General features: G+C 71.6%; 107 protein-coding genes and 3 pseudogenes (2 of these 110 cut by a window edge). 44 read left to right on the top strand and 66 right to left on the bottom strand.

Annotated elements, in window-relative coordinates; translation table 11 throughout:
• Nucleotides 1–1,336 carry the 5' portion of a ricin-type beta-trefoil lectin domain protein gene (locus tag ACFYV5_RS29955; protein ID WP_389173495.1) on the bottom strand. 191 nt of this gene lie to the left of the window's left edge, so only the first 1,336 of its 1,527 coding nucleotides appear in the window; its start codon is at nucleotides 1,334–1,336; its stop codon lies beyond the left edge, outside the window.
• A 105-nt stretch (nucleotides 1,337–1,441) separates the two neighbouring features.
• Here ACFYV5_RS29955 and ACFYV5_RS29950 point away from each other — a divergent pair, with 105 nt between their 5' ends.
• From ACFYV5_RS29950 to ACFYV5_RS29940, 3 genes are all read left to right on the top strand, one after another.
• Nucleotides 1,442–2,857 (top strand): class II fumarate hydratase, encoded by a 1,416-nt coding sequence (locus ACFYV5_RS29950; RefSeq protein ID WP_389173493.1) that lies wholly within the window; start codon nucleotides 1,442–1,444, stop codon nucleotides 2,855–2,857.
• Between the two features lie 44 nt (nucleotides 2,858–2,901).
• Nucleotides 2,902–3,567, top strand: a complete 666-nt coding sequence (locus tag ACFYV5_RS29945; protein WP_389173491.1) for a DUF402 domain-containing protein — start codon at nucleotides 2,902–2,904, stop codon at nucleotides 3,565–3,567.
• Between the two features lie 290 nt (nucleotides 3,568–3,857).
• Entirely contained in the window at nucleotides 3,858–6,008 is a 2,151-nt protein-coding gene (locus ACFYV5_RS29940) for a SpoIIE family protein phosphatase (protein ID WP_389173489.1), read from the top strand.
• Nucleotides 6,009–6,071: 63 nt separating this feature from the next.
• Here the strand turns inward: ACFYV5_RS29940 and ACFYV5_RS29935 are convergent, their stop codons facing one another.
• A complete protein-coding gene (locus ACFYV5_RS29935) occupies nucleotides 6,072–8,246 on the bottom strand; it encodes a transglycosylase domain-containing protein (RefSeq protein ID WP_389173487.1) in 2,175 nt (724 codons plus the stop codon).
• A gap of 237 nt (nucleotides 8,247–8,483) precedes the next feature.
• Between ACFYV5_RS29935 and ACFYV5_RS29930 the strand changes: the two genes are divergently transcribed.
• From ACFYV5_RS29930 to ACFYV5_RS29920, 3 genes are read left to right on the top strand one after another with little or no spacing between them, the layout of a single operon-like run.
• A complete protein-coding gene (locus tag ACFYV5_RS29930) occupies nucleotides 8,484–9,008 on the top strand; it encodes a PadR family transcriptional regulator (protein WP_355105714.1) in 525 nt (174 codons plus the stop codon).
• The gene (locus ACFYV5_RS29925) at nucleotides 9,005–9,688 is read left to right on the top strand and encodes an ABC transporter ATP-binding protein (protein WP_355105712.1); all 684 of its coding nucleotides are present in this window, start codon (nucleotides 9,005–9,007) and stop codon (nucleotides 9,686–9,688) included. Before ACFYV5_RS29930 ends, ACFYV5_RS29925 begins: the two co-directional genes overlap by 4 nt.
• Nucleotides 9,685–12,036, top strand: coding sequence for an FtsX-like permease family protein (locus tag ACFYV5_RS29920; protein ID WP_389173484.1), 2,352 nt, complete (start codon nucleotides 9,685–9,687; stop codon nucleotides 12,034–12,036). The genes ACFYV5_RS29925 and ACFYV5_RS29920 overlap by 4 nt, the downstream gene beginning before the upstream one ends.
• A gap of 30 nt (nucleotides 12,037–12,066) precedes the next feature.
• Here ACFYV5_RS29920 and ACFYV5_RS29915 read toward each other — a convergent pair whose 3' ends face one another.
• A complete protein-coding gene (locus tag ACFYV5_RS29915) occupies nucleotides 12,067–13,020 on the bottom strand; it encodes a LysR substrate-binding domain-containing protein (RefSeq protein ID WP_389173482.1) in 954 nt (317 codons plus the stop codon).
• 133 nt (nucleotides 13,021–13,153) lie between these two features.
• Between ACFYV5_RS29915 and ACFYV5_RS29910 the strand changes: the two genes are divergently transcribed.
• Both ACFYV5_RS29910 and ACFYV5_RS29905 read left to right on the top strand, forming a co-directional pair.
• Entirely contained in the window at nucleotides 13,154–13,708 is a 555-nt protein-coding gene (locus ACFYV5_RS29910) for a peroxiredoxin (RefSeq protein ID WP_147980986.1), read from the top strand.
• A gap of 4 nt (nucleotides 13,709–13,712) precedes the next feature.
• Complete coding sequence (locus ACFYV5_RS29905; protein WP_355105705.1) at nucleotides 13,713–14,246, top strand: alkyl hydroperoxide reductase; 534 nt, start codon at nucleotides 13,713–13,715, stop codon at nucleotides 14,244–14,246.
• Nucleotides 14,247–14,314: 68 nt separating this feature from the next.
• Here ACFYV5_RS29905 and ACFYV5_RS29900 read toward each other — a convergent pair whose 3' ends face one another.
• From ACFYV5_RS29900 to ACFYV5_RS29880, 5 genes are all read right to left on the bottom strand, one after another.
• Nucleotides 14,315–15,001 carry a hypothetical protein gene (locus tag ACFYV5_RS29900; protein WP_389173479.1) on the bottom strand — a complete coding sequence of 229 codons (687 nt, stop codon included), beginning with the start codon at nucleotides 14,999–15,001 and terminating at the stop codon, nucleotides 14,315–14,317.
• Entirely contained in the window at nucleotides 14,998–16,515 is a 1,518-nt protein-coding gene (locus ACFYV5_RS29895; RefSeq protein WP_389173477.1) for an AI-2E family transporter, read from the bottom strand. Before ACFYV5_RS29895 ends, ACFYV5_RS29900 begins: the two co-directional genes overlap by 4 nt.
• A 113-nt stretch (nucleotides 16,516–16,628) precedes the next feature.
• Nucleotides 16,629–17,318 (bottom strand): transglycosylase SLT domain-containing protein, encoded by a 690-nt coding sequence (locus ACFYV5_RS29890; protein ID WP_389173475.1) that lies wholly within the window; start codon nucleotides 17,316–17,318, stop codon nucleotides 16,629–16,631.
• A 356-nt stretch (nucleotides 17,319–17,674) separates the two neighbouring features.
• Nucleotides 17,675–18,997: a PhoH family protein gene (locus tag ACFYV5_RS29885; RefSeq protein WP_355105697.1), complete on the bottom strand. Its 1,323-nt coding sequence runs from the start codon at nucleotides 18,995–18,997 to the stop codon at nucleotides 17,675–17,677.
• 307 nt (nucleotides 18,998–19,304) lie between these two features.
• Entirely contained in the window at nucleotides 19,305–20,066 is a 762-nt protein-coding gene (locus ACFYV5_RS29880; RefSeq protein ID WP_356885588.1) for an isoprenyl transferase, read from the bottom strand.
• Nucleotides 20,067–20,176: 110 nt separating this feature from the next.
• On the opposite strand from ACFYV5_RS29880, the gene mgrA reads away from it, so the two are divergent.
• The gene (mgrA, locus tag ACFYV5_RS29875; RefSeq protein ID WP_389173472.1) at nucleotides 20,177–21,214 is read left to right on the top strand and encodes an L-glyceraldehyde 3-phosphate reductase; all 1,038 of its coding nucleotides are present in this window, start codon (nucleotides 20,177–20,179) and stop codon (nucleotides 21,212–21,214) included.
• A 343-nt stretch (nucleotides 21,215–21,557) separates the two neighbouring features.
• On the opposite strand, the gene ACFYV5_RS29870 is transcribed toward mgrA, so the two are convergent.
• Genes ACFYV5_RS29870 through ACFYV5_RS29860 form a run of 3 tightly spaced genes read right to left on the bottom strand, consistent with a single transcriptional unit; the run spans nucleotide 21,558 to nucleotide 24,284 of the window.
• Nucleotides 21,558–21,911 (bottom strand): helix-turn-helix domain-containing protein, encoded by a 354-nt coding sequence (locus ACFYV5_RS29870; protein WP_355105691.1) that lies wholly within the window; start codon nucleotides 21,909–21,911, stop codon nucleotides 21,558–21,560.
• Between the two features lie 53 nt (nucleotides 21,912–21,964).
• Nucleotides 21,965–23,506, bottom strand: coding sequence for a DUF2079 domain-containing protein (locus ACFYV5_RS29865; RefSeq protein ID WP_389173470.1), 1,542 nt, complete (start codon nucleotides 23,504–23,506; stop codon nucleotides 21,965–21,967).
• A 25-nt stretch (nucleotides 23,507–23,531) separates the two neighbouring features.
• Nucleotides 23,532–24,284, bottom strand: coding sequence for a prepilin peptidase (locus ACFYV5_RS29860; protein WP_389173468.1), 753 nt, complete (start codon nucleotides 24,282–24,284; stop codon nucleotides 23,532–23,534).
• Nucleotides 24,285–24,324: 40 nt separating this feature from the next.
• Here ACFYV5_RS29860 and ACFYV5_RS29855 point away from each other — a divergent pair, with 40 nt between their 5' ends.
• Nucleotides 24,325–24,693, top strand: coding sequence for a DUF192 domain-containing protein (locus ACFYV5_RS29855; protein ID WP_355105685.1), 369 nt, complete (start codon nucleotides 24,325–24,327; stop codon nucleotides 24,691–24,693).
• Here ACFYV5_RS29855 and ACFYV5_RS29850 read toward each other — a convergent pair.
• Both ACFYV5_RS29850 and ACFYV5_RS29845 read right to left on the bottom strand, forming a co-directional pair.
• On the bottom strand, nucleotides 24,665–25,771 hold the full coding sequence (locus tag ACFYV5_RS29850) for a hypothetical protein (protein WP_389173465.1): 1,107 nt from the start codon (nucleotides 25,769–25,771) through the stop codon (nucleotides 24,665–24,667). The two genes, ACFYV5_RS29855 and ACFYV5_RS29850, sit on opposite strands and share 29 nt — an antisense overlap.
• Before the next feature lie 96 nt (nucleotides 25,772–25,867).
• A complete protein-coding gene (locus ACFYV5_RS29845; protein ID WP_355105681.1) occupies nucleotides 25,868–26,233 on the bottom strand; it encodes a hypothetical protein in 366 nt (121 codons plus the stop codon).
• 113 nt (nucleotides 26,234–26,346) lie between these two features.
• Here ACFYV5_RS29845 and ACFYV5_RS29840 point away from each other — a divergent pair, with 113 nt between their 5' ends.
• Together ACFYV5_RS29840 and ACFYV5_RS29835 are read left to right on the top strand one after the other, a co-directional pair.
• Complete coding sequence (locus tag ACFYV5_RS29840) at nucleotides 26,347–27,318, top strand: endonuclease domain-containing protein (protein WP_389173463.1); 972 nt, start codon at nucleotides 26,347–26,349, stop codon at nucleotides 27,316–27,318.
• A gap of 60 nt (nucleotides 27,319–27,378) precedes the next feature.
• Nucleotides 27,379–27,810, top strand: a complete 432-nt coding sequence (locus tag ACFYV5_RS29835; RefSeq protein WP_389173461.1) for a DUF1349 domain-containing protein — start codon at nucleotides 27,379–27,381, stop codon at nucleotides 27,808–27,810.
• Between the two features lie 13 nt (nucleotides 27,811–27,823).
• Here the strand turns inward: ACFYV5_RS29835 and ACFYV5_RS29830 are convergent, their stop codons facing one another.
• The 15 genes from ACFYV5_RS29830 to ACFYV5_RS29760 all read right to left on the bottom strand — a co-directional run bounded on the left by ACFYV5_RS29830 (nucleotide 27,824) and on the right by ACFYV5_RS29760 (nucleotide 39,131).
• Nucleotides 27,824–28,114, bottom strand: coding sequence for a hypothetical protein (locus ACFYV5_RS29830; protein WP_389173459.1), 291 nt, complete (start codon nucleotides 28,112–28,114; stop codon nucleotides 27,824–27,826).
• Between the two features lie 28 nt (nucleotides 28,115–28,142).
• Nucleotides 28,143–28,751 (bottom strand): OmpA family protein, encoded by a 609-nt coding sequence (locus ACFYV5_RS29825; protein ID WP_389173457.1) that lies wholly within the window; start codon nucleotides 28,749–28,751, stop codon nucleotides 28,143–28,145.
• Nucleotides 28,752–28,758: 7 nt separating this feature from the next.
• Nucleotides 28,759–29,337: a hypothetical protein gene (locus ACFYV5_RS29820; RefSeq protein WP_389173455.1), complete on the bottom strand. Its 579-nt coding sequence runs from the start codon at nucleotides 29,335–29,337 to the stop codon at nucleotides 28,759–28,761.
• A 20-nt stretch (nucleotides 29,338–29,357) separates the two neighbouring features.
• Nucleotides 29,358–29,996 carry a pilus assembly protein TadG-related protein gene (locus ACFYV5_RS29815; protein WP_389173453.1) on the bottom strand — a complete coding sequence of 213 codons (639 nt, stop codon included), beginning with the start codon at nucleotides 29,994–29,996 and terminating at the stop codon, nucleotides 29,358–29,360.
• Nucleotides 29,997–30,001: 5 nt separating this feature from the next.
• A complete protein-coding gene (locus ACFYV5_RS29810; protein WP_389173451.1) occupies nucleotides 30,002–30,214 on the bottom strand; it encodes a Flp family type IVb pilin in 213 nt (70 codons plus the stop codon).
• Between the two features lie 114 nt (nucleotides 30,215–30,328).
• Nucleotides 30,329–31,030: a response regulator gene (locus ACFYV5_RS29805; RefSeq protein ID WP_389173449.1), complete on the bottom strand. Its 702-nt coding sequence runs from the start codon at nucleotides 31,028–31,030 to the stop codon at nucleotides 30,329–30,331.
• A complete protein-coding gene (locus ACFYV5_RS29800) occupies nucleotides 31,027–32,223 on the bottom strand; it encodes a sensor histidine kinase (RefSeq protein WP_389173447.1) in 1,197 nt (398 codons plus the stop codon). Before ACFYV5_RS29800 ends, ACFYV5_RS29805 begins: the two co-directional genes overlap by 4 nt.
• Nucleotides 32,224–32,228: 5 nt before the next feature.
• Entirely contained in the window at nucleotides 32,229–33,116 is an 888-nt protein-coding gene (locus tag ACFYV5_RS29795) for a DUF5936 domain-containing protein (RefSeq protein ID WP_355105981.1), read from the bottom strand.
• Nucleotides 33,117–33,148: 32 nt separating this feature from the next.
• Nucleotides 33,149–34,090 carry a type II secretion system F family protein gene (locus tag ACFYV5_RS29790; protein WP_355105663.1) on the bottom strand — a complete coding sequence of 314 codons (942 nt, stop codon included), beginning with the start codon at nucleotides 34,088–34,090 and terminating at the stop codon, nucleotides 33,149–33,151.
• A gap of 9 nt (nucleotides 34,091–34,099) precedes the next feature.
• On the bottom strand, nucleotides 34,100–35,440 hold the full coding sequence (locus ACFYV5_RS29785; RefSeq protein ID WP_389173444.1) for a CpaF family protein: 1,341 nt from the start codon (nucleotides 35,438–35,440) through the stop codon (nucleotides 34,100–34,102).
• A gap of 43 nt (nucleotides 35,441–35,483) precedes the next feature.
• Nucleotides 35,484–35,849, bottom strand: coding sequence for a TadE family protein (locus ACFYV5_RS29780; RefSeq protein ID WP_389173442.1), 366 nt, complete (start codon nucleotides 35,847–35,849; stop codon nucleotides 35,484–35,486).
• Nucleotides 35,846–36,214: a TadE/TadG family type IV pilus assembly protein gene (locus tag ACFYV5_RS29775; protein ID WP_389173440.1), complete on the bottom strand. Its 369-nt coding sequence runs from the start codon at nucleotides 36,212–36,214 to the stop codon at nucleotides 35,846–35,848. Before ACFYV5_RS29775 ends, ACFYV5_RS29780 begins: the two co-directional genes overlap by 4 nt.
• A gap of 3 nt (nucleotides 36,215–36,217) precedes the next feature.
• Nucleotides 36,218–37,504 (bottom strand): CpaE family protein, encoded by a 1,287-nt coding sequence (locus ACFYV5_RS29770; protein WP_389173438.1) that lies wholly within the window; start codon nucleotides 37,502–37,504, stop codon nucleotides 36,218–36,220.
• Nucleotides 37,505–37,511: 7 nt separating this feature from the next.
• The gene (gene cpaB, locus ACFYV5_RS29765) at nucleotides 37,512–38,216 is read right to left on the bottom strand and encodes a Flp pilus assembly protein CpaB (RefSeq protein WP_355105653.1); all 705 of its coding nucleotides are present in this window, start codon (nucleotides 38,214–38,216) and stop codon (nucleotides 37,512–37,514) included.
• Nucleotides 38,217–38,276: 60 nt separating this feature from the next.
• Complete coding sequence (locus tag ACFYV5_RS29760; RefSeq protein ID WP_389173436.1) at nucleotides 38,277–39,131, bottom strand: hypothetical protein; 855 nt, start codon at nucleotides 39,129–39,131, stop codon at nucleotides 38,277–38,279.
• A 305-nt stretch (nucleotides 39,132–39,436) separates the two neighbouring features.
• Here ACFYV5_RS29760 and ACFYV5_RS29755 point away from each other — a divergent pair, with 305 nt between their 5' ends.
• Entirely contained in the window at nucleotides 39,437–41,140 is a 1,704-nt protein-coding gene (locus ACFYV5_RS29755) for a chitinase (RefSeq protein WP_389173434.1), read from the top strand.
• Between the two features lie 13 nt (nucleotides 41,141–41,153).
• On the opposite strand, the gene ACFYV5_RS29750 is transcribed toward ACFYV5_RS29755, so the two are convergent.
• Nucleotides 41,154–41,510 (bottom strand): hypothetical protein, encoded by a 357-nt coding sequence (locus tag ACFYV5_RS29750; protein WP_389173432.1) that lies wholly within the window; start codon nucleotides 41,508–41,510, stop codon nucleotides 41,154–41,156.
• Nucleotides 41,511–41,536: 26 nt separating this feature from the next.
• Complete coding sequence (locus ACFYV5_RS29745) at nucleotides 41,537–42,814, bottom strand: Nramp family divalent metal transporter (protein ID WP_355105645.1); 1,278 nt, start codon at nucleotides 42,812–42,814, stop codon at nucleotides 41,537–41,539.
• 207 nt (nucleotides 42,815–43,021) lie between these two features.
• On the opposite strand from ACFYV5_RS29745, the gene ACFYV5_RS29740 reads away from it, so the two are divergent.
• Complete coding sequence (locus ACFYV5_RS29740; RefSeq protein WP_355105643.1) at nucleotides 43,022–44,359, top strand: M14 family metallopeptidase; 1,338 nt, start codon at nucleotides 43,022–43,024, stop codon at nucleotides 44,357–44,359.
• A 56-nt stretch (nucleotides 44,360–44,415) separates the two neighbouring features.
• Here ACFYV5_RS29740 and ACFYV5_RS29735 read toward each other — a convergent pair whose 3' ends face one another.
• The 4 genes from ACFYV5_RS29735 to ACFYV5_RS29720 all read right to left on the bottom strand — a co-directional run bounded on the left by ACFYV5_RS29735 (nucleotide 44,416) and on the right by ACFYV5_RS29720 (nucleotide 48,208).
• On the bottom strand, nucleotides 44,416–45,849 hold the full coding sequence (locus ACFYV5_RS29735; RefSeq protein WP_389173429.1) for a GntP family permease: 1,434 nt from the start codon (nucleotides 45,847–45,849) through the stop codon (nucleotides 44,416–44,418).
• 129 nt (nucleotides 45,850–45,978) lie between these two features.
• On the bottom strand, nucleotides 45,979–46,389 hold the full coding sequence (locus ACFYV5_RS29730) for a RidA family protein (RefSeq protein ID WP_355105639.1): 411 nt from the start codon (nucleotides 46,387–46,389) through the stop codon (nucleotides 45,979–45,981).
• On the bottom strand, nucleotides 46,386–47,147 hold the full coding sequence (locus ACFYV5_RS29725) for an IclR family transcriptional regulator (RefSeq protein WP_355105637.1): 762 nt from the start codon (nucleotides 47,145–47,147) through the stop codon (nucleotides 46,386–46,388). The genes ACFYV5_RS29730 and ACFYV5_RS29725 overlap by 4 nt, the downstream gene beginning before the upstream one ends.
• On the bottom strand, nucleotides 47,144–48,208 hold the full coding sequence (locus tag ACFYV5_RS29720; protein WP_389173581.1) for a sugar kinase: 1,065 nt from the start codon (nucleotides 48,206–48,208) through the stop codon (nucleotides 47,144–47,146). Before ACFYV5_RS29720 ends, ACFYV5_RS29725 begins: the two co-directional genes overlap by 4 nt.
• Before the next feature lie 193 nt (nucleotides 48,209–48,401).
• Here ACFYV5_RS29720 and ACFYV5_RS29715 point away from each other — a divergent pair, with 193 nt between their 5' ends.
• Nucleotides 48,402–49,685, top strand: a complete 1,284-nt coding sequence (locus tag ACFYV5_RS29715; RefSeq protein ID WP_389173426.1) for an amino acid deaminase — start codon at nucleotides 48,402–48,404, stop codon at nucleotides 49,683–49,685.
• Nucleotides 49,686–49,694: 9 nt separating this feature from the next.
• Nucleotides 49,695–51,269 carry an amidohydrolase family protein gene (locus ACFYV5_RS29710; RefSeq protein ID WP_389173424.1) on the top strand — a complete coding sequence of 525 codons (1,575 nt, stop codon included), beginning with the start codon at nucleotides 49,695–49,697 and terminating at the stop codon, nucleotides 51,267–51,269.
• Nucleotides 51,270–51,390: 121 nt separating this feature from the next.
• Here the strand turns inward: ACFYV5_RS29710 and mptB are convergent, their stop codons facing one another.
• Nucleotides 51,391–52,836, bottom strand: a complete 1,446-nt coding sequence (gene mptB / locus ACFYV5_RS29705) for a polyprenol phosphomannose-dependent alpha 1,6 mannosyltransferase MptB (protein ID WP_389173422.1) — start codon at nucleotides 52,834–52,836, stop codon at nucleotides 51,391–51,393.
• Between the two features lie 11 nt (nucleotides 52,837–52,847).
• Entirely contained in the window at nucleotides 52,848–53,339 is a 492-nt protein-coding gene (locus ACFYV5_RS29700; RefSeq protein ID WP_389173420.1) for a hypothetical protein, read from the bottom strand.
• A 166-nt stretch (nucleotides 53,340–53,505) separates the two neighbouring features.
• Between ACFYV5_RS29700 and ACFYV5_RS29695 the strand changes: the two genes are divergently transcribed.
• Nucleotides 53,506–54,717, top strand: coding sequence for a pyridoxal phosphate-dependent aminotransferase (locus ACFYV5_RS29695; RefSeq protein ID WP_389173418.1), 1,212 nt, complete (start codon nucleotides 53,506–53,508; stop codon nucleotides 54,715–54,717).
• A gap of 84 nt (nucleotides 54,718–54,801) precedes the next feature.
• Complete coding sequence (locus ACFYV5_RS29690) at nucleotides 54,802–55,194, top strand: hypothetical protein (RefSeq protein ID WP_355105624.1); 393 nt, start codon at nucleotides 54,802–54,804, stop codon at nucleotides 55,192–55,194.
• A gap of 224 nt (nucleotides 55,195–55,418) precedes the next feature.
• Here ACFYV5_RS29690 and ACFYV5_RS29685 read toward each other — a convergent pair whose 3' ends face one another.
• Nucleotides 55,419–57,254: a phosphoenolpyruvate carboxykinase (GTP) gene (locus ACFYV5_RS29685; RefSeq protein ID WP_355105622.1), complete on the bottom strand. Its 1,836-nt coding sequence runs from the start codon at nucleotides 57,252–57,254 to the stop codon at nucleotides 55,419–55,421.
• Between the two features lie 206 nt (nucleotides 57,255–57,460).
• Between ACFYV5_RS29685 and ACFYV5_RS29680 the strand changes: the two genes are divergently transcribed.
• Both ACFYV5_RS29680 and ACFYV5_RS29675 read left to right on the top strand, forming a co-directional pair.
• Nucleotides 57,461–58,135 carry a hemolysin III family protein gene (locus ACFYV5_RS29680; protein WP_355105620.1) on the top strand — a complete coding sequence of 225 codons (675 nt, stop codon included), beginning with the start codon at nucleotides 57,461–57,463 and terminating at the stop codon, nucleotides 58,133–58,135.
• Between the two features lie 17 nt (nucleotides 58,136–58,152).
• A complete protein-coding gene (locus ACFYV5_RS29675) occupies nucleotides 58,153–58,800 on the top strand; it encodes a TetR family transcriptional regulator (RefSeq protein WP_355105618.1) in 648 nt (215 codons plus the stop codon).
• On the opposite strand, the gene ACFYV5_RS29670 is transcribed toward ACFYV5_RS29675, so the two are convergent.
• Genes ACFYV5_RS29670 through ACFYV5_RS29660 form a run of 3 tightly spaced genes read right to left on the bottom strand, consistent with a single transcriptional unit; the run spans nucleotide 58,766 to nucleotide 60,977 of the window.
• Complete coding sequence (locus tag ACFYV5_RS29670; protein WP_389173414.1) at nucleotides 58,766–59,776, bottom strand: glycoside hydrolase family 26 protein; 1,011 nt, start codon at nucleotides 59,774–59,776, stop codon at nucleotides 58,766–58,768. The genes ACFYV5_RS29675 and ACFYV5_RS29670 overlap by 35 nt on opposite strands.
• Before the next feature lies 1 nt (nucleotide 59,777).
• Nucleotides 59,778–60,422, bottom strand: a complete 645-nt coding sequence (locus ACFYV5_RS29665; RefSeq protein ID WP_355105613.1) for a vitamin K epoxide reductase family protein — start codon at nucleotides 60,420–60,422, stop codon at nucleotides 59,778–59,780.
• A gap of 18 nt (nucleotides 60,423–60,440) precedes the next feature.
• Nucleotides 60,441–60,977: a DUF5949 family protein gene (locus ACFYV5_RS29660; RefSeq protein WP_355105611.1), complete on the bottom strand. Its 537-nt coding sequence runs from the start codon at nucleotides 60,975–60,977 to the stop codon at nucleotides 60,441–60,443.
• 150 nt (nucleotides 60,978–61,127) lie between these two features.
• Between ACFYV5_RS29660 and ACFYV5_RS29655 the strand changes: the two genes are divergently transcribed.
• Nucleotides 61,128–61,532 (top strand): tyrosinase family oxidase copper chaperone, encoded by a 405-nt coding sequence (locus ACFYV5_RS29655; RefSeq protein WP_389173411.1) that lies wholly within the window; start codon nucleotides 61,128–61,130, stop codon nucleotides 61,530–61,532.
• Complete coding sequence (locus ACFYV5_RS29650; RefSeq protein WP_355105607.1) at nucleotides 61,516–62,382, top strand: tyrosinase family protein; 867 nt, start codon at nucleotides 61,516–61,518, stop codon at nucleotides 62,380–62,382. The genes ACFYV5_RS29655 and ACFYV5_RS29650 overlap by 17 nt, the downstream gene beginning before the upstream one ends.
• 63 nt (nucleotides 62,383–62,445) lie before the next feature.
• Here ACFYV5_RS29650 and ACFYV5_RS29645 read toward each other — a convergent pair whose 3' ends face one another.
• From ACFYV5_RS29645 to ACFYV5_RS29620, 6 genes are all read right to left on the bottom strand, one after another.
• Nucleotides 62,446–62,727 carry a chaplin gene (locus ACFYV5_RS29645; protein WP_389173408.1) on the bottom strand — a complete coding sequence of 94 codons (282 nt, stop codon included), beginning with the start codon at nucleotides 62,725–62,727 and terminating at the stop codon, nucleotides 62,446–62,448.
• Between the two features lie 292 nt (nucleotides 62,728–63,019).
• Nucleotides 63,020–63,496: a hypothetical protein gene (locus tag ACFYV5_RS29640; RefSeq protein WP_355105603.1), complete on the bottom strand. Its 477-nt coding sequence runs from the start codon at nucleotides 63,494–63,496 to the stop codon at nucleotides 63,020–63,022.
• A gap of 201 nt (nucleotides 63,497–63,697) precedes the next feature.
• Nucleotides 63,698–64,636: a hypothetical protein gene (locus tag ACFYV5_RS29635; protein WP_389173406.1), complete on the bottom strand. Its 939-nt coding sequence runs from the start codon at nucleotides 64,634–64,636 to the stop codon at nucleotides 63,698–63,700.
• A gap of 430 nt (nucleotides 64,637–65,066) precedes the next feature.
• Nucleotides 65,067–65,330 (bottom strand): hypothetical protein, encoded by a 264-nt coding sequence (locus ACFYV5_RS29630; RefSeq protein WP_389173404.1) that lies wholly within the window; start codon nucleotides 65,328–65,330, stop codon nucleotides 65,067–65,069.
• 247 nt (nucleotides 65,331–65,577) lie between these two features.
• Entirely contained in the window at nucleotides 65,578–66,030 is a 453-nt protein-coding gene (locus ACFYV5_RS29625) for a hypothetical protein (protein ID WP_389173402.1), read from the bottom strand.
• A 259-nt stretch (nucleotides 66,031–66,289) separates the two neighbouring features.
• Nucleotides 66,290–66,529, bottom strand: coding sequence for a chaplin (locus ACFYV5_RS29620; RefSeq protein ID WP_389173400.1), 240 nt, complete (start codon nucleotides 66,527–66,529; stop codon nucleotides 66,290–66,292).
• Nucleotides 66,530–67,161: 632 nt separating this feature from the next.
• Here ACFYV5_RS29620 and ACFYV5_RS29615 point away from each other — a divergent pair.
• From ACFYV5_RS29615 to ACFYV5_RS29580, 8 genes are read left to right on the top strand one after another with little or no spacing between them, the layout of a single operon-like run.
• Nucleotides 67,162–68,343: a glycosyltransferase gene (locus ACFYV5_RS29615; protein ID WP_389173398.1), complete on the top strand. Its 1,182-nt coding sequence runs from the start codon at nucleotides 67,162–67,164 to the stop codon at nucleotides 68,341–68,343.
• The gene (locus ACFYV5_RS29610) at nucleotides 68,340–69,776 is read left to right on the top strand and encodes a sugar transferase (protein ID WP_389173396.1); all 1,437 of its coding nucleotides are present in this window, start codon (nucleotides 68,340–68,342) and stop codon (nucleotides 69,774–69,776) included. The genes ACFYV5_RS29615 and ACFYV5_RS29610 overlap by 4 nt, the downstream gene beginning before the upstream one ends.
• Before the next feature lie 2 nt (nucleotides 69,777–69,778).
• Nucleotides 69,779–71,113: an O-antigen ligase family protein gene (locus ACFYV5_RS29605; RefSeq protein WP_389173394.1), complete on the top strand. Its 1,335-nt coding sequence runs from the start codon at nucleotides 69,779–69,781 to the stop codon at nucleotides 71,111–71,113.
• Nucleotides 71,106–73,259: a murein biosynthesis integral membrane protein MurJ gene (gene murJ / locus ACFYV5_RS29600; RefSeq protein ID WP_389173392.1), complete on the top strand. Its 2,154-nt coding sequence runs from the start codon at nucleotides 71,106–71,108 to the stop codon at nucleotides 73,257–73,259. The genes ACFYV5_RS29605 and murJ overlap by 8 nt, the downstream gene beginning before the upstream one ends.
• Nucleotides 73,228–73,932, top strand: coding sequence for a polysaccharide deacetylase family protein (locus tag ACFYV5_RS29595; protein ID WP_389173390.1), 705 nt, complete (start codon nucleotides 73,228–73,230; stop codon nucleotides 73,930–73,932). The genes murJ and ACFYV5_RS29595 overlap by 32 nt, the downstream gene beginning before the upstream one ends.
• Nucleotides 73,929–75,062, top strand: a complete 1,134-nt coding sequence (locus ACFYV5_RS29590; RefSeq protein WP_389173388.1) for a glycosyltransferase — start codon at nucleotides 73,929–73,931, stop codon at nucleotides 75,060–75,062. Before ACFYV5_RS29595 ends, ACFYV5_RS29590 begins: the two co-directional genes overlap by 4 nt.
• A 7-nt stretch (nucleotides 75,063–75,069) precedes the next feature.
• A complete protein-coding gene (locus ACFYV5_RS29585) occupies nucleotides 75,070–75,747 on the top strand; it encodes a lipopolysaccharide biosynthesis protein (RefSeq protein WP_389173386.1) in 678 nt (225 codons plus the stop codon).
• Nucleotides 75,744–76,889: a GNAT family N-acetyltransferase gene (locus tag ACFYV5_RS29580; RefSeq protein WP_389173384.1), complete on the top strand. Its 1,146-nt coding sequence runs from the start codon at nucleotides 75,744–75,746 to the stop codon at nucleotides 76,887–76,889. Before ACFYV5_RS29585 ends, ACFYV5_RS29580 begins: the two co-directional genes overlap by 4 nt.
• A gap of 710 nt (nucleotides 76,890–77,599) precedes the next feature.
• Here the strand turns inward: ACFYV5_RS29580 and ACFYV5_RS29575 are convergent.
• The 3 genes and pseudogenes from ACFYV5_RS29575 to ACFYV5_RS29565 form a co-directional block, all read right to left on the bottom strand.
• Nucleotides 77,600–78,598, bottom strand: a pseudogene (locus tag ACFYV5_RS29575) (glycoside hydrolase family 26 protein); the annotation flags it as partial.
• Between the two features lie 263 nt (nucleotides 78,599–78,861).
• Nucleotides 78,862–79,095 carry a chaplin gene (locus ACFYV5_RS29570; protein WP_389173382.1) on the bottom strand — a complete coding sequence of 78 codons (234 nt, stop codon included), beginning with the start codon at nucleotides 79,093–79,095 and terminating at the stop codon, nucleotides 78,862–78,864.
• 182 nt (nucleotides 79,096–79,277) lie between these two features.
• A complete protein-coding gene (locus ACFYV5_RS29565) occupies nucleotides 79,278–79,484 on the bottom strand; it encodes a hypothetical protein (protein ID WP_355105575.1) in 207 nt (68 codons plus the stop codon).
• A gap of 151 nt (nucleotides 79,485–79,635) precedes the next feature.
• Here ACFYV5_RS29565 and ACFYV5_RS29560 point away from each other — a divergent pair, with 151 nt between their 5' ends.
• On the top strand, nucleotides 79,636–80,667 hold the full coding sequence (locus ACFYV5_RS29560) for an LCP family protein (protein WP_389173380.1): 1,032 nt from the start codon (nucleotides 79,636–79,638) through the stop codon (nucleotides 80,665–80,667).
• A 9-nt stretch (nucleotides 80,668–80,676) separates the two neighbouring features.
• On the opposite strand, the gene ACFYV5_RS29555 is transcribed toward ACFYV5_RS29560, so the two are convergent.
• Nucleotides 80,677–82,746, bottom strand: coding sequence for a thioredoxin domain-containing protein (locus tag ACFYV5_RS29555; RefSeq protein ID WP_389173378.1), 2,070 nt, complete (start codon nucleotides 82,744–82,746; stop codon nucleotides 80,677–80,679).
• Between the two features lie 142 nt (nucleotides 82,747–82,888).
• Nucleotides 82,889–83,278: a rodlin gene (locus ACFYV5_RS29550; RefSeq protein WP_355105569.1), complete on the bottom strand. Its 390-nt coding sequence runs from the start codon at nucleotides 83,276–83,278 to the stop codon at nucleotides 82,889–82,891.
• A 276-nt stretch (nucleotides 83,279–83,554) separates the two neighbouring features.
• On the opposite strand from ACFYV5_RS29550, the gene ACFYV5_RS29545 reads away from it, so the two are divergent.
• A complete protein-coding gene (locus ACFYV5_RS29545) occupies nucleotides 83,555–86,779 on the top strand; it encodes a tetratricopeptide repeat protein (protein WP_389173375.1) in 3,225 nt (1,074 codons plus the stop codon).
• A gap of 207 nt (nucleotides 86,780–86,986) precedes the next feature.
• Here the strand turns inward: ACFYV5_RS29545 and ACFYV5_RS29540 are convergent, their stop codons facing one another.
• Nucleotides 86,987–87,220 carry a hypothetical protein gene (locus ACFYV5_RS29540; protein WP_355105565.1) on the bottom strand — a complete coding sequence of 78 codons (234 nt, stop codon included), beginning with the start codon at nucleotides 87,218–87,220 and terminating at the stop codon, nucleotides 86,987–86,989.
• Nucleotides 87,213–88,094 (bottom strand): mycothiol conjugate amidase Mca, encoded by an 882-nt coding sequence (gene mca, locus ACFYV5_RS29535; RefSeq protein ID WP_389173373.1) that lies wholly within the window; start codon nucleotides 88,092–88,094, stop codon nucleotides 87,213–87,215. The genes ACFYV5_RS29540 and mca overlap by 8 nt, the downstream gene beginning before the upstream one ends.
• A 98-nt stretch (nucleotides 88,095–88,192) precedes the next feature.
• Between mca and ACFYV5_RS29530 the strand changes: the two genes are divergently transcribed.
• Entirely contained in the window at nucleotides 88,193–88,594 is a 402-nt protein-coding gene (locus ACFYV5_RS29530; protein ID WP_389173371.1) for a DUF4307 domain-containing protein, read from the top strand.
• 199 nt (nucleotides 88,595–88,793) lie between these two features.
• Nucleotides 88,794–89,291: a transcription elongation factor GreA gene (greA, locus tag ACFYV5_RS29525; protein ID WP_355105559.1), complete on the top strand. Its 498-nt coding sequence runs from the start codon at nucleotides 88,794–88,796 to the stop codon at nucleotides 89,289–89,291.
• A 78-nt stretch (nucleotides 89,292–89,369) separates the two neighbouring features.
• On the opposite strand, the gene ACFYV5_RS29520 is transcribed toward greA, so the two are convergent.
• The 3 genes from ACFYV5_RS29520 to ilvA all read right to left on the bottom strand — a co-directional run bounded on the left by ACFYV5_RS29520 (nucleotide 89,370) and on the right by ilvA (nucleotide 92,684).
• Nucleotides 89,370–90,218 carry an ABC transporter permease gene (locus ACFYV5_RS29520; protein ID WP_389173579.1) on the bottom strand — a complete coding sequence of 283 codons (849 nt, stop codon included), beginning with the start codon at nucleotides 90,216–90,218 and terminating at the stop codon, nucleotides 89,370–89,372.
• 5 nt (nucleotides 90,219–90,223) lie between these two features.
• Nucleotides 90,224–91,255, bottom strand: a complete 1,032-nt coding sequence (locus tag ACFYV5_RS29515; RefSeq protein WP_355105555.1) for an ATP-binding cassette domain-containing protein — start codon at nucleotides 91,253–91,255, stop codon at nucleotides 90,224–90,226.
• A 199-nt stretch (nucleotides 91,256–91,454) separates the two neighbouring features.
• The gene (gene ilvA, locus ACFYV5_RS29510; RefSeq protein WP_389173368.1) at nucleotides 91,455–92,684 is read right to left on the bottom strand and encodes a threonine ammonia-lyase; all 1,230 of its coding nucleotides are present in this window, start codon (nucleotides 92,682–92,684) and stop codon (nucleotides 91,455–91,457) included.
• Nucleotides 92,685–92,831: 147 nt separating this feature from the next.
• On the opposite strand from ilvA, the gene ACFYV5_RS29505 reads away from it, so the two are divergent.
• From ACFYV5_RS29505 to ACFYV5_RS29490, 4 genes are read left to right on the top strand one after another with little or no spacing between them, the layout of a single operon-like run.
• On the top strand, nucleotides 92,832–93,347 hold the full coding sequence (locus ACFYV5_RS29505) for a MarR family transcriptional regulator (RefSeq protein WP_355105551.1): 516 nt from the start codon (nucleotides 92,832–92,834) through the stop codon (nucleotides 93,345–93,347).
• 31 nt (nucleotides 93,348–93,378) lie between these two features.
• Nucleotides 93,379–93,861, top strand: a complete 483-nt coding sequence (locus ACFYV5_RS29500; protein ID WP_355105549.1) for a sigma factor-like helix-turn-helix DNA-binding protein — start codon at nucleotides 93,379–93,381, stop codon at nucleotides 93,859–93,861.
• Complete coding sequence (locus ACFYV5_RS29495) at nucleotides 93,858–94,106, top strand: hypothetical protein (protein ID WP_389173365.1); 249 nt, start codon at nucleotides 93,858–93,860, stop codon at nucleotides 94,104–94,106. Before ACFYV5_RS29500 ends, ACFYV5_RS29495 begins: the two co-directional genes overlap by 4 nt.
• Before the next feature lie 51 nt (nucleotides 94,107–94,157).
• A complete protein-coding gene (locus tag ACFYV5_RS29490; protein ID WP_355105545.1) occupies nucleotides 94,158–94,349 on the top strand; it encodes a DUF1059 domain-containing protein in 192 nt (63 codons plus the stop codon).
• A 62-nt stretch (nucleotides 94,350–94,411) separates the two neighbouring features.
• Here ACFYV5_RS29490 and ACFYV5_RS29485 read toward each other — a convergent pair whose 3' ends face one another.
• Nucleotides 94,412–95,566, bottom strand: coding sequence for a cystathionine gamma-synthase (locus ACFYV5_RS29485; protein WP_355105543.1), 1,155 nt, complete (start codon nucleotides 95,564–95,566; stop codon nucleotides 94,412–94,414).
• A gap of 106 nt (nucleotides 95,567–95,672) precedes the next feature.
• Here ACFYV5_RS29485 and ACFYV5_RS29480 point away from each other — a divergent pair, with 106 nt between their 5' ends.
• The 4 genes from ACFYV5_RS29480 (at nucleotide 95,673) to msrA (ending at nucleotide 100,439) form a co-directional block, all read left to right on the top strand.
• Nucleotides 95,673–96,776: a hypothetical protein gene (locus ACFYV5_RS29480; protein ID WP_389173362.1), complete on the top strand. Its 1,104-nt coding sequence runs from the start codon at nucleotides 95,673–95,675 to the stop codon at nucleotides 96,774–96,776.
• Nucleotides 96,777–96,945: 169 nt separating this feature from the next.
• Entirely contained in the window at nucleotides 96,946–98,559 is a 1,614-nt protein-coding gene (locus ACFYV5_RS29475; protein WP_389173360.1) for a M48 family metalloprotease, read from the top strand.
• A 15-nt stretch (nucleotides 98,560–98,574) separates the two neighbouring features.
• A complete protein-coding gene (locus tag ACFYV5_RS29470) occupies nucleotides 98,575–99,693 on the top strand; it encodes a hypothetical protein (protein WP_389173577.1) in 1,119 nt (372 codons plus the stop codon).
• Between the two features lie 86 nt (nucleotides 99,694–99,779).
• Nucleotides 99,780–100,439, top strand: coding sequence for a peptide-methionine (S)-S-oxide reductase MsrA (gene msrA, locus ACFYV5_RS29465; protein WP_355105537.1), 660 nt, complete (start codon nucleotides 99,780–99,782; stop codon nucleotides 100,437–100,439).
• Nucleotides 100,440–100,498: 59 nt separating this feature from the next.
• Here the strand turns inward: msrA and ACFYV5_RS29460 are convergent.
• Nucleotides 100,499–100,840, bottom strand: a pseudogene (locus ACFYV5_RS29460) (DUF1330 domain-containing protein); the annotation flags it as partial.
• Between the two features lie 123 nt (nucleotides 100,841–100,963).
• Nucleotides 100,964–102,016 (bottom strand): NAD(P)-dependent alcohol dehydrogenase, encoded by a 1,053-nt coding sequence (locus tag ACFYV5_RS29455; RefSeq protein WP_389173357.1) that lies wholly within the window; start codon nucleotides 102,014–102,016, stop codon nucleotides 100,964–100,966.
• Nucleotides 102,017–102,145: 129 nt separating this feature from the next.
• Between ACFYV5_RS29455 and ACFYV5_RS29450 the strand changes: the two genes are divergently transcribed.
• Nucleotides 102,146–102,994 carry a helix-turn-helix transcriptional regulator gene (locus ACFYV5_RS29450; protein ID WP_355105533.1) on the top strand — a complete coding sequence of 283 codons (849 nt, stop codon included), beginning with the start codon at nucleotides 102,146–102,148 and terminating at the stop codon, nucleotides 102,992–102,994.
• 55 nt (nucleotides 102,995–103,049) lie between these two features.
• On the opposite strand, the gene ACFYV5_RS29445 is transcribed toward ACFYV5_RS29450, so the two are convergent.
• Both ACFYV5_RS29445 and ACFYV5_RS29440 read right to left on the bottom strand, forming a co-directional pair.
• Nucleotides 103,050–104,315 (bottom strand): Ig-like domain-containing protein, encoded by a 1,266-nt coding sequence (locus tag ACFYV5_RS29445; protein ID WP_389173354.1) that lies wholly within the window; start codon nucleotides 104,313–104,315, stop codon nucleotides 103,050–103,052.
• Between the two features lie 200 nt (nucleotides 104,316–104,515).
• Nucleotides 104,516–104,887 carry a hypothetical protein gene (locus ACFYV5_RS29440; protein ID WP_355105530.1) on the bottom strand — a complete coding sequence of 124 codons (372 nt, stop codon included), beginning with the start codon at nucleotides 104,885–104,887 and terminating at the stop codon, nucleotides 104,516–104,518.
• Nucleotides 104,888–104,996: 109 nt separating this feature from the next.
• Here ACFYV5_RS29440 and ACFYV5_RS29435 point away from each other — a divergent pair, with 109 nt between their 5' ends.
• Complete coding sequence (locus tag ACFYV5_RS29435) at nucleotides 104,997–105,257, top strand: hypothetical protein (protein ID WP_355105528.1); 261 nt, start codon at nucleotides 104,997–104,999, stop codon at nucleotides 105,255–105,257.
• A gap of 75 nt (nucleotides 105,258–105,332) precedes the next feature.
• Here ACFYV5_RS29435 and hutH read toward each other — a convergent pair whose 3' ends face one another.
• The 5 genes and pseudogenes from hutH to ACFYV5_RS29410 form a co-directional block, all read right to left on the bottom strand.
• Complete coding sequence (hutH, locus tag ACFYV5_RS29430) at nucleotides 105,333–106,874, bottom strand: histidine ammonia-lyase (RefSeq protein ID WP_389173575.1); 1,542 nt, start codon at nucleotides 106,872–106,874, stop codon at nucleotides 105,333–105,335.
• 81 nt (nucleotides 106,875–106,955) lie between these two features.
• A pseudogene (locus tag ACFYV5_RS29425) lies at nucleotides 106,956–107,069 on the bottom strand (DNA-binding protein); the annotation flags it as partial.
• 188 nt (nucleotides 107,070–107,257) lie between these two features.
• Nucleotides 107,258–108,457 (bottom strand): hypothetical protein, encoded by a 1,200-nt coding sequence (locus tag ACFYV5_RS29420; RefSeq protein WP_389173351.1) that lies wholly within the window; start codon nucleotides 108,455–108,457, stop codon nucleotides 107,258–107,260.
• Nucleotides 108,458–108,906: 449 nt separating this feature from the next.
• Entirely contained in the window at nucleotides 108,907–110,034 is a 1,128-nt protein-coding gene (locus tag ACFYV5_RS29415; RefSeq protein ID WP_389173349.1) for a diguanylate cyclase domain-containing protein, read from the bottom strand.
• A gap of 113 nt (nucleotides 110,035–110,147) precedes the next feature.
• On the bottom strand, nucleotides 110,148–110,349 hold the 3' portion of the coding sequence (locus tag ACFYV5_RS29410) for an enoyl-CoA hydratase/isomerase family protein (protein WP_389173347.1). 596 nt of this gene lie beyond the right edge of the window; 202 of the gene's 798 nt are visible here — the last part of the coding sequence; its start codon lies beyond the right edge, outside the window — the gene reads right to left on this strand; it ends in the stop codon at nucleotides 110,148–110,150.

Here is a 110,349-nt window from a genome sequence, read left to right as displayed (position 1 = left end):
CCGGCACGTCCAGGCACCGGTCCTGGGTGAGTTCGGTGTGGACGGTCTGCCGCGCGGAGTCGTACCACCAGCCCTGGTTGCGGCCGCCGTGGCAGTCCCAGCCGAGCACGGCGGTGCCGTTCCTCGAGGAGGCCGCGTCGACGTCCACGCAGTTCCCGGTGGCCTGGTTCCTCAGCGGCTTGTAGACGTCGTCCCAGGCGTACGGCACGAGGGTCGGCCTGCCGCTGGAGTTGACGTCCGCGCAACTGGCCTCGCGCAGACCGGAGTCGTAGATCTGGGTGAGGCAGGACGCGAAGGCCGCGTGGCCGCGCGCGTTGGGGTGGAAGGACTGCCGGACCGAGTTCTCGTCCGGGGTACCGGGCTTGGAGAGGTCGATGTACAGGCCCCGGGCCCAGGGGTCCTCCATGCAGACCTCGTGGCCGTGGAAGAGCCGCGAGTTGTCGAGGTAGGTCGCGCCCGTGCTCGCGGCCGCCTTGCGCATTCCGCGCTCGAAGGCGGGTACCGCGGTGTTGCGGCCCCAGACGGTGTCGGAGTCGTAGCCGAGACCGCCGCAGGAGACCTTGCCGGGGAAGTTCGGGTTGTCGTGGAAGTCGGGGCCGATGGGGCTCGGGTAGCCCATGACGACGAGCTTGTAGTCGCCGTCGGCGTACCCGGCGTCGCGCATCACGGTCTTCAGGTCGCGTACGGTCTGCTCGACCTTGGGGACGAGCGCGTCGACGCGAGCCTGCCAGCCGGGGGCGTACTTCGGCTCGCAGGGGCCCTGGAGGGTCAGGTACCGGGTGACGCAGTCCGTCATCACCGGGCCGAACTGCAGGTCGTCGTTGGCGCCGGCGACGAGCAGCACCATCTTGATCCGGGTGTTGCGGGCCTTGATGGCGAGGTTGTCGCTCTGGACGAGTTCGTCGGCGTACTGCTTCGAGCCGCCGATCCTGATGTTGCCGCTGTAGGCGCCGGAGCAGGACACGTTGAACGTGAGGTCCGCGGGGATCCCGGTGCGGTGGACGGCGGCTTCGGGCGAGCGGTGGCACCAGTTGGTCGGTCCGTTGGTCGGCGGCTCGTACGTGCCGACGCCCTCGCCGGAGATCTCGCTGTCGCCGAGCGAGATCAGGCCGGTCCTGCGCTGGGCGAGCGGCCGTTCCTCCGGGCTTCCGTAGATCTTCGTGGCCTCGGCGGCCCGGATCGCCTCGAGCTCGGGGCTGAGCGGTACGGAGGAAGCGGTGCGGGGTGTGGCCTCGGCCGCGCCGGCGGGTACGGCGGCCGCCGTCGATCCGAACGCCGCGGCGGCCGCGGCCGTGGCCGCGATCACCCAACGGAGTCTGTGCCTGGTGCGCCTCATTGCGCCTCCTGGAAGTGGGGTTACCCACGGTTTTTACTGGCCGGTAAGCGCAATGGGAATAGGCAGAACAAGACAAGTGCTCAACTTTGCATGGAGGTTGACGACATGGCCGACAAGAGCAGTGACGACAGCACGGCGTACCGGATCGAGCACGACTCGATGGGTGAGGTGCGGGTCCCCGCGCACGCCAAGTGGCGGGCGCAGACCCAGCGGGCGGTGGAGAACTTCCCCATCTCGGGGCAACGGCTGGAACGGGCCCACATCGAGGCCCTCGCCCGGATCAAGGCCGCGGCCGCCAAGGTCAACGCCGAGCTCGGGGTGATCGACCGGGACCTCGCGGACGCGATCCGCGACGCCGCGGCCGAGGTCGCCGAAGGCCGCTGGGACGAGCACTTCCCGGTCGACGTCTTCCAGACCGGCTCGGGCACGTCGTCCAACATGAACACCAACGAGGTCATCGCCACGCTGGCCGGCGAGCGGCTCCCCGAGGGCCGGGACGTCCACCCCAACGATCATGTGAACGCCTCCCAGTCGTCCAACGACGTCTTCCCCTCCTCGATCCACATCGCCGCGACGGCCGCCGTCACCCATGATCTGATCCCGGCGCTTGACCATCTGGCCGCCTCGCTGGAGCGGAAATCGGCCGAATTCGCGGACGTGGTGAAGTCCGGCCGTACGCATCTGATGGACGCGACGCCGGTGACGCTCGGGCAGGAGTTCGGCGGCTACGCGGCCCAGGTCCGGTACGGGGTCGAGCGGCTGCGCGCCTCGCTGCCCCGGCTCGCCGAACTCCCCCTCGGCGGTACGGCGGTGGGCACCGGCATCAACACGCCGCCCGGGTTCTCCGCCGCGGTCATCGCCGAGATCGCCGACGCAACCGGTCTGCCGCTCACCGAGGCCCGCGACCACTTCGAGGCGCAGGGCGCCCGGGACGGCCTGGTGGAGACATCCGGCCAGCTCAGGACCATCGCCGTCGGTCTCACGAAGATCTCCAACGATCTGCGCTGGATGGCGAGCGGCCCGCGCACGGGCCTGGCAGAGATCAACCTCCCCGACCTCCAGCCCGGCTCGTCGATCATGCCGGGCAAGGTGAACCCGGTCATCCCCGAGGCCGTCCTGATGGTGGCGGCGCAGGTGACCGGGAACGACACCACGGTGGCGGTCGCCGGCGCGGCCGGGAACTTCGAGCTCAACGTGATGCTCCCGGTGATCGCCAAGAACCTCCTGGAGTCCGTACGCCTGCTGGCGAACGCCTCGCGCCTGCTCGCGGACCGGACGGTCGACGGCATCACCGCCAACGTCGAACGGGCCCGGGAGTACGCCGAGTCCTCGCCCTCCGTCGTCACCCCGCTGAACAAGTACATCGGTTACGAGGAGGCCGCGAAGGTGGCCAAGAAGTCGCTGGCGGAGCGGAAGACGATCCGTCAGGTGGTGCTCGACTCCGGGTACGTCGAGAAGGGCGACCTCACCGTCGAACAACTCGACGAAGCGCTCGACGTGCTGCGTATGACTCATCCGTGACCTGTGCCGCAGCGCGGGAGGGGGCCCGCCCCTAAGATCTGCGCATGACAGGATCGGGCGGCCCTCAGCACTGGGCGCCGGGGGAGCACATCCTCTGGCGCTACCGCGGCAACGGCTCCGGCGCGGTGCACATCTGCCGGCCGGTGACCGTCGTGCAGGACACCTCCGAGCTGCTCGCCGTCTGGATGGCGCCGGGTACCGAGTGCGTCAGGCCGGTGCTCGCCGACGGGACTCCCGTCCACGAGGAGCCGCTCGCCACCCGTTACACCGCCCCGCGCACCATCGAACGCTCCCGCTGGTTCGGTACGGGCGTCCTGAAGCTGGCCCGGCCCGGGGAGCCCTGGTCGGTCTGGCTGTTCTGGGAGCGCGGCTGGCGCTTCCGCAGCTGGTACGTGAACCTCGAGGAGCCGCGCACCCGGTGGTCCGGTGGCATCGACTCCGAGGACCACTTCCTCGACATCTCCGTCTACCCCGACCGCAGCTGGCTGTGGCGGGACGAGGACGAGTTCGCGCAGGCCCAGCGGGCCGGTCTGATGGACGCGTCGCAGGCCGCGCGGGTCCGGGACGCGGGCCGCGCCGCAGTCGAGGTGATCCGGGCGTGGGGCGCGCCGTTCTCCGACGGCTGGGAGGACTGGCGGCCCGATCCCGGCTGGACCGTGCCCGAGCTCCCGGCGGACTGGGACCGCACTCCGGCGCACACGGCACCGTGAGACCCTTGATGCGCCCCCGGGGTGCAAACGTAGGATCGTCCTCCGCAAGGCGGTGATCAACCGAACGAGGCGTCAACCACAGAGCGCAGCGCAGGACCTGACCGTAAGTCATTCTTGAGGGGGAGAGCAGTGCCGGACGTGTGCCCGGGTGTGCCCACCCCTGTCGTAGCCGCTGCTCGCGGGGCATTCACATCCACCGCGTGCCAGGGGTTTATCCCCGGTGAAGGCGCGGCATCGGCGAGAAGAGCGAGTGCATCGCACCACCGGCCCGGACGGACGGAATCCCACGCGTGACGGAGCATCCCACCTCCCACGAAGGCCGGCAGCCGCTGGCTGCCCGGTCGCACGAGCGCACCCGCCCCCGCCAGGAAGCGGCCGAGGCGGGCGGTCCGGCGGCCGCCGACGTGCCGGTGCCGGGGCAGCCCGGCCCGTCCGCCGGGCGGTCGCGGGCGGTCGCGCACGGCGGTCCGGCGCCCGAGCACGACTCTCCCGTCGGCCCCACGTCCGGTGAGGGACACGCCGCCGCGGGGGGCGGAGCCGACACGCGCCCCGCACCCACCTCCGCGTCTACGTCCACGTCGGGGGAGGATTCCGGTTCCGAGTGGCCCGTCCTGCCGGCACAGGCCGGTCCGCCGGTCGCGGCGGTCCCCGTGACGCCGCCCGGCGGCGGGGCGCCGACGCAGTCCGGCACGGCGTCCGCCGCGATGGCGGTCACCGCCGCGCAGGGCGCCCCGGTCCAGGACCTCGCCGCGACGCGGCGCGAGGGCGACCGGCTGCGGTTCGTGGGCGCGGCGACCCGGCGGATCGCGCGCGGGATAGACCTCGACGAGATCGTGCTCGGTCTGTGCCGGGCGACCGTGCCGACCTTCTCCGACGCGATCCTGGTCTATCTGCGCGACCCGCTTCCGGTGGGCGACGAGCGGCCGGTCGCGCCGTTCGTGCTGCGGCTGCGCCGTACCGACCGGCTCCGTTTAACGGATGGGGAGGGCGAGGAGCTGATGCTCGTACCCGATCCCGACCCGACTCCGGCCGCCGAACTGTGCGAGGTCCGCTCCGGTGGCGCGCTCGCCGAGGTGCTGCGCGGGGTGCGGCCGGTCTTCGGCGACTCCGCCGCCGCCCGCGCCGCGCTGCCCGAGCTGCTCGGCGGGGACCACCCGGTTCCCGGCGGGCACCGGGCGATCCTGGCCCCGCTGCGCGGCCGGCGGCGGGTGATCGGCGCCGCCGTCTTCCTGCGGCGCCCCGAGCGGCCCGGTTTTGAGCCCAACGACCTGCTGGTGGCGGCCCAGCTGGCGACGCACACCGCGCTCGGCATCGACAAGGCGGTGCTGTACGGCCGCGAGGCGTACATCGCCGACGAGCTGCAGCGCACGATGCTGCCGGACTCGCTGCCGCAGCCGACCGGCGTCCGGCTGGCGTCCCGCTATCTGCCGGCCGCCGAGACGGCCCGGGTCGGTGGTGACTGGTACGACGCGATCCCGCTGCCCGGCAGCCGGGTCGCCCTCGTCGTGGGCGACGTCATGGGCCACTCCATGACCTCCGCCGCGATCATGGGGCAGCTGCGGACCACGGCGCAGACTCTGGCCGGGCTCGACCTGCCGCCGCAGGAGGTGCTGCACCACCTGGACGAGCAGGCCCAGCGGCTCGGCCAGGACCGGATGGCGACCTGCATGTACGCGGTGTACGACCCGGTCTCGCACCGGATCACCATCGCCAACGCCGGCCACCCGCCGCCGATACTGCTCCACCTCGGCGGCCGGGCGGAGGTCCTGCGCGTCCCGCCGGGGGCGCCGATCGGCGTGGGCGGGGTCGACTTCGAGGCGGTCGAGCTGGACGCCCCGGCCGGCGCCACGCTGCTCCTCTACACGGACGGCCTGGTGGAGTCCCGGCTGCGGGACGTGTGGACCGGGATCGAGCAGCTGCGCGAGCGCCTGGCGGCGACCGCGCAGCTCACCGGCCCGGATCACTCGCCGCCGCTGGAGGCGCTCTGCGACGACGTCCTCGACATGCTCGGCCCGGGCGACCGGGACGACGACATCGCGCTGCTGGCGGCCCGCTTCGACGGGATCGCCCCCAGTGACGTGGCGTACTGGTTCCTGGAACCGGAGGACGCCGCCCCGGGGCGGGCCCGGCGGCTCGCGCGGCGGGCGCTGGCCCGCTGGGACCTGGAGGAGCTCTCGGACTCGGTCGAGCTGCTGATCAGCGAGGTCGTGACGAACGCCGTGCGGTACGCGGAGCGGCCGGTGACCCTGCGGCTGTTGAAGACGGACGTCCTGCGCTGCGAGGTCGGCGACGACTCCCCGCAGCTGCCGCGGCAGCGCCGGGCGCGGGACACCGACGAGGGCGGGCGTGGGCTCTTCCTGGTGAACCGGCTGGCCAGGCGCTGGGGAGCGACCCGGCTCTCGGGCGGCAAGGTGGTCTGGTTCGAGCTTCCCACCAGCTAGCAGGACGCACCTCGGGAGCCGTACGACGAAGGCCGGGCCCTTTCGGGTCCGGCCTTCGTGGTGTCACAGCGGGGGGCGTCGTTCGTCGTCGCCGTCGGCCGGCGGTTCGATCGTCGGCGGCCTCGGGTCCGTCGTCTCCGTCGGGGGCGGCGGGATCGTGATCGTGTCCGTCGGCTGCGGCGGCGTGGTCTCCGTCGAGCTCGGCGGCGGCGTCGGGTCGGGCGACCCGGTGGTGGGCGGCGGGGTCGAGGTCGGGGCCTCGGTCGTCCGCGACGGGGTCGGGTCCGGCTCCACGACCGACGCGTCGTCGGTCTCCAGGTCGAAGCGGGCGTCGGAGCCCCCGCCGAGAGCGGCCGTCGTGTAGTCGCCCCAGATCTGGGCCGGGGTCCTGCCGCCGTTGGCGCGGCCGGCGTTGATCGTGTCGGTGAGGGTGACCTGGTTGCCCTTGGGGTCCTCGCCGAACAGGCCGACCGCGGTGACCAGTTCCGGGGTGTAGCCGACGAACCAGGCGGAGCGGTTGTTCTCCGAGGTGCCGGTCTTGCCCGCGGCCGCGTAGTCGCCGGCCGCCCGGAAGCCGGAGCCCTCGCGGACGACGCCGGTCATGGCCTTGGTGACGGTGTCGGCGGCCTCGCGGCTGATGACCTGGTCGCCGATCGGCTTCACCGGATCGGCCTTGCGGTCCTTGTGCTCGGCGGTCTTCACGATGGTCGGGGTGACCTTCACGCCGTGGTTGTCGAGCGTCGCGTAGACGGCGGCCATGTCCCAGGTGGAGGCGCCCATGGTGCCGAGTGCCATCGCGGGCCCCTCGTCGAAGTCCACGCCGTCCTTCATGCCGAGGTCGAGGGCGGTCTTCTTCACGTTGCCGGGGCCGACGTCCACGATCATCTGGGCGTAGACCGAGTTGATCGACTTGTTGGTGGCCTTCTGGACGGTGACGGGGCCGTGGCTCTTGTCGTCCTCGTTCTCCGGAGCGAAGGGCACGTCGCTGCCGACGACCGGCCGCTTGCTGTCGCCGTCGTAGACGGTGCCGAGGCCGATCCGGCGGCCGTCCTGGGTCTTGGCGTCGTTCTCCAGCGCGGAGGCGAGCACGATCGGCTTGAAGGTCGAGGCCGGCTGGTAGTCGCGGCGGGTGGCGTTCGACGTCCAGTGCTCGGTGGCCCCGATGCCTCCGTACATCGCGACGACCTTGCCGGTCTTCGGGTCGACGGAGGTGGCGCCGGCCTGGACGGTGGCGTCCTTCTTGTCGCCCTTGCGGTCGAGCTTCGCCTCCAGCTGCCGCTCGACGGCCTTGACCAGCGCCTTCTGCTTCTTCTCGTCGATGTTGAGGGTGATCGTCCAGCCGCCGGCCTTGATGTCCTCCTCGCGGATGCCCTGGCGCATCAGCTCCTGGTTGGCGGCCTCGACCAGGTAGCCCCGCTGGCCCTCCATGCCGGGGGCCGCCTTGGCCTTCTGCGGCACCGGGAACTTCAGCGTGGCGCGCGTGGTCGCGTCGAGCCAGCCCTCCTCGACCATGTTGTCGAGGGTGTAGCTCCAGCGCTCCTCGACCAGCTTGCGGCCGGTGGGCGTGGCGGAGGTCCAGTCGTACTGGTTGGGGGCCTGGAGCAGGGAGGCGAGGTAGGCGCCCTGGGCGACGTTCAGCTTCGAGGCGTCGATGCCGTAGTACGACTGGGCCGCGGCCTGGATGCCGTAGGCGCTGCGGCCGTAGTAGCTGGTGTTCATGTACCCGGCGAGGATCTCGGACTTCTTCATGCGCTGGTCGACCTTCAGCGCGATCACGATCTCCTTGAGCTTGCGGGTCGCCGTCTGGTCCTGGCTCAGGTAGTAGTTCTTGACGTACTGCTGGGTGATCGTCGAGCCACCCTGCTTGCCCTTGCCGCTGACGGTGCTCCACGCGGCCCGGGTGGTGCCCTTGATGTCGACGCCGTTGTCCTTGTAGAAGGTCTTGTTCTCCGCGGCGACGAAGGCCCTCTGTACGCCCAGCGGGATCTTCTCCAGGCCGACGATCTCGCGGTTGATCTCACCGGTACGGGCGAGGATCTTGCCGTTCGCGTACTTGTAGACGTTGCTCTGCATGGTGGCCTGGGCGTTGGCGACCGGCACCGGGACCATCAGGTAGACCGCGTAGAAGGCGCCCATGGCGAGCAGGCAGCCGACGAAGAAGGTGCCCAGGAGTTTCTTCCAGGTGAAGAGACGGCGTATCCGCCCGCCCTTCTTCCCCTGTCGTTCCGTTCGGCCCATGTCTTCCGTCGCTCCACTCGTCGTCGAATCAGCTCAGCAAGCTAACACCGCCCTTTCCGACAAAGGGCGATCGATCCGGCTTTTCCGGGCGTGAGAATCAGCACGCGCTCCTATGGAACCGACGCTCCACAGCGCGTGATGGTTGTGCGACTCCGATCACAGTCCGTCCGTACGAGGGATGAACCGCCGGTCCGACAGCTATACATCGTGCGTATACACCGGGTGTACAGTGGTGCCATGTCAATCGGGCACACCCTTCTCGGGCTCCTGGAGTCCGGTCCGCGCCACGGCTACGACCTCAAGCGCGCCTTCGACGAGAGATTCGGCCACGACCGGCCGCTGCACTACGGACAGGTCTACTCGACGATGTCCCGGCTGCTGAAGAACGGCCTGGTCGAGGTGGACGGCATCGAGGCGGGCGGCGGCCCCGAGCGGAAGCGGTACGCCATCACCGAGGCGGGCGTCACCGACGTCGAGCAGTGGCTGCGCCGCCCCGAGAAGCCGGAGCCGTACCTCCAGTCCACGCTCTACACCAAGGTCGTCCTCGCGCTGCTCACGGGACGGGGGGCGGCCGAGCTGCTCGACGTCCAGCGCGCGGAGCATCTGCGGCTGATGCGGGAGCTGACCCGGCGCAAGAAGGACGGCGATCTCGCCGACCAACTGATCTGCGACCACGCGCTGTTCCATCTGGAAGCCGATCTGCGCTGGCTCGAACTGACCGCCGCCCGTCTCGACCGCCTCGCCGAGGAGATCCGCCGATGAGCACCACCCCCCTGCTCCGGGCCGACGGCCTGGACAAGGCGTACGGGCCGACCTCGGCGCTCTCGGGCGCCGAGTTCGCCATCCGGGCCGGCGAGGTCGTCGCCGTGATGGGCCCCTCGGGCTCCGGAAAGTCCACCCTGCTGCACTGCCTCGCCGGGATCGTCCGGCCCGACGCCGGAACCATCACCTACGACGGACGCGAACTCACCACCCTGTCGGACGGCGAGCGCAGCGCGCTGCGCCGCTCCGACTTCGGCTTCGTCTTCCAGTTCGGCCAGCTGGTGCCGGAGCTGACCTGCGTCGAGAACGTCGCCCTTCCGCTGCGCCTGAACGGCGAGCGGCGCAAGAGCGCCGAGTCCCGGGCGCGCGAGTGGCTGACGCGCCTGGAGGTCGACGAGGTCGGCGCCAAGCGGCCCGGGGAGATATCCGGCGGCCAGGGCCAGCGGGTCGCGGTCGCCCGCGCGCTCGTCAGCGCCCCGCGGGTGCTCTTCGCCGACGAGCCGACCGGCGCGCTCGACTCGCTCAACGGCGAGCGGGTGATGGAGCTGCTCACGGACGCGGCCCGGGACACCGGAGCCGCCGTGGTCCTGGTCACCCACGAGGCCCGGGTCGCCGCCTACTCCGACCGCGAGGTCGTCGTCCGCGACGGCTCGGTCCGGGACACGGAGTGGGCGGTATGAGCGTCCGTACCTGGGCCCGAGACCTGACGCTGGGTGCCCGGTTCGCCGTCACCGGGGGGCGTGGCAGCCGGCTCCGGACAACCCTGACCGCCACCGGCATCGGCCTCGGCGTCGCCCTGCTGCTGCTGGCCGCGTCGATCCCGAACATGATGTTCCAGCGGGAGGTGCGGGAGGCCGCCCGGGACGTGCACGCGGGCGAGATGCTCACGGAACCGGGGCCCGACACCTTTCTCTTCCTCCGGCAGCAGACCCTCTACCGCGGGCAGGGCGTCACCGGCATGCTGCTGCGACCCGAGGGCCCGCGGACCGCGGTCCCCCCGGGCGCGGCGCGTGTGCCCGCGGCGGGCGAGATGCTGGTCTCCCCCGCCCTCGGCGAGCTGCTCGCCTCCCCGGCCGGCGCGCTGCTGCGGGAGCGGATCCCGTACCGGATCACCGGCACGATCGGGCAGGCCGGGCTGATCGGCCCGACCGAACTGCGGTACGTCGCCGGGAGCGACATCCTCACCACCGACAACTACGACGGCCGGGGCAAGCGCTACGGCTGGTCGGTGCCGGACCAACCGCTGAACGCCTTCCTGCTCCTGCTCGTCCTCATCGCCTGCGTCGTGCTGCTTCTGCCGGTGCTCGTCTTCATCGCGACCGCCGTCCGCTTCGGCGGCGAACAGCGCGACCGGCGGCTCGCCGCCCTCCGCCTGGTGGGCGCGGACACCGCCATGACCCGGCGGATCGCGGCGGGCGAGTCCCTCGCCGGGGCGCTGCTCGGCCTCGCGCTCGGCGCCGGGGTCTTCGCCGTGGCGCGGCGGTTCGTCGGCACGGTCACGGTGTGGGACGTCAACGCCTTCTCCTCCGACGTGGTGCCGTTGGCCCCGCTCGCCGCACTGATTCTCGTGATCGTGCCGGTCTCGGCGGTCGTGGTGACCCTCGTCGCGCTGCGCGGGGTCGCGATCGAGCCGCTCGGGGTGGTCCGTACCGCGACGCCGCGTCCCCGCCGGCTGTGGTGGCGGCTGCTGCTCGTCGGAGCCGGGGCGGCCCTGCTCGTCCCGATGGCGGGCGACATCGGCATGGGCGACACCGCGATCGACACCGTCGGGGTCGCCGTGGGCTCGGTGCTGGCCCTCGTCGGTCTGACCACGCTCCTCCCCTGGCTGGTGGAGGCCGTCGTCCGGCGGTTGAGCGGCGGTCCGGTGGCGTGGCAGCTGGCCGTCCGTCGCCTGCAGTTGAGCAGTGGTACGGCCGCCAGGGCGGTCAGCGGCATCGTGGTCGCGGCGGCCGGGGCGATCGCGCTCCAGATGCTCTTCCACGCGATGCAGAACGACTTCGTGAGCGTGACCGGACAGGACACCGCACGGGCCCAGCTGGAGGCCCGGATCGACGCGAGGGACGGCGGGGAGGCCCGGGAGATGATCGAGAAGTTCTCGAAGACCCGGGGCGTCACCGGTGTGATCGGCACGATCGACGCGCATGTGTGGCGGCCCGGGCCGCTGAAGCAGGGAGAGGAATTCGCACCCACCCTCCCGATCGGTGTCGGCGACTGCTCCTCGCTCAGGGAGGTGGCGAAGCTGCCCTCCTGCGAGGACGGGGACGTCTTCATCGCCCTGCCGCACGGCGCGCAGGGCGGCCCGGAGGACGCCCGGATCCTGGAGACGGCCCGGCCGGGCGCCGAGGTCGCCCTGCGGGACGTCGAACTCCACCGGGGCAAGCCCGTGCCGACGTGGCGCCTTCCGCAGACGGCGCGGACGGTCGACTCGCGCCCGGACCCCATCGGTGGATACCGCTTCGGAATCCTCGCCACCCCGTCGGCGATCGAGACCGACCGCCTGGACTCACCGGACGCCTCCGCGCTGGTCCGTCTCGACCCCACCGTGCCCGACGCCACCGAGCACGTACGGAACACGGCGGCCGGAGTCGATCCGCTGGCGTGGGTGCGGGCCCTGCAGGACACCGAGCGGGACACGCAGTTCAGCAGCGTCCGCACCGGAATCCTCGTCGGCGCGACGGCGACGATGCTGCTCGTGGCGGCCTCCCTGCTGGTCACGACCCTGGAGCAACTGCGGGACCGTAAGCGGCTGCTGTCCTCGCTCGTCGCCTTCGGGACCCGGCGGACCACGCTGAGCTGCTCGGTGCTGTGGCAGACGGCGATCCCGATCCTCCTGGGCCTCGCGCTCGCCGTGATCGGCGGACTCGGGCTCGGGTTCGTCCTCCTGAGGATGATCGGCGCGCAGGTCGAGGACTGGTGGGTCTTCCTGCCGGTGACCGGTGTCGGCGCAGGGCTCATCGTGGCCGTGACGCTGCTGAGCCTGCCGCCGCTGTGGCGCCTGATGCGGGCGGACGGGCTCAGGACCGAGTAGGGGTGTACGGGGGTGGGCGCCGGCGCCTGTTCAGGAACCGGCGCTCAACACCCGTACCGGAAGGCGCTTCATCGCGCCCCGCAAGGCCTCGGCCAGCTCCTCGAACTCGGCCTGTCGCGCCGCGCCCGCCCGCATGGCGAGGGCGACGCGCCGCGAGGGTGCCGGATCGGCGAAGCGGCCGGTGAACAGGGCCGCGTTGCGGGCGGTCTCGACCTTGACGGCCGTGCGCGGCAGCAGGGTGACGCCGAGGCCGCCCGCCACCAGCTGGACCAGCGTGGCCAGTCCGGCCGCGGTCGTGGTGACCGGTGCCCCCTCGGTGCGGCCGGCCTCCCGACAGATGTCGAGGGCCTGGTCGCGCAGACAGTGCCCCTCGTCCAGGAGCAGCAGGTCGAGCTCCTTCAGCGCCTCGCGCGGAAGGTCGTCCCGGCCGGCCAGCGGATGCCCGTCGGGGGCGACGAGCACGAAATCCTCGTCGAAGAGCGGCAGTTCGGTCACTCCGGGGACGCCGAGCGGCACGGCCAGGAGCAACAGGTCGAGCCGCCCGGCCGCGAGGCCCTCCAGGAGCGAGGAGGTCTGCTCCTCGTGGACCTGGAGGTCGAGTTCGGGATAGCGCCGGTGGACCAGGCTCAGGACGGTGGGCAGCAGGTACGGGGCGACGGTCGGGATCACGCCGAGCCGCAGCACCCCCGTGAACGGGGCCTGCGCCGCCTCCGCCTCGTCCATCAGCTCCACGACGGCGTCCAGGACGGCCCTCGCCCGGACCGCCAGCCGTTCCCCGGCGGGCGAGAGCAGCACCTTGCGCGTCGTACGCTCGAGGAGCTGGACACCGAGTGCCTCTTCGAGAGCCGAAACCGCGCCCGAGAGTGCCGGTTGGCTCATGCCGATGGAGGCCGCCGCGTCCCGGAAGTGCAGATGCTCCGCGACCGCCGCGAAGGCTCTGAGCTGGGACAGGCTGGGCTGTTTCACACGACGTGCAGGGATCACTGATAACCACCTTCGATCAACCCGACCGAGTGTAGCTATTTCACTGATCAATGCACCCCGTGCCATGCTGTGATCCGTCCAACCCCTCACGGAAGACCCCAAAAGGGACCCTTCCACACTGCAAGGAGAGCGCGTGCTCACTGTCGGTGACCAGTTCCCCACCTACGACCTGACCGCCTGCGTGTCGCTGGAGAGCGGCAAGGAGTTCGAGCAGATCGACCACAAGTCCTACGAGGGCAAGTGGCGCGTGGTGTTCTTCTGGCCCAAGGACTTCACCTTCGTCTGCCCGACCGAGATCGCCGCCTTCGGCAAGCTGAACGACGAGTTCGCGGACCGCGACGCCCAGATCCTCGGCGTCTCCGGCGACTCCGAGTTCGTGCACCACGCCTGGCGCAAGGACCACGCCGACCTGCGTGACCTGCCCTTCCCGATGCTCGCGGACTCGAAGCACGAGCTCATGCGTGACTGCGGCGTCGAGGGCGAGGACGGCTTCGCCCAGCGCGCCGTCTTCATCGTCGACCCGAACAACGAGATCCAGTTCACCATGGTGACCGCCGGCTCCGTCGGCCGTAACCCCAAGGAGGTCCTGCGGGTTCTGGACGCCCTGCAGACCGACGAGCTGTGCCCGTGCAACTGGAACAAGGGCGAGACCACGCTCGACGCGGCCGCGCTCCTGTCGGGCGAGTGATCTGATGGCTCTCGACGAACTGAAGGCCGCCGTACCGGACTTCGCCAAGGACCTGAAGCTGAACCTCGGTTCGGTGATCGGCAACAGCGAGCTCCCGCAGCAGCAGCTCTGGGGCACGGTCCTGGCGTGCGCGATCGCCTCGCGTTCGCCGAAGGTCCTCGCCGAGCTGGAGCCGGAGGCCAAGGCCAACCTCAAGCCCGAGGCGTACACGGCGGCCAAGTCCGCCGCCGCGATCATGGCGATGAACAACGTCTTCTACCGGACCCGGCACCTGCTGTCGGACCCGGAGTACGGGACGATGCGCGCCGGTCTGCGGATGAACGTCATCGGCAACCCGGGTGTCGAGAAGGTCGACTTCGAGCTGTGGTCGCTGGCCGTCTCGGCGATCAACGGCTGCGGCCAGTGCCTGGACTCGCACGAGCAGGTCCTGCGCAAGGCCGGCGTGGAGCGCGAGACGATCCAGGAGGCCGTCAAGATCGCCTCGGTGATCCAGGCGGTCGGCGTGACGCTGGACGCGGAAGCGCTCATCGCCGAGTGAGGCGTGTGAGGTGAGGGAAGGGCCCCGGGGTACGCACCCCGGGGCCCTTCCGCGTCACGCGCGCCGAGTCACTTCTTGAGCGCGGCGATCAGGGCGTTCATGTCGTCGGTGAGCTGCGCGTCGATCGTCGACAGGTCGCGCCGCTTCCGGCCCTGGAGCGGGTTGCCGTCCTCGTCGAACCCCTCGCTGACGTCGAGGCGGATCGAGATCTCCGCCTGCCCGTCCAGGACGTGGAGCGAGGCACTGGTGTTGTCCTCGTCGCGGTTGAAGAGCGCCTGTTCCCCGATGCCCGGCAGGCTCGTGAGCTCGTCGCTTCCGTGCTCCCTGACGCGGACCGCGAACTCCGGCTCCGGGTCGGTCACCTTGTGCAGTTGGTACCCGACCGAGACCGAGTAGCCCGCGTCCTCGGGACCGAGGTTCAGGTAGCAGTACGAGATGTCCAGCGCGTCGTTGCGCTCCGTCCTGCCGGGCGAGTCCAGCGACCGCTCGCCGAGCGCCCTCGTGAGCGACTCCAGCTTCGCCTTCTGGCACAGGTTGTCGAAACTCCCGTACCCGCCCAGGTCGACGCCCCGGTCCTGGGATCTCTCGTACGCGAAGAGCCCGCCGGCCCACACCGTCGAGGCCACGACCGCCCCGCCGAGCGCCCACAGCCAGGGGCGCCGGGGGCGCGGCGGGCGCGGGGCCTTCGGCTCGTGGGCGAGCAGCTGCCCCGCCGGGAAGTCGGCCTCGCCCACCAGCTCCGGTTCGGAGATCATGCGTCACCCCTGTCCGACGAACCCGGCGCGGGGGTCGGCGCGATCTCGTGCGCGGTCGCCCCGCGTGGCTCCGGCGTACTGAGCAGTGCCTGTTCCTGGCTGTACGCGCGGAGGTAGGCGACCACGGTGTTGGTCACCGCGGCCAGCGGCACCGCCACCACCGCACCGCCGATGCCGGCGGTCAGTCCGCCGGCCGCGACCGCGAGGACGACGGCGAGCGGATGGACCCGGACCGCCCGGCCCAGGATGAACGGCTGGAGCACATGGCCCTCGATCTGCTGCACGGCGAGGACGACCACGAGGACCATCAGGGCGGTGAACACCCCGTTGGTGACGAGGGCGACCACGACCGCGAGGGCGCCGGAGATGACGGCACCGACCAGTGGGATGAAGGCGAAGAGGAAGATGAACACCGCGAGCGGGACGGCCATCGGTACGTCGAGGAAGTACAGCCCGAGGCCGATGAAGACCGCGTCGATCAGCGCGACGAGCACCGTGCCGCGCACATAGGCGGTCAGCGTCCGCCAGGCTCGGGGCCCCGCGCCCGCGACGCCGGGGCGGGCCTGCGCGGGCACCAGCTTCAGCGTCCACTGCCAGACCTTCTTGCCGTCGTACAGCAGGAAGAGGGTGCAGAACATCGCGAGCAGTATGCCGGTCAGCGCCTCGACGATCACGGTCACGCCCTGGAGTCCGGCGGAGGTGATCTGCTCGGTGTTGGCGCCGACGGTGTCGCTGAGGTTCTGGGCGATGTCGTTGATCTGCTTCTCGGTCACGTGGAACGGACTGTCGAGCAGCCACTGCTTGAGCTCTTCGATGCCGTCCCGCACCCGGTCGGACAGGTTGTCGATGTTGTCCATGACCTGCCAGACCACGAACCAGCCGACCAGGCCCATGATCACGAAGCCGGAGACGGCCGTGACAGCGGTGGCGACCCCGCGCGGCAGCCCGGCGCGGCGCAGCCACTTCACGGTGGGCTGGAGCAGGGCGGTGATGAGCAGCGCGGCGACGAAGGCGAGGACGACCAGCTGCACCGAGCTGATCACCTTCATCAGCACCCAGACCGTGCCGGCGAGGACGAGCAGCCGCCAGCCGGCCTCGGCCGCGACCCTCATGCCCCACGGGATCGCGGCGACCGGGTCGGGCCGCGCGGCGACGGCGGGGGCGTAGTCCGGCGGGGCGGGTACGGAGACGGCGGTGCTCCCGGTCCACGGCGCGCGCCGCCCGGGCCACCGCGCGGACGCGAACGCGCCCTTGGGGTGTGCGGGCCCGCCGGACGGCTCCCCGGTCGTGTCACCCGGGCCCTGCTCCGCGGCCGGTCCGGTGGCGGCCGGGTGCCCGGGGGCCTGCGCGGACCCGGACGTACCGCCGGCGTCCCCGGACGGGAGCGTCCGGTGGTCGTACGGCGCGCCCGGTTCGTCCGCTTTCTCCGCCCGTGCGCGGCGCTCGTCCAGGCGGTCGCCCATGCGGCGCAGGCCGTCGCCGAGGCTGTTCAGCCATCCTGGCAGTCTTGACATGATCTTCTCTCTTCCCCCGCTCACTCCCCCGGGAGCCCGTGGACCAGAACCTACACGCATGGAGCCCCCCACCGTAGGACGGTGAGGGGCTCCAGGAGGTTGTGCTCGCCGGTCTAGTACCAGCGGTTGGCCTGCCAGAACTGCCACGCGCCACAGGGGCTGTCGTAGCGGTTGTTCATGTAGCTCAGGCCCCACTTGATCTGGGTGGCCGGGTTCGTCTGCCAGTCGGCGCCCGCCGACGACATCTTCGAACCGGGGAGAGCCTGGACGAGACCGTACGCGCCCGAGGACGGGTTGGTCGCGCGGTAGTTCCAGCCGGACTCGTGGTCCACGATGTTGCTGAAGCACTGGAACTGGGAGGCCGGGATCATCTGACGGGCGATCGCCTTGACCTCCGCGATGGAGTAGGAACCCTGGGCGGAGAAGCTCGACGCGTCGCGGATCGCAGAACGCTCGGCGCGCGCGGCGGCCTCCTTGCGCTCCTTCTCCGCCTTGTCGGCGGCCTTCTTCTTCGCCTCGGCGTCCTTGGCGGCCTGGATGCGGGCCGCCTCCTCCGCGGACTTCTTCACGGCCGAGTCGGCCGCGGCGGCCTGGGCGTCGGCCTGTTCCGAGAGCGAGGAGACCTGTACCTGGGCCAGCTCGCCCACGGGGATGTCCGCGAGCAGCGTGGTGTCGGCCGCGGTGGCCTCGAAGTTGTCGTCCGAGGGCTGGGTGTTGCCCGAGGCAACGCCCACGACGGCGCCGACGGTGGTGACCGCAGTGGCCGAAGCCACCGCGAATCCCCGGACCGAGATCCGGCTCACACGGTTTCCTTCCAGCATCGCCCACGCAGGTGACCAAGCGGGCGAAATCGTGCCCCTGGCGCTGGTCTCCGACGTAATGGGTCACAGAAGACACGGGCCCGTGGTGCTGTGGGCGGCATACGGCGAACGGTTGTTGAGTTGTGTGGTGCCGCACCCCTGAGGGTGCACGTGTGCCGTATGCGGGGCCTGACGGAAGCAAGACTCTGCCGGACGCCGACGCCGCAAGGCAATTCTGCGTTGCGTGTGAAAGCTCACACCTGGTAAGTCACCGAAGTTTTGCGGGATTCGGCGGACAGCACGACGCCGCCCGGCTAAGCTCCTGCGCTTTGCCGGGCGGCGCCCACTGCCGTAACGGGTCAGATCTGGCCGTCCTCCAGCATTTCGGTCACGAGCGCGGCGATCTGGGAGCGCTCGGAGCGGGTGAGCGTGACATGGGCGAAGAGCGGATGGCCCTTCAGCTTCTCGACCACGGCGACGACTCCGTCGTACCGGCCGACCCGGAGGTTGTCGCGCTGGGCGACGTCATGGGTCAGGACCACCCGGGAGTTCGCCCCGATCCGGGACAGAACGGTCAGCAGGACGTTCCGCTCCAGGGACTGGGCCTCGTCCACGATGACGAACGCGTCGTGGAGGGAGCGGCCCCGGATGTGGGTGAGCGGCAGGACCTCCAGCATCCCGCGGCCGAGCACCTCCTCGATGACCTCCCGGCTCGCCACGGCCGACAGCGTGTCGAAGACCGCCTGCGCCCAGGGGCTCATCTTCTCGGCCTCGCTGCCCGGCAGATAGCCGAGCTCCTGGCCGCCGACCGCGTACAGCGGACGGAACACCATCACCTTCTGGTGCTGCCGGCGCTCCAGGACCGCCTCCAGGCCCGCGCAGAGCGCCAGCGCGGACTTGCCCGTGCCGGCCCGGCCGCCCATCGAGATGATGCCGACGTCCGGGTCGAGGAGCAGATCGAGCGCGATCCGCTGCTCGGCGCTGCGGCCACGGATGCCGAACGCCTCCCGGTCGCCCCGTACCAGCCGGACGTTTCCCTCCGCCGTGATCCGGCCCAGCGCCTTGCCCCGCTCGGACTGCAGGACCAGACCCGTGTGCACGGGCAGTTCGGCGGCCTCCGGGACGTACAGGGACTCCTGGTCGAAGAGGATGTCCACCTGGTCCGCACCCAGGGCCAGTTCGGACATTCCGGTCCAACCGGAGTCCGTGATGGCCAGTTCGGCGCGGTACTCCTCGGCGAGGAGACCGACCGAGGACGCCTTGATGCGCAGCGGCAGGTCCTTGGAGACGACCGTGACGTCGTACCCCTCGGCCTGGAGGTTGCGCGCGACCGCCAGGATCCGTGAGTCGTTGTCCCCCAACCGGTAGCCGGCCGGGAGCACGCCGGGATCGGAATGGTTGAGTTCGACACGCAGCGTGCCGCCCAGGTCCCCGATGGGGAGCGGGGCGTCCAGTCGGCCGTACCGGACCCGGAAGTCGTCCAGGAGGCGCAGGGCCGCCCGGGCGAAGTAGCCGAGCTCGGGGTGGTGCCGCTTGGCCTCCAACTCGGTGACCACGACGATCGGGAGCACGACCTCGTGCTCGTCGAAGCGGGACACGGCGTTGGGGTCGGCCAGCAGGACGCTGGTGTCGAGAACATAGGTGCGCCTGTCGGACAAGCGGCGCTTAGTGCTGGTCACCACGGAAGGACAGACCCCCTCTGAAGACCCCTGTGAGGTCGGGGTGCGACGGAATCGGTGTCGCTGCGGGATGGGACCGGGCTCTGGCCACGAAATGCGGGCCGAGCACCGGCCCTCCGCTTCGTCCGTACATGTCCTGCACGGTCGTCCTGGTGCAACGGGCCTCCCGGGTGGCGGTCTCCGTGCCGCTCACTCTGGAAGGGATATGCCCTCGAACGCTCATTACCATGCGCGGGCATATGACGACGCGTTCATGAACACCAGGTGACCGCCACCGGGGCGGGGCGGGAGGTCGCGGGGGTCGTGGAGCTCAGGTGCCGTAACGCCGGTGCCGGGCCGCGTAGTCACGCAACGCCCGCAGGAAGTCGACCTTCCGGAAGGCCGGCCAGTGGACCTCGCAGAAGTAGTACTCCGAATGCGCGCTCTGCCACAGCATGAATCCGGACAGTCGCTGTTCACCGCTCGTACGGATCACCAGGTCCGGGTCGGGCTGGCCGCGCGTGTAGAGGTGCTCGGAGATGTGTTCGACGTCGACGATCTCGGCGAGCTCCTCGAAGCTCGTGCCCTTCTCCGCGTGCTCCAGGAGCAGCGAGCGGACCGCGTCCGCGATCTCCTGACGGCCGCCGTACCCGACGGCGACGTTCACGAGTATCCCGGTGTTGTCGTGGGTGGCCTGCTCGGCCTCCTTCAGCACGGACTGGGTCCGGGCCGGCAGCAGGTCGAGCGTGCCGACGTGGTGGACCCGCCAGCGACCGTCGGCCGCGAGGGCGCGCACCGCGTTCTCGATGATGCCGAGCAGCGGGACGAGCTGCTCCTCGGGACGGTTCAGGTTGTCCGTGGAGAGCATCCAGAGCGTGACGACCTCGACGTCGGTCTCGGCGCACCAGCCGAGCAGCTCCTGGATCTTGTCGGCGCCGGCCTTGTGGCCCTGCTCGGGGGTGCCTCCGGAGGCCTTGGCCCAGCGCCGGTTGCCGTCGAGGATCACGCCGATGTGCTTGGGCACCTGGGCATGGTCGAGGCGGCCTTCCACCCGGCGTGCGTAGAGCCCGTACACCAGGTCGCGCAGGTTCACTGTTCTTAACCCCTCCATGCCGCGGCGGTCCCCGAAGCCGCCACATTACTGCGCACGGGTCAATGGCTCCCAGCCCGGGACTGTCACAAGTCCGTGATAAGCAGAGATACGTGACTGATTCCCCCGTGTACCGCGCCTCCGCCGACCGCTACGAGCACATGGAGTACCGCCGCACCGGTCGCAGCGGGCTCAAGCTCCCCGCCGTCTCCCTCGGCCTGTGGCACAACTTCGGCGACGACCGCGCGCTCGACGCGCAGCGGGCGATCCTGCGCCGCGCCTTCGACCTCGGTGTGACCCACTTCGACCTGGCGAACAACTACGGGCCGCCGCCCGGCTCGGCCGAGCTGAACTTCGGCAAGATCTTCGCCCAGGACTTCGCGCCCTACCGGGACGAGCTGATCATCTCGACGAAGGCCGGCTATCTGATGCACCCGGGGCCGTACGGCGAGTGGGGTTCGCGCAAGTACCTGATGTCGTCGCTGGACGCCTCGCTGAAGCGGATGGGCCTCGACCACGTCGACATCTTCTACTCGCACCGCTTCGACCCGCACACCCCGCTGGAGGAGACGATGGGGGCGCTCGCCTCCGCCGTCCAGCAGGGCAAGGCGCTGTACGTCGGTGTCTCCTCGTACACCAGCGAGCAGACCGCCGAGGCCGCCGGCATCCTCAAGGAGATGGGTGTCCCGGCGCTCATCCACCAGCCGTCGTACTCGATGATCAACCGCTGGACCGAGGAGGACGGCCTCCTGGACACCCTGGAGACGGCCGGTATGGGCTGCATCTCCTTCGTGCCGCTCGCCCAGGGTCTGCTGACCAACAAGTACCTGAAGGGCATCCCGGAGGGTTCGCGGGCCACGCAGGGCAAGTCCCTCGACCCGAACCTGCTCTCCGACGAGGTGCTGCGGCGCCTGCGCGGCCTCGCGGACATCGCCCAGCGGCGCGGTCAGTCGCTGGCGCAGCTCGCGCTGTCGTGGGTGCTGCGCGACGAGCGGATGACCTCCGCGCTGATCGGCGCGTCCAGCGTCGGACAGCTGGAGGAGAACGTGGCCGCGCTGGCCGGGCCGCCGCTGACGGAGGAGGAGCTGAAGGAGATCGACTCCTTCGCCGTGGACACCGAGGGCACCAACATCTGGGCCGCACGGAACTGACGGCCTCGGCCGGGCGGCGGAGGGGGCCGGGGCACGGCCACGGCCACGGGCGCGGGAAAAGAAAAACGGGCCGGTCCGTGGGGGGGATACGGACCGGCCCGAGGGGGGGTTTCCACCATAACCCTTCATTACTGGTGCCGCGTGCCACGCGTTGCCCATGGTCTGCCCCAGAATCGCCGGAGCCCAGTCGGGACAAGGGCTGTGGGGCCCGTTGGCGGGTTTGCGCCCCGGCGTGGCGGCGGGTTCCGTACCTCCCAAGAGGGACCCCCGGGGACAGGCTCCCGGTTGACGGGCCGGACCGGCGGGGAGGTCGGGTCGGGAGCAGGCCGGGGGGCGGGCCGGGTCAGGCTGCTTGGGCGGCCTTACGGGCGAGGATCTCGGCCATGAAGCGGTCGCCCCACTCGCCCAGCGGCAGCAGCGCCGTGTTCAGCGCCTCGCCGAGATCCGTCAGGGAGTACTCCACCCGGGGCGGGACCTCCCGGTAGATCTCCCGGTGGATGATGCCGTCCGCCTCCAGCTCGCGCAGCTGCTGGATCAGCACCTTCTCGCTGACGCCGGTGATCCGCCGCTTCAGTTCCCCGAAGCGGGTCGTGCCGTGCGCGTGCAGCGCCCACAGGATCAGCGGCTTCCACTTGCCGCCGACGACGTCGACGGCCGCGTCGAGCCCACAGTCGTAACCGGTCTTCCCTTTGGCCATCGCCAACTCCTCGATTCATCCCGACTGTTCGGTCAAGGCGGGGAGTCCCGGACCTATTCCTCGCCCGGCCCCGGCACATCGCTGCGGCCGGCGCGCAGGAGCGTCACGCCGTCCCGTGCCGCGACCACCTCGTAGCCGTGCCGCTCCCGCGCCGCCCGCAGCTCCGCCTCCTGCTGGTCGAGCGGGTAGGGCCAGTGGCCGGGCTTGTAGGGCCATGCCTCCGGCGCCTGGTTGTCGTACACGATCCACTCGGCCGTCGGCGGCGGCAGGCGCTTCCGGTCGTACTCGTACAGCTTGCTGTCCACCGGGAAGGTCGGGAAGATCACCACCTCGCAGCGCGAAGTGAGCTGCGGGGCCAACCGGTTGGACGCGGCGACGGTCGCGCCGTCCGGGATCCGGGCGAGCAGCGCACGCGCGGCCTCGATGTGCGGGGTGGTCCGCCAGGTGGCCCGCTGGGCCAGCTGCGCCAGCGGGAAGGACGGGATCATCACGGCGGTCACGGCGAGCACGGTGGCGAGCGAGGCCCGGACGTTGCGGGCGGAGGTCTCGCGGCTCAGGACGTCGATCAGTCCCGCGAAGACGACCGGCATGAGGATCGCGCTGTAGTGGAAGGCCGTGCCCCAGTGGAAGCCGTTCTCGGAGACCATGCGCCAGGCGAGGGTGGGCACGGCGATCATCGCGAGCGGTGAGCGCAGGGCGAGCAGCGCGGACGGGGCGAAGACCAGGATCAGGGTCATCGCCTTGATGTCCGGGCGCAGGGCGTCGAGCGGGGCGTGGGCGAGCGTGGAGAGCAGTGAGCCGTGGCCGTCGGAGAGGTTGCCACCGTGGGCGTAGTCCCCGCCCGGGTTGAACGCGGGGAGCAGGAGCTTGATCTCGATCAGGGAGCCGAGCAGACCGGCCGCGGCGGTGGCGACGCCGAGTCGGCGCGGTCCCTTGACGGCGATGTACACGCCCACGGCGGCCAGGGTCAGCCCGAGGTCCTCCTTGACGAGAAGGAGTGGGGCGGCCCAGACGACGGCGCTGCCCCAGCGCCGGCGGCCGAGCGCTTCGAGGGCGAAGGCGAGCAGGGGTACGGCGAGCGCGACCTCGTGGAAGTCGAAGGCGGCGGCGGAGGCGATGCCCCAGCTGAGCCCGTACGCGGCGGCGATCGCGTGGGCGGCCCGGCGGCCGAGCGCGCGCAGGGCCCAGCGGGCGAGGGGGACGACGGCCAGGGCGAGGAGGGCGGACTGGGCGAGCAGCAGGCAGAGGGGGGAGGGCCAGAGGCGGTAGAGGGGGGCGAGGGCCGCGAGGAGGGGGTGGAAGTGGTCGCCGAGGAGGTTGAAGTCAGGGCCGCGCAGGGGGACGACGGGGGCGCGGAACGCGGCGTAGGCGCGGAGGGCCTGTTCGAAGATGCCCAGGTCGTAGCCGGTGGTCCGGAGGAGCTGGTGGCGGCGTACGGCGACCGTCGCGTAGAGGAGGCACAGGGCCGCAGACCATCCCCAGGGGAGGAGGCCGGGCCGGCGGAACCAGGGGGTGGGCGGCAGGGTGCGCGGCGGGGTGGGCTCCGTGGGCGACTCGATGGGCAGATCGTGCCGATTGTCAGTTGTTGTCCGCATATGCGTGGATGCTAGGTCGCCCACCTCAGGGGGTCGCGGAGAGCGCGCCGAGAAGCAGCCCGAGCAGGGCGCCGCCGATCATGAAGGGGCCGAAGGGGATCGCGGACTTCCGGCTCCCGCGCCGCGCGAGGACGAGGCAGAGCCCGTACAGCGAACCGGCGAGGAAGCCCGCGAACGTACCGGCGAAGAGGACGCCCCAGCCGTACCAGCCGAGGAGCGCTCCGAGGGAGAGGGCGAGCTTCACGTCCCCGAAGCCCATGCCGTGCGGATGGATCAGGAACAGTACGAAGTAGCCGCCGCCGAGGGCGAGTCCGCCGAGCAGTGCGTGGAGCCAGGAACCGGCGTCGTACGGCAGGAGTTCGGCGCCGAGGAGGAGCGGCGGGGTGGCGGCGGCGAGCGGGAGCGTGAGCTGGTCGGGCAGCCGGTGGACGCGGATGTCGACGGTCGCCAGGAGGACGGCGAAGGGCGCGTACAGGAGCCAGACCGCGAGTTCGGGGCGGGGGCCGGTGGCGGCGGCGAGGGCGGCGCAGGCGAACGCGGTGACGAGGGACGGGGCGAGGGCCGGGGCGAGGGCCGTGCGGGGAGAGGGGGCTGCGCAGGCGGCGCAGCCGGGGCCGCCGAGCCAGCCGCGCGCGGGGCCCGCCAGGGCGTGCCCGGCCTGGCAGGCGGCCCGCCACGGTTCCTCCGGCTCGACCGACAACCGGTACGCGGCGCGCGGGACGAGCAGCCCGGCGGCGGCGCCCCACAGGGCGGCGACGGCGATCAGCGTGGCGAACACCCGCCGCACCCTACCCAGCCCGGCCGCTACCGTCTCCCCTATGGGGAGACCGGGGAGTTGGCGCGACGGCACGGGCACACTGACCTTCCCCGAGGGGTCGGTCGAGCTGGAGATCGCGGCCTCCTACCGGGCGCGGCGCCGCGGCCTGCTGGGTCGGGACGGCATCAAAGGCGCCCTGCTCATCACCCCGACGAACAGCGTCCACACCTTCGGCATGCGCTTCGTCATCGACGTCGCCTATCTGGACCGGTCCTTCACCGTCCTCGACGTGGTCACGATGAGGCCGGGCCGGCTCGGCATGGTCCGCCTGCGCGGCCGGCACGTGCTGGAGGCGGAGGGCGGCGCGATGGCGGGCTGGGGTCTGCGGCCCGGCGTACGGGTCACGGCGGTCCCGGACCGAGCAGAGTGAAGGCGCCGTAGCCGGCGGAGGCGAGGGCGAGCCCGGCGAGGACCAGGACGCGGTTCCGCGCCCGGAGCCGTACGAGCGCCACCGCGGCGGGCAGGAGGAGGCCGAACGCGGGCATCATCAGGCGCGGCCGGGAGCCGAAGTACGCGGCGCCGATCAGCGAGACGACCACGACCGCGATCGTGTACACGAGCAGCGGCAGGGGCTGCTCCTGCCGTACGCAGAGGACCACGAGCCATGCGAGCAGCGCGAGGGCCGCGCACAGTCCGAGGGCGGCGAGGGGCGGCAGGCCCCAGATGAAGCGGGCGAGGGCCACCCCGCCGTCGACGGAGTTCCCCCAGGCGGCCTGGACGTCGAAGTACGCGGTGGGGCTGCCCTCCCGTACACCGACGTAGACGATGTACGCGAGCCAGCCCAGCGGGGCGATCAGCACCCCGGCCACCACGCGGGCGGGCAGCTTCCGTTCGCGGACGACGGTGACGAGCGCGGTGATCCCGAGGGCGGCGATGAGCGCGACGGCGGTCGGCCGGGTGAGCCCGGCGAGCACGCAGAGCGCACCGGCGAGGATCCAGCGGTCGCGCAGCACGGCCAGGATCGACCAGGCGGCGAGGGCGGTGAAGAGCGTCTCCGTGTACGCCATCGACTGCACGAACGCGGTCGGGTACACGCCCCACAGGACGGCGAGCGCGACGCCGGCCGGCCGGCCCGCCGCGTGGCTTCCCACCGCGTAGATGCCCCAGGCGGCGGCGAGCGAGGCGGCCCAGGAGACGAGCAGGCCGGCGGTGGCGGCGTCGACGGGGAGGACGGTGGACAGGGCCCGCTCGAGCGCCGGGAAGAGGGGGAAGAAGGCGAGGTCGGAGTGGACGCTCCCGTTCGGGAGCGTGACCTGGTAGCCGTATCCGTTCTCCGCGATACGGACGTACCAGACCGCGTCCCAGCGGCCCGTCAGCCGGTGCAGCCCGTCCTTGCCCGCCACGGCGGCGGCGACGGCGAGGACCACAAGGCCGACGACGCGGGTGGCTGCGTAGCCGCCGAGGGCGGCGGCGACGGATGCGGAGGGACGGGGTCGGTCTGGGCACATGCGGTCGATTATGTCGGTGTCGCTCCCCGTCGCTCCCCGTCGCCCCCCGTCGCCCCTGGGGATCCGCCGAGGTCGCCGGGACCGACCCGCTCCCCCTCAGCCGCGGGGACGGATCCTGCCGAACCTGGCCGCCATGACCGGACCGAGTTCCTGGACGATCGCGTAACCGGGCTCGTGGGGGTGGGGAAGGTCGTTGAGGAACGAGGTGACGATCACCTCATCGACGGCGAGGATCCCGCGGCCGATCTGCTCCTCCAGGAAGTCGAGCGTGTGGCGCCAGTCGGCCGCCGTCGGATCCTCGCCGAGGAAGGAGCGCACGGTGTTCTGGACGACGTCCCAGAAGAACACGTGCGGCAGCACGTCACCCTGGCTGAAGACATGCGCGTCGAGTGCGCCGCGGAAGGCGGGAATCCGCGCCACGAGGTCGCTGACCAGCTGCACGCTCGGTGTTGTCGTCGTCATCAGCAGTCCACCTCGGGGCAGTCCTGGCGCCGGTTTGCACCAGGATGCGGCACGAGGGCGCGGGTTATCCACAGGGGATGCGAATTGCCCCTCGTTCGTGGACCGTTGTCTCCATGCGCGACTTGGCGAGACTGGCCCGCGGCGGGGTGCTCCTGACCGAGTGGGTGTACGCGGCGGGCCGGCGAGGGGGCCTGCCGGGAAGGCGGCTGCGCGAGGAGGGGTGGCAGCGGATCTGCCGGGGGGCCTGGGCCGTCCCGGGGAAGGAGGTGGACTGGAAGGTGAGGGCGCGGGCGGTCCAGCTGCTGCGTCCGGAGCTGGTGTGCAGCCATGGGACGGCGGCGGCGCTGCACCGGGTGGAGGTCCTGGGCGGACAGCGGGAGGAGGTACTGGAGTTCACGGCGTGGCGGCGGGGCGGGGGTCGTTCGGGGCGGGCGGGCTTACGGGTGCACACGACGGGCCGCCTGACCGAGGGCGACACCTGCGTCCGGGCGGGACTGCGGGTGACGAGCCCGGCCCGGACGGTGGGTGATCTCATACGGAGTTCCGGCACGCGGGAGGAGGCCGTGGTGGCGGCGGACTCGGCGCTGTCCCGCCGTACGGTCCGGGGGATACGCCGCGAGCCGCTCGTCCGGCGCGACGACCTGGCGGCCGAACTGGCCCCGGATGTGGCCCCGCGTCGCCCGGGGGCGGCGCGGGCGCGCGGTTGGCTGCCGCTGACGAACGCGGCCTCCGGCTCCCCCGCGGAGTCGGTCGCCCGCCTCCGTATGCACGACGCCGGCCTCCACCCGGAGTGCCAGCCCCTCCTGCGCTCGCGCTCGGGCCGTTCCCTCCGCCCGGACTTCTTCTTCCGCGCGGCGGGCCTGGCCATCGAGATCGAGGGTTACGCCTTCCACGGGACGCGCCACGCCCACGACCGCGACGTCCGCCGCTTCAACGACCTCGCGGACTGCCCGGGCGTGCGCCGCGTCCTCCGCTTCACGGCGGCGGACGTCTTCCACCACCCGGACCGCGTGATCGTCACGATCCGGTCGGCGCTGGGGAGCCTGGGGAGCTCGGGGGCGGGGACGGGTGAGCGCTTGGACTGATGAACGGACGCATGGATCTTCGCTCCCTTCCCTGGCACAGGCACGGGACTTCCGGCCAAGGTGTCGGGATGGATCACCACGCTGCCGCCGGGCTCCTGGTCGCTGACCGATGACGTCCTGACCGTCACGGCCGGCGCGGGGACCGACATCTTCGTGAATCCGCTGACGGGAGAGAGGAAGGAGAACGCTCCCCGGGGCTTGTTCGAACCACCGGCCGGCGACTGGCAGTTCTCGGCGCGCCTGCGCCCGGACGACGCCGTCGGCTGGAGCGTCGACGGCGACCGGCTATGGCTCCGCATCAGCCACGTCGACGGCGCCTTCACCTTCCACGCATCGGAGGACGGCCGGACGTGGCACCTGGCCCGCCAGTTCGCCCTGGGGCCGGCCGGGGACGCGACGCGTGTCGGAATCGAGGTGCAGTCCCCGGCGGGAGAGGGATGCGCCGTCGACTTCGACCACGTGGTGCTGCTGCCCGGGTCGTCACGCGGGTAGCGCGTACGCGTCATCACAGCCAGCCGCCCCAGCCGAAGGTCAGGACATACGCGCGCGTGACCGCGGCCCACCGGCGGCGCCCGCGGAAGATGACCACCATCAGGGTGAGGGCGAACCAGGCGGCAACCGCCCCACCGACGGTGAGAGCCGAGCGTGCACCGCCGAAGGCAGCGAACAGGGCCACCATGAGGACCGTCACGGCCAGCCCGACGTGGGCACCGCCGGTAGTCACTCGCAGCATCTCGCGAATGACCCGGCGGTCCTCCGCAAGAGCCCGCTCGTACGCGTTCAGTTCCCGCCCCATGAGCCCCCTCTTCTTGGCAGCCCCCCCGTTAGCTGCCGCTCGAGGTCCGGGGGAAGGAAATCTCGACGCGGCGGTTCTTGGTGCGGCCTTCCTCCGTGCTGTTGTCGGCGATGGGGTAGTCCTCGCTGTACCCACGGATGTCGAACGTCTTCCCGGGGTCGAGGCTCTTGGCCAACTCCTGCTGCACGGCGTCGGCGCGCTGCTTGGAGAGTTTGAGGCCGTGCTCGTAGCTACCGAGGTTGTCGGTGAAGCCGAAGACGCGGACCTTGCTGGAGTTCTGCTTGTTGATCTCCACGGCGATGGCGGCGATCCGGGCGGTGGCGGCGGGCCCGAGCTTGGCGCTGTCCTTGCCGAACAGCACCTCGGCCTGGAGCGCGAACGTCACGTCGACGTTGGTGTCCTCACGGCGCTGCTCACCGCCTTGCTCTTCGACGACCTGCTTGATGTCGAGGATCTTGGCGGGCGCGAGGGTGGCGCCGTCGGGAAGCATGAGCTCGGGGGAGTTCGCGTCGATGGGGGGTGGCGGGGAGGAGCTGGAGGTGGAGTTGGGGGGATCGTCGGCGAGGGCGGGGGTGGCGGTGGCGGTGGCGAGGAGGAGGACTGCGGTGAGGACGGCGATGCGGCTCGATGTCGTCATGGCTGCCTCAGGAAAGTTTGATGGTGCCGGGGTTGAAGGTGGGCAGCTGGAACGTCACCGCGGTGACGTTGGCCGCCGGCGCGGGGAACTGCATGAAGACCGGTGCCGAAGCCCCGCTGGCGAGAATGTCGAGACCCGTGGTCGTCAGTGGTCGCCCGTCCGTGTCCCGAAGGACGTAGTAGCGCTTCTTTCCTACGGAGTCCACGAGCGTGGCGCCCCCGAGGGAGTTGCCGTGCTTGATGACCTCCGTCTCGTCCCCTCGCACCTGTCCGGGAAGCACAGCCGGTTCGGAGCCCGGATTCTTGAGCGTTCCCTTGACCGTCAGAAAGCCGCCGGGGTCCCGTTGCGCCTCCGTGATTGTGAGCTCGATTCCTCCCTGCCCCTTCACCACGGCCAGCACCTCCTCAGGCTCCTCTGTCTGCGTCTCCTTGGCGCCCGTGCTTTGCTGGGGGCCAGTCGTGCTCGCGGCCGGCTTGTCCGCCTTGGGCTCGTCTTCGGCACCGCAACCAGCCACGAGGAAAGCCAAGGAGGCGAAGGCGACCACAGTGATCCCCCTGCGAGCCCTTGCTGCGTACCGAACACTCATGAACTGGGGTCCTTCGCTTCTCAGTCGGCCAGTCGAACGGTGAAAAGATCGGTGGCACTCGGGAGTCGTGGGCGGTCAGGGTCGATCGTCCAGGGGACACCGTCGCACGCGAGGCCGAGAATCGGCGGGGGTTCCTCTTCCTCACCCGCATCAGGGGCTGGGCTCTCCGAGGGGACGGGGAGGTCCGGAGCGTCAAAGGTGCAGAGCGGCTCGATCACCGCCTTGGCCTTCGCCGTGGCGTGCCGATTCTCCGTACCAGGAATCACCGATCCGCCGACCGTGTTCAAGGTGCGAACCTCCACCCGGAAACCCTCCTCGCCGAAGGGGAGGGGAACGCAGCGCTCACCCCATAGTTCCGAGTCGTTCTTGGCCGCAAAGGAGGCCGCTTGCTGACATGCGGCGTCCTGTCCGTAGCCCCGACCGTCGAGGAAGTCGCCCCACTTCGCAGGGTCGAGGATGACTTCCATCCAGCCATCCCGAAGCTGATCACGAGCATCCTGGGCAGCCGCTAGGGCAGCGGCGTCAGCCGCTGTCTGCGCTCCGTTGCGGCTGGCAGCCGCTTGCCCCACCGCGAAGTAGGCGAGCGCGAGAAAGAGCAGGCCCGCCACCACCGTGATGTAGATGGGGAATGCCTGGCCCACATCCCGGCGTCCGCGCATCAGCCCTACTTGGTCAGGGTGGCAATCTTCGTTGTGATCGCGTTCTTGATCGTGTTGCCGATATCCGTGCCGGTGATCGCGATCACGATCGCCACCACCACCACGATGATCCCCAGATACTCCACCGCCGTCTGCCCCCGGTCCCCCGACCTCCCCCGGACCCAGCCGCCGAAGCGCACCTTCGCCTTCGTCACGGCCCTCAGCATGACGTCGCCCATGGTGGTCCCCTCCGGATTCGTGCGTCCCCGTGCCCATGCCGATCTCGGCCCGCGCACGGTACGCCCCCACCCCCTCCTCCCCACAGGGCCCGTAGGCCCAAACCCGGGCCCACTTCACGGCGTCGTCCTCGTGCCGAGCCAGACCGCTATCGCCTCGCTGCGCGTCGTGCTGTGGAGCTTCGCGAAGATGCGGTTGATGTGGTTCTTGACCGTCTTCTCGCTGATGAAGCAGGTGTCGGCGATCTGTCGATTGCTCAGGCCCGACGCGATCAAGTCCATCACCTCCCCCTCCCTCACACTCAGTCCGAACCGTGCCACATCCGATTGCACCTGCGAAGCCCTTCCGCGAAATTCCCATGAATTCGAGACGTTTGGCCTCGCCCCACCATGTGCAGTCGCACCCCGCATCACCCCCAGCACCGCGTTCGCCGCCGTCGGTGTGAAGCGGGCCCGGCCGGATGCCACGTCGTGGACCGCCGTCAGCAGTTCCTCCGACGTGAACTCGCCGTGCACCAGGTATCCGCCCGCCCCCAGCCGCAGCGCCTCCCGGACGATCTCGCTCGCCCCGCTGTACGTCAGCATCAGCACCGGCGCCAGGCGGACCAGGTGCGGCAGGGCCGTCAGGCCGTCGACCACCGGCATGCGGACGTCCAGGAGCACCACGTCCGGGCGGTGGTGTTCCGTCAGGGTCACCGCCGTGCCGCCGTCGGGGGCCTCGGCGACGACCCGGAGGCCCGTGTCGGGGCCGCCGAGCAGGGACCGCAGGCCCGCCCGTACCACCGGGTTGTCGTCCGCGACGACCACCGTGACCGTCACCGTCCCACCCCCTCGACCGGCAGCTCCAGGCGGACCTCCGTGCCCTTCGCCGCGCCGCCCCGCCCGATCCGCAGCCGCGCGCCCACCCCCGCCGCCCGCTCCACCATGCCCACCAGGCCGAAGTGGCCCGTCCTGCGCAGCCCGTCCAGCGTCGTGCCCGGGGGCAGGCCGCGGCCGTCGTCGTACACGCTGATGCGGAGCAGGCCCGCGTCGACGCCGGCCGAGACCTCGACGCGCGACGGCCGGGCGTGCCGGCCCGCGTTCTCCATGGCCTCCGAGGCGATCGTCAGCAACTGCCGCGCCACCGCGTACGGAACCGGGGGTACGGATCCGGGACCGGCACCCCGGTAGCGGGCCTCGATGCCCGAGCGGCGCGCGAAGTCCCGTACACGATCGGTAAGTTCCGAGGCGAGATCGACCTCGGTCGGGGCGGCGTACGACTGTCTCCGCAGGTCCCCCAGCAGCTCCCGCGACTCCGCCGCCGCCCTCCGCGCCGAGCGCGCCACCACCCGCGCCTGCCGGCGTGGGTCCGGCGACACCGCCAGGGCGTCCGCCGCCAGCGCCAGGCCGTGCAGCGTCTTCGCCACCGAGTCGTGCATGTCGCGGGCGAGGCGGGCCCGTTCCTCCGCCACCGCCTGGGCGACAGCGAGCGCCCGCGTCGCCGCGCCGAAGCGGAGCAACAGGTTTCTGAGCGTCACCCCGAACGCGCCCGTGATCACACACAGGCCGGGGAGCAGGGTCGCCTCGCCCACGCCCGCCGCATGGATCGCCGGATGGATCGCCGCATGGATCGCCAGCAGGATCAGCGACTGGAGGCAGGCGAAGAACGCCGCGCCGCGCCAGCTGTAGGCGAGACCCGCGAGCAGGGGCGTGCAGACGCTGACGTACCCCAGGGTGCTCTGTGGGCCGGCCGTGACGAGGAGCAGCGAGCCGAAGAGGGTGTCGGCGGCGAGCAGCGCCGGGTGTCGGAGCAGCAGCGGGCCGAACCGTTCCCAGTCCCGGAACATCGCGTACGAGCCCATGAACGTGACGAGCACGGCGGCTCCGACGAGCCAGGTCGCGAGGCCGTCCGCCGCCCCGAGCAGGGCCACCGGGCTCGCCAGGGCGATCATCGCGAGCCGGAAGCCGAAGACCTGCCGGCACACCGCCTGGAGGGCGTTCACCTCGACGTTCACGGACGAAGGCAGGGGCACGGGGCTCACTCCCCCGTGATCGAGCCGAAGTCCGTCCCCGTCCCCAGGAACAGCCCCGCCCCGAGCAGGATCATCGTCGCCGGGACCATCAGCGTCGTGATCACCATCGTCGCCTTGGGGACCGCCTTCGCCGCCTTCCTCCGGGCGTTCTGCGCGTCCGTCCGCCGCATGTCGTTGGCGATCTGGATCAGCGTGTCGACGATCGGCGCGCCGAGTTCCTCGCCCTGCTGCAGCGCCGTGACGAACTGGGCCACCTGCTCGCTGTCGTTCCGCCGGCGCAGTTCGTCGAAGGCCTGTCGGCGGCTCACGCCCATGTCCATCTGGCGCAGGGTGATCCTGAGTTCGTCGGACCAGGGGCCCTCGTACCGGTCGGCCACCCGGTCGAGCGCCTGCCGGAAGCCGAGCCCGGCCGACACCACCACCGCCAGCACGTCGAGGAAGTCCGGCAGGGTCCGCTCGATCTGGTCCTTGCGGATGCGGATCGCGGACCAGATGCCGACCTCGGTCCAGAAGGCCCCGAAGGCGAAAAGCAGCAGCGCGACCACCACATCGCCGTTGGAGAGCATGACGAGACCGCCGAGGCCCCCGAGGAATCCGTAGACCGCGCGCCGGGCTCCGTACCGGTCGATGGTCAGGCCGCCGGGGTTGCCCGCCAGGTCGATCCGGCGCCGGACGGCGTTGACCCGCTTGGGTCCCATCAGCCGCAGCACGGCGGCGGAGTAGCGCATGCCGAGCCGGTCCACGGCGGAGTCGACGGCTCCGGTGCGGGTGGAGCCGACCTCCAGAGCGAGCTGGAGGTCGCCGGGGAGTTTGGCGTCCGCGCGGTAGAGGCGGATGCCGTAGAAGATCCCGGCGACGGAGACCCCGGCGATCAGCGCGAGCAGCAGGTCCAGGTGCGGCAGGTGAGCCATGTGCGTCCAGCCCCTCAGACGTCGATCTTCGAGAAGCGGCGGATGACGGCGAAGCCGACCACGTACAGCGCGCACGCGGCGACGACGGCGAACTGACCGAGGCCCGAGCCGGTCATCCGGTCCAGGGCGCCCGGCTGCATGTTGTCGATCAGGAGCAGGGAGCCGATGCCGATGACCGGGACCGTGTACGCCGTCATGCTGACCTGCGACAGCTGTGTACGGACCTCCCTGCGGGTCTCCTTCCGCTCCTCCAGCGTCTCCGTGAGGTTGCGCAGGGAGGTGACGACCGTGCCGCCCGCCTTGTTGGCGAGGACGAGGGTGGTGACGAGGACGACCAGCTCGCGGGAGGGGAGGCGTTCGGCGAGTTCGCCGAGGGCGTCGTCGATGGAGGTGCCGACCGCGAGCTGCTGGGCGACCTTCTCCAGTTCGTCGCCGGCCGGTGCCTCCATCTCGTCGGCGGCCATGCTGAGCGCCATCCGCAGCGCGAGTCCGGCCTGGGTGGCGTTGGCGAGGATGCGGGAGAGCTCGGGGAGCTGGTTGATGAACTTCTCGATCCGCTTCTGCCGCTGCCAGTTGAGGAAGCCCAGGGCCGCCCACACGCCGAGGAAGCCGCAGATCGGGCCGAAGAACGGCGAGAGGGCGGCCTGCCCGACGGCCCACAGGGCGGCCACGGTGGCCGCCATGGCGACGACGAACTCTCCCGGGGTCAGGTCGAGGCCGGTGGCGGAGATGCGCAGTTCCAGCTTCCGTCCGAACGCGGTGCGCCGGAGGCGCCGGTCGATGGCCCGGAAGCGGCGCCTGCGGCGGCCCGTCCTCTCCGGTTCGCCGGTCTGGGTCAGCCGGGCGACCAGGGCGGCGCGCTGGGCGGCTCCGCTCGCGTACGTGTGGACGCCGAGCACGCCGAGGACGCAGCAGAGCAGCGCGACGCCGGTCACCAGCCAGGTCAGGTCGGTCATGGACGTCCCCTACTTCGCTTCTCGGGTGGCGAGCTGCTCGTCGGTCGCGGCGACGCCGAAGGCCTGAGGGATCGGCTGGCCCGCCATGTAGAGCCGGTCGGCGACCCGTCGGGGCAGCGGGTGGTACTCGTAAACGCCGTACACCCGTCCGTCGGCGGCGAGCGGCTCGGCGCGGAAGCGGCAGACGGTGGCGAGGGTGAAGCGTTCGCGGCCGTTCGACGCCAGGATGGCTATCTCGGTGATGCGGCGCGTGCCGTCGGCGTGCCGGGTCAGCTGGACGAGGACGTCGACGGCGCTGTTGATCTGGTCCCTGAGCGCCTCGAAGGGGACCTTGACCTCGGACATCGAGGCAAGGGTCTGGAGCCGCGTCAGGGCGTCCTCGGCCGAGTTGGCGTGGACGGTGGCGAGCGAGCCGTCGTGTCCGGTGGACATCGCCTGGAGCATGTCGAGGGTCTCGCCGCCGCGGACCTCGCCGACGATGATGCGGTCGGGGCGCATGCGCAGGGAGTTGCGGACGAGGTCGCGGATGGTGACCTGGCCGCGGCCCTCGATGTTCGGTGGGCGGCTCTCCAGGCGGATGACATGGGACTGCTGGAGCTGGAGTTCGGCCGAGTCCTCGATGGTGATGACCCGCTCGCCCTCCGGGATCAGGCCGGACAGCGCGTTGAGGAGCGTGGTCTTCCCGGTGCCGGTCGCGCCGGAGACGATCACGTTGAACTTCGCCTGGACGAGGCCCGCGAGCAGGAACAGCATGTGCTCGTCGAGCGAGCCGAGGCCGATCATCTCCCGCAGGGTGTACGCGCGGGGGAAGCGGCGGATCGTCAGCGTCGCCCCGGTCAGCGAGAGCGGCGGGATGATCACGTTGACGCGCTCGCCGGACGGCAGCCGGGCGTCGACCATCGGATTCGACTCGTCCACCCGCCGGTTGACGGTGGAGACGATGCGCTCGATGGTCTGCATCAGCTGCTCGTGGGAGGCGAAGCGGAGCGGCAGCAGCTCGACCCGGCCCGCCCGCTCGATGAAGATCTGGTCGGGGCCGTTGACCATGATCTCGGTGATGGAGGCGTCTTCGAGGAGGGGCTCCAGGACGCCGAGTCCGAGCGCCTCGTCGACGACGCGGCGGATCAGCTGGGCCCGTTCGACGGTGGAGAGGACGGGGCCCTCGCGGCTGATGATGTGGCCGAGGACGCGTTCGAGGCGGGCGCGCCGCTCGGCGGCGGCGAGGGCCGACATCTCGGTGAGGTCGATCTCCTCCAGGAGCTTGGCGCGGAAGGACGCCACGAGGTGGCCGTCCTCGCGGCCTCCCGGGCCGTTCTCCTCGGGGGTGCTGATACGGGCCCGCAGGCTCATGACGCGTTCTCCGGACTCATGACTCGCCCTCCGGGCTCCGGACTCATGACTCGTCCTCCTCGGGCAGGGGCAGGGTGGCGCTCTTCCTCACCTGTCCGAAGTCCCAGAAGGGGACGACGGACGGGATCCGTACGGTGACCGTCGCCACCGCCTCGTCGCCCCCGGCGTCGACGTCGACCCCGGAGCGTTCGGCGATCCAGTCGCTCATCGCGGCCCGGCCCGCCGCGCCCGGGTCGAGCGTCGTCTCGTCGTGCGTGGCGGCCCGGGCGGCCGCGCGCGCCCCCGTCCCCGCCTGCTGGGCGGCGTACGCGGCGAGTCCGAGCTGGATGCCGGCGAGGGCGACGAGCAGCAGGATCGGCAGGAACCCGAGGTATTCGACGGCGACCTGGCCGCGGTCACGTGCCTTCACGGCCGCGTCCCCCTTTCCCGTACGGCTCCGGCCTCACCGGTCACGGTGAAGGGGAAGCCGATCGCCCCGGGGAACAGCACGGGCACCTTGAGCCGTACCGTCGCCCGCACCATCTCCCCGGACGGCGCGCAGGCCACGGAGGCGCCCGCCGCCCACGCCCCCTCCAGGTGCCGCATCCCCGCGCCCTGGCAGTCGCCCTCCACCGCACCGGCCCGCACGGCCTCGTCGGCCGCGTTCCCCGCGAGCGTGAAGGTGTACCCGACCAGGACGCACTGCCACAGCAGCACCAGGGTCAGCACGATGAGCGGCACCATGCCGAGGAACTCGATCGCCACCTGCCCCTTGTCGTCCCGGTACGCCGGCATGGCTCAGCGCCCTTTCCCGCGTCGTCGCAGGCCGACCGATCCCCGGTCGTCGCCGCGCGTGAGGGCGAGCTGCCTGCCCGGGCCGCGCGGGGCGCCTCCCCGCGGGGCGCCGTCCTCCGGCGCCTGTACGAGCCCCAGTTCCCCGGCGAGCGACCACAGCGCCTGCTTCACGGTCGAGCGGGCGTCGAGCTCGTGCATCCGGCCCGCGTCGACGACGCCCTGCAGTTCCTTGAAGTTGGCGGGGACGACGACGCCCGCCATCCGTGTTCCGGTGATCTTCTGGATGAGGGCGGGCTGGATCTCGGTGGAGCGCGTGTACCGGTTCACCAGTACCGTGCTCTCCTCCGCCTTGCGGATCTGGAGGCGGTCCCACATCCGAACGATCCGCTTCGCGGCCCGTACCGCGACCACGTCGGGGGTGGTGACCAGGAGCGCCGTGTCGGCCATCTCGACGGCGACGGCGCCCGCCCCGGTCAGATAGGTACCGCAGTCGACGACCACGACGTCGTGGCGGGAGCGGAGCGCGCTGACGATCTGGCGGGCGGAGCGGTCGGAGACCTCCTCGCCGCGTTCGCCCTCGCCGGGGGCGAGGAGCAGGTCGATGCCGGTCTCGTGGGTGTAGACGGCGTCCTGCAGGACGCGCGGCGAGATGTCGTCGACGGCAGCGAGGTCGGCGACCGAGCGGCGGAACTGGACGTCGAGGTACGAGGCGATGTCGCCGCCCTGGAGGTCCATGTCGACGAGGGCGACGGTGCGTCCGGACGCCCGGGCGGCGAGGGCGAGCTGCACGGCGGTGACGGTGGTCCCGACGCCGCCCTTGGCGCCGCTGACGGTGACGACCGTTCCACCCGGCCCGGCGAGGGCGTCGGCCCCGCCGCCGAGGTGGCGGCGGACACCGATGGACCACTGGGCGGCGGCCTGGACGCGGCTGGCCAGCTCCTCGTAGCCGAGCGGGAGGGTGACCAGGCCGCGGGCTCCGGAGTCCATGGCGGCCGAGAAGAGCACGGGGCTCGCGTCGGCGGTGATGAGGACGACGCCGACGGCGGGGAAGCGGAGCGCGACCTCGCGGACCAGCTCCAGGGCCGGGACCGGGCCGATCCGTTCGTGGACGAGGACGACCTCGGGCAGCTCGTCGAGGGAGACGGCGGCCAGCCGGGCGAGGGTGTCGACCAGGTGGGTGGAGTCGGCGACGGGGGCGGCGGGCTCGGCGTCGGGGAGCTGGCTGAGCAGCGTGGTGACGGCCCGGGCCGCGTCGGGGTCCGCGACGGCCGGCAGGATCCTGGTGGTCATACCGGGCTCACTTGTCCTTGTCGAGCGTGTAGGTGCGGTCGCGCGGATCGACGGTGGGCTCGCTGCCGGGGGCCACGAGCGCGAGGCGTACGTGCTGGGCGAAGGACTCGGCGTAGGCGACGCGCTGGGTGTCGAGCGTGGAGAGCGCGAAGCTGATCGGGACGGCATCCGTGGCGCGGCCGCTCCGGTCGTCCTGGTCGCGGATGGGGGTGAGCCGGCCGACGTCCAGGACCCGGGCGTTGCTGACGATCATCTTGGACTGGGCGGGCTGCCCGTCCTTCTCGCTCTCGAAGGTGGCGTAGATGTTGACCGTGGCGCCGGCGGTGATCTTGCCGGCGACTCCGGTGGCGGCGTCGATCATGATGGCGATCTCCTGCTGGCCGGGCTGGAGGGCCGGGCGCTTGACGATCATGTCGGACTGCAGCAGGGACCCGGCCTGGAGGGTGGTGACGGCGATCTTTCCCTCGATCTGGGCGAGGTCGGTGACGGCGTTCTTCGAGAGCCATCGCTCGGGCATCGAGATCTTCTCGAACTGCCCGCTGTTCAGCGGGGCGTAGGGGTCCACTGTGTTCTTGACGCGGTACGCCGTCACCTCGGGTCCGACCTTGGAGTTGACGTCGCCGATCACCGACAGGACCCCGGCGAACGCGCCCAGGGCGCACAGGACGGACAGCAGCAGCAGGATGACGCCACGACGCTGGCGGGAGTTCATGCCGTACAACCTCGTTCGGTTCCGTGTGACTCGGTGGACAGGGGGGCGGCGGACAGGGGATCAGCGGACAGGGGAAGTGAGCGCCCGGGGTGTGGGTGTGGCCAGCGGGGCGGAGCAGAATCCGCAGCGGTCGCCGATGAGTTCCATCCGGCACCAGTGACAGGTTTCGCGCCGTACGGAGGAGACCAGGTGGTGGAGGACCGCGATGTCGGGCAGATGGGCCGCGAACTCGACCAGCCGGCCGGTGCCCCACCAGCGCGGGGAGTCGGCGGGCAGCGGGGTCTCCTGGACGCCCTGGACCTGCCATCGGGGCGCGAGGGTGCCGGTGGGCCAGTCGGTCTGCAGCTGCCCCCGGGCCAGCAGGAGCTGGGTGGCGAACTCGGGTCCGGTGGGCGGCTCGGCGCCGGGTGTGATCCGGACGAGCTGCGGGACGGGTCCGGCGAGCACGGCGAACTGCGACCCCGGCATCCAGCCCTTGAGATGGGACTTCAGGCTGACCGGTACGCGGTCGAGCTTGGCGACGGAGCCGAGGACGGCCCCGGCGTAGATGTAGTGGGCGAGCAGCCGGGCGGCCGAGGCGACGACGCCGGGGCTGAAGTCGCAGACGGACAGCTGCCGCAGCTGGCGGGCGAGCACGGCGGTGCCGAGCGGCGGCAGATCGGTCTTGACCAGGGCGATCCGGTCGCTCTCCAGGAGGGACCGTACGGCGTGCAGCCGTTGCTCCGCGGCGGTCGGCAGGGAGGTGGGGCAGACCACGATCACATGGCCGTACCGGTCGAGGAGGAGCTGCAGGTCGGCGACGGCGGAGGCGAGGGGCTGGGTCCCGGGCGCGGGCAGGACGGCGGCGGTGGGCGTCTGCTGGTCGGTCGGTGGCAGCACCAGGTCGGCACTGGTGACCGCGATCGCTGTCGGCACGTCGGGCTCCCCGTCCCCATGTCCCCATGACTCACTGCGTTCACTGCGTTACTGCACAGCGCGGTGCTTCTGCACCTTATCCACGACCTGCGGGCTGGTGAACACACAATCCGCCAAGCGCGCGGAGATTTCTGGGCCCGCGCGGCCCTTGCGCTGGGCCCGGCCGTGGGCCCCAGGGCCCAGGCCCCAACTGCCGCCTCCTGCCAGAGGTCTTGACAACGGGATTGGTCTGGACCAACTTGTTCCCCCAGCGGTGGCCACCGTTCCGTACCTCCACACCCCCGACTCCCCACCGGAGGCAGCAAGTGGACCGCACCACCACACGCGCCCGCAGATGGATCGGCGGCGCCCTCGCGCTGGCCGTCGGCTCCGGACTCGTCCTCGTCGGCGGCGCCGGCACCGCCCAGGCCGCGGACGTGAACGTGGCCAAGAACGCGGGCTTCGAGTCCGGGATCGCCAACTGGACCTGTTCCGCGGGCAGTGGCGCCGCGGTCTCCTCGCCCGTACGGACCGGATCCGGTGCCCTCAGGGCCACCCCCGCCGGCCAGGACCACGCCAAGTGCACCCAGCTCGTGACCGTGAAGCCGAACTCGACGTACAGGCTGAGCGCCTGGGTCCAGGGCGGGTACGCCTACCTGGGCGCGAGCGGCACCGGGACCGCGGACGTCTCCACCTGGACCCCCGACAGCTCCTCCTGGAAGCAGCTGACCACCACCTTCACGACCGGTGCCAGTACCACCTCGGTGACCGTCTACACCCACGGCTGGTACGGACAGGCCGCCTACCACGTCGACGACGTCTCCGTCCTCGGCCCCGACGGGGGCGGCGGCACCGACCCCGACCCGGTCGTCCCGGCCGCCCCGGCGGGCCTCGCCGCGGGCACGGTCACCTCCTCCTCCGTCGCCCTGAGCTGGAACGCGGCCTCGGGCGCGACGGGCTACAACGTGTACCGGGGCGGCACCAAGGTCCTCTCGGTGAGCGGCCCGTCCGCCACCGTGACCGGCCTGGCCGCCGACACCACGTACCAGTTCCAGGTCACCGCGACGAACGCGGCGGGCGAGTCGGCCAAGTCCGCCACCGTCTCGGCGAGGACGAGCACGGGGACGAACCCGGGCCCCGGCCCCGCCGTCCCCAAGCACGCGCTGACCGGCTACTGGCAGAACTTCGACAACGGCGCGACCGTCCAGAAGCTGCGGGACGTCCAGGCGCAGTACGACATCATCGCCGTCTCCTTCGCCGACTCGACCGCCACGCCCGGCCAGATCGTCTTCAACCTCGACCCGGCCGTCGGCTACGCCTCCGTCGCCGACTTCAAGGCGGACATCGCAGCCAAGAAGGCGGCAGGAAAGTCGGTGATCATCTCGGTCGGCGGTGAGAAGGGGAACGTCACCATCAACAGTGACGCCTCCGCGACCGCCTTCGCGAACAGCGCGTACGCCCTCATGCAGGAGTACGGCTTCAGCGGCGTCGACATCGACCTGGAGCACGGCATCAACTCCACGTACCTGACCAAGGCGCTGCGCCAGCTCTCCGCCAAGGCCGGCTCGGGGATGGTCCTGACGATGGCGCCGCAGACCATCGACATGCAGAACACCGGTACCGAGTACTTCAAGACCGCGCTGGCCGTGAAGGACATCCTCACGGTGGTCAACATGCAGTACTACAACAGCGGCTCGATGCTCGGCTGTGACGGCAGGGTGTACAGCCAGGGCTCGGTGGACTTCCTCACCGCGCTCGCCTGCATCCAGCTCCAGGGCGGCCTCGACGCCTCGCAGGTCGGCCTGGGCGTGCCCGCCTCGACCCGCGGCGCGGGCAGCGGCTACGTCGACCCGTCGATCGTGAAGAACGCGCTGGACTGCCTGACCCGCGGCACCGGCTGCGGCTCCTTCAAGCCCCCGCAGACCTGGCCGAACCTGCGCGGCGCGATGACCTGGTCGACCAACTGGGACGCGACGGCCGGCAACGCCTGGTCCAACGCGGTCGGCCCGCACGTCCACAACCTGCCGTAGGCCGTGCCCGCCCTCAGACGGGCGGACGGTTCCCCAGGTAGTAGGGGAGTACGGAGCCCAGCTCGGCCAGCCACTGGTCGAGCTGGGCCCTTCGGCGTGCGACGACCTGGCACTCGTACAGCATGCCGCCGGGATGGCGGACGGCGACCATGAGCACATGGCCGTGCGGGGCGGGGGCGAAGTGCACCGTGGCGACGCCCGCCCACGGCAGGTCCATGGTCCAGCCGTTGATCTCCAGGGACACCCCCGTCGCGTCGACGATCACGGAGTTGCGCCTGTCGTGGGCGACGAACTCCGGGCCCTCGACGTGGGCCGGCTGCGGTACGGGTATCGGGGGGCCGAAGCCCGGCGGCGGTGGCGGCATGTTCATGCGGGCAGTTCTACCAGGGCGGCTCTCTACCAGGGCAGCTCGCGCACCTGCTGGACGCACAGGACGACGAAGAGCAGCCCGGCCGCCCCGAGCATGACATTGCTGAGCGGTCCGTTGCGCCATTCGGCGGGGGTACGGGAGGAGTTGAGGAGCCGGATCAGCGTCAGCGCCAGGAACGGCATGAAGAACGCGCCGATCACCCCGTACACGATGACCAGGCCGAACGGCTGGTCCAGGAAGAGCAGCGCGATCGGCGGGAAGGTCAGCCACAGGAGGTACGCGCGGAACGGCAGCGACTTGTCGCGGGCCGTGCCGGCGGGCACGAGGGAGGGCCGGTAGTGCGTCACGAAGTCGGCGAACATCAGGCTGACGCCGTGCCAGACCCCGATGAGCGAGGTGAAGGAGGTGGCGAAGAAACCGATCAGGAAGAGCTTGGCGGTGGCGTCCCCGTACCGCTCGGCCAGCACGCCGCTGAGGTCGAGCAGCCCCTTGTCGCCCTTGGCGAGCGCGACGCCGGAGGAGTGCAGCAGCTCGGCGCCGACGAAGAGCATCGCGACGACGAAGATGCCGGTGGTGAGGTAGGCGACCCGGTTGTCGAGCCGCATCACCTTCATCCAGCCGGTGTCACGCCAGCCCTTGGCGTTGATCCAGTAGCCGTACGCCGCCAGGGTGATGGTGCCGCCGACACCGCCGATCAGGCCGAGGGTGTAGACGAGGGAGCCGTCGGGAAGGACGGGAGCCAGGCCGGCGAAGGCGTCGCCGAGGTGGGGCGTGACCCGGACCGCCAGGTAGACGGTGACCACGAACATCACGCCGACCAGCACGGTCATGACCTTCTCGAAGACGGCGTACCGGTTGAACCAGACGAAGACAAGACCGACCAGGCCGCACAGCACCGCCCAGGCCTTCAGGTCCATGACGTCGGGGAAGAGCGCGCTGAGCGGCAGGGCGCTGGAGGACATCGCCGCCGCTCCGTAGACGAAGCCCCAGACGACGACGTAACCGACGAAGTAGACGGTGGTCCATGAACCGAGGCTGCGCCAGCCGTCGAAGAGGGTGCGTCCGGTGGCCAGATGCCAGCGGCCGGCGGCCTCGGCGAGGGAGATCTTGACGAGGCAGCCGATGACGGCGGCCCAGAGGAGCGTGTAGCCGAACTTCGAGCCCGCGATCAGGGTCGCGACCAGGTCGCCGGCGCCGACACCGGTGGCCGCGACCACGATGCCGGGGCCGATGGCGCGCCAGGTGGCCTTGCGCGGGCGGGTTCCGGCGCCGCCCGTGCCCTCCTCCTGAGCTGTCTCCGCCATGTCCGACCGCCTTTCGCCCGTCCGATGTGATCTGCTGTGTGGCCCCGGTCACCAAAGCGGCTGTGGCGCGGCAGCGCAAGAGGGCAAGGCCGACTTCGGCATCTGACCGGTTCGCGGCCTTGACCAGTCCATGTCACGGTCGCACGATGTGCCCGGACACCCGCACAGCCTGTCGCACACCCCCACACTCCCCACCCAGGAGACAGCATGCGACTTCGAACCCGCGGAAGAAGGTCCGCCACGCTCGCGGCCCTTCTGGCGCTCGCCCTCGCGGCGCCGCTCTCCGCAGGCGCGTACCAGGCCGGAGCCGACTCGGAGCCGACCGCCGCCACCGAGGAAGTCATCCGCCAGTACGAGATCCACGGCCCGTCCACCGTCGCCGAGCGCACCGCGCTCGCCGCGACCGGAGTCTCGATCGACGAGGTCGACGACCACAGCGTCGTCGTCAGCGCCAACTCCGCCCAACTGCGCAAGCTCCGCGCACTCGGTCACCGCCCCGAGGCGCTGCCGGCCCCGCCCGACCGGTCGATCGCGGGCCGGGCCGTCGAGCCCTTCGACTTCCCCTCCGCCGACTCGAAGTACCACAACTACGCCGAGATGAACGCGGAGATCAACCAGCGCCTCACGCAGTACCCGGGCATCATGAACAAGCGGGTCATCGGCAAGACCTACCAGGGCCGGGACATCGTCGCCATCAAGATCAGCGACAACGTCGGCACCGACGAGGCCGAGCCCGAGGTCCTCTTCACCCACCACCAGCACGCCCGCGAGCACCTGACCGTCGAGATGGCGCTCTACCTGCTGCGCGAGCTGGGCGCGGGCTACGGCACGGACTCCCGGATCACGAACGTGGTCAACAGCCGCGAGATCTGGATCGTGCCGGACCTCAACCCGGACGGCGGCGAGTACGACATCGCCACCGGCTCCTACCGCAGCTGGCGCAAGAACCGGCAGCCCAACGCCGGTTCCAGCTACGTCGGTACGGACATGAACCGCAACTGGAACTACAAGTGGGGCTGCTGCGGCGGCTCCTCCGGCTCGTTCAGCTCCGAGACGTACCGGGGCACGGCCCCCGAGTCCGCCCCCGAGGTCAAGGTCGTCGCCGACTTCGTCCGCTCCCGGGTGGTCGGCGGCAAGCAGCAGATCAAGGCCGGCATCGACTTCCACACGTACAGCGAACTGGTCCTCTGGCCCTTCGGGTACACGACGGCCGACACCGCCCCGGGCATGACCCAGGACGACCGCGACGCGTTCGCCGCCGTCGGCCGGAAGATGGCGGCCAGCAACGGCTACACGCCCGAGCAGTCCAGCGACCTCTACGTCACGGACGGCTCGATCGACGACTACCTCTGGGGCTCGCAGAAGATCTTCGGGTACACCTTCGAGATGTATCCGGCCTCGTCCTGGAACGGCGGCTTCTACCCGCCCGACGAGGTGATCGAGCGCGAGACGAGCCGCAACAAGGACGCGGTGCTCCAGCTTCTGGAGAACGCGGACTGTATGTACCGCTCCATCGGCAAGGGCTCGCAGTACTGCACGAGCTGACGAGGCACCAAGGGGCGCCCCGGGAATCCCGGGGCGCCTCTCGTTCGTGAACGGCCCTAGACCACCAGGCTCAGCGCCGCCGCGACCGCGAAGCCGGTCAGGGACAGCACGGATTCCAGGACGGTCCAGGACTTCAGGGTGTCCCGCTCCGAGATGCCGAAGTACTTGGACACGATCCAGAAGCCACCGTCGTTGACGTGCGAGGCGAAGATCGAGCCGGCCGAGATCGCCATGATGACCAGGGCGAGGAACGCCTGCGAGTGGTCACCGCCCTCGACCAGCGGCAGGACGATGCCCGCGGTGGTGACGATGGCGACGGTCGCCGAGCCCTGCGCGACCCGCAGGACGAGCGAGATCAGATAGGCGAGGACGATGACGGGCAGCCCGACGTCCTCGAAGGTGTCGGAGAGCGCCTGGGCCACGCCGCTCGCCTTGAGGACGGCGCCGAAGACACCGCCTGCGCCGACCACGAGCAGGATGTTGCCGACCGGCTTCAGCGAGGAGGTGGACACCTGCTCCAGGGACGTGCGGGACCAGCCGCGCCGGATGCCGAGCAGGTAGTACGCGAGGACCAGGGCGATCGTCAGCGCGACGAACGGGTTGCCCAAGAACTCGATCACCGAGCGGAGGGTGGACGCGTCCAGGGCGATCGAGGAGAACGTCGCCGCGAGGATGAGGACCAGCGGGGTACCGATGATGAGCAGGACCGTGGCGAGGGAGACGGGAGCCTCGGAGGCACCGTCCTTGCGCTCGGCGGCGACCTTCGCCCTGGCCTCCTCGGCGGCCTCGACCATGTCGTGCGGGACCTCGACGAAGATGCGCCTGCCGATCCAGGCCGCGTAGGCCCAGGCGGCGAGGACGGCGGGGATGCCGACGACGACGCCCATGAGGATGACCCAGCCGAGCGAGACGTGCAGAAGCCCGGCGGCGGCCACGGGGCCGGGGTGCGGCGGCAGGAACGCGTGGGTCATCGACAGGCCCGCCAGCAGCGGCATGCAGTAGAGCAGGATCGACCTGCCGGACCGCTTGGCGGCGGCGTAGACGATCGGCGCGAGGACGAAGATGCCGACGTCGAAGAAGACCGGGATGCCGAAGATCAGACCGGTGAGGCCCATCGCGAGCGGGGCGCGCTTCTCCCCGAAGAGGCCGAGGAGACGGGAGGACAGCACCTCGGCGCCGCCGGAGACCTCGAGTATCGCGCCGAGCATGGTGCCCAGGCCGATGATGATCGCGACATGGCCCAGGATGCCGCCCATGCCGGTCTCGATGACAGAGGTGGCGGCGGACTTCTGGACCGTACCGAAGAGTTCGGTGACGGAGAGCCCGGCGGCGAGGCCGACACCGAGGGAGACGGCGAGCAGCGCGACGAAGGGCTGCAGCCGGACCTTGATGATCAGGACGAGGAGGAGGGCGATGCCGAGGGCGGCGACGGTGAGCAGTCCGGCGGTGCCGGGTATCAGGAGCAGGAGACCACCGGTGTGGGGCTGCATGGGGAGAACCTCGTTTTTGGGTAGGGGGGAGCGCGGCACGGCGTCCCGGGGACGAACGCCGTGCCGTGGAGCGGGGGTTTCAGAGGAATCAGCTCAGGCTCAGGCTCAGGTGCGGCGGAGGGCTCGGTCTCAGCCGAGGACCGCGAGGGCGTCGATCTCGATGAGGAGGCCCTGGGGGAGGCCGACGTAGACCGTCGTACGGGCCGAGGCGGGCGCCTTGAGGCCCTGCTCCTCGAAGTACGCGTTGTAGATCTCGTTCATCTCGGCGAAGTGGTCGACGTCGGTGAGGTAGACGCGCATCATCATCACGTCGTCCCAGCTCGCGCCGCCCTCCTCCAGGATCGCCTTGACGTTGGCGAAGGTCTGGAGGGTCTGCTCGCGCAGCGTCGGGCCGGCGACGGTCGGTGCCTGGCCCTCGACGGCCGGCAGGAAGCCCACCTGGCCGGCGACCTGGAGGATGTTGCCCTTCCTGACGCCGTGCGAGAACTTCGCCGGCGGGGCGGTGTGGGTGGCGGGGGTGAGCGCGGTCTTCTCGGTCATGTCCGGTCCTTGGTAGGAGTGTTGCCTGAGTAGTCACGGCTGATGGCGTCAGCGGTGCGGCGCACCAGCGGGAGGAGGGCGAGGAGTTCCTCCGCGGTCACGACCACATTGGGCGCCGAGACCGACATGGCGGCGACGACGCGGCCGTCGGCGCCGCGGATGGGGGCGCCGACGCAGTTGATGGACTCCTCGTGGCCGCCGAGGTCGGTGGCCCAGCCCTGTTCGCGCACGGTCGCCAGCTCCTGGAGGAAGGCGGCGGCGTTCGGGGTCGAACGGGGCGTGTACGGGGGGTAGTCGAGCTTGGCGGCGAGGGTACGCCGTTCGGGCTCGGGGAGGTCGGCGAGCAGCAGCTTGGCGACGGCGGCGACGGTGATCGCGACGGGCTTGCCGATGCGGGAGTACATCCGGACCGGGTAGCGGCTCTCGACCTTGTCGATGTAGAGGACCTCGCCCTCCTCGTACACCGCGAGGTGGACGGTGTGCCCGATCTGCTCGTTGAGCGCGGCGAGGTGGGGGTGCGCGATCTCACGGATGTCGAGGTTCTCGACGGCTTCCTGGGCGAGGGCGAAGAGGCGGGCGCCGAGGCGGTAGCGCTGGTCCTGCTGGCGGTAGACGAGCCCGTGCTCGTGGAGGGTGCGCAGCAGCCGCAGGGCGGTGGACTTGTGCACCCCGAGCCGGTCGGCGACCTGCCCGAGGTCGGCGGGGCCCTGCGCGAGCAGCGGCAGGATGCTCAGCGCGCGGTCGACGGTCTGACTCATGGCGTACGTACCTCCTGGTCCTCCCCGGTCCGCGTCCAGCCGGGTGCGAGGTGCAGTCTCCCCCAGCCCTCGTCGTCGAGGGCGACGAGCCGGTCGGCGTGTGCGGGCGCCGCCGGAGCGCCGAGGTCGCCGGGGACGGTGAGCGCGGCGGCGGCCATGAGGTGTCCGTGCCGGATACGGTCCCGTACGGGCAGGCCCCGAAGGGTCCCGGACAGGAACCCGGCGGCGAAGGCGTCCCCGGCACCGACGGGGGCGACGACGTCGACGCGGGGCGCGGCGGCGAAGGTGACGGTGTCGGCGTGGGGCGCGGCGGTGACGGTGTCCTCGGCGGAAGCTCCTTCGCCGGTGCCGGTGCCGGTGCCGGCGCGGCGCTCGAACACGACCGCGCCCCGACCGCCCCGCTTCACGACCAGCACCTCGGGCTCCGGCAGCACGCCCCGTACCGCTTCCGGCCCCACCACCCCCCACGCCTCCTCCGCCTCGTCCTCCCCCACGAACACCAGGTCCGCACCCCGTGCGAGGTCCAGGAGCACCCGCGGTCCCGATCCGTCGCGTCCGTCGCGTCCGTCGCGCCACAGCCCGGCGCGGAAGTTCACGTCGAACGAGACCAGCGGACGCCCCGCCCGCGGCGCGGTCAGGTCACGCGTCAGGGCGAGGCACTCCCCGGAGAGCGCGGCGGTGATGCCGGACAGGTGCAGGACCCGCCCGTCGGCCACCGCCGCGTACGGCACGGTCGCGGGCGACATCGCCGACGCCGCCGAACCGGCCCGGTAGTAGACGACCTCGTGCGCCGCGGTCGCCCGGTCCGTGGCGGTACGGAAGTAGACGCCGGTCGGCCGTGCGGCGTCCCGCCCCACCGCCGACACGTCGACGCCGTACGCGGCGATCGTCTCCACCAGGTGGTCGCCGAAGCCGTCGCGGCCGACCCGGCTGACCCACTTCGCCCGGTGTCCGGCCGCGGCCAGCGCGCACGCCACGTTGGATTCGGCCCCGCCGATGGTGCGGGTGAAGGAGGGGACGTCGGCGAGGCGGCCCGGCCGGGTGGGGAGAAGGGTGACCATGGACTCGCCGAGGCAGACGACGTCCACGGGTGGCGCGTCCACGGGCGGGGTTCCGGTCACCTTCGGGCTCCTCGTGCGTCGGGGGTCGCTCACGCCGGTCCATTGACCCGGCGTTGGCCCGGATGTTAGACAGCAGCAAGCGATATGCGCAATGAGCGTTGCAGAGAATGCAACACCTCGACGAGGAGGATCCATGCCCGCCGACCGGCCCACCCCTCAGCTGGCCAACGAGCGTGTCGACCACCGCTTCAAGGCCCTGCCCCCGGACGCCGACGGCCTGACCGTCGGCGAGCTGGCGGCCCAGCGCCGCAACCTGTTCACCGGCGGCTTCACCACCCCGGTCCTCGCCCTCTCCGCCGAGTCCGTCGAGCACAACCTGCGCCTCCTGGAGAGCTACGCCGAGCGCCACGGCCTCGCCTTCGCCCCGCACGGCAAGACCTCCATGGCCCCGCAGCTCTTCGACCGCCAGCTGGAGCACGGCGCGTGGGGCATCACCGCCGCCGTACCGCACCAGGCCCGCGTCTACCGCGCCCACGGCATCGCCCGGATCTTCCTCGCCAACGAGCTCGTCGACGCCCCCGCCCTGCGCTGGGTCGCCGCCGAGCTCGACGCCGACCCGGACTTCCGCTTCGTCTGTTACGTCGACTCCGTGCGCGGGGTCGAGCTGATGGACGCGGCCCTCACCGAGGCCGTCGCCCGCCGCCCCGTGGACGTCGTCGTCGAGCTCGGCGCCGGCGAGGGAGCCCGTACCGGAGTCCGTACGGAAGCCGACTGCACCGCCGTCGCCGACGCCGTCGCGGCGACCACGACCCTGCGTCTGGTCGGCGTGGCGGGTTACGAGGGCGAGGTCCCCCGGGCGGACGCCGAACGGGTCCACGCCTGGCTGCGCCGGCTGACGGCCCTCGCCGCGGACTTCGACAAGGCGGGCCGCTTCTCCCCCGAGATCGGGGAGATCGTCGTCAGCGCGGGCGGCAGCGCCTGGTTCGACGCGGTCGCCGACGTCTTCGCCGACATCCCCGTGCTCTCCCTCCCCGTCCTGAAGCTGCTGCGCTCCGGCGCGTACGTCTCGCACGACGACGGCCAGTACCGGCGCCTGACCCCCTTCAACCGGGTCCCCGAGGAGGGCGTGCTCGAGCCCGCCTTCCGGCTCTGGGCGCAGGTCGTCTCCCGCCCCACCCCCGAGCAGGCGTTCACCAACGCGGGCAAGCGTGACGCCGCGTACGACCTCGACCTCCCGGAGGCCCAGGTCGTCCGCGACGCCCGCACCGGCGCCGTCCGCCCCGCCGAGGGCATCACCGTCACCGGCCTCTCCGACCAGCACGGCTGGCTGCGGACGGAGCCCGACGCCGAGATCGAGGTCGGTGACTGGCTCGGCATGGGCCTGTCCCACCCCTGCACCTCCTTCGACAAGTGGCAGTTGATCCCGCTGGTCGAGGCGGACGGCACGGTCGTCGACTACATCCGCACCTTCTTCTAGGAGCCCGCCATGGACCTGGTCATCCGCGACGTGGACGTCGTCGACGGCTCCGGCGGGGACGCGTACCGCGCCGACGTGGCCGTCGACGGCGGCCGGATCGCCGCCATCGTCAAGGAGGGGGCGGCGGCGGGCTGCCAGCGCCCCACCGCCCGGCGCGTCCTGGACGCCGAGGGCCTCGCCCTCTCCCCCGGCTTCATCGACATGCACGCCCACAGCGACCTCGCGCTGCTCCGGGACCCGGACCACAGCGCGAAGGCCGCGCAGGGCGTGACCCTCGAAGTCCTCGGCCAGGACGGCCTGTCGTACGCACCGGTCGACGACCGCACGCTCGCGGAGGTCCGCCGGGCGATCACCGGCTGGAACGGCGACGGGAGCGACATCGACTTCGACTGGCGCACGGTCGGCGAGTACCTGGACCGCCTGGACCGGGGGATCGCGGTGAACGCGGCGTACCTGATCCCGCAGGGCACGGTCCGGATGTACGCGGTCGGCTGGGACGACCGCCCGGCGACGGACGCCGAGCTGAACCGGATGCGGCAGCTGGTGGCCGAGGGCATGGAACAGGGCGCGGTCGGCATGTCCTCCGGGCTGACGTACACCCCGGGCATGTACGCCCCCGACACCGAACTCGCCCAGCTCTGCGAGGTCGTGGCCCGGTACGGCGGCTACTACTGCCCGCACCACCGCTCGTACGGCGCCGGTGCGCTCCAGGCGTACGAGGAGATGGTCGCCCTCACCCGGGACGCGGGCTGCGCGCTCCACCTGGCGCACGCGACGATGAACTTCGGCGTGAACAAGGGCAGGGCGCCGGAGCTGCTGGCCCTTCTCGACCGGGCGCTCGACGCCGGCGCGGACATCAGCCTCGACACGTACCCGTACACCCCCGGCTGTACGACGCTGGTCGCGCTGCTGCCGAGCTGGGCGAGCGAGGGCGGCCCGGAGGCGATCCTGGCCCGGCTCCGGGACGAGGCGGCCTCCGAGCGGATCCGCCACCACCTGGAGGAGATCGGCTCGGACGGCTGCCACGGCGTCCCGGTCGAGTGGGAGACCGTCGAGATCTCGGGGGTGAGCGACCCGGGGCTCGTGGACTTCGTGGGCCGCCGCGTGGACGGCTGGGCCACCGCCCGCCGACTCCTCGTCGAGGACCGGCTCGGCACGACGATCCTCCAGCACGTGGGCCACGAGGAGAACGTCCGGACGATCATGCGCCACCGGGTCCACACGGGCGGCTCGGACGGCATCCTGCAGGGCCTCAAGCCGCACCCGCGGGCGTACGGCACCTTCCCGCACTACCTCGGGCGGTACGTACGTGAGCTGGGCGTCCTCTCCCTGGAGGAGTGCGTGGCCCACCTGACCTCCCGCCCGGCGGCCCGCCTCCGCCTCCCGGACCGCGGCCTGGTCCGCGAGGGCTACCGCGCCGACCTGGTCCTCTTCGACCCGACGACGGTGGCGGCGGCCTCGACGTACGACACCCCACGCCGGCTCCCGGTGGGCATCCCCCACGTCCTGATCGACGGCAGGTTCGTCATGGAGGACGGCAAGAGAACGGACGCCCTCGCGGGCAGGTCGATCCGGTCGACCTGATCCGCTGTGGCCGCGGTAGCCCGGCCGCCGCCCGCGTGCGCCATGCGCCTGTCCCCCGCCCCGCCCGCTGTGGGCATTCGTTCCGCTGGGGCGGAACGGGTGGGCACAGCGGACGGCGCCCTTACGGGCGCGTCCGTCCCATGTGCCCGCCCACCACGGGAGCCCGCACCGGCCGGGACCCCGTCGCCCCCGACCCCCGCCGCATCAGCACAAGGCCCAGGCCCAGAACAAGACCCCCCACCACGAACCCGTACCACGGCGTACGCCCCGACGGCGCCGTCTCGTACACCAGCGCCGCCGACAGGACCACGAGAAGGTGCCCCACCCGGCTGCGCCACGCCACCGCGGCCACCACCACCGCCCCCCACAGCACGTACCACGGCTGCACCATCGGCGACAGCGCCACCAGAGCCACCAACGAGAGCCCCAGCCCCAGGGCCGGATCGATCCGCCCCTTCCACGCCCGCCAGGCCAGCACCCCGATGATCACCAACGCGAGCGCCAGCCCCACCGTCTGCACCGCACCCTTCACCGGCTCCGGATCGTCCCCGACCAGAAGCCCGAGCCCCAGCCCCACGTCGCTCGTCACCGACAGCGCCGTGTGAATGGTCCCGGCGACGCTCTGCGTCCGCAGCCACCCGAAGCCGGTCCCGGCCACCACCGTCGCGCCCGCCGCGACCCCGCCCGCGACGAGCGCCGGCAGCACGAGCCCCTTCACCACACCCCGTACGCCACCGTCCCGGCGCGCGATCATCACGCCGATGAAGAGCAGCGCCACCGCCGCCGGCGACTTGACCATCACCGCGAGGCCGACGAGCACGCAGCCGACCACCCATCGCGCCCGCGCCGCGAGCAGGACGCCGCTCAGCATCAGCCCGATCATGAGCCCGTCGTTGTGCATGCCGCCGACGACATGGATCAGGAGCAGCGGGTTGAGCGCGGCCAGCCACAGCGCCCCGCTCCGGTCGCCGTCCGCCAGCCCCCGTACGGCCCAGACGATCAGCGCGAGCGCGCCGAGCGCGATCAGCCGCATCCCGATCACGGCCGGCACGATCTCCCCGCCGGTCACTCCCACCACGGCCTGCGCGAGGGCGAGGAAGACCGGCCCGTACGGAGCGGGGGTGTCGGTCCAGTGCCCGCCGACGCTCGCCGCCGCGTCCGCCCCGAGGTCGCCGGGGCCGAGGACCGAGGGCCCCGCCCCGTACACGTCGTACCCCTCCAGGACCATGGCGCCCTGCGCGATGTAGCTGTACACGTCGGCGCTGTACAGCGGCGGCGCGAGCACCAGCGGCGCCGTCCACCACCCGAGGGTGCCCAGCACCCGGTCCCGCGCCTCCCGTACGCCGCGGGCCAGCAGTACGCCGTACCGCCACCAGGCCGCGACGAGCAGGGTCAGTCCCAGGTACGCGAGGACGGCACCGGCCACCGTCAGGGCCGGCCCCCGGGGTGCCCACAGCCCCCACGGCTCGCGTACCGGCAGCGTCCCGGCCGTGTACCCGCCCACCGCGACGGCGAGCGACCCGATCGCACCCAGCCACCGGCATCCGGAGGCACTCAACACCCACATGACGGGCCAACCTACCTGGGGCGCTTCGAGGCTCCCGGGGCCGAGCCGGACTTCCCGGGCTTGTCGCCGGAGCCGTCGACGGAGCCACCGTCCGTGCCGTCACCTGAGCCGTCGGCCTCGCCGTCGGCCTCGGCGGTGCGCACGGCGGTCGTGGGCCCCGACGGGGTCGCGGCGCTCGGCCCGGCGGACGCCGTCGCCGAAGCGGTACCGGCCGAAGCGCTCGGCCTCGGCGCCCCGGTGCTCTCCGCCTTCTCAGCAGCCTCGCCCTCACCCGGCGGATCGGCCTGGATGAGCGCGGGCAGACCCGGATGGCCGTCGTCCTCCGAGGAGGATCCGCCGGCGTCACCGGCGCGGAAGGCCCCGGCCACGACCGCGGCCAGGAGCCCGAGCCCCACGACACCGCCACCGGCGAGCACCCAGCGCGCGCCCGCGCCCCGCCGCGCCGACGCATGACGGCGGCGGCGCCCCGGGGCGCCCGCGGCGCGGTGGTCCTCTTCGCTCATGGCGGCGAATTCTAGGCAGCAGGGTTCCGCGGAGCGAGCCACGTCACATTCCGGACGTAAACCCGAGCTTCCCCGCCCCTTCCCGAGCGTCCCTGAGCGTCCCCGTTCCGCCCGACGTGTCCCAAAACACGAGGCGCCCCGCTCCCACCCGCCGTAAGCTCTCGACATGCAGGTGATCCAGTCCACGAAGCTCGCCAACGTCTGTTACGAAATCCGGGGCCCGGTGCTCGAAGAGGCGATGCGGCTGGAAGCTGCGGGTCATCGCATCCTCAAGCTCAACACCGGAAACCCGGCCGCCTTCGGCTTCGAGTGCCCGCCGGCGATCCTCGAGGACGTCCTGCGCAACCTCGCCGGCGCCCATGGCTACGGGGACGCGAAGGGCCTGCTCTCCGCCCGCCGCGCCGTGATGAGCCATTACGAGACCAAGGGCATCCCGCTCTCCGTCGAGGACATCTACCTCGGCAACGGCGTCTCCGAGCTGATCCAGATGTCGATGCAGGCCCTGCTCGACGACGGCGACGAGGTCCTCGTCCCCGCCCCGGACTACCCGCTGTGGACCGCCTCGGTCTCCCTCGCGGGCGGTACGGCCGTGCATTACCGCTGCGACGAGCAGGCGGACTGGATGCCGGATCTCGCCGACATCGAGCGGAAGATCACCGATCGCACCAAGGCGATCGTGATCATCAACCCGAACAATCCCACGGGCGCCGTCTACGACGACGAGATGCTCCGTTCCCTCACCGAGATCGCCCGCCGCCACAACCTGGTCGTCTGCTCCGACGAGATCTACGACAAGATCCTCTACGACGGCACCACGCACACCCCCACGGCCGCGATCGCCCCGGATCTGCTGGTCCTCGCCTTCAACGGGATGAGCAAGAACTACCGGGTGGCGGGTTTCCGCTCCGGCTGGCTGGCGGTCTGCGGCCCCAAGTCGCACGCCACCTCCTACATCGAGGGGCTGACGATCCTCGCCAACATGCGGCTGTGCGCCAACATGCCCGCGCAGCACGCGGTGGCCGCCGCCCTGCAGGGCCGGCAGTCGATCGAGGACCTGGTCCTGCCCGGCGGGCGTCTCCTCGAGCAGCGCGACACGGCGTACGAGCTGCTCACGCAGATCCCCGGCGTGACCTGTGTGAAGCCGAAGGGCGCCCTCTATCTCTTCCCGCGGCTCGATCCGAACGTCTACAAGATCAAGGACGACCGGCAGATGGTCCTCGACCTGCTGCGGGCCGAGAAGATCATGGTGGTGCACGGCACCGGCTTCAACTGGCACGAGCCGGACCACTTCCGGATCGTCACGCTGCCCAACGCCATGGACCTCGCGGACGCGGTGACCCGGATCGGACGCTTCCTGGACGGCTACAGCCAGCCGTAGGCGGCAACCCGACTCAGGACGCAGCTCAACTTTAGATTGAATCTAAGCTAGGATGGCTCCAGAGCTACCGCAGGAGGCCGTCCCATGTACGAACCGATCCGCACCAAGTCGGTCCACCGGATGGCCGACGACGACCGGAACGCGTACCCGCACCGCTCCCGCGAGGAGGAGCTGGACATCCAGCTCGCCGGACACCTCGCCGCGCTGCTCGCCGTCACGGACGAGCTGGGCGACACGGCGGCCGGCGAGCTCATCGCCCGGCAGGTGGCACGGCTGCGCGGCGCGCCGCCGGCCCGTCACGCGGGGCTGAGCGGCTCGGACGCCGCGTCGCTGCACCGCCGCGCCCATGCCCTCGCGGGCCGCGCCCTGGTCGTCGCCGCCTCCCGGGCCGACACGGCCGTCGCGATCCTCGCCGCCGAGCGCATGGACGCGCACACCGCGGCACTGGCCTCACCCGAGCTGGTCAGCGCCCCCTGACGGCCCCGGTCCACGCGCCGCACAGCCGCGCGGACCGGGTGCCACCCACCCAGCGACGGCCCGTGCACACCCAGACGCGTATCTGGAGGGGCGTACAGAAAGACACCGGCCCCCGAAGCCGTGAGGGGGCTTCGGGGGGCCGGTGTGCATCGTGACGAGCCGTTCGTGACCCCACTGGTCAGGGCGGTGTTCGGGGCGACCCGTCACGAGTCCGCGGTGCGGGATCAGCCCAGGCGCTCGACCAGCGCGCGGTACTCGTCCCACAGCTCCTTCGGCGTGTGGTCACCGAAGGTGTTGAGGTGCTCGGGGACCAGGGCGGCCTCCTCGCGCCAGACCTCGCGGTCGACCTTGAGCAGGAACTCCAGGTCCTCCGCCGGCAGGTCCAGGCCCTCGGTGTCGAGGGACTCGACGGTCGGCAGGATGCCGATCGGGGTCTCGACGCCCTCGGCCTTGCCCTCCAGGCGCTCCACGATCCACTTCAGGACGCGGCTGTTCTCGCCGAAGCCGGGCCAGACGAACTTGCCCGCGTCGTTCTTGCGGAACCAGTTCACGTAGTAGATCTTCGGCAGCTTGGCCTGGTCACCCTTTGCCGCGGCGACACCACCGACCTTGACCCAGTGCGCCATGTAGTCGCCCATGTTGTAGCCGCAGAACGGCAGCATGGCGAAGGGGTCGCGGCGCAGCTCGCCGACCTTGCCCTCGGCGGCGGCGGTCTTCTCGGAGGCGACGTTCGCGCCGAGGAAGACGCCGTGGTTCCAGTCGAAGGACTCGGTCACCAGCGGCACGGCGGAGGCGCGGCGGCCGCCGAAGAGGATCGCCGAGATCGGCACGCCCTTCGGGTCCTCCCACTCCGGCGCGATGATCGGGCACTGCGAGGCGGGGACGGTGAAGCGGGCGTTGGGGTGGGCCGCCGGGGTCTCGGACTCCGGGGTCCAGTCGTTGCCCTTCCAGTCCGTGAGGTGCTTGGGCGCCTCTTCGGTCATGCCCTCCCACCAGACGTCGCCGTCGTCGGTCAGCGCGACGTTGGTGAAGACGGCGTTGCCCCACAGGGTCTTCATGGCGTTGGCGTTGGTGTGCTCGCCGGTGCCGGGCGCGACGCCGAAGAAGCCGGCCTCGGGGTTGATCGCGTACAGCCGGCCGTCCTCGCCGAAGCGCATCCACGCGATGTCGTCACCGATGGTCTCGACCGTCCAGCCGGAGATCGTGGGCTCCAGCATGGCCAGGTTGGTCTTGCCACAGGCGGACGGGAACGCGGCGGCGACGTACTTCGACTCGCCCTGCGGCGGGGTGAGCTTGAGGATCAGCATGTGCTCGGCGAGCCAGCCCTCGTCGCGCGCCATGACCGACGCGATGCGCAGGGCGTAGCACTTCTTGCCGAGCAGGGCGTTGCCGCCGTAGCCGGAGCCGTACGACCAGATCTCACGGGTCTCGGGGAAGTGCGAGATGTACTTGGTGGTGTTGCAGGGCCACGGCACGTCCTCCTGGCCCTCGTCCAGGGGCGCGCCCAGCGTGTGGACGGCCTTGACGAAGAAGCCGTCGGTGCCGAGCTCGTCGAGGACGGCCTGTCCCATGCGGGTCATGGTGCGCATGGAGACGGCGACGTACGCGGAGTCGGTGATCTCGACGCCGATCGCGGAGAGCGGCGAGCCGACCGGGCCCATGCAGAAGGGCACGACGTACATGGTGCGGCCACGCATCGAACCCCGGAAGATGCCCTTCTCACCAGCGAAGAGCTCCTTCATCTCCGCCGGCGCCTTCCAGTGGTTGGTCGGGCCCGCGTCCTCCTCCTTCTCGGAGCAGATGAAGGTCCGGTCCTCGACGCGCGCGACGTCGGACGGGTCGGAGGCGGCGTAGTACGAGTTCGGTCGCAGGGTCGGGTCGAGCTTCTTGAAGGTGCCCTTGGCGACGAGCTCCTCGCAGAGGCGCTCGTACTCCGCCTCGGATCCGTCGCACCAGACCACGGCGTCCGGCTGCGTGATCGCAGCGATCTCGTTCACCCAGGAGATCAGCTCCTGGTGCTGGGTGGGAAGGGTGGTGGGAGCCGCGTTGTCGCGCGCCACGATTGCTCCTTGATGAGGGGTTTTTAGATGTAGGCCCCTTGGGGGCTGCGACCCGGATGCTTCTCGTGTGGAGACGCTCGCGCTCATCCGGTGCCGACCGCACTCATTTGATCATCCGACGCATGTGCCCATATGTCCAGAGGGCCGCCCACGTGAGCATCGCCACTCCTTTCCGTGGCCTACGGGGGCGTAGGTAGCATCGACCCATGACTTCAGCCATGCCGTCGGTCACCGAGATCGAAGAGTTCGTGAAGCCCCGGCTCAGAGGCTGGCTGCACGCCGGGATGTTCCCCGCCGTGATCGTCGCGGGTGTGGTTCTGGTCGCGCTCGCGGGATCGCCGCGGGCCCGGATCGCCTGTGGCATCTACGTCCTCACCGCCTGTCTGCTCTTCGGCATCAGCGCCCTGTACCACCGCGGCACCTGGGGACCGCGCGGCGAGGCCGTCCTGCGGCGCCTGGACCACGCCAACATCTTTCTGATCATCGCGGGCACCTATACCCCGCTCACGCTGCTCCTCCTCCCCGATTCCACCGGGCGGCCGCTCATGTGGGCGGTCTGGGTCGCCGCCGCGGCCGGTATCGCCTTCCGGGTCTTCTGGGTCGGCGCCCCGCGCTGGCTGTACACGCCCTGCTACATCGCGATGGGCTGGGCCGCCGTCTTCTTCCTGCCCGACTTCATGCGGGCCGGCGGCGTCGCCGTCCTCGTCCTCGTCATCGTCGGCGGACTGCTCTACAGCGCGGGCGGGATCATCTACGGCCTGAAGCGGCCGAACCCGTCCCCGCGCTGGTTCGGCTTCCACGAGGTCTTCCACTCGCTGACCCTGGCGGCCTTCATCGTCCATTACGTCGGCATCTCGCTGGTGGCCTACCAGCACTCGTGACCCGCACAATGACGGCCATGGCCGCCGACTCCGCCCCTACGCCCGGAGGCGTCGGGGGACCCCCAGCACCGCTCAGCCTCCGGGAACGCAAGAAGATCAAGACCCGTGCCGCGATCCGCCGGGCCGCGTACCAGCTCCTCGACGAGCAGCCGTGGGAGTCGACGACGACCGAGCAGATCGCGGCGGCGGCCGAGGTCTCCCCCAGCACCGTCGGCCGCTACTTCCCGGTCAAGGAGGACATCCTCCTCAGCGGCGACGACGACGACCTCTGGGAGGCGCGCCTGCGGGCCCGCCCGGTCGACGAGGATCCGCTGGAGTCGCTGCGCGCCGTCGTGAGCGAGGCGGTGTCGGCGGCCCTGACGGACGGCTCCCGGGAGAGCCTGACGCGCGCCCGGCTCCTGGTCGACATCCCCGCCGTACGCGCCCGGCTGACCGAGACCACCGCCGAGACGGCGCAGCGCCTGGCCGGTGCGGTCGCCGACCGGACCGGCCGGGACGCCGACGACCTGGAGGTACGGGTCTTCTGCGCGGCCGCTCTCGGCGCGCTGCGCGAGGCGACCGTCTACTGGGCCGAGCACGGGCAGCGTCCGCAGGAGCTGAACCGCCTGCTCCACCGGACCGTCGACACCCTCAAGGGCGGCCTGGCGCTCCGAGCGCTCCCCTGACGACCTGGCCCGACTCGGGATTGTCGGCGCACGCCCACACCCCGTGCGGGCAGTAGTCCGTGAACGTCTGGTACACCGGCCGGTGCCGCGCGAACCAGTCGAGCATCCCCCGTACGTACACCGGATTGTCCCCGTTGCGGAAGAGTCCCCATTCCGGGTACGAGACGGGCTTGCCGTGCGCGGCCGCGAACCGCACGTGGTGCGCGAGCCCGAAGTCCTCCGTGACCTGCTCGTCGAAGGAGAGCCCCTTGGGCTGGTCGTAGGCGTCGAGCCCGATGATGTCGACGTACGCGTCGCCCGGGTAGCAGCGCGGCCACTCCACCGCGTCCCGCCCCCGGCTCGCGGTGAAGTCGAGGCGGAACCGCTGCCCGGGCACCGCGCGCAGCACGCCCACGACCCGCCGCCAGTACGCCTTCCAGCTCTCGGGGTCCGGACCGCAGCGGTGGCTGTAGGTGGTGCCGTTCATCTCCCAGCCCAGCACGAGCACGGCGTCGGCGAGCCGGTGCTCGACCAGCCGCTCCCCCAGGGTGCGGAAGTGACCGTCGTACGCCCCCGCCGCCCCGCGCCGCAGCCCGGCCCGGACCTCGGCGTCCGGCAGCCCCTCCTCGCTGCGGTCGAGCAGGGGCACGTTCAGGACGAAGAGCCGCCCCGGCCGCTCCTCCTTCCACCGCGCCCACGGCTCGAAGAGCGCCGGATGGCCCTCGATGTTGGACCAGCGGTCGCCGGGGAGATAGGTGTGCCCGACGGTCAGCGACGCGCCGCCGAGCCAGCGCTGCACCTCGGCGATGCGCCGCACCCCGCTCTCGTCGGAGCCGGTGAAGAAGCCGGAGGGCACGGTCAGCGGCGCCGGGGCGGGCGCGACCGGCTCCGCGCGGTGCCGGGAGCCCGGTGCGATCCGGTCGTAGGGCAGGACGAACGCGAGAACGGCCGCGAGCAGCACGATCAGTGCGGCCCGCGGCCAGGAGAGGAGGGTCACGTCAGCTGGTCCAGAAGTCCCACCATCGGGTCAGGATCAGCATCCCGATGATCCCGATGTGCAGGACGGGCAGCGCGAAGGTGAAGTCCTCGAGGAACCCCTTCACGGCGGCGGGCGCCGGCAGCACGCCCGTACGGACGTTGTGCGAGGTCACGTACCAGAACATGACGATCGTGGCGGCCCAGGCCAGGCTGCACCAGAGGCAGAGCGAGTTGATCTCGTACAGCGACTGGTGCATCAGCCAGGTGCAGAACCCGACGCCGAACAGCATCCCCGCGTTCAGCCCGAGCCAGTACCAGCGGCGGTAGCGGGCTCCCGCGAGGAGCCCGGCGCCGATGGCGACGACCATCCCGTACGTCACGAGACCGAGCATCGGGTTCGGGAAGCCGAACACCGCCGCCTGCTCGCTCTTCATGATGTTGCCGCAGGACACGATCGGGTTGAGGCTGCAGCCCGGCTGGAAGTTCGGGTCCTCGAGCAGCTTGAACTTGTCGATGGTGATGACCCAGGCGGCCAGCACCCCGGCCGCCCCGGTGATCATCAGCAGCAGACCGAGGGCCCGGCTCGCACCGATCGTCCCGGTGTCCTCCCGGGATTCCTCCTGCCGCTGCCCCGGCACCCCGCCCCGTACGTCGACCGTCGCCATGACGCCGCCCCCTCCCGCTCAGCCCTGCAGCCGCCGGACGGGCAGCACGACGTGTCCCGCGGCCGCCAGGGGATCCTCGCCGGCGAAGAAGGACCGCAGCTGCTCCTCGGACACCGTCCCGCCGGGCGGGACCTCGGACCACGGGCGGACGGAGCAGATCAGGTAGGCGTGTCCGAGCTCCCTGGCGGCCGCGTCCCACTCCGCCGGTACCGAGCACTGGACCTTCAGGAACGGCAGGGTGAGGACCGCCTGCTGAGCCTCGACGAGGAGGTGGGCGTCGACCCGGGAGTCCTCGGACGCGTCGACCACCGGCCCGCCGACGGTCAGGCCCATGCCCTCCACGGCGGCGCGCATCGCTTCTTCACCGGCCTCGCGACCGTCGCTGCCGTTGCCGAGTGAATACACCATCAGATACGGCGCGGCGGGCTTGTCATCGGTGGGGCCGGTGGTCCAGAAGACGGCCGCGAGGGTCCCCAGCGGAGAGATGCTGCGCGCCCCGGCAACCACATCCGGAGAGACGGGGCGCGCCTCGGAAACCACATTGGAAGAAGTCATGGGTCCGGATGCTAGTGGTCGGATGCCCGCCGTCCCGCGCCGAATTCACTCGATCGGCCGGTATTCACCCGGCTGGCATTTCCTCCGCAACGAAGCCGCGTTTCCCTCGTTGTGCCCAGAGGGCATTTGTCGACCACCAGGAGATCGCTCATGATCGTCCCGCGCCGCGTCGCACTGCGGTCCCTCTTCACCGTGGCCGTCGCCGCCTTCACGGGCGTTGCGCTGGCCCGTATCGCCGCCACACCCTCCGCGCGGCCCGTCGCCGCGGACGACCGCTCCGCCGATCTCTTCGACGAGATGTACGGGGGGCGCCGCATCCAGGCCCGTACCACCCCGGCCGGGGTGCCGGAGGTCCTTGTCGACGGCAGGCCGCTGCACCTGATGCGCTGCGCGGACGGCGGCTACCTCACGCCCATCGATCACTACCAGACCTATCCGACACCCCTGGCGGCCACCCGCGCGGCCGTGGACGAGCTGGGTTCCGCGCCACTGACCCGCTTCGCCGCCGCCCACGGTGTCCCTTCGGGAGGGAGCCCGCGTGGCGTACACACGTAAGAACCAGCGCGATCTGACGAGCGCCGAGCGGAAGAAGTTCGTCGCCGCGGTCCTCGAGCTCAAGCGCGTCGGGAAGTACGACGACTTCGTCCGTACGCACATCGACTACTACGTCGCCGACGGGGACACGCGTCTCCGGGTCGCCCACATGACGCCCAGCTTTCTGCCCTGGCATCGCAAGTTCCTGCTGGAGTTCGAGCGGGAGCTGCGCCGCATCGACCCGACGGTCACCGTGCCGTACTGGGACTGGACCCGGGACAACACCCCCGCGGCGTCGCTGTGGAGCGACGACTTCATGGGCGGCAACGGGCGCCGCAGCGACCTCCAGGTGGTGACCGGCCCGTTCGCCTACGGGGGCGGACGCTGGACGGTGAACCACGGCATGACCGAGGGCCGCTTCCTGACCAGGGACTTCGGCCGCCCCCGGGACCCGATCACGCTGCCGACGAAGGCACAGCTGGACGAGGTGATGCGGGAGACGGTGTACGACGTGGCGCCCTGGAACTCCACGAGCGGCTCGGGATTCCGCAACCGGCTGGAGGGCTGGGCCCCGGGCCGGGGCAACGACCGCTTCCGTATCCACAACCGGGTGCACCGCTGGGTCGGCGGTCTGATGCTCGGCGGAGCCTCCGTCAACGATCCGGTGTTCTGGCTCCACCACTCCTTCGTCGATCTGCTCTGGTCGCGCTGGCAGCAGCGCAACCCGCAGGCCGGCTATCTGCCTGTCCGGCCACCGGAGCTGGGTGACTCGCAGTACCGCCGGATCGCGGCCCGCGACCAGAAGATGGGCCCGTGGGGCGTCACCCCGGCCGAGATGCTCGACCACAGCGCGATCTACCGCTACGCGTAGGGGTACGCACAGGGAAGCGGCCCCCCGGCCGGTGGACCGGGGGGCCGCTCGACGCTGAGGTGATCAGCCGCCGTAACCACCGTCGCGGTGGTCGTCGCCCTTGCCGTCGGTGTTCACGCAGGTGTTGCCGAACGCCGGGTTGATCAGGCCGACGACGTCCACGGTGTTGCCGCAGACGTTGAGCGGGATGTGGATCGGGACCTGAACGACGTTGCCGGAAACGATACCGGGGGAGGCGGCGGCGGCAGCCTGGGCGCCCGAGTCGGCGACGGCCATGCCGGCTCCGCTGAGGGCAACGGCACCCGTGCCGGCGAGGACAGCGGCAGCCTTCGCGATGCGAGACATCAAGAACTCCTTGGACGTGGAAAGGCGACCGCGAGAATCACGGCCGTCGATTCCGTTCAACGCCGAAATGGCGCGGGGGTCACGGCCTTTAGGCCGGACGGGATGAAAAATGACGTGGGGGAGGCCCGCAGACCATGGGGCCACCCGCCGTCGGATACGACGGAGCGAACCCCTGGATCTGCGGGCCACGGCCATGCGACAAGCCTTCTGTTGTAACGAGCAACGACCCCTCGGGTGGCGGGGAAGAATCGTGTCTTCACCCGCCGGGTCATCGGTCGTACAAAAGACCGCCTCAGGCCGTCGGCTGCGCCAGACCCATCTGGGAGTCCAGCGCTCCGCTCACCGCGGGGGTGAGGAGGCCGACCTGCGGCTCGACGACTTCCGGCAGTCCGTACCGGTTGCCGCCCGGCGCGGCGACGGGGGTGCCGACGATGGCGCCGGGGGTGGTCGCCTTCAGGGGCGAGCGGGGGGTGGTGAGCAGGGCCGTTCCGAGCGTGCTGCCGTCGATGACCTCGGGCAGCGGGGCTGCGACGAGGGTCTCCGGGAGGGTGCTGGCGACCGGCACGCGCGGCAGGGTGGCGTCCGGCAGTCCGCCGGCCCGTCCCTCGTGGAAGCCGGTGGGCCCCCCGGGCACGGGCAGCGGGACCCCGGTGGCCACCGAGGGGGCGTCCATCGGGATCGCCGGCTCCAGACCCTGGAGCGGAACGATCACCGGTGCCTCGGCGGCGGCCGCGGGGGCGGCCATGGCCGCGGAGGCGAGAGCGGTCATGAGGATTCCCATGCCGGCTTGAGATCGCAGATTCATGACTGCGTACGCCCTTCAGAGCAGGTGACGACGGTGCTGTGGTGCTGCTCTCTGAGAACGAGCCCGCCGGAGATAACGTCGCGAAATTCGCCTGTCTGCAGCAACGCCGGAGGCCCTCACCGGTGACGGCGAGGGCCTCGGTTGACGCTACGTCAGTACGGTGCGTCAGTGTCGGCGTTCCGGGCGTCCGGCGCGCACGAGGCGTCCGGCCCGGAGATACATGACCGTTCCGCCGACGAGAAGAGCGGCGCTGACGGCGGCGGCACCCATGAGCGCGGGGTCGCTTCCGGTGTCGGGGAGTTCGGGCTTGTCCGGGGTCGCCGGCGGCTTGGTCGGGGTGCTGGGAGGCGTGGTGGGGGTCGTCGGCTCCTCGCAACCCGGCTCCGGCTCCTCACCCGGCTCGGGCTTCTCACACCCACCCGGCCCGCCCGGAGACGGCGGCGGGGTCGTCGGAGTCGTGGGCTCGTCGGGCTTCGTCGGCGGCGTGGAGGGCGTGGACGGCGGCGTGGTGGGAGTCGTCGGCTCCTCACAGCCCGGCTCCGGCTCCTCACCCGGCTCGGGCTTCTCACACCCACCCGGCCCACCCGGAGACGGCGGCGGGGTCGTCGGAGTCGTGGGCTCGTCCGGCTTCGTCGGCGGCGTGGAGGGCGGCTTCGGGGTGCCCGGGTGATCGGGCGTGCCCGGGTGATCGGGAGTCCCCGGGTGATCGGGCGTGCCCGGGTGATCGGGAGTCCCCGGGTGATCGGGCGTGCCCGGGTGATCGGGAGTCCCCGGGTGATCAGGGGTCCCCGGGTGATCAGGGTTCTCTCCCGGCGGCTTGGGGTTCTCGTCGTCCGGGGTGTCGCCCTCGCCGTAGCCGTCAGGCTCGTCGTCGGTCGGGGCGCAGACGTCATCCACCACGTCGGCAGTGATGTCGTCGAGTTTCGCGGGGTCCTCGCACGGATTCGCGGGAAGCGGGACCTGAAGGTGGTGACCAGTGCCGGGCCCGGGGGAATCACCGGTACCGCCCGGGGAGTTCGCGGCCACGGCGAAGCCTCCGGTCAGCGACAGGATGCCCGTCGCGGCCGCGGCGGTGAACAGCTTCCGGCTCATGATGGATCGCATACCGCTCTTCCTCTGGAGAAAGGGAGAGACCGGCGGGGGACCCCCCTCGCTCCGACCGGCCTGTCCGCGCACTCAGTGCGTCAGTCGCTGACGGACTGGTTACGGAACGGAAGGCTCAGGAACACCGGGCAGATGCGCCGCAGGCCGCGGCGCGCGGTCGCGCGCTGCCGTCCTCGGTCTCTCCATGGGCCAACCTTCCGTGATGGGTTGGCGAGAGCGTAAGGAGCGGCAAACTGCGGGAAGCGGGGACCACACGGCAGCCGAACAGAAAATCATTCAATCGGCCGATCACCATGGGTGGCGGCCCCGTGCCGACGGGGAGCGTCCGCCTGCCGGCGGAGCGAGGGGGCGATCCAGGGGGGTCGAGACCGCGTGTCGCGGTCGTCCGCGCGGGAGAAACGCGCGATGAGGCGGTACTGCTGAGTGACCGTCAGCCGCCGACCGGGAGGCCGCCGATCAGCGGCGCCTTCTGGGTCGTCTTGTTCAGCTTGCCCGCGGCGTCCCCCACGGTCTTGACGACGGAACCGTCCGTGGTGCTGCTCAGCGTGTCCGTCTTCAGACCGTCGCCCGAGAGCGCCCCGAGACCACCGCTCAGGCTGGTGGGGGTCATCGACTCGGCGGCCATGGCGGGCGCGGCGGCACCCAGAGCCATCACAGATCCGGCGACGACCGCGGCAACCTTGGTGGGCTTCATGAAACGAGTCCTTCCTCTATGGCTTCGTTCGCAAGCAAGTCGCTTGCTGTGCAGGCCTCTTGGATAATTCCCGCACACCGTTCTGCTTTCTGTAACGAGAGGCCCGCCCCCCGGAAACTCCGGGAGGAAGGATTTCTCGGCACTGCACCCGATTGATGAGACCCGGTCATATGTGACGATCGGATACACGTACGCCGCGCCGCCCGGCGGTCAGCCGGGCGGCGCGGCGCGGTTCGTGAGGGCGCGGCTACCGGACGGGCGGTGCCGGACTCACGGGCAGCTCGGCCGGCGCCTCGGGCGCGGCGCCCAGGACCTGGTCGAGCAATGAGGTCAGGGTCGCGGAGACCTGCGGGACGAGACCGGTCGCGTCGCCGGAGACCGCCGCCAGCAGATCGGCGACCACCTTCTCGATGGTGGCGAGGAGGTCGGACACGAGGTCGGCGGGCGCGGCCCTCCCGTCGACGGCCGGGGCCTCCGGGAGCGAAGCCGAGGCGGCGGTCTTCGCGGCGGCGACCGCCGCGTCGATCTTCGCCTTGAACGCATCCGCCTCCGCGGCGGTGATGGCCTGTGCGGACACGGCGGACACGGCGGACGCGCGGGCCGGGGTGGATTCGTCGGCGAAGGCGGGTCCCGCCGTACCGAGGCTGATGACGGCGGATATCGCCAGGGCGGTGAGGCGGCGTGAAGCCAGGGGACGCATGAGTGTTCCTTTTCCGTATGCGTCGGACAACTACTCCGCCCACCGTGCCTGCGGGTATAGCGCTCCGCAACGGGAGAACTACTGAGCGCCACCCGTCCGTTCGAGTGAATCCGACACGCTGACCTGGTCCTCCGAGGGGCGTACGCCGTTGCACCGAACGGCGCACGAGGGTGCGTCCGAACGAGCGGAAGGCCGGCGCGCCGCACCCCGGAAGGGGCGGCGCGCCGGCCTCGGAAGGACCACGATCCGGCGTGCGAGATCAGGCGTTGATGCAGGTGTTGCCGAAGGCCGGGTTCAGGGCGCCGAAGACGTTGACGGTGTTGCCGCAGAAGTTGATCGGCACGTGGATCGGAACCTGGACGACGTTGCCGGACACGAAGCCCGGGGAGGCCACGGCCGCGCCCTCGGCGTGCGTGTCGGCAGCGGCGACGCCGGTGGCACCCGCGACGGACGCGGCGACGCCCACGGACAGGACTACAGCCTTCGCGATACGGGACATGGAGAAGCACTCCTCGATTGTGTTCGGACCGGTCGAATCAGACGGTCGGCGCGGACGGTTTCGCCACGCTCCCTCAACAACGCCTCCGTATTACATCGGTTGCTCTCCCGAACGGGTGACGTTCAACCGATCTTTGGGCCATAGGAGGGCCATTCGAGCGAGCGGGCCGGGAATGGCGCAACACGCTCAACGAGGAACCTGCCGAGCCGATACGGGAGTTAGCGTTCGCGAGCATCTAATGCTTACTATCGCCCCGCGTCAGGGTTATAACGGTAACGGTCCCGAACGTTGCTTCCCGTCCCGCCGCGCGTTCACTCATTTCGTACGGCCGACTCCTTCCTCTCCCCCGGTCTTCACGGGTCTTCCCTTCCTTCTCTCATCAAAGCGGAGAACCTGTATGCGGAATTCAGCGGTTCTTGCTGTGCGCCGCGGTCTGTCGTGCGCCCCGTCGTGTACGGCTCCGTCGGCGGCACGGCCGGCCACGGCGGACGGCGCCGAAATCTTCGAGACCACAATTCCCGAGGGGCTGATCTCCGGTTCCGCCCATTCGGCGAACGACCCCCTGGGGTACGACTCCGACGTCTTCGACCGGCTCGGGACGTGTTTCCGCCGGGCGGACGTCCGGCGCTGACGTGCTGTCCCCACGGGAGTCGGACTCCCCTTCCCTCACCGTGCTGCACGCGGTCCAGCCCGGCGACGGGGGTGTCGCCCGGGTCGTCACCGACCTGGTCCGCGCCCAGCTCGCCGCCGGGCTGCGGGTCGAGGTCGCCTGTCCTCCGGACACTCCGCTCGCCACGGCCGTCCGGGCCGAGGGCGCCGGGCTGTCCGTGTGGCGGGCGGGCCGTGACCCGGACCCGCGCCTGGTCCGGGAGACCCGCGACCTCGCGCGGCTGATCCGTACGCTCCGCCCCGCGCTGGTCCACGCGCACAGCGCCAAGGCGGGGCTGTGCGCCCGACTCGCTCTGCGGGGGCGGATCCCGACGGTGTATCAGCCGCACGCCTGGTCCTTCGAGGCGGTCGACGGGACGGTCGCCGCGCTGGCCGGCCTCTGGGAGCGCCGGGCGGCGCGCTGGACGCACCGGGTCATCTGCGTCAGCGACGCCGAACGCCGCACCGGCGAGGAGGCGGGCGTCCGGGCGGCCTGGTCGGTCATCCACAACGGCGTGGACGTGGCGCGGTTCGCGACCGAACCGACGACCGGTGAGACAGCACATCCGTCGGCGCCCGGTGCGGCCGACGGCTCCGGCGGCGACGGGCCCCTCGTCGTCTGCGTCGGGCGGCTCTGCCGGCAGAAGGGGCAGGACGTGCTGCTCACCGCCTGGCCCGCCGTCCTCGCCGAGATCCCGACGGCCCGGCTGGTCCTGGTCGGCGACGGGCCGGACCGCGAGCGGCTGCGGGCGGCGGCGCCGCCCTCGGTGCGGTTCGCCGGGGCCGTCGACGACACCGCGCCCTGGTACCGGGCGGCCGATCTCGTCGTGCTGCCCTCCCGGTGGGAGGGCATGGCGCTCGCGCCGCTGGAGGCCATGGCGAGCGGCCGGCCGGTCGTGGTCAGCGATGTGGACGGGGCGCGCGAGAGCCTGCCGCCCGGCCACGCACCCCTGTGCCTGGTCCCGCCCGAGGACCCGGCCGCGCTCGCCGCCGCCGTCGCCCGCCTTCTCGGCGAGCCGGAGCTGCGGCGATCCCTGGGCCACCAGGCCCACGAACACGTACTCAGCAGATTCGATGTGCGGCGCACCGGCGCGGCCGTCGCGGACGTGTACCGCGAGCTGGCCGGAGTGCGGTGCACCGAGCACAGAGAGCCGATTTCGCCGTGACCACGGAAAGCACCAGCGTCCCTTCCTCACCGGGCCCCTGGCCCCCGGCGGGCCAGGGGCACGCGCCCGGCCTCACCTCCCTCGCACCGCCGCGCGGCGCGCCGGACCGGCTGGCGCTGCCGCCGCGCCGGCCCGCTCCGCCGCGTACGGCCGCCGTCGCGCTGATCGCGGCCGACGGCCTCGCCGTGCTGCTCGCCGCCGCGCTGCTGCCCGAGCCGCACCGCGACCTCCGGCTGCTCCTGCTGGTCGCCGGGTGCGTGCTCCTGCTCAACGGATACGCGGGGCTCCACCGGCCTGGTCCCCTCCCCTCCGTACTGGACGAGCTCCCCGCGCTCGCCGCCCGTGCCGCGGTCGCCTGGTGCGCCGGGGCGGCCGTCGTCGCCGCGTACTCCCCCGCCCTGGCGATCGGTCCGGGCGCGCTCTGTTCCGCGTACGCCACCCATCTCGTCGCCGTGTGCGTGGGCCGCGGGGTCGTGCACGCGCGCAGGCGCCGCGAGGCGCGGGCGCATCCACGGTCGGCGTTGGTCGTGGGCTCGCCCACTGCCGCGCGCCGGTTCGCCGCGGCGGTGGCGCAGCATCCGGAGTACGGCATCAGGCCGGTGGGGATCGTCGGCTCGCGGCCGGACGGGGAGCCCGGCCTTCCGGTCCTCTCCTCGGCCGAGGAGATCCACCGGGCGGTCATCCAGAACACCGTGCGCGACGCGGTGTTCCTCACCGAGGACAGCAGCCTGGTGACGCTCTTCCAGCACTACGGCTGCACCACCTGGCGGGTGGGCGGCGAGCCGCACGACGGGCCGATGGGCGACCACCTGTGGGGCTACGGCTGCCGTCGTCTTGTCCCCCTGGCCGAGCGGCGCGGGCTGACCGCGAAGCGTGTGCTCGACGTGGTGCTTGCCGGTCCCGCGCTGGCCCTGGCCCTGCCCGTGCTGCTGCTGTGCGCGCTGGCGGTACGGCTCTCCGACGGGCCCGGGGTGCTCTTCCGCCAGGAGCGGGTGGGGCAGCACGGGAGGCTGTTCACCCTGCTGAAGTTCCGTACGCTGCGTCCGGCCGACGAGACGGAGTCGGCGACCCGGTGGAGCGTCGCCCACGACCGGCGGATGAGCACGGTCGGCAGCTTCCTGCGGCGCAGTTCGCTGGACGAGCTGCCGCAGCTGTGGAACGTGCTGCGGGGGGACATGAGCCTGGTCGGGCCCCGGCCCGAACGGCCGTACTTCGTCGCCCAGTTCAGCCGGATCCACGCCGGTTACGCGGACCGCCACCGGATGCCGGTCGGGCTGACCGGCCTGGCGCAGGTGCACGGGTTGCGCGGCGACACCTCCATCGAGGACCGCTGCCGCTTCGACAACCACTACATCGATCACTGGTCGCTGTGGCAGGACGTTCGCATCCTGCTGCGGACCGCGGCCGGCCTGGTCCGACCGGCGGGGAGTTGATGATGGCGACGGCCGTGACGGTGCCGGCGGCGGCGGAGCGGTGGGAGGTACGGGACTGGGCCCGCAGGGCCTGGTCCCTGTCGCCGGTCCTGGCGGTGATCGCGCTGCTGCTCGTCCCGGCCATCGGTGGCGCCGAGGGGGGCACCGGGGGGACGGGGACGCTCGCGGACGCGGCCTCGGGCCTGCTCGTGCTGATCTCTCTGGTGCGGGTGCTGCGCAGCGGCGCCCGGCCGTTGACCCGGGCGGCGGCCGTCGTCCTCGGGCTGCCGGTCCTGGGGATCTGCCTGGCGGCGATCACCTCGAACGACCCGGCGGCGAGCCTGCCGGGCGTGGCCCGCTACGTCCAGGTCTTCGTGCTCGTCCCGGCGGCCGTGGTGCTGATGGTCCGTGACCGGCGGGACTTCGCCGTGGTCGCGTGGGCGCTGGTGGGTCTGGCGCTGCTGCAGGGCGCGGTCGGGGTCACGCAGTACCTGACGGGGACGGGCGCGTCGTACATGGGCGAGGACGTCCGGGCGGTGGGGACGTTCGGGCCGACCGATGTGATGGGGATGGCGACGGTCGTCTCGTACGGCCTCGTCGTCGTCACCGGGATCGCGCTGGGCAGCGGGCGCGGGCGGGTGCGTACGGCGGCTCTGGTCTGTGCGGGCCTGCTGTTCCTGCCGTTGGTGCTCTCGTTCAGCCGGGGGGCGTGGATCGCGACGGTGCTCGCCTGCGCCATCCAGCTGGTGCTCTCGGGGCCGCGTCGGGCGGCGCGGGTGGCGCTCGTGGTGGGCGCGCTCGCGGTGGTCCTGGTCGGAGGGCTCGGCGTCGGTTCGGCGATGGTGAAGGAGCGGGCCGGCAGCATCACGCAGGTGGCGGCGGCGCCCGACCAGTCGGTGACGGACCGGTACACGATGTGGGCCGCGGCCGGGCGGATGTGGCGCTCGGAGCCGCTGACCGGGGTGGGTCTGAAGGGGTTCCCGCAGTACCGCGACGCGAACGCCTCGCTCGCGCTGTCCTCCGGCAGCGACACGGCGGGTGCGGGCGCCGCCTTCCAGCGCCAGCCGCTGCTGTCCCCGCACAACATGTACCTGCTGGTGCTCAGCGAGCAGGGCCTGGTGGGGCTCCTCACGGTCGCGGGCAGCTGGGTCGCGCTGCTGGTGGCGGCGTTGCGGCGGCGCGCGCGGGAAGCGCGGGGCGCGGGGGGCGGGGACTGTGCGCTGGTCGCGATCGGGTTGCTGTCGTGGCAGCTCGTCGACTTCCTCTACGCGGACATCGGCGGGCCCTCGACGGTCCTGCTGTCGGTGGTGTTCGGCCTCGCGGCGTGGTGGTCGCTCGCGGAGGTGAAGCGTGCGTGACCCCTGGGGCGGGGAGGCGGAGTCCACGGACCGTGCACGGCCTTCGGAGAACCTCGGCCAGGAGTCCGACGCGGGGGCGGGTGACCACGAGGGGGAGCCGGGCGCGCACTCGGACCCGTGGTCCGTGACCGATCACGCGACGACGTCGACGTCGACGTCGGGCGCGCACTCGGCGTCGGGCGCGCACTCGGCGTCGGCCTCGGGCGCGGGCTCGGCCTCCACCTGCGGCGCGGGCGCGGGCTCGGCCTCAAGCGCGGGCAACTCGGGCGCGGGCTCGGGCTCGGCCGCCCGTGCCACCTACGCCGGAGGCGGCTGGCGCTGGGCCGGAACGGCGTGCCCGGCGCCGGGGGCTCCGCCCGCCCCAGCAGCCCGGGCGCGTCGGCCTCTGACCGCCCACCGCCCGGACCCCGCGCCCCCGCCCGCGCCCCCGGCCGGGGACCGGTTCGACGGGTCCAAGCCCCCGCGCGGGGCGCACGCGCGGCGCGCGCGGGGGCGCACCGCCCCGGGCGGGTTCCTCGCGCGGGCCGCCGCCGTGACCGCCGGGCTCACGGCGGCCGGGGCCGTGCTCGGACTCGTACGGGACCAGATCCTGGCGCACTTCTTCGGCGCGGGGGCCGAGACCGACGCGTTCCTGGTCGCCTGGACCGTGCCCGAGTTCGCCTCGACGCTGCTCATCGAGGACGCGATGGCGCTGATCCTCGTGCCCGCGTTCAGCCGCGCCCTCGCGCGCCGCACGAGCAGCCCGTTCGGGGACCCCGTCCGTACGCTCGTCCGCTCCACGCTGCCCCGGCTCGCGCTCGCCATGAGCGCCGTCGCCGGGCTCCTCGTCCTCGCCGCGCCGGCCCTCGTCGGCGCGCTCGCCCCGGGCCTCCCGGACCCTCGGCTCGCCATCGACTGCACCCGGCTGACCGCGACCTGTGTGCTGACCTTCGCACTCGCCGGCTACTGCTCCGCCGCTCTGCGCGCCCACGGCTCCTTCCTCCCGCCGGCCGCCATCTACGTCGCGTACAACGTCGGGATCATCGGCACGATCGTCGTGCTGCGCGAACCCTTCGGCGTACGGGCCGCCGCCATCGGGGTCGCCGTCGGCGGCGCGCTGATGGTGGCGGTCCAGGCGCCGTATCTGATCCGGGAGTTGCGTGCCCGTCCCGTACCGAAGGGCCACGGGCCGGCCGGGAGGAACGACGGGCGCCTGCTCGTCCTGGGACTGATCGCCCCCGTCATCGTCTTCGCGGTCTCCCGTCAGTCCCAGATCCTCATCGAGCGCTTCCTCGCCTCGCCCCTGCCCTCCGGCGCCATCTCGCATCTGAACTACGCGCAGAAGGTCGCGCAGATGCCGATGATCCTCTCCCTGATGCTGTGCACGGTCAGCTTCCCCGTCGTCGCCCGTGCCATGGCCGCGGGCGACAAGGACGGCGCCCGCCACCGCGTCGAGCGGGATCTGCTCCTGGCCGCCGTCGTCGTCCTCTTCGGCACCTCGGTCGTGATCGCCGCCGCCCCGCAGATCGTCGAACTCCTCTTCCAGCGCGGCGCCTTCGACGCGGACGACACCGCCGCGACCGCTGCCGTGATGCGGGTCTACGCCCTCGGCCTGCTCGGCCAGACGACGGTCGGCACGCTGGTCCGCTGCTACTTCTCCGCCGCCCACCCCCTCTGGTACCCGGCCGCCGCGATGGCCGCCGGCCTCGCCGTGACGGCCGTCGCCGGAGTCTTCGGCGCCGGGCTGTGGGGCACCGTCGGCATCGCCGCCGCCAACGCCCTCGGCATCACCGTGACCGCCGTGATGCTGCTGCTCGGTGCCCGTCGCCAGGCCATCCCTGTCCGCATCCGCTACCTCGGGGAAGGGCTCCTGCGGCTGGCCACCGCCGCCGCCTGGGCCACCGGAGCCGGCTGGCTCTGCTCGCTGTGGGTCGGCCCCGCGTTCCTCTCCCTCGCCGTCGCCGCCCTCGTCTCCGGCTCCGTCTTCCTGGTCTTCCTCGCCTGCGCCTCCCGTGCGCCGGACATCCCACCCCTCACCCGCACCGCATCACGAAGGCTCGCCCATGCCCGTTGCCACGGCGCCCCGCGCCGCCTCGATTCGTCGACTGCTGCCGAAGCCGCCCCCGTGGGTGGTGATGTACCACTCGATCGCCGACACCACGGATGATCCGTACCGGGTGACGGTCTCCCCCGTCCGCTTCGCCCGGCAGCTGCACTGGCTGAACGACCGGGGGCTGCGCGGTGTGTCCGTGCGGGAGCTGCTCGCCGCGACCGCCGCCGGCCGGGAAAAGGGGCTCGTCGGCCTCACCTTCGACGACGGGTACGCCGACTTCGTCGACTCGGCGCTCCCGCTGCTGCGCCGCCACGACTTCACCGCCACCGTCTACGTGCTGCCCGGCCGCATCGGCGGCGAGAACGCCTGGGACGGCGACGGCCCGCGCAAGGCCCTGCTGACGGAGGACGGCATCCTGCGCGTGGCGGAGGCCGGCATGGAGATCGGTTCGCACGGACTGCGGCACGTCTCGCTGCCCACCGTCGACGACGGGACCCTCTCCGAGGAGACGCGGGGCAGCCGCGACCTCCTGGAGGAGATCACCGGCGCGCGGGTGGACGGCTTCTGCTACCCGTACGGGCACGTCGACGACCGCGTGGTCGCGGCGGTACGGGACGCGGGTTACCGCTACGGCTGCGCGATCGACCCCGGGCCGCTGACCTGTGCGCACGCGCTGCCCCGTGTCCACATCGACGAGCAGGACACCCCTTGGCGCCTCACCGCCAAGCGGGTCCTGCACCCGCTGCGCCGCCGCCGGCCGAGCAACCTCGTCCAGGAGTTCTCGTGAAGGTCCTGCACATCATCACCGGCCTCGGCATCGGCGGCGCGGAGCAGCAACTCCGGCTGCTGCTGCGCCATCTGCCCGTACGGAGCGAGGTCGTCACGCTCACCAACCCGGGCGCCGTCGCCCGCGGCCTCGCGTCCGACGGCGTGCCGGTCGTGCATCTGGGGATGACGGGCAACCGGGATCTGGGCGCGCTCCCCCGGCTCGCGGGGATCGTCCGCAGGGGCCGGTACGACCTCGTCCACACCCATCTGTACCGGGCCTGCGTGTACGGCAGGATCGCCGCCCGTCTCGCGGGGGTACGGGCCGTGCTCGCCACCGAGCACTCCCTGGGCGACACCCAGATCGAGGGCCGGCCGCTCTCGGCGGGCACCCGCGCCCTGTACCGGGCCACCGAGCGGCTCGGTACGTCGACGGTCGCCGTCTCGCCCAGCGTCGCCCGCCGCCTGGAGAAGTGGGGCGTGGCCCCCTCCCGTATCCATGTCGTCCCGAACGGCATCGAGCGGGAACGCTTCGGCCACGACGAGGACGCCCGGCGGATGACGAGGAAGGTGCTCGGTCTGCCACCGGACGCGTTCGTCGTCGGCGGTGTGGGGCGGCTCGCGCCCGGGAAGCGCTTCGACCGGCTCGTCCGCGCGGTGGCGTCGGTGCCGGAGGCGCGGCTGCTCCTGGTCGGGGAGGGCGAGGAGCGCGAGCGGCTGCTCGCCACGGCGCGGGAGTGCGGGGCGGGCGGGCGGGTGCTCCTCGCGGGCGCCTGCGAGGACCCGCCGTCCGTGACGTCCGCGGGCCCCGGCCTGCCGTCGCTCCTCGCGGCGATGGACGTGTTCGTCTCCACCTCCCCCGACGAGTCCTTCGGTCTCGCGGTCGTCGAGGCGCTGGCCGCCGGACTTCCGGTGCTGTACGTGGCGTGCCCGGCGATCGACGACCTGCCGCCCGACGCGGCCCCGGGGGCGCGTCGGATCGGCGCGTCCGTACCCGAACTGATCTCGGCGTTGCGCGGCATCCGGGACGCCCGCCTCGCCCGGCTGCCCCAGCCCGAGGCCGCGCGCCGCTACGACATCGCGCAGAGCGCGCGGCAGTTGATGTCCCTCTACGAACAGGCCGTCCACGGCGCCCCTCTCCTCACGAAGTGAGACACCCATGAGCCCCAGCACACTGCCCTTGCAACGCTCGCCCCTTCTGAAGGCCCTGCGCACGCCGCGCCGCTGGTGGGTGCTGCCCGCCTCCGTGCTGGTCGGCGCCACGCTCGGCGGCGGGTACGGGACCCTGAAGGCACCCGAGTACGCGGCGACGAGTTACGTCATCGTGGTCCCCGGCGAGAAGTCCGACCCGGCCGCCGCGCTCGGCTTCGCCCAGGCGTACGGGCGGGTCGCCACCGACATCGCGGTGACCGGCGACGCGCAGGTGTGGGCCGGAGTCTCCACCGAGACCCTGCGCTCGAGCGTGCAGGCGGCGACCTCTCCGGACGCGCCGATGATCTCGATCACCGCGCGGGCGGCGAAGCCGGGGCGGGCCGTGTCGATGGCGGACGGCGTGGCCCGCGCCCTGATCGTCAACAGTTCGCACGTCGCCGGGAACACGGGTGTGAAGGTCGTCCAGTTCTCCCGGGCGACCCAGCCGGTGGAGCCGGTCTCGCCGTCCGCGCCGCTCTCCGCGCTGGTCGGCGGCTGCGCGGGCGGCCTGCTCGGCGCTCTGGTGCTGCTGGTGCGGCCGAAGCGCGCGGTGCGTGCCGAGGCGCGGCACTCGCGGCAGACCCCGTCCGCCGCCGTTCCCGGCCCGGCGGCCGGCACGCACCAGCCGGAACCGGAGGCGGTGTGACCCTGAGCGAGCTGCGCACACAGGTCTGCCGGGACGGCGAGGAGTTCGGTGAGCTCGACGAGGAGTGGGCGTCGCTGTACGCCCGTTGTTCCACGGCCACCCCGTTCCAGTCCCACTCCTGGCTGCACTCCTGGTGGGTGTCGTACGGCAGGCCGGGCGCGCTGCGTGTGGTGCTCGTACGGCGGGAGGACGGCGAACTGGTCGCGGCGGCGCCTCTGATGCGCGCCCGGGGACCGCTCCCGGTCCTCACCCAGCTGGGTGGTGCGATCACGGACTTCACGGACGTCCTGCTCGACGACGCGTGTCCGGAGGCGGCTCCCGCGCTCGCCGGGGCACTGGCACGGGTGGCGCGGGGCACGGTGGTCGACCTGCGCGAGGTGCGGCCGGGGGCGTCGGCCGAGCAGGTCTTCGCCCGCTGGCGCGGTCCGCGCCGGCGGCTGGCCGACTCGCTCTGTCTGGAACTGCCCGGGGTGTCGATGGACGACCTGATCGCCCGCATGCCGTCGAGCAGGGCCCAGCGCGTGCGCGCCAAGCTCCGCAAGCTGGACGCCCTCGGCATCGACGAGCGCGTCGTGCCGGGCGAGGAGGTACCGGCCGCCCTCGAACGGCTGCTGACCCTCCACCAGCTCCAGTGGCAGGGGCGGGGCGTCACCGTCGAGCACACCAGCGACCGGTTCGCGCAGCATCTGGCGCGGGCGGTGCGGCCGATGGTCGAGTGCGGGGACGCGAGGGTGACCGAGTTCCGGCTCGCGGGGGACATCGTCGCGGCCGATCTGACGCTGATGTCGCCGCGGCTCGTGGGCGGGTATCTGTACGGCGCGGATCCGGTGCTGCGTGCGCGGAAGGTCGACGTGTCGACCATGCTGCTGCGGCACGGGGCGCGGGAGACGAGTGCGAGCGGGCGGGCGACGCTGAGCCTGTTGCGGGGCGCCGAACCGTACAAGCAGCACTGGCGTCCGGAGACCGTCACCAACCAGCGGTTGATGCTGGCGGGGCGGGGGGCGGCTCCGCTGCTGTGGCTGCGGGCGGGCGCGGCGGGCGGCCGGCGCTGGGCGGCCCGGCAGGCGCGGGAGCGGGCCTGGGTGGGGCGGGCGGTCGGGCGGGTGAGGGCGTGGGGAAGGACGAACGGCGGCGGAGGATGATCTCCTCCGCCGCCGTGGGGGCCGGGTCCCGTTCGCCGATCAGGTGATCAGAAGGGCCAGTTCTCGCTGTCCATGATGACCTCCCAGGGCTCGGGCTCCTCGGTGTCGTCGTCGATGTCGGCCTCGAACTCGTCCCAGTCGGTCTTGGGAACGCAGACCGGCCCGCCGACCAAGTCCTCCAGCCAGGAACCGAGGTTCACGTTCCAGCACTCCGGCTTGGGTGCCGGCTTCGGCTTCTCCGGCTTGGGTTCCGGCTTCGGCTCGGGCTTCGGCTTCTCCGGCTTCGGTTCCGGCTTGGGCTCGGGCTTGGGTTCCGGCTTCGGCTTCTCCGGCTTCGGTTCCGGCTTGGGCTCAGGCTTCGGCTTCTCCGGCTTCGGTTCCGGCTTGGGTGCCGGCTTCGGCTCCGGCTTCTCCGGCTTCGGCTCGGGCTTGGGTGCCGGCTTCGGCTCAGGAATCGTCGGGGTCTCCGGCTCCGCCGGGACCTCGGGTGCCTCGGGTGCCTCGGGTGCCTCGGGCACCTCCGGGATCTCCGGGATCTCCGGGATCTCCGGGATCTCCGGGACCTCCGGGACCTCCGGGACCTCCGGGACCTCCGGGATCTCCGGGATCTCCGGGATCTCCGGGATCTCGGGTACCTCGGGCACCTCAGGATCCGTCGGGACCTCCGGGACCTCGGGCACCTCCGGGATCTCGGGCTCCGTCGGCTCCATGCCGTACAGCATCTTCCGGAACACCTGCGACGACTTCGGATTGTCGTCGCACTGCCAGACGCCGTGCGGGCAGTAGTCGGTGATCGTGTGATACAGCGGCTTGTGCTCGTTCATCCATTCGAGCATCCGCCGCATGTACTCGGCGTTGTCCCCGTTCCGGAAGAGCCCCCATTCCGGATAGGAGATCTGCTTGCCGTGCTCGGCCGCGAAATCCACCTGTTTCCGCAGCCCGTACGGCTCGTTGACGTGCTGGTCGAAACTGGATCCCGGCGGCTGGTCGTACGAATCCATGCCGATGATGTCGACCACGTCGTCACCCGGATAGCATTCCGTCCACGGAATGGCGTCCGTCCCGCGACTCGGATTGAAGTCGAAGCGGAACTCCTGGCCGGGAACGGACCGCATGGCGGTGACGATCCGGTTCCAGTACTTCTTCCACGCCTCGGGGTCCGGTGCGCACCGGTGCGTGTACGTGGTGCCGTTCATCTCCCAGCCGAGGACGATGACGGTGTCTTTCGCGTCCAGATCCACCAGACGCCGCGCCAGCGTCCGGAAGTGGTGGTCGTAGTACCCCGCCGCTCCGAGCTGCAGCTGGCGGCGCACCTCGTGGTCGGAGACGCCGGCCTCGTTCCGCTCCAGCATCGGCACGTTCAGCACGAACAGCCGGTCTTCTCGCTCGTTGCGCCAGTCCGCCCAGGCGTTCAGGAAGCCCGGGGGGCCTTCGATGTTCGACCAGAGGTCGCCGGGGAGGTAGGTGTGGCCGACCCGGAGCTCCCGCCCGCCGAGCCACCGCTCCAGCTGGCCGATCCGCCCGACGCCGACCGGCCCGGATTCGAGAAAGGCGCCCATCGCGGTGGACAGGGTCGGCTGGGGATTCCGTGTCGTGACGGATTCGGCGGCGTGAGCCGGAGAGGACAGCACGACCGAGCCCGAGGCGAGGAGACCTGCGGTGAACACCCCCAGCCACACACTCGACATTCTTCGATTTCGGTAGGCCATGGCCACTCCTTCACTGTCCGCACCACTCGATGGACCGCCAGTCTGATTCTCCGAAAGTATTCCTAATGAGCCGACGGTGAACGCCGCCTCGATCTGATGCGTAGTCCATTGGTGTATTTCATCGCCCAGTTGGGGCACTGAGACGAGGAAACGGGTGGGCCCGACGGGACGTCAGCCCCTGCCGACGGCCCGTCCGGACATGACGAAAGGCCGGTCCCGCAGAACGTCCGAGACGTCCTGCGGGACCGGCCCTGAGAAAAACGTCAGGCGTTGATGCAGACGTTGCCGTACGTCGGGTTCACCAGGCCGACGACGTTGATGGAGTTGCCGCAGAAGTTGATCGGAATGTGGATCGGAGCCTGGACCACGTTCCCCGCCAGCAGGCCCGGCGAACCGTACGCCCCGCCCCACGCACCGGCGTCCGCCATCGCGGGGGAGGCGGCACCCAGAGCCATGAACAGACCGGCGACGACGACCGCAGCCTTCTTGCACTTCATTTCGTCAGAGTCCTTTCCGCGGCGGACGGAATTTCACGTATCTCGCGAATCGCCGGCGCATTACAGCCGACCGGCCTCCACCGCACACATCACAACGACCATGCCACGAAAAGGAAACCGACTTATCGCCGACCGAATCGTATTCACCCCATTGCGCTCGCCGCCCCGAGCAGTCGGCGCAGTCAACGCGGCCAGACGGGCGTCGCCATCAGACGCTCCCACTCATGGTCCGGCATCCCCGGCACCGTACGGCCCGCCAGGGCCCATTGCTGGACCAGCGAGGAGTAGACGGGGAAAGGTCCCCGGTCGGCGGGTGGCGGCGGGTCCACCACATAACGGCTCTTCGGAATGAAGGCCATCCGCTCCCATTTCCCGGGATCGGGCGCCATCTTCCCCTCCCATCCACTGCGGTTCCCTTATCATTCCACAGACCCCGCAGGAGAGTGATTCGACCGGCCCACGCCGCGTCGCGAACCTGTGTACGACGGACAACGGCATATCGTGCGGGCGTTCTCAATTCCGAGCCGGTGGAGTCCGCCCGTGTCTCTCAGGAAATTGCCCCGCCCGCGCCGGCTGGTACTCGCCACGGCCGTGTTCACCGTCCTCGCCTCCGGGGCGGTCGCCGCGGTGCCGACCGCCCTCCCCTCGCCGGACCGCGGGCTCAACATCCTGGTGGTCGGTGTCGACAGCCGGGCGGGCCTCACGGCAGAGGAGCTGCAGCGCTACCGCGCCGGCGGCAAGGGCTGCGACTGCACGGACACGATGATGCTGGTGCACGTCTCCGCCCGCAACGACCGGGTCAGTGTGGTGAGTCTGCCCCGCGACTCGCTCACCGAGTTCCCCACCGAACACGTCGACCAGCGCACCGGCACGGTGCACGCCCCACACCCGGCGAAGATCAACGCCGCCCACACGGAGGGCGGTCCGGCGTTCACGATCGAGGCCGTCGAGCGCATGACGCACACACGCGTCCATCGGTACCTGGAGATCGACTTCCGGCGCTTCATCGACGCGGTGGACCAGGTCGACGGCGGAGTGCCCATTTGCACCGTGGAGCCGCTCAAGGACCCGGTCACCGGAATCGACCTGGCCCCCGGGACGAAGAACGTCGAGGGCGGGGAGGCGCTGCAGTACGTACGGTCGCGGCGCGACGGGAAGCTGGACTTCGGCCGGATCCAGAAGCAGCAGACGTTCGTGGTCAACATGCTGAAGACGATCCGGGCGGACCTGCCGGACGATCCCACCCGGCTGCCACGCCTGGCCGCGACGCTGCGGGGCACGGCCAGGACGGAGCGTTCGCTGTCCGTGATCGAGATGCTGAGGCTCGCCGCCCGGCTCCGGAACATCGCCCCCGACCGCACCGAGTTCGCGACCGCACCCGCCCTCCGCTTCCGCACCGTCGCGGGCGTGGGATCCTCCGTCGTCTGGGACGAGGAGCAGGCGGCGGAGGTCTTCGCGGCGCTGCGCGCCGACCGGCCACTGCCGGCGGCCCGGCGGACGCAGACGAGCGAGATCCCCAAGGGTCTCGGCGATTACCGGCCCATCGACGGCGCCTCGCTCGTCTGCCCGTAGTCCGTCCGCTCAGCGCGCGAGCGTGCGGGCCAGCTCGGCCGGGTCGGTCGTCGGCGCGTCGCAGGTGAAGTGACGGCAGACGTACGCGGCCGCTCCCCCGTCCACCAGCGGGCGGTCCTTGAGCAGCGGGAACTCCTCGCTGTCCGGCGCGCCGAAGGCGACGACCGCGCCGGGGGTGGGGGCCAGCAGGGCGGTACGGCGCAGGGCCTCGGCGGTGTCGTCGCCGGGGGCGCCGACCACCGCGATCTCGCGCGGCCCGTCGAGCAGGGCCTCCGCGGTGGCCAGGCCCCAGCCGATGAAGCGGGGGGCTCGCGGACCCAGTGCCTTGACCACGCCGAGAGCGCCCTCGGCGGCCGAGCGGTGTGCCTCGGAGCCGGTGTGGGCGGCGTAGGAGAGCAGCGCCCCGGCGGCGGCCGTCCAGCCGGACGGCGTGGCGTTGTCCGTCGGGTCCTGGGGCCGGCGGATCAGCGCCTCGGCATCATGAGCCGTGTCGTACAGCGCGCCGCCCTCGGCGACGAACTGGTCCAGGACGATGTCGAGCAGGAATCCGGCGAACTCCAGCCAGACCCCCTCCCCCGTGACCCCGGCGAGTGCCAGGAACCCCTCGGCGACATCGGCGTAGTCCTCGAGGACCCCGGCGTGGGCGCCGGCCTGGCCGTCCTTGGAGGTACGGGCCAGCCGGGCGTCCGCGCCCATGTGCAGCCGTACGAGCAGATCGGCGGCCTCCGTGGCGCGCTCGACCAGGTCGGGCCGGTCGAAGAAGGCGCCGGTCTCGGCGAGCGCGGCGATCGTGAGACCGTTCCAGGCGGCGACGATCTTGTCGTCGCGGCCGGGGCGCTCGCGCCGGTCGCGGGCGGCGAGCAGGCGCTCCTTGATGGACGAGATCCTGTCGGCGTCCGACACTCCGGCGTCCTGCGGCAGCTGGAGGACGGAGGCGCCCTCCTCGAAGGTGCCGTCCTCGGTGACACCGAAGTAGGAGGCCGCGTAGGCGGCGTCGTCCGCGCCGAGGGCGGCGGTCAGCTGCTCCGGGGTCCAGACGTAGTACGCGCCCTCGACGTGCCGTCCCGTGCCTCCCCCAGAGCCTTCGGCCTGGGGGTGCCCCCATCCGTCTTCGACGGCGGAATCGGCGTCCAGCGCGGAGGCGAAACCGCCCTCCGCCGTGCGCATTTCCCGGACCAGGAAGTCGGCGGTCTCCAGGGCGACCCGGCGGGCCAGGTCGCTGCCGGTGGCCCGCCACAGGTGCGCGTACACCCGGCACAGCAGGGCGTTGTCGTACAGCATCTTCTCGAAGTGCGGGACGATCCACTCGCGGTCCACGGAGTAGCGGGCGAAGCCGCCGCCCAGCTGGTCGTAGATCCCGCCGCGGGCCATCGCCTCGCAGGTGTCGGCGGCCATCTGCAGAGCGCCCTCGGCTCCCGTACGGGCGTAGTGGCGCAGCAGGAACTCCAGCACCATCGACGGCGGGAACTTCGGGGCGCCGCCGAAGCCGCCGCGCGACGCGTCGTACTCCCTGGTCAGTCCGAGCAGGGCCTGGGCGAGCTCCTGCTCGCCGGGAACGCCGTCGCCGCCGAAGGCGAGGGAGCGCGCGGAGAGGTCCTTGACGATGTTCCCGGCGACCTCGCCCACCTCGTCGCGGCGCTCGGTCCAGGCGCGGGAGACACCGTCGAGGACGTCGCCGAAGGAGGGCATCCCGTGCCGGGACTCGGGCGGGAAGTACGTACCGAAGTAGAACGGCTCGGCATCAGGGGTGAGGAAGACCGTCATCGGCCAGCCGCCCTGGCCGGTGGCCGCCTGGACGGCCTCCATGTAGACGGCATCGACGTCGGGTCGCTCCTCGCGGTCGACCTTGACGGCGACGAAGTGCTCGTTGACGTAGGCGGCGGTGGTGTCGTCCTCGAAGGATTCGTGCGCCATCACATGGCACCAGTGACAGCTGCTGTAGCCGACGCTGAGCAGCACGGGCACATCGCGGCGGCGCGCCTCCTCGAAGGCCTCGGCCGACCACGGCCACCAGTCGACCGGGTTGTCGGCGTGCTGGAGGAGGTACGGGGACGTCTCATGGGCCAGTCTGTTCGGCATTCCTCCATCCTCCCGCACACGGCGAAGCCCCGCCCGGACGCCACGGGTGGGCGGCGCACGAACGGGGCAGTGATACGGGGAACGGCCCCGTTCCTCGCACTGGCTCTGCGAGGAACGGGGCCGCTCAGCGGCGAACCTGACGTCAGCTGTTGATGTCGGTGTTCCCGTTGTCGTCCAGGATGTCGATGAGGTCCGACAGCGGGTTGTTCTGCTGCTGCTCCACCGAGTTCTGGGTGCAGGTCATGTTCTGCTTCGGGCTCAGAACGTCGTCCACGTTGACGGCAACCAGGTTGATGACCGGCACCTGAGCCGTGATGTCCTGGACATCGAAGCAGTGCAGGACGCCACCGTTGACGAGGCCGAAGTTGGGGCTCATGTAGCCACCGGTGGAGTTGCTACCGATCTGCTGCTTCGACTGGTTGCCGATGAGGTTGGTGCTGTTGCCATCGTCAGTCGCCGCAGACGCCGTGGCAGCGGACATACCGACGACGGAGGCCGCAACTGCCGCAGTGGCGAGAACCTTCTTGATCACGAGATTTCCTTCTTGAGCTGGAGGGCCCTGGAATGCTCCGTTACCGAAGCATGCTGATCAACTGCCGGAAAATGGATTGGTTCCGGCTGATCACCCGGATGCGCTATTCGGCAGATGAACGCCATCGGACGCGATCTCGAAGGGCACATGTTCGGTACGGCCCGAGCCCCTGCGGGGCCGGGCGGAACACCGGTCGGCCGCTCCGATCCCTCGCGCCCACGCGCGTCACGCAGGACACTTGTTCGCGGAAGCGGAAGCTCTCGGAGGGGGACGCACATGCGGGACAGCCACCGGGCCGAAGCCGAACGGCTGTTGGCGCGCGCCGTGGAGGAGGAGGTGCGGCGCTCCGGGGGCCGCGTCGACTCCACGGCGCTGCTGGCGCGCGGCCGGGCCGCGCTGGACACCATGGCGGCGGCTGCGGGCGAGGAGTACGCGGAGTATCTGCGCGCCCTTGAGGAGGCGGAGGCGGGGCAGCGGTCACTGGCGGACCGGTTCAGCGGGGACGCGGTGGGAACCCCCGCGCTGGTCACGGCCGTTGCGGCGGTCGCCGCCTTCGGAGCGGACCTGGCCCTGGGCACGGCCACCGGGACGGCGCTCGGCGCCGGGGCCGTGGTGGCGGTGGCCGGCGCGGCGGCGACCGTCCTCAAGGTGACCGCGGCGCACTGGCCGGCCGCGCACCGCAGGGCGGGCGCCCTCGGGCAGCCGGGCGGCCTCGAGCAGCTGCGGCTGCAGTGGCTGACGGCGCTGGAGGTACGGGGTGTGCGGCCGTTCCTCGATCAGCAGCGGGTGCTGTTGGCGAGCACGCAGAAGCCGCCGCAGAAGGTCGTGGCGCAGCTGCGCGGCGCGGACCGCAGCGCGGCGGCCCGCCGGCGAACCGTCCTTGAGCAGTCGTTCGGCCATCTGCCGGACCCGGGAGGGGCCTTCGTGGGCCGGCGCACCGAACTGGCCCAGATCACCCAGTGGGTGCAGGCGGGCCGGGCGTCGACGCGGACCCGGCCGACGGTGGTGATGCTGTACGGGGAGCAGGGCGCGGGGCGCACGACCTTGGCGGTACGGGCGGCGCACGCGCTGCGGGACCAGTTCCGCGGGGCGTGCGTGGTGGACCTGCGCGGCGGCGGGACGCGCGGCGAGAAGCCGCTGTCGACGCGGGAGGCGCTGCTGCACCTGCTGAACCGGCTGGGCGCGCCGCGCGAGCAGCTGCTGTTCCGCGAGCGGTCCTCGGCTGACCAACAGGTGCGCAGGCTGGCGGAGTTGTACCACCAGCATCTGACCGGGCTGCCGGTGACGGTGATCCTGGACGACGCGGTGGCCGCGGAGCAGGTCCGTACGCTGCTGCCGGAGCGCTCGGACAGCCTGGTGCTCGTCACCTGCCGGGAGCCGCTGGAGCTGGGGGACGACGTCCCGGCGGCGGTGCACCGGCTGCCGGTGGCGGCGCTGGACGCGGCCGGGGCGGAGGAGCTGCTGCGGGAGGCGGCCGAGGAGCCGGACTCCGGACCGTACGGCTCCGAGGCCTTCGACCGGGTCCGGGAGCTGTGCGAGGGTCTGCCGCTGGCGTTGCGGGTCGCCGGTTCCTCGCTGGGCCGCCGCTCGATGAGCGATCTGGCACACCTCCTGGAGCGCCCGGGCTGGGGCCCCTCGGCCGTCGAACGGGCCTTGTGCGTCCGGTACTTCACGGATCTCGACGAGGACGGGCGACGGCTGCTGCGGCGGCTCGCGCTCGCCGGGCGTGCCTCGCTCGGCGCGGCGGCGGCCGGGGCGCTGCTCGGGGGCAAGCAGGACGGGGCCCGGCTGCTGCGGGAGCTGGCCCGGGCCGGTCTCCTGGACCACGTCCGGGGCGGTGTGGGCGGAGAGCGCTACCGGCTGCACGACTCCGTGCGCGGGTTCGCGGCGGCCCGGCTCCAGGACGAGGAGGACGCGGCGGAGACCGCGGCCGCGCAGGAGCGGCTGATCCAGAACTACGCGGAGCTCGCGGACGCGGTGATCCGGATGGTCGACGGCAAGATGTCGACCAGGGCGGACCGGTTCGGCGGGCACGGCTTCGGGTCGCTGGACGCGGCCCTGCGCTGGCTGGACGACGAGTCGAGCTTCATCACGGCGGCGCTGCGGCACGCGGAGGGCGTCGACCAGCAGACCGTGCTGAACCTGCTCGGCGCGCTCTGTGACTACTGCCTGCTGCGCGGCGACCTGTACCGCCTCGGCGAGATCAACGAGCTGACCGACGCGGTCGGCCAGGGGCTGCTCTCCCGGTCGGTGCAGTGGCGGACCGGTATCGCGGCCCGGCAGCTCGGCGAGCTCGACAAGGCGCGCACCACGCTGACCTCGGTGGTCTCCCTCTATCAGGAGGCGCACCAGGACGCGGGGGCCGCGCTCGCGCTCTGCTCGCTCGGGATCACCCTGCACCACCAGGGCAATCTGGCGGAGGCGTCGGTGAAGCTCCGCGAGGCGCTGGCGCTCCAGGAGCCGGAGTCGCTGGCCGCCGACCGGGGCTGGACCCTGCACGCGCTGGCGGCGGTCGAGCGGGACCGGGCGAACCTGGCCGAGGCTCTTGACCTGCTCCGCACGGCCCTGGAGCTGCACCGGGAGAACGAGTCCCTGCACGGCGAGGCCTGGGCGCACTTCCAGCTGGGTCAGGTCTGTCTGCGCATGGGTGACGTGGAGCGGGCCGACACCGCGCTGCGCGCGGCCCTGGACCTGTACGGCCGTACCCGCGACGGGCGCGGCGAGGCGTGGGCGCTGACGCAGCTGGCCCGGGCGCGGCTCGTCGAGGGCGAGATCGTGCCGGCGGTGGACGGCCTGCGCCAGGCTCTCTCCCGCCATCGCGACCAGGAGGACGCGCGGGGCGAGGCGTGGACGCTGTACTACCTGGGGCACGCGCTGGAGGAGCGCGGCGATCTGGATCAGGCGGTACGGGAGCTGGAGCGGGCGCGCACGATGTTCTCCCGGATGCGGGATGTGTACGGGCTCGCCTGCGCGCGGCACCACTCGGGCCGGGTCACCCGTGACCAGCGCGCGGCCCAGACGGGCAATCTGCGCAATTCAGGCTTCGCCCGTCAGCTTCTGGTGGACGCCCGGGCGGACTTCCACCGCATCGGCGTGGCCCACGGCGAGGCCTGGACGTGTCTGGAGCTGGCGATCGTCGACGCCGGGAACGGCAAGGTCGCGCAGGCCGTGGAGCTGTGCGGGGAGGCGGTCGGGCTCTTCCTGTCGTACGGCGACCGGCGCGGCGCCGACTGGGCCCGCTTCCTGCGCTGCACGCTGCTCCCGTACGCCTCGCCGGGCGGTGTCGAGGTGGGCACGGCCGTCGCCCAGGAGGAGCTGGCGCGGCTGATCGAGGACCGCCACCCGACGCGGGACGGGAAGCTGGAGGACTGCGCGGAGGCGTACGCCCTGGTCCTGGAGCGGGGCGTCCAGCTCGACACGGGCTGGCAGGCCTGGGACCTGGGCATGGTTCCGAACCGTCACGCCCGCGAGGTGATGGGCGTGCCGGTGGAGGTGGCGTGAACCGGGCCGGCCAAGGCCGGGGGGCGGACTTGTGCACTCCGGCGGCCCGCGGGATCGACGGGCTCGGCAGCCCGACCGGTGGGACCGACGGCCCACGACCCGGCGGCGGCCCCATGGCCCGCTGGGCCGGGGCCCGGCGCCGCGTGTCAGGGGACGCCTCGGCGCAGGCTCTCCCCTCGGGGGGAGCCCGCGCCGGCGGCGGGCCGCCTACTCCTGCGGGGCCGGCTTGCCGGCCTTCGCCGCCTTCGGGTCCGGGGCCTCCTCGAAGGAGACCTTGCCCATGTGGCGGTTCATCGACTTCATCAGCATCCAGACGGCCACCGCCATCACGGCGAAGACGACGAAACCGAGGACGCCGGGGGTCACCTTGTTCTTGTCCAGCTCTTCGGCGGCGAAGGGGACAAGCTGGGTCAGTGCCAGGTGTGCGCTCATGTCAGGCATTGTCGCGGATGCCCGCGAAGAGGTCGTCCTCGGGGAGGGAGGTGGGCACCAGCGACTTGCTGAGCTCGTACTCCTCCGTCGGCCAGACCTCCTTCTGGATCTCCATCGGCACCCGGAACCAGCCGCCGTCCGGGTCGATCTGGGTGCGGTGGGCGATCAGGGCCTTGTCGCGGGTCTCGAAGAACTCGGCGCACGGGACGAACGTCGTCAGCTCGCGCTCCTTGCGCTGGAAGTCCTTCCAGCGCTCCAGCCACTCGCCGTACGGGGACTCCATGCCCCGGTCGAGGAGCGCCTGGTGCAGGGCCTCGGTGCGGGGCCGGTTGAAGCCCTGGTTGTAGTAGAGCTTCTGCGGCTGGAAGGCCGGGCCGAACTCGGCCTCCGGGTACTTCTCCGTGTCCGCCGCACCGTCGAAGGCCACCATCGTGATCTTGTGGGTCATGATGTGGTCGGGGTGCGGGTAGCCGCCGTTCTCGTCGTAGGTCGTGATGACCTGCGGACGGAAGGAGCGGATCTTGCGGACCAGCTCGCCCGCCGCCGTGTCGGTGTCCTCCAGGGCGAAGCAGCCCTCGGGCAGCGGGGGCAGCGGGTCGCCCTCCGGCAGGCCGGAGTCGACGAAGCCCAGCCACTCCTGCTTCACGCCGAGGATCTCGCGGGCCTCGTCCATCTCCTTGCGGCGCACCTCGTGGATGTTCGCCTCGATGTAGGCGTCGCCCTGGAGCTTCGGGTTGAGGATGGAGCCGCGCTCGCCGCCCGTGCACGTGACCACGAGCACGTCCACCCCCTCGGACACATACTTGGCCATCGTCGCCGCGCCCTTGCTCGACTCGTCGTCGGGGTGGGCGTGAACGGCCATCAGTCGCAGCTGCTCAGTCAAGACTCGATCCTCAGTGATTCGTCGCGGAGGCAGGTCTCTATAGTGACGGAACCGGGGGGTGGAAAATTCCGGGCTCCCCGGCGGCGAGAGGAACGATCATGAGCGCGGTGCGAGAGCAGCTGCCCGAGGGGCGCTACGGCCGCTCCGCGGACGAGCGCGCCGACCGCAAGCTCAGGGTCGCCGGCGCCGTGCTCGGCGTGCTGTTCCTCGGCATGATCGGCTGGTTCGGCTGGCACCACGTCGTGGGCAGCTCCATCAGCGCCGAGGTGATCAAGTTCGACGTGGTGAGCGACACCGAGGTGCAGGTGCACCTGGAGGTGCGCAAGGACGCCGACGTCACGGGCGTCTGCACGCTGCGCTCGCGGTCCGAGGACGGGGCCGAGGTCGGCCGCAAGGATGTGCGGATCGACGAGGCCGCCGACCGGATCGACCGGGTCTGGACGATCCGGACGACCGCGCGGGCCACCAACGCCGAACTCGTGGGGTGTACCGCCCGGTAGCAGTGGGTAGGGACCGGATGGCGGGCCTGCGGCGTGTCGCCTTCGATCCGCACGCTGACCAGGAGTGACGCCATCTTGATGGTTTATGTCCTCCCCCTTTTCGCCACTCATTGTTAGGCTCGTGGTTTCGCCCGCCCAGGAAGGACAATCCTTCTGGGTAGGGCGATGCTTTGTATCCCAGTACCTACGAGGAGCACCTGTGACCCAGACCAGCGACAACGTCACCTGGCTCACCCAGGAGGCGTACAACCAGCTGAAGGCCGAGCTGGAGTACCTGTCTGGTCCCGCGCGAACCGAGATCGCCGCGAAGATCGCCGCGGCGCGCGAGGAGGGCGACCTGCGCGAGAACGGCGGGTACCACGCGGCCAAGGAGGAGCAGGGCAAGCAGGAGCTCCGGGTCCGCCAGCTGACCCAGCTGCTTGAGCACGCCAAGGTCGGCGAGGCTCCGGCGGACGAGGGTGTCGTCGCGCCGGGCATGGTCGTGACGATCGCCTTCGACGGTGACGAGAACGACACGATGACGTTCCTGCTCGCCTCGCGCGAGTACGCGAGCAGTGACATCGAGACGTACTCGCCGCAGTCGCCGCTCGGCACGGGCGTCAACGGCAAGAAGGCCGGTGAGGACGCCGAGTACGAGCTGCCGAACGGCAGGAAGGCGACGGTGAAGATCCTCAGCGCCAAGCCGTACACCGGCTGAGCCCGATCCTTCAGCGGAAGGGCCGGTCCTCCTCGGAGGACCGGCCCTTCCTGCTGCCTCACGGGAACCGCCGCCCGACTACGCCGTCGCGGAGCGGTACTTCCGCACCGCCAGCGTCCGGAACACCACGATGATCAGGACCGACCAGATGATCGAGGCCCACACCGGGTGCTGCATCGGCCAGGCGTCGGGAACCGGGTAGCCCGGTGGGAGGTTGCCGAAGAGCTCGCGGGCCGCCTGGACCGTGGCGCTGAACGGGTTCCACTCGGCGATGGTGCGCAGGAACGTCGGCATGTTCTCCGACGGCACGAACGCGTTGGAGATGAACGTCAGCGGGAAGAGCCAGATCAGGCCGCCGGAGGTGGCCGCCTCCGGAGTCCGTACGGAGAGACCGATCAGGGCGCCGATCCACGAGAAGGCGTAGCCGAGGAGCAGTAGCAGGGCGAATCCCCCGAGGACCTTGCCGATGTTCTCGTGTGTGCGCCAGCCCACCAGGAGCGCGACGATCGCGAGGACCACGAGCGTGAGCGTGGTCTGCACCAGGTCGGCCAGGGTGCGGCCGGTCAGGACGGCGCCGCGCGCCATGGGCAGGGAGCGGAAGCGGTCGATGAGGCCCTTGTGCATGTCGTCGGCGATGCCCGCGCCCGCGCCGGCCGTGGCGAAGGTGACCGTCTGGGCGAAGATGCCCGCCATGAGGAACTCGCGGTAGGCGGCGGGCGAGGTGCTGCCCCCGACGCTGATCGAACCGCCGAAGACATAGCTGAACAGCACCACGAACATGATCGGCTGGATCAGCCCGAAGATGATCATCTCCGGGATCCGGGTCATCCGGATCAGATTGCGTTTCGCGACGACCAGGGAGTCACTGATCGACTGGGCCACCCCGCCGCGCGGCTTGGTGTCCTGGAGCTTCGGGGCATTGGTCACCGCGGTCACTTGGCCGCCTCCTTCCGGCTCTTTCCCCGGCCCTTGGCGTCCTGTGCCGCCTCCCCGTTCTCCTCCTCGGCCGCCTCGGCCGCGTGGCCGGTCAGCGAGATGAAGACGTCGTCGAGGGTGGGGCGGCGCAGACCGATGTCGTCGATCTCGACGCCGACGGTGTCCAGGTCGCGGATGACCTCGGCGAGCAGCTTGGCACCGCCGGCGACCGGGACGGTCAGCTTGCGGGTGTGGTTCTCGACGGAGACCTCGCCGTGGCCGATGCCCGCCAGGCCGTAGCGCGCGAGGACGTCACGGGCGGGCGCGATCATCTCCGGCTGGTGGACGACGACCTCGACGCGCTCGCCGCCCGTCTGGGCCTTGAGCTGGTCCGAGGTGCCGCGGGCGATGACCTTGCCGTGGTCGACGACGCAGATGTCGTGGGCCAGGTGGTCGGCCTCCTCCAGATACTGGGTCGTCAGGAGCAGCGTCGTACCGCCCGCGACGAGCTCCTGGATGACCTCCCAGAGCGCCTGCCGGTTGCGCGGGTCGAGGCCGGTCGTCGGCTCGTCCATGAACATCACGGGTGGCGAGACGACCAGGGCGGCGGCCAGGTCGAGCCTGCGGCGCATGCCGCCGGAGTACGTCTTGGCGGGGCGGTCGGCCGCGTCCGCGAGGTTGAAGCGCTCGAGCAGCTCGCCCGCCCGGGCCTTCGCCCGCTTGGCGTTCATCTGGTAGAGCTGCCCGACCATCTGGAGGTTCTCGCGGCCCGTGAGGTACTCGTCGACGGCGGCGAACTGGCCGGAGAGACCTATGGACCGCCGCACTTCGTTGGGGTGCTTGAGCACGTCGATTCCCGCCACGACGGCGCTTCCGCTGTCGGGCTGGAGCAGCGTGGTCAGCACGCGCACGGTGGTGGTCTTCCCCGCGCCGTTGGGGCCGAGCAGGCCCAGGACCGTGCCCTCGGGTACGTCGAGGTCCACGCCGTCCAGAGCTCGTACGTCGCCGAAGGTCTTCACCAGACCTTCGGCGTAGATCGCGCCTGGCATGTGGGTTCTCCCAGGGGATTTGGGCGTTTTCCACCCGAGTTTAGGTTCGAACGGCGGTCGCCGCCCAGTGATTTGGTGACCGAGCCCACACCGTAACGCGATACATCGCGATACTCAAGAGCTGTGGATGGAACGCGGAACGGCGCCGGGGATCGAAGACCGATCCCCGGCGCCGCCCGGTCGACGAACCCGCCGTCCGCTACGCCATCACCACGTACCCCGCGTCCCGCAGGGCCGCCTCGACCTCCCGGCAGTGCTCCGGGCCCTTCGTCTCCAGGTGCAGCTCCACCTCCACCTCCGTGAGGCCGAGCCGCGGATCGGTCCGTACGTGACCCACGTCGAGCACGTTCGCGTCGACCGTCGTCAGCACCCCGAGGAGGTTGGCCAACACCCCCGGCCGGTCCGTCACCCGGAGCCGCAGGCTCAGATAGCGGCCCCCGGCCGCCATGCCGTGGCGCAGGATCCGCTGCATCAGCAAGGGGTCCACGTTCCCGCCGGACAGGACCGCGACCACCGGGCCCGGATAAGCCTTCGGATCGCTCAGCAGCGCCGCCACCGGGCTCGCGCCGGCCGGCTCGACCACCAGCTTCGCCCGCTCCAGACAGAGCAGCAGCGCGGAGGAGAGCGCGTCCTCGGAGACCGTACGGATCTCGTCGACGTACTCCTGGACGATCGCGAACGGCACGTCGCCCGGGCGTCCCACCTTGATCCCGTCGGCCATCGTCGCCGGCGCGTCGATCGCCACCGGGTGCCCGGCGGCCAGCGAGGGCGGATACGCGGCCGCGCCCTCCGCCTGCACGCCGATCACCTTCACGTCCGGGCGGACCGACTTCACCGCGAGCCCGATGCCGGCCACGAGACCGCCGCCCCCGACACCCACGAGGATCGTGCGGACCTCCGGACACTGCTCCAGGATCTCCAGGCCCACCGTGCCCTGTCCGGCGATGATGTCCGGGTGGTCGAAGGGGTGGATGAAGACCGCGCCCGTCTCCGCCGCGTACTCCTCCGCCGCCGCCAGCGTCTCGTCGACGACCTGGCCGTGCAGCCGCACATCGGCGCCGTACTCCCGGGTCGCCGCGACCTTCGGCAGCGGGGCACCGACCGGCATGAACACCGTGGAGCGCACCCCGAGGAGCGCGGAGGCCAGCGCGACCCCCTGCGCGTGGTTCCCCGCCGAGGCGGCGACCACCCCGGCCGCCCGCTGCTCCGGCCGCAGCCCGGAGATCCGTACGTACGCACCGCGCAGCTTGAACGAACCGGTCCGCTGAAGGTTCTCGCACTTGAGGTGGACCGGGGCTCCCACCAGCGAGGACAGATACCGGCTGCCCTCCATCGCGGTCACTCTGGCCACCCCGGAGAGCATCTTCTGCGCCCCGCGCACGTCGTCGAGGATCAGGTGGTGCAAGGGGTCTGGCCTACGGAAGCTCATGACAGCAAGTCTCGCAGCTCACGGGCCCCGTGGCCGCCCGGGCGGAAGGCGTCGAAGCGGGTTCGCGCAGCGCTGGTACGGACCCCCGCCGGTCCGCGTACTCTGTCCCCCACCAACCGACCACCGCACGAGAGAGCCCCCACAGCCATGCCCCCATCTCAGGACATGACGACTGAGCTTGACCCCGGTCTCCTCGATGCCCTCCAGCACCAGGTGGCCGTCTTCGCCCGCCGGGCCGAGCAGACGCGTCTCGGCGGCACCGGACAGCTCCGCAACTCGATGGACCGCGCCGCCTACCTGCTCCTGAACCGGCTCGACCAGGAAGGCCCGATGGGCGTCAAGGCGCTCGCGGCGGGCATGGGCATCGACTCGTCCACGGTCACCCGTCAGGTGGCCCCGCTCGTCGACACCGGCCTGGTCAAGCGCACCTCGCACCCCGAGGACGGGCGCGCGGTCGTGCTCCAGCTCTCCCCGCGCGGGCTCGCCCGCCTCGAGGAGGTCCGCGCCTCCCGCCGCGAGCTGATGGCGCAGGTGACGGACGGCTGGACGGCGGCCGAGCGCGAGTCGTTCTGCACGCTGCTCACCCGCTTCAACTCGGCCCTCTCCGCACGCCAGTCGGGCCTGCCGCCCGCCGCCGACACGGAGTCCGCCCCAACCTCTTGACCCGGGCCCCGCCCTGTCCTCATATGAGGACGTGCGCGATCGACGGGGCGACCCAGGGGACGGCCAGGGCGGCGAACAGCGGCACAGGACCCGGCAGTTCGAGGCGTTCGTGGCCGGGGCGGCGCCGCGGCTGCTGCATGTCGCGACACTGCTCACCGCCGAGACCCGGGCCCGCAATCCGCGCGCCCAGGCGCTGCTGACCGCGTCCCTCGCCCACACCTACGCCCAGTGGAGCCGGCTGCGCGGCGAGGATCCGTACGACCGCACCCGCGCCGACCTCGCCGCCCGCTTCGCCCGCACCGCCTGGCGCCACCACCGCGGCCAGGGCGGTGTGCTCTCCGCGCTCACCCCGCAGGAACGTCTCGTCGTGGTGCTCCGGCTGTACGAGGGCGTGGCCGAGGAACAGACCTCGGCCCTGCTCGGGCTGCCCGAGGAACGGGTCCGGGCCCTGTGCGCCCGCTCGGTCACCGCCCTGCGGGACCGGCGCCTCCGGCCGGGGGAGGTGGCCTCGTGAACCACCACGGGCGCAAGGAGGACGAGGTCCGGCGGATGCTCGAGAGCCCGCCCCCGCCGGTCCCCGGCGATCTGGCGGCCCGCGCCGTCGCGCGCGGGACCCGGCTGCTGCACCGCGACCGGGCGCTGCGCCGGGCGCTGTGGGCGCTGCTCGCCGTGGCCGCGCTGGCCTTCGCGGTGTGGGCGTCGGTCGTGGAGCCCTGGCACGCGCCGCCGGAGACCACGCCACCGCTCGAAGGCTGGTGAGCCCGGCCCTAGGCTGGAAGCGGCACCCACTCCGAGCCCCAGGAGGCCGTCATGACCAGAAAGGTCGCCGACTGCCGCAAGACGCCCAGCGTCATGGGCTGCACGCTCACCATCAGCGGTGAGGAAGAGGAAGTCGTACAGGCCGCGACCGAGCACGCGATCTCGGTGCACGGCCACTCCGACAGTCCCGAGCTGCGCAAGATGGTCCGCGAATCACTGGAGGACGAGAAGGTCAGCGCCTGACCGGGCGCCCACGTCGAGACCGGGCGCCCACGTCGAGAGCGCCCGGCCCGTACCCGTACCGGCTAGCCCAGCGCCTGACGCAGGTCCGCCAGCAGGTCGTCCACGTTCTCGATGCCCACCGAGAGCCGGACCAGGTCCGCCGGGACCTCCAGCGCCGAACCCGCCACGCTCGCGTGCGTCATCCGGCCCGGGTGCTCGATCAGCGACTCCACACCGCCCAGCGACTCACCCAGCGTGAACAGCTTCGCGCGGTTGCACACCTCCACGGCCGCCTCCTCGCCGCCCGCCACACGGAACGAGATCATCCCGCCGAACGCCTTCATCTGCTTGGCGGCGATCTCGTGCCCCGGGTGCTCCGGCAGCCCGGGGTACAGGACCTGGGTGACCTTCGGGTGCTGGGTCAGCATCTCGGCGACCTTGGTCGCGTTCTCGCTGTGCCGGTCCATGCGGACGGCGAGCGTCTTGATGCCGCGCAGCACGATCCACGAGTCGAAGGGACCGGCGACCGCGCCCATCGCGTTCTGGTGGTACGCCAGCTCCTCGCCGAGCGCCTCGTCGGCCGTCACCAGCGCACCGCCGACGACGTCGGAGTGGCCGCCCATGTACTTGGTCAGCGAGTGCACGACGACGTCCGCGCCGAGCGACAGCGGCTGCTGGAGGTACGGCGAGGCGAAGGTGTTGTCGACGACGAGCTTCGCGCCCGCCGTACGCGCCACGTCCGCGACCGCCGCGATGTCGGTGATGCCGAGCAGCGGGTTCGACGGGGTCTCGACCCAGATCACCTTCGTACGGTCGGTGACCGCGGCGCGCACGGACTCGACGTCGGAGGTGTCCGCGACCGAGAAGTCCACGCCCCAGCGCTGGACCACCTTGGCGAAGAGGCGGAAGGTGCCGCCGTAGGCGTCGTTCGGCACGACCACGTGGTCGCCGGGGGCCAGCAGCGTCCGCAGCAGGCAGTCCTCGGCGGCGAGACCGGAGGCGAAGGCGAGACCGCGCCGGCCGCCCTCCAGGGCCGCGAGGTTCTCCTCGAGGGCCGTACGGGTCGGGTTGGCGCTCCGGCTGTACTCGTAACCGCCGCGCAGCCCACCGACGCCGTCCTGCTTGTAGGTGGACACCTGGTAGATGGGCGGGACGACCGCGCCGGTCAGCGGGTCGGCCGTGTTGCCCGCGTGGATGGCGCGGGTCTCGAAGCTCTGGTGCGTGTGCTCGTCGCTCATGAGGCAGGAGCGTAGTCCTGAGCGCGGCCCATCGCCGCCCACCGTCTCACCGGGTGTCTCACCCCGTGGCGCACGGGCCGCGCGGGCCGTCCTGGACAATGGACCCATGGAGATTCTCTGGTTCCTGCTCGCGATGGGGCTGCTGTTCGCGGTCCTCGCTCCGTATCTGAGGCGCCGCCGCGGCGGAATCCATCAGGTGGCCCCCGGCTCGCCCGACGCCGCGGACCCCGAGGCGTACGGCTTCGTACGCCAGGAGGAGCAGGACGTACGGATGCCCGGACCGGACGCCGACCTGCTCGATGTGCTCGACGTGGTCCAGGCGACGCAGGACTGGCGGGCGGCCTCGCAGCTCCTCGCCGGTACGGAGAAGGGGGGCGAGGTCCGCTGGCAGCGCGTCCAGGCGTTCGCGGGCGCGGCCTCCCTGGAGCTCCAGCAGCAGCCCGGCGTCGGAGGCGCGTGGCTGCGCGCCTGGCGCGCGGACTCGCCCAAGGACCCGGGCGGGGCCGCCGTGCACGCCGAGTTCCTGGTGCAGCAGGCCTGGCGGTCCTCCGCGGCCGGCACCGACGACTTCCGCATCATCCTCGAAGAGGCGAAGAAGGTGAGCGAGGAGGCGGCGCTGCTCGCCCCCGGCGACCCCGTCCCGTACATCGTGCAGCTCGCCGTCGCCCGTGGACTCGGCTACAGCCACGAGGAGTTCGACCAGGTCTGGGCGAAGATCATCGACCGCGCCCCGCAGCACATGGGCGCGCACCTGGCCGCCCTGCACTACTGGTGCGAGAAGTGGCACGGCTCGCGCGAGGACGCCGACCGCTTCGCGACGGCGGCCGCGGCCCGCGCGCCGCAAGGCTCGCTGCTCGCCGCGCTGCCGCTGTTCGCGGTGTACGAACACCTGCCCGAAGTCGTCCTCGTCCAGGACTTCTTCGGAACCGAGGTGGTGCGGCGGGCGATGGAGGGCGCGCTGTACGCCGTCCACTCCGCCCGCCCCGACGACCCGATGCTCGCCCACGTCCGGCATCTGCTCGTGCTCTTCCTGGTGCGCGCCGAGCGCTGGTCCGAGGCGATGAACCAGCTCGTGCACGTGGACGGCCACGTCGGCGCGCTGCCGTGGACGATGAACACGGACCCGGCCGCGGAGTACACGATGTACCGGAACCTGGCGGTGGCCGGGTACGAGTCGAACGGCGGGAGCCCGGCGACCCTGCCGCGGTAGCGGGGGAGCCCAGGCCGTACGAGAGCCCAGGCCGTACGAGAGCCCCAGGCCGTACGAGATCCCAGGTCGGACGGCCTTTCCCGGTGGACGGCGCACGCGTCGGTGGGTGATACTCCGCTTCCCCCCACAGCTCGAACGATCACCTTTCTCCGTGGGGGAACTCTGCCCAATGGGCGCTTCTCTGCGCGCGCTGCGCGCCCTCGTGCTGCTTGCCGGCTTCTATCTCCTCGGCCTCGCCGTGCTGGTCGTCCTCGGTCTGATCGACTGGGCGGCCACGCTCTGGACCCCCGGTCCCTGGGCGCTCAAGTTCTACGTCGTCACCGCCGTCCTGGCGGTCCCCGTCGTCCGCGGCATGCTCATGCTGCGCACGCCCCAGGACGAGATCACCACGGGCGTCCTCGTCACCGAGGCGGACGAGCCGAAGCTCTGGCGGACCGTGCGGGAGCTGGCCGAACAGGTCGGGACCCGGGCGCCGGACGAGATCCGGCTGACCGGGGAGGTCAACGCCGCCGTCAGTGAGGACTCCCGGCTCCTCGGCCTGCTGGGCGGCCGGCGCCGCCTCTACCTGGGCCTTCCGCTCATGGCCGGACTCTCCGAGGACCAGCTGCGGGCCGTCCTGGCCCATGAGTTCGGGCACTTCGTCCACGCGGACACCCGCCTCTCCGGCATCACCGCCCGCGGCCGCGTCCAGGTCGCACGGACCGTCGCGCACTTCGAGGAGAAGGCGGGCGGCAAGGTCGCCAAGGAGCGGGCGCGACAGGAGAAGAAGGCCGCCAAGCGGCTCGCGAAGGGCAAGAAGGCGCACGAGATCGACACGACCGGTGTGGGTTTCACCTTCCGCGCGATGGCGCGGATCTACACCGCCTACGGACGGTTCTCCCTGCGCGCCACGCAAGCGGACTCGCGCCGGCAGGAACGCGCCGCCGACCTCGCGGCGGCCCGTATCGCCGGGCGGGACGCGACCGCGTCCGCGCTGCGCGAGATCGCGGTCGTGGAGGCGGCCAACGGCTTCTTCCTCGATGCGTACGCGACGATGGGAGCCGAGTTCGGGCTGCTGCCCCCGCACGGCGAGGTGATCGGCGGCGTACGGCATCTGCTCGCCGCGCGGTCGGAGGAACTGGACGACCTGCGGTACGACCTGCCGACGCAGCCGGCCTCCCCCTACGACTCCCACCCGCCCATGGCCGAACGGGTCGCCCTGCTCGAAGCGCTGCCCGACGACGGCCGCGGCGCGCGGCCGTCGCAGCCCTCGCTCACGCTGCTCGTCTCGCCCGAACGCTCACTCGCCGCGGTGGAGGACGTCTCGCTCACGGCGGACGCGCTGCGGATGCGGCGGGTGGAGTGGCCGGAGCTGGTCCACGAGTCCATGACCGCGCATTCCGTGAGCGAGTCGGAGCCGGTGCGTAGCGCGACGGCCGAGGTGGCGGGGACGGTCTCCGAGGGTTCCGAGTCGGGTACGGCACTGAACGCTCTGCTCGACGCGATCGACGCCGGAAAGGTCTGGGAAATCACCGACCGGCTCCCGAAGTCCGAGCAGGCCGGCGCCGCGACGGGGCGCGCCGCCCGCGAGTTCGCCCGGCCGGTGCTGCGGCGCGGCCTGTCCCAGCTGGTGACGGACGCGCTCACCGAGGACGGCCGGGCGCGCTGGCAGTTGTCCTGGGCCGCTCCGGCGAGCCTGCGTCTGCCGCCCGGCTACGAGGACGCGTTCCCGGCGGCCCTCGACGCGGCGGTCGCCGACCGCCCGGACACCGGCCCCCTCCGCCTCCTTCTGCAGACCCCGTAAGAAACACAGGTCCCCATCGTGATCATCCTCTGGATCATCCTGACCCCCCTCGTCCTGGGCGTACTGGCCCTCGGGCTGTACTTCCTCAAGGCCATCGTCCAAGGCACGATCGAGGGCATGCGCGAGGGCCGGAACTACGATCCGGACGCCGAGGAGACGGCCGCGCGCGTCGCCTCACTGGGGCTGCTGCCGCCCGAGCGCCAGAACACCGAACTCCCCGCGCCGCTGCAGCCCGCTCTCCTCGTGGCCATGGCGGCGGCCAGGGCCGGCGACTGGCAGCCCGCCGCCGATCTCCTGGAGGAGACGGCGGAGAAGCGCGACTGGGAGCTGCGCACCCACTACGGTGAGCAGCTGGCCGACGTGGCCGCGGAGGACGACACCTGGCTGCTGGCGTGGGAGGCCGCCCGCCCCGACGACCCGGGCGCGGCCCTCCTGCGGGCGCGCAGCACCGTGGTCCTGGCCTGGAAGGTACGGGGCGCGAAGCGCGCGCAGTACACCACCCAGGAACAGTTCCAGGGCTTCCGCAGCACCCTGCTGCGCTCGCGCGACGAGCACACGCGCGCCGAGGCCCTGGCGCCCGAGGACGACCCGGCTCCGTACGTGGGTCAGATCTGGACGGCGATCGGCCTCGGCCTCCCGCACGAGGAGATGCACCGCGTCTGGAAGGAGATCACCGACCGCGCCCCGCACCACTACGAGGCCACTTTCTCGGCGCTGCAGTACTGGTGCGCGAAGTGGCGCGGCTCCGAGGAGCTCGCCCGCGCCTTCGCCGTACGGGCGGCGGCCGGGGCGCCCGCCGGGACGCTGATGTCGGTGTTCCCGCTGATCGCGCACTTCGAGCACGACGACTCGGACTCGGCCGACGTCGACCGCACGCCCGAGATGTACGCGACGGTGGACGCGGTGCTCGCGGACGTGGCCGCGGCGGATCCGGACCACCCGCGGCTGTCCGAGGTGCGGCATCTGCTGGCGTACTACCTGTACCTGCAGGAGCGGTGGGACGAGGCACTGGAGCAGTTCCGCCTGGTGGACGGCCACGCGGGTGCGTTCCTGCCGTGGCGCCACCGGGGCAACGCGGCGGAGGAGTTCTGCCGGATGCGCGACGAGTGCGTGGCCAACGGTTCGGGCGCCTGAGCACCGCGGCGGGGCCCGGGGGCCGGAAGGGAATCCCTTCCGGCCCCCGGGCGTTCTTACAACGCCCACCGTCGAGGAGATGCCGCATGTTCCTGTCACGCACCCCTGTCCTCCCCACGCCCGAGCAGGCGCTGAAGGGCCGCCCGGAGCCCGAGTTCACGGTGCCCGAGCGCCACACCGTCCTCGGCAACCCGCTGCTCGGCCCGTACCCCGAGGGCCTCGAGGTCGCGGACTTCGGCCTCGGCTGCTTCTGGGGCGCCGAGCGCAAGTTCTGGCAGACCGAGGGCGTCTGGACGACCCTGGTCGGCTACCAGGGCGGTCTCACACCGCACCCGGCCTACGAGGAGGTCTGCTCCGGCCTCACCGGCCACACCGAGGCCGTCCGGGTCGTCTTCGACCCGCGGCGCGTCTCGTACGAGGAGCTTCTCAAGCTCTTCTGGGAGTCCCATGACCCGACCCAGGGCTTCCGCCAGGGCAACGACGTCGGCACCCAGTACCGCTCGGCGGTCTACACCCACTCCCCCGCCCAGGCCACGGCGGCCGACGCCTCCCGCGCCGCGTACCAGAAGGTCCTGACGGGCTCGGGCTACGGCACGATCACCACGGAGATCCTCCCGGCCGAGGGCCGCCCGTTCTACCCGGCGGAGGGCTACCACCAGCAGTACCTGGACAAGAACCCGGCCGGCTACTGCGGCATCGGCGGTACGGGCGTCTCCTGCCCGATCGGCGTCGCGAAGGCCGAGTAGCGGCGGTCATCCGGCCGACCCACCGCAGGCCGTACCGTCGGGGCCGTGCCGTGGCCGCCTGACGCGGCGCGCAGGAGGGCGGCGGTGGCCGCCGGGTCGTAGTCGGGTCCGACTCCGTCGATCAGGAGGATGTCGCCCGCCATGTGCCGGGTGCGCAGCGGGATCAGCTCCTGGTAGGCGGCGGAGTCGTACCACGCGCGCGCCCGCTCCATCGAGGGGAAGCCGACGAGGACCAGGGCGCCGGGCCACTCGCCCTCGAGGACCTCCCGCTCGGGGGCGCCGTGGACGAGGAACCGGCCGCCGAAGGGGTCGAGCGTGTCCTGGATGCGCTCCATGTACTCGAAGATCTCTTCGTCGAGGACGGGCTTCGGGCTGAGGTTCGCCATCGCGTATGCGGTCATGGGCTCAGCGTGCCGGGACATGCCGTACGGGTCGATTACCCCGGACGTCATGCCCCGGCGACGCCTCCGACGTCCGTCGAGCGGCACCGTCGACCGGCGCTGTCGACCGCCGCCGGTCGACCGTCAGATCGTGGACGCGTCGATCACGAAGCGGTAGCGCACGTCGCTCGCCAGCACCCGCTCGTACGCCTCGTTGATCCGGTCGGCGCCGATGACCTCGATCTCCGCGCCCAGCCCGTGCTCCGCGCAGAAGTCGAGCATCTCCTGCGTCTCGGCGATGCCGCCGATCATCGAGCCGGCGAGCGTCTTGCGGCCGCCGATCAGCGAGAAGAGGTTGAGCGCGATCGGCTCCTCGGGGGCGCCGACGTTCACCAGGGCGCCGTCCGTCTTGACCAGCCTCAGGTAGGCGCCGAAGTCGATCGGGGCCGAGACCGTGGAGACGATCAGGTCGAAGGAGCCGGCGAGCTTCGTGAAGGTCTCCGGGTCGCTGGTGGCGTAGTAGTGGTCGGCGCCGAGCTTGAGGCCGTCCTCCTGCTTCTTCAGCGACTGGCTGAGCACGGTCACCTCGGCGCCGAGCGCGTGGGCGATCTTCACGCCCATGTGGCCGAGGCCGCCGAGGCCGACGATCGCGACCTTCTTGCCCGGGCCCGCCTTCCAGTGGGCGAGCGGCGAGTAGAGGGTGATGCCGGCGCAGAGCAGCGGGGCGGCCTCGTCGAGGGCGATGCCGTCGGGGATGCGCAGGGTGTAGTTCTCGTCGACGACGATGTGGGTGGAGTAGCCGCCGTAGGTCGGCTCACCGTTCTTGTCGAGGGCGTTGTACGTGCCGGTGCCGCCCGTGACGCAGTACTGCTCCAGGCCCTGGCGGCAGTAGTCGCACTCCCGGCAGGAGTCGACGAAGCAGCCGACGCCGACGCGGTCGCCGACCTTGTGCCGGGTGACCCCGGCGCCGACCTCGGTGACGATGCCGGCGATCTCGTGGCCGGGGACCATCGGGAAGATGCCCTCGCCCCAGCCGTCACGGGCCTGGTGGATGTCGGAGTGGCAGATGCCGGCGTACGCGATCTCGATGAGGACGTCGTGCTCGCCCACCGCGCGCCGAGGCACCGTGGTGCGCTCCAGCGGGGCGTTCGCGGCGGGTGCGGCATAGGCGGCTACGGAGGAAACGTTCGTGGTCATGGTGGCAAGCCTGCCGGAGCGCGCAGGTCGTACCCAGCCCTCTGTTCTGCCTACGTCCAGCGTGCGTACCACTGGCAGGGACAGGAACATCCGTCCGTCCGGTCGTACGACCTGGGATAATCGGGCTGCATGGATCTCAGTGCCGAACTCAGCGAATTCCTGCGCTCGCGCCGGGCCCGGCTGAAGCCGGAGGACGTGGGCCTGCCGGAGTTCGGGCGTCATCGCCGCGTCCCGGGGCTGCGCCGGGAGGAGCTGGCGCAGCTGGCCGGGGTGTCCGTGGCGTACTACACCCGGCTCGAGCAGGGCAACGGCCGCAATGTGTCCATGGAGGTGCTGGACTCGATCGCGCGGGCGCTGCGGCTGAGCGAGGCCGAACGGGAACACCTCACGCGGCTGGCCAAGCCGGCGCCCGGGCGAAGGCGGCCGTCGCGGCCGCAGCGCCTGCGGCCGGGCGTCCAGCAGCTGATGGACGCGATGGTGGGGGTGCCCGCGTACGTCGTGGGACGGCGCACGGACGTCCTGGGGTCCAACCGCATGGCCGCCGCGCTGTTCGGCGACGTCACCGCGCTGCCGCCCGAGCAGCGCAACATCGCCCGCCTTCTCTTCCTGGGCGACAACTGCCGTGATCTCTTCGTCGACTGGGAGCAGAAGGCGTGCGAGGTCGTCAGCCATCTCCGGCTGGAGGCGGGGCGCCATCCGGACGATCCGCTGCTGTCGGCGCTGGTCGGCGAGTTGTCGGTGAAGAGCGAGGTGTTCAGGAGTCTCTGGGCGGCGCACCACGTGAAGGACAAGGGGCACGGCAGCAAGCGGCTTCATCATCCGCTGGTGGGTGAGCTGACGCTGTGGTGCGAGACGCTGACGCTGACGGACGACCCGGAGCAGTGCCTCGTGACCTTCCACGCGGAGCCGGGGTCGGCCTCGGAGGAGGCGTTGCGGCTGCTGGCCAGCTGGGGCGCTGAGCAGCCGGTCGTACGGTGAAGAGAACGGCGGCCCCCTCCACTCGGAGGGGGCCGCCGTTGCCGTACGTACGGGGTCAGACCGCCGAGCCGGCCTTCCAGGCCGACCAGCTCATGTTCCAGCCGTTGAGGCCGTTGCTGGGCGAGATCGTCTTGTCCTTGGAGTTCTTGACGATGATGACGTCGCCGACGATGGAGTGGTCGTAGAGCCAGGCGGCCATCTGGTTCGGGTCGCCGGCGCCCTTGACGTCGTTCAGGCCCACACAGCCGTGGCTGGTGTTGGCCGAGCCGAAGATGGAGTCCGGGCCCCAGTAGTTGCCGTGGATGAACGTGCCGGACGTGGAGAGCCGCATGGCGTGCGGGACGTCCTTGATGTCGTACTCGCCCTTGCCGTCGTCGTCCGTGAAGCCGACGGTGGCGCCGTTCATCCGGGTCTCCTTGAACTTCTCGGAGATCACCATCTGACCGTTGTAGGTCGGGTTCTCCGGGGAGCCGGCGGAGATCGGGATGGTCTTGACCGTCTTGCCGTCCTGCTTGACCGTCATGGTCTTGGTGGCGACGTCGACGGTGGAGACCTGGTTGCGGCCGATCTTGAAGGTGACGGTCTTCTGCTGGACACCGAAGACGCCGTCGGCGCCCTCGACGCCGTCGAGGTTCAGCTTCAGCGTGACGGTCGAGCCCTCGGCCCAGTAGTCGTCGGGGCGGAAGTCCAGGCGCTGGGAGTTGAACCAGTGGCCGACGACTTCCTGGCCGCTGCTGGAGGAGACCGTGATGCCGCTCTGGACGGCCTTCTTGTCGGTGATCGCCTTGTTGAAGTTGATCGAGACCGGCATGCCGACGCCGACGGTGGAGCCGTCCTCCGGCGTGAAGTTGCCGATGAAGCTGTTGGCCTGCGAGACGGTGGTGAAGGAGGAGTTCTCGTGGGCCTCCAGACCCTCCGCGTCCGTGGCGGTGGCGGCGATCTTGTAGACGGTGGACCGCTTCAGCTGCTTGCTGGGCTTCCAGCTCAGCTTGTCGGCGGACATCTCGCCCTCGACGCTCTTGCCCTCCGCGTCGGTCATGGTGACCTGGGAGAGCGTGCCCTCGGAGACCTTGACCTCGGTGCCGTTGTTGATCGACACGTTGTCGGCGCCGTTCTTCGGCGAGATGGCTATCTGGGCCTTCGACGTCTTCTGCGCCGCGGCCTCGTCGACCTGAGCCTGTGACTGCGACGCGGAACTGTCGGGGGCACCGCCCTTGTCCCCGTCACTGCACGCCGAGAGCACCAATACGCCGCCGAGCACCGCGGCCGTCGCCGCCAGGCCCCTCCGGCGCTTGCTGTCCGTCATCACACGCTTCTCCATCGTCGCCGAATCCCTGCCAACACTCGTCTGAACATCCATATGACCCCCCGCGGTTCCGGAACCGGGCGGTTTGTGGGGAACGCCACTGATCGACACGTCGTCGCGGAGCGTCCGGTTCCCGTACAGCAGGAAGCCCCGGCAACGGGAAGCCCCGGCACGGGGGGCCGTACCGGGGCTTCCAGAGGTGCTGCGCCCCCCTGCTAGACCCGTTCCCCGCCGTCCGCGTCGTACGCGTCGCTCTCGTCGTCGTCCTCGTCCACCTCATCTTCCTCGTCGAGGTCCCACTCCTGGGCATCGGGGTCGTAGTCGATCTCCTCGCTGCTCCACGAGGCCTGGACGAGTTCGATCCCGGGGACCTGCCTGACGAGGTCGAAGGGCTCGATGAGGTAGGCCAGGGCCTCGGCGCTGTCCTCGCGCACGGCGGAGCGGGCGTGCCCTCGCTCGTCCTCGGGCATGAACTCGTCGGTGTCGATCCGGCCCACGGCCGCCTCGGTGAGTTCCTCGGGGCCGTCGATCTCCAGGACTACTTCCACCCGAAGTCGTACATAACGTGATGTCTCGGAAGTGCTCATACGAGGGAGCGTAGGCTGCGCGGCCGCTCGACTTTCCTGCGACCCGCTGTGTTCATTAGCATCGGCGCACCTACCGAATTCGCGGTTCCGCAAGGGGGATCGAATCTCCGTGACCGTCGCTCGACGTCCACTGCTGACCGCCACGGCGGCCGGGACACTGCTGTTCGCCCTGTGGTTCGTGCCGTCCGCGAACGCGACCGACGAGGACCGGGTCACCTCGACCCAGCAGGAGCGCGAGGCGACCGAGAACCGCCTCGCGGACACGGGCGGCCCGGACACGACGCCGTATCTGATCGGCGGGACGGGTTTTCTCGCCGTGGGAGCGGGATTCGTGGCGCTGGCGATGAGACGCGGCGGCCGGGTCCACTGAGCCGCTGGGCCGTACACGCGAAAGGGCCGCCTCCCCGTGCGCGGGGAGGCGGCCCTGCCTTTTCGTACGTGACGGTTACGCGAGCGGCCCGGTGACGGGCTCCACGGCGGCGACGAGCCTGCCCTCCCGTACGAAGGTGTCGGCGGCCTCCAGGTCGGGAGCGAGGAAGCGGTCCGGCCCCGGGCCCTCGACCCCGGCGGCGCGCAGGGCGTCGATGGCCGCCTGCGAGGCGGGGGCGGGGGTCAGGCCGCGGCGGAGCTCGATGCCCCGGGTGGCGGCGTAGAGCTCGACGGCGATGATCCGGTTGAGGTTGCCGATCGCGGTGCGCAGCTTGCGGGCGGCGGACCAGCCCATGGAGACGTGGTCCTCCTGCATCGCGGAGGACGGGATGGAGTCGGCGGAGGCCGGGACGGCCAGCCGCTTCATCTCGCTGACCAGGGCGGCCTGGGTGTACTGGGCGATCATCAGGCCCGAGTCGACGCCGGCGTCGTCGGCGAGGAAGGGCGGCAGCCCGTGCGACCGGTTCTTGTCGAGGAGCCGGTCGGTGCGGCGCTCGGCGATGGAGCCGAGGTCGGCGGCGGCGATGGCGAGGAAGTCCAGGACGTACGCGACGGGGGCGCCGTGGAAGTTGCCGTTGGAGCGCACCTGGCCGTCCGCGAGGACCACGGGGTTGTCCACGGCCGAGGCGAGCTCGCGCTCGGCGACCAGGCGGGCGTGGGCCATGGTGTCGCGGCCGGCGCCGGCGACCTGCGGGGCGCAGCGCACGGAGTAGGCGTCCTGGACGCGCGGGGCCTCTTCCTCCTGGAAGTGGCCGGTGAGCCCGGAGCCCTTGAGCACGGCGAGCATGTTGGCGGCGGAGGCGCCCTGGCCGGGGTGGGGGCGGATGGCGTGCAGCTCGGGTTCGAGGACCTTCTCGGTGCCGAGGAGGGCTTCGAGGGAGAGGGCCGCGGTGATGTCGGCCGACTTGTAGAGGGTGTCGAGGTCGGCGAGGGCCATGATCAGCATGCCGAGCATGCCGTCGGTGCCGTTGAGGAGGGCGAGGCCCTCCTTCTCGCGGAGCTCGACGGGCGCGATCCCGGCGGCGGCGAGCAGCTCACCGGCAGGCTCGACGCTCCCGTCGGGGCCTTCGGCGTCCCCCTCGCCCATCAGGGTGAGCGCGCAGTGGGAGAGCGGCGCGAGATCGCCGGAGCAGCCGAGGGAGCCGTACTCGTGCACGACCGGTGTGATGCCGGCGTTGAGGACGTCGGCCATGGTCTGCGCGACCTCGGGCCGGACACCGGTGTGCCCGGAGGCGACGGTCTTGAGCCGCAGGAACATCAGCGCGCGCACGACCTCCCGCTCGACGCGCGGGCCCATGCCGGCGGCGTGCGAGCGGACGATGTTGCGCTGCAGCTGGGCACGGAGCTCCGGGCTGATGTGCCGGGTGGCGAGCGCGCCGAACCCGGTCGAGACGCCGTACACGGGCTCGGGCTTCGCGGCGAGCGCGTCGACGACGGCCCGAGCACCGGCGAGCGCCTCCGCGGCCTCGGCCGACAGCTCGACGCGGGCGCCGTGGCGGGCGACGTCGATGACGTCCTGGGGGGTGGTGCCGGACGTGCCAAGGACGACAGTGTGCATATCCATATTCAGCACCCTACGGACTGAAGAGCGACCTGTCACTAGCTGTCGTGTCGCGCGGCCAGCCCGGCGAGGCCGCCCTCAGAGCGCGATGAGCCTGACCTGATTGCCGCACAGCCGGATCATGTCGTCGACGTCGGAGGTGAGGATCGCGACCGGACCGGGCTGACGAAGGGCGGCTTCCGCCACCGTCGCCGACGCCCTCTGCCCTGCCGGGGAAGGGGAGTGTCCCCGGGGCCGCGGCGGCCCCCCGCGAACGCCGAAGGCCCCCGCCGAGTGGCAGGGGCCGGGAGCGGGGAGGGGCCACCGTGTGAGCGCTCGCGAACGCGGTGAACGCGACCCAGGCGGCGGAGGTGGCCGTCAGCTCGCCCTTGCGCCGCCCGTCAGGACGGGTTCAGCTTGATCGCGAAGCCGTTGAAGATGGACCAGACATCGACCCAGGCCAGCCCGGTGCTGCACTCCCTGGCGGCGTTGCACCCGTATCCGTAGCTGACGATCCCGTTGAGCTGCCGGGAGTTGGGGTCGTTGATGGAGATCACCGGGCCGCCGCTGTCACCGCCGCGCCCGACGATGCCGCCGTAGTGCGGTACGCCGTAACTGCCCCAGACAGTCGTCCCGTTGACGACCCAGCTGGCGTTGCCGGCGTACACCGTGCGGATGTTGCAGACCACCTTGGAGTTGTAGCCCAGCTGGCAGGTGAAGTCACCGACCGCGACGTTGCGGACCCCGTTCAGATAGCGGCTGTAGCCCGTCGCGTCGACCCCGTCCCAGGTGTTGCGGTAGGTCCGGGCCTCGATGAAGGCCGCGTCGAGCTCCGGCCGCTTGTACTTCACCTGGCCGATGTAATTGCCGCCGGCCGCCCAGACGTTGTCGTTGACGTTGTAGCAGTGCCCGGCGGTGACCAGCCACTGACGCCCGTCCCACGTACTGACGGCGGGGATCCCGCTGGTGCACCACGAGCGGTCGCCGTTGGCGGGGCCGAGCGCGGCCCCCGCGTAGAAGGGTGCCGTGTCGTTCCACCGGCTCAGCGGCGCCGACGGCGGCGCCTGGCGCACCCGGACCGGAGTGGCCCCGCCCGCCGCGCGCTGCCGGGCGACGGCCGGTGAGGCCAACCACTCCCGGGCCGCGGCCGGCTTGTCGACCGCGAGCTCGATGGTGCCGCCGTCCGCCGACGTTCCCGCCAGGGACACGATGAAGGGCAGGTCCGTACGGGAGGCGAGGGCGGAGATCTCGTCCCTGAGGGCCGTGCGGGACTTCTTGGCGGGGAGGATACGGATCAGGCGGGAGTCCGCCTCGGGGCCGGCCCGGTGCGCGGCGGCCAGGAAGCGCGCGCCTTGGCCCGGGTCGGTCAGATACACGTTGACGGAGCGGTAGTCGGAGGCCATCTCGACCTGGGTGTAGACGTCCGCCCAGGCGCCGGACTGCCCGGCCTGGGCGGCGGCGTCGGCGGCCAGCCGTAGCGGTTCGAGCACTTCGGCCTGCCGCTCCGGGGACAGGGCCGCGATCTCGTCGGCGGACAGTGGCTCGGGCGGCTCCGCGTGGGCGGACACCGCCAGGAAGGGCAGCAGGACAAGCGCTCCCACGAGGGCGAGGGAACGTCTGAATCGGCTCTTCATGAACCCCCCTGATCGACCGTCACCGACCCTGCGGAGGCAGGGTCTCGGTGCCCAGCGACGCTAGGGAGGTGGTATCGGCCCGACAAGGGCGCACGCGCGCGCCATCAGGACCGCCCCGCGGCCGGCCTCACCTCACGGTGGCCGGCACCCCCGTCGAGGCGGCCCCCTCCCTCCCCCACGTACGCCCCGGCGCACAACGCCCCGCCCGTCCGGAACCAGCCCGTCCGGTCCGCCGCGGTCCCACTCCCGCACGGACGCTCCGCCTCACCCGGCGCCGGTACGACCAGCGCCCGGCGCGCCCGACGGGCCGGCCACCGTCCGCCCGGCGCACGAGGGCGCATGACCCCCCGCCATACGCTGCCGCGCCCACCCGGCCGAGCACGACAGGTGGCCGGGACGACAGGCCGCGGGCGAGGCTACGGCAGGCCCTCCACCGGCGGCGCGTCGCGGAAGCGCCGGCGGTCGCGGGCGCCCGGAGGGGCGTCGGCGAGTGGGATGACCGTGCCGTCGCGGCCCGCCACGACCGGTTTCGACGAGCGGGCCGCCTTCGCCTGGTACTGGGCCGCGTCCGCGAGGCGGAAGAGGCGGCGGGCGGACTTCAGCGGGCCGATGGGGTCGCCCGTCGACGCCACCCCGCAGGCGACTCCCTCGCCGAGCTCCAGCTCCCCGGCCCGTACGCACAGCTCGTCCGCCACCGCCACCACCTCGTCCGCGCTCGGCCCGACCGACAGCAGGCAGAACTCGTCGCCCCCCAGGCGCGCCGACAGCGCCCCCGGCAGCATCGCCCCGCACCGCGAGAGCACCGAGCCGAACCGTTCCAGCAGACGGTCGCCCACGGCGTGGCCGTGGGTGTCGTTCACCCGCTTCAGGCCGTTCAGGTCGCAGACCACCAGGCTCACCACGGACCCGTCCGTCCGGTACCGCTCGATCGCCTCGTCCAGCCGGGTGTCGACGGCGCGGCGGTTCGCGAGCCCCGTCAGCGGGTCGGTGAAGGCCAGTTTCCGTACCTCCTCCAGGCGCTCCGCCTGGGCGATGCCCGCCGCCACCACGGCGGCGAGCACCGCCGCGAAGTCGGCGTCGTCGCGGTCGAAGACCCGCGCCCCGGCCGGCCGCGCCACGTACAGCTCGCCCCAGGCCCGGCCGTGCAGCACGATCGGCGCGACGACACAGCAGCCACGCCCCCGCCTGCGGAGCCCGGTGACGCGGCCCGTCGGGATCCGGTCGCCCGCGGTCTCCACCCACGCGTCGGGCTCACCGCCGCCCGCCCACTGCTCGTGCAGGAATTCGGTGATCTCGGGGAACTGGTGGACGGGGTAGGTCTCCGCGTCGGGGAACTCCTCCTCCCCCACCGCCCGCTCCCCGGCGTTCACCAGCACCTTCAGCCGCCCGTGGTCCCGCTCCCAGACGGACAGGGCGGCGAAGTGCCCATCGAGCCCGTCGCGGGCACCGAGCGCCGCCGCCCGCCAGAACTCGCGCGGGGTGTGCGCCGCCGCCATCGCCTGCGCCAGCGCCACCACGGCCCGCAGCCGCACATCCTCTCCCATTCATCCAGCTTAGGGATGTTTCATCCTTTTTTACTGGTGAGGCGTCACGGAAAGTGACATATGGATGAAATGGGGACATTTCCCCTAGCGTGCGGAGTCAGCGTGCCGGGTGCTCACTCACCGGGCCACGCGGGCTTCCGCTTCTCGTTGAAGGCCGCCACACCCTCCGCCCGGTCCCCCGAGAACGCCACGGACCGCCACGCCGCGTCCTCCACCTCCAGCCCGGCCCGCAGATCGAGCCCGTGCCCGAGCCGCATGGCGCGCTTCGCGGCCCGCAGCCCGACCGGGGAGTTGGCCGCGATCCGTCCGGCCAGC

Origin of the sequence: Streptomyces sp. NPDC003035 (genome assembly GCF_042888285.1) — a bacterium.
Taxonomy (GTDB): Bacteria; Actinomycetota; Actinomycetes; order Streptomycetales; family Streptomycetaceae; genus Streptomyces.
Note: the sequence above shows the minus strand (reverse complement) of the source record. Positions and strands in the feature narration are given on the sequence as shown.

Bases quoted from the DNA above. Each gene is read 5' to 3' on its own strand.
- ACFYV5_RS29895 (WP_389173477.1), bottom strand. From the start codon at position 16,515: ATGTCAAGACTGCCAGGATGGCTGAACAGCCTCGGCGACGGCCTGCGC.
- ACFYV5_RS29540 (WP_355105565.1), bottom strand. From the start codon at position 87,220: ATGCCTGACATGAGCGCACACCTGGCACTGACCCAGCTTGTCCCCTTC.
- ACFYV5_RS29640 (WP_355105603.1), bottom strand. From the start codon at position 63,496: ATGACCGCTCTCGCCTCCGCGGCCATGGCCGCCCCCGCGGCCGCCGCC.
- cpaB (WP_355105653.1), bottom strand. From the start codon at position 38,216: ATGAACTCCCGCCAGCGTCGTGGCGTCATCCTGCTGCTGCTGTCCGTC.
- ACFYV5_RS29945 (WP_389173491.1), top strand. From the start codon at position 2,902: ATGACAGGATCGGGCGGCCCTCAGCACTGGGCGCCGGGGGAGCACATC.
- ACFYV5_RS29565 (WP_355105575.1), bottom strand. From the start codon at position 79,484: ATGGCGCCCGATCCCGGGAAATGGGAGCGGATGGCCTTCATTCCGAAG.
- ACFYV5_RS29850 (WP_389173465.1), bottom strand. From the start codon at position 25,771: ATGTGCCCAGACCGACCCCGTCCCTCCGCATCCGTCGCCGCCGCCCTC.
- ACFYV5_RS29675 (WP_355105618.1), top strand. From the start codon at position 58,153: ATGGCCGCCGACTCCGCCCCTACGCCCGGAGGCGTCGGGGGACCCCCA.
- ACFYV5_RS29770 (WP_389173438.1), bottom strand. From the start codon at position 37,504: ATGACCACCAGGATCCTGCCGGCCGTCGCGGACCCCGACGCGGCCCGG.
- ACFYV5_RS29690 (WP_355105624.1), top strand. From the start codon at position 54,802: ATGTACGAACCGATCCGCACCAAGTCGGTCCACCGGATGGCCGACGAC.
- mptB (WP_389173422.1), bottom strand. From the start codon at position 52,836: ATGTGGGTGTTGAGTGCCTCCGGATGCCGGTGGCTGGGTGCGATCGGG.
- ACFYV5_RS29655 (WP_389173411.1), top strand. From the start codon at position 61,128: ATGATCGTCCCGCGCCGCGTCGCACTGCGGTCCCTCTTCACCGTGGCC.
- ACFYV5_RS29785 (WP_389173444.1), bottom strand. From the start codon at position 35,440: ATGAGCCTGCGGGCCCGTATCAGCACCCCCGAGGAGAACGGCCCGGGA.
- ACFYV5_RS29870 (WP_355105691.1), bottom strand. From the start codon at position 21,911: ATGGCCAAAGGGAAGACCGGTTACGACTGTGGGCTCGACGCGGCCGTC.
- ACFYV5_RS29695 (WP_389173418.1), top strand. From the start codon at position 53,506: ATGCAGGTGATCCAGTCCACGAAGCTCGCCAACGTCTGTTACGAAATC.
- ACFYV5_RS29620 (WP_389173400.1), bottom strand. From the start codon at position 66,529: ATGTCCCGTATCGCGAAGGCTGTAGTCCTGTCCGTGGGCGTCGCCGCG.
- ACFYV5_RS29545 (WP_389173375.1), top strand. From the start codon at position 83,555: ATGCGGGACAGCCACCGGGCCGAAGCCGAACGGCTGTTGGCGCGCGCC.
- ACFYV5_RS29660 (WP_355105611.1), bottom strand. From the start codon at position 60,977: ATGACTTCTTCCAATGTGGTTTCCGAGGCGCGCCCCGTCTCTCCGGAT.
- ACFYV5_RS29445 (WP_389173354.1), bottom strand. From the start codon at position 104,315: ATGGAGAAGCGTGTGATGACGGACAGCAAGCGCCGGAGGGGCCTGGCG.
- ACFYV5_RS29515 (WP_355105555.1), bottom strand. From the start codon at position 91,255: ATGCCAGGCGCGATCTACGCCGAAGGTCTGGTGAAGACCTTCGGCGAC.
- ACFYV5_RS29905 (WP_355105705.1), top strand. From the start codon at position 13,713: ATGGCTCTCGACGAACTGAAGGCCGCCGTACCGGACTTCGCCAAGGAC.
- ACFYV5_RS29745 (WP_355105645.1), bottom strand. From the start codon at position 42,814: ATGGCGGAGACAGCTCAGGAGGAGGGCACGGGCGGCGCCGGAACCCGC.
- ACFYV5_RS29645 (WP_389173408.1), bottom strand. From the start codon at position 62,727: ATGTCTCGCATCGCGAAGGCTGCCGCTGTCCTCGCCGGCACGGGTGCC.
- ACFYV5_RS29665 (WP_355105613.1), bottom strand. From the start codon at position 60,422: ATGGCGACGGTCGACGTACGGGGCGGGGTGCCGGGGCAGCGGCAGGAG.
- ACFYV5_RS29635 (WP_389173406.1), bottom strand. From the start codon at position 64,636: ATGCGATCCATCATGAGCCGGAAGCTGTTCACCGCCGCGGCCGCGACG.
- ACFYV5_RS29485 (WP_355105543.1), bottom strand. From the start codon at position 95,566: ATGAGCGACGAGCACACGCACCAGAGCTTCGAGACCCGCGCCATCCAC.
- ACFYV5_RS29950 (WP_389173493.1), top strand. From the start codon at position 1,442: ATGGCCGACAAGAGCAGTGACGACAGCACGGCGTACCGGATCGAGCAC.
- ACFYV5_RS29925 (WP_355105712.1), top strand. From the start codon at position 9,005: ATGAGCACCACCCCCCTGCTCCGGGCCGACGGCCTGGACAAGGCGTAC.
- ACFYV5_RS29775 (WP_389173440.1), bottom strand. From the start codon at position 36,214: ATGCCGGCGTACCGGGACGACAAGGGGCAGGTGGCGATCGAGTTCCTC.
- ACFYV5_RS29900 (WP_389173479.1), bottom strand. From the start codon at position 15,001: ATGATCTCCGAACCGGAGCTGGTGGGCGAGGCCGACTTCCCGGCGGGG.
- ACFYV5_RS29750 (WP_389173432.1), bottom strand. From the start codon at position 41,510: ATGAACATGCCGCCACCGCCGCCGGGCTTCGGCCCCCCGATACCCGTA.
- ACFYV5_RS29920 (WP_389173484.1), top strand. From the start codon at position 9,685: ATGAGCGTCCGTACCTGGGCCCGAGACCTGACGCTGGGTGCCCGGTTC.
- ACFYV5_RS29625 (WP_389173402.1), bottom strand. From the start codon at position 66,030: ATGCGTCCCCTGGCTTCACGCCGCCTCACCGCCCTGGCGATATCCGCC.
- ACFYV5_RS29810 (WP_389173451.1), bottom strand. From the start codon at position 30,214: ATGGGCGACGTCATGCTGAGGGCCGTGACGAAGGCGAAGGTGCGCTTC.
- ACFYV5_RS29855 (WP_355105685.1), top strand. From the start codon at position 24,325: ATGGGGAGACCGGGGAGTTGGCGCGACGGCACGGGCACACTGACCTTC.
- ACFYV5_RS29480 (WP_389173362.1), top strand. From the start codon at position 95,673: ATGGAGATTCTCTGGTTCCTGCTCGCGATGGGGCTGCTGTTCGCGGTC.
- ACFYV5_RS29680 (WP_355105620.1), top strand. From the start codon at position 57,461: ATGACTTCAGCCATGCCGTCGGTCACCGAGATCGAAGAGTTCGTGAAG.
- ACFYV5_RS29725 (WP_355105637.1), bottom strand. From the start codon at position 47,147: ATGAGTCAGACCGTCGACCGCGCGCTGAGCATCCTGCCGCTGCTCGCG.
- ACFYV5_RS29825 (WP_389173457.1), bottom strand. From the start codon at position 28,751: ATGACGACATCGAGCCGCATCGCCGTCCTCACCGCAGTCCTCCTCCTC.
- ACFYV5_RS29455 (WP_389173357.1), bottom strand. From the start codon at position 102,016: ATGACCACGAACGTTTCCTCCGTAGCCGCCTATGCCGCACCCGCCGCG.
- ACFYV5_RS29570 (WP_389173382.1), bottom strand. From the start codon at position 79,095: ATGAAGTGCAAGAAGGCTGCGGTCGTCGTCGCCGGTCTGTTCATGGCT.
- ACFYV5_RS29820 (WP_389173455.1), bottom strand. From the start codon at position 29,337: ATGAGTGTTCGGTACGCAGCAAGGGCTCGCAGGGGGATCACTGTGGTC.
- ACFYV5_RS29700 (WP_389173420.1), bottom strand. From the start codon at position 53,339: ATGAGCGAAGAGGACCACCGCGCCGCGGGCGCCCCGGGGCGCCGCCGC.
- ACFYV5_RS29490 (WP_355105545.1), top strand. From the start codon at position 94,158: ATGACCAGAAAGGTCGCCGACTGCCGCAAGACGCCCAGCGTCATGGGC.
- ACFYV5_RS29790 (WP_355105663.1), bottom strand. From the start codon at position 34,090: ATGACCGACCTGACCTGGCTGGTGACCGGCGTCGCGCTGCTCTGCTGC.
- ACFYV5_RS29605 (WP_389173394.1), top strand. From the start codon at position 69,779: ATGGCGACGGCCGTGACGGTGCCGGCGGCGGCGGAGCGGTGGGAGGTA.
- ACFYV5_RS29720 (WP_389173581.1), bottom strand. From the start codon at position 48,208: ATGGTCACCCTTCTCCCCACCCGGCCGGGCCGCCTCGCCGACGTCCCC.
- ACFYV5_RS29735 (WP_389173429.1), bottom strand. From the start codon at position 45,849: ATGCAGCCCCACACCGGTGGTCTCCTGCTCCTGATACCCGGCACCGCC.
- ACFYV5_RS29830 (WP_389173459.1), bottom strand. From the start codon at position 28,114: ATGGGGCGGGAACTGAACGCGTACGAGCGGGCTCTTGCGGAGGACCGC.
- ACFYV5_RS29845 (WP_355105681.1), bottom strand. From the start codon at position 26,233: ATGACGACGACAACACCGAGCGTGCAGCTGGTCAGCGACCTCGTGGCG.
- ACFYV5_RS29630 (WP_389173404.1), bottom strand. From the start codon at position 65,330: ATGAAGCCCACCAAGGTTGCCGCGGTCGTCGCCGGATCTGTGATGGCT.
- ACFYV5_RS29715 (WP_389173426.1), top strand. From the start codon at position 48,402: ATGCCCGCCGACCGGCCCACCCCTCAGCTGGCCAACGAGCGTGTCGAC.
- ACFYV5_RS29530 (WP_389173371.1), top strand. From the start codon at position 88,193: ATGAGCGCGGTGCGAGAGCAGCTGCCCGAGGGGCGCTACGGCCGCTCC.
- msrA (WP_355105537.1), top strand. From the start codon at position 99,780: ATGTTCCTGTCACGCACCCCTGTCCTCCCCACGCCCGAGCAGGCGCTG.
- ACFYV5_RS29815 (WP_389173453.1), bottom strand. From the start codon at position 29,996: ATGCGCGGACGCCGGGATGTGGGCCAGGCATTCCCCATCTACATCACG.
- ACFYV5_RS29505 (WP_355105551.1), top strand. From the start codon at position 92,832: ATGCCCCCATCTCAGGACATGACGACTGAGCTTGACCCCGGTCTCCTC.
- ACFYV5_RS29865 (WP_389173470.1), bottom strand. From the start codon at position 23,506: ATGCGGACAACAACTGACAATCGGCACGATCTGCCCATCGAGTCGCCC.
- ACFYV5_RS29585 (WP_389173386.1), top strand. From the start codon at position 75,070: ATGAGCCCCAGCACACTGCCCTTGCAACGCTCGCCCCTTCTGAAGGCC.
- ACFYV5_RS29935 (WP_389173487.1), bottom strand. From the start codon at position 8,246: ATGGGCCGAACGGAACGACAGGGGAAGAAGGGCGGGCGGATACGCCGT.
- ACFYV5_RS29740 (WP_355105643.1), top strand. From the start codon at position 43,022: ATGCGACTTCGAACCCGCGGAAGAAGGTCCGCCACGCTCGCGGCCCTT.
- ACFYV5_RS29555 (WP_389173378.1), bottom strand. From the start codon at position 82,746: ATGCCGAACAGACTGGCCCATGAGACGTCCCCGTACCTCCTCCAGCAC.
- ACFYV5_RS29595 (WP_389173390.1), top strand. From the start codon at position 73,228: ATGTACCACTCGATCGCCGACACCACGGATGATCCGTACCGGGTGACG.
- ACFYV5_RS29730 (WP_355105639.1), bottom strand. From the start codon at position 46,389: ATGACCGAGAAGACCGCGCTCACCCCCGCCACCCACACCGCCCCGCCG.
- ACFYV5_RS29930 (WP_355105714.1), top strand. From the start codon at position 8,484: ATGTCAATCGGGCACACCCTTCTCGGGCTCCTGGAGTCCGGTCCGCGC.
- hutH (WP_389173575.1), bottom strand. From the start codon at position 106,874: ATGCACACTGTCGTCCTTGGCACGTCCGGCACCACCCCCCAGGACGTC.
- ACFYV5_RS29450 (WP_355105533.1), top strand. From the start codon at position 102,146: ATGGATCTCAGTGCCGAACTCAGCGAATTCCTGCGCTCGCGCCGGGCC.
- ACFYV5_RS29840 (WP_389173463.1), top strand. From the start codon at position 26,347: ATGCGCGACTTGGCGAGACTGGCCCGCGGCGGGGTGCTCCTGACCGAG.
- ACFYV5_RS29710 (WP_389173424.1), top strand. From the start codon at position 49,695: ATGGACCTGGTCATCCGCGACGTGGACGTCGTCGACGGCTCCGGCGGG.
- ACFYV5_RS29440 (WP_355105530.1), bottom strand. From the start codon at position 104,887: ATGAGCACTTCCGAGACATCACGTTATGTACGACTTCGGGTGGAAGTA.
- ACFYV5_RS29475 (WP_389173360.1), top strand. From the start codon at position 96,946: ATGGGCGCTTCTCTGCGCGCGCTGCGCGCCCTCGTGCTGCTTGCCGGC.
- ACFYV5_RS29415 (WP_389173349.1), bottom strand. From the start codon at position 110,034: ATGGGAGAGGATGTGCGGCTGCGGGCCGTGGTGGCGCTGGCGCAGGCG.
- ilvA (WP_389173368.1), bottom strand. From the start codon at position 92,684: ATGAGCTTCCGTAGGCCAGACCCCTTGCACCACCTGATCCTCGACGAC.